Origin of the sequence: Xanthomarina sp. F1114, from assembly GCF_026410255.1 — a bacterium.
Taxonomy (GTDB): Bacteria; Bacteroidota; Bacteroidia; order Flavobacteriales; family Flavobacteriaceae; genus Xanthomarina.
In genome coordinates, this window is the sequence record NZ_JAPMLL010000006.1 from 1 (window position 1) to 115,343 (window position 115,343).

The window sequence follows — 115,343 nt, forward strand, 5'->3', positions numbered from 1 at the left end:
CTCAGCATGACAGATGAGCTCTTTATTCTTTTAATTCTAAGGAGGGTGTTTTTTTTTGCTTGGTTGCTTGACAACTCAAACCCTCCGTCTAGCCTTCCTTATGTCAGGCTAGCCACCTCCCTTCATCTGAAGGGAGGAGCCGATTTTGGAGTGAAATATATAAAAAAAATGGAAGGTATTAGAACAGGCTTTTAATGATCTGCTCTTCTGATATTCCTTCGGTTTCGGGTTTATAGTTTTTTATATTTCTTTGTCTTAAGATGCTTTGAGCCACAGCCTGCACATTTTCTATGAATGGAGAGAATTTTCGTGACTTCAAACCCTCCGTCTCATCCTCCTGAAGTCAGATGAGCCACCTCCCTTCATCTGAAGGGAGGAGCCGATTTTGGAGATGCTTTGACTATGCTCAGCATGACAGATGTGATCTTTATTCTTTTAATTCTAAGGGGTGCTTTTTATGCTTGGATGCTTGATAACTCAAACCCTCCGTCTAGCCTTCCTTATGTCAGGCTAGCCACCTCCCTATATTGTCCCGATAATTCTCCGGGAGAGAGTTTTCGTGACTTCAAACCCTCCGTCCCATCCTCCTGAAGTCGGATGAGCCACCTCCCTTCATCTGAAGGGAGGAGCTGATTTTGGAGATGTTTTGACTAGGCTCAGCATGACAGATGAGCTCTTTATTCTTTTAATTCTAAGGAGGGTGTTTTTTTTTGCTTGGTTGCTTGACAATTCAAACCCTCCGTCTAGCCTTCCTTATGTCAGGCTAGCCACCTCCCTTCATCTGAAGGGAGGAGCCCATTTTGGTGTGAAACATATAAAAAATGGAAGGTATTAGAACAGGCTTTTAATGATCTGCTCTTCTGAAATTCCTTCGGCTTCGGCTTTATAATTTTTTATAATTCTATGTCTTAAGATACTTTGAGCCACAGCCTGTACATTTTCTATGTCTGGAGAGAATTTTCCATGTATAGCGGCGTGTGTTTTTGCTGCCAAGATTAAGTTTTGAGATGCTCTTGGTCCGGCGCCCCAATCTATATAATTTTTAACCAGTTCTGGAGCAGAATCTCCATTTGGTCTTGTTTTAGCCACCATTCTTACCGCATATTCAATAACATTATCTGCCACAGGAATTCTACGGATAACTTGTTGGATATCTATAATTTCCTGAGCTGAAAATATGGGATTTACTGTAGATTGTACATCTGTAGTGGTAGATTTTACCACCTGTACTTCTTCTTCAAAGGTTGGATAATCTAAATTGATGGCAAACATAAAACGGTCTAATTGGGCTTCTGGCAAGGGATAAGTTCCTTCCTGCTCAATGGGGTTTTGAGTTGCCAAAACAAAATATGGTAAGCTCAATTTATAATTATGTCCTGCCACAGTAACAGAACGCTCCTGCATAGCCTCTAAAAGGGCTGCCTGAGTTTTTGGTGGGGTTCTATTTATCTCGTCTGCCAAGATAATATTCGCAAAAATAGGACCTTTTATAAATTTAAAATGTCTGTTTTCGTCCAGGATTTCACTACCCAGAATATCGCTTGGCATTAAGTCTGGTGTAAATTGAATACGTTTGAAATCAAGTCCTAAAGTTTGAGCAATGGTATTAACCATTAAGGTTTTTGCCAATCCAGGCACACCAATAAGCAGCGCATGACCTCCTGAAAAAATAGAAATTAGTATCTCGCTGACCACTTGATCCTGACCAACAATAATTTTAGCAATCTCTGATTTTAAGGCGTGATAATTTTTAACTAATGCTTCTACTTTAGCTACGTCGGACATGTTTAATTTTTTAACCAGTTACTAGAAAATTCGCAATCTCTGTGTTCTCCATTAACTTTAATATATGTTTCTAAGATTTTCTTGTCTTGCCATTTTTCAATAGCTTCAAATCTCTTTTCTATTAAAGCTAAGTCTTTAATTTTAAGGTAATCTCTTGAGAAATCTGCAACATGCTCATCCACACGATCGCTTACTTTCATTATTTTAAATTTAACGCTTCCAGTCCTGTCTCTTTCTGTGATAACCAAACTAATCTCGTCTTCTTTTAAATCTTGGATTTGCCCGTATAATTCTGGATCTATTTTAGTAAGTTCAAAATTATAGTCCTGAGTTTCTGGATTAATTAAGTAACCACCTTCACTACTGGTTTCTTTCTCATCACTAGATTCTCTAGCTGCGTCTTCAAAAGAAATATCTCCAGCAACAATTCGTTCCCTTATGTTTTCAATTTTTTCTTTAGCTGCTGTAATGGCCGATTGAGATACTTCTGGGATTAATAGAATGTGACGCACATCGTATTCCTGACCTCTAATTTTTTCTAAATAGATAATATGATAGCCATAATCTGTTGCAAAGGGTTCCGATATTTCACCTTCCTGTAATGTAAAGGCTACTTCTCTAAACTCTTTAACCATCATCGGTTTTTTTCTGTTTAGAGTATATAAACCACCTGAGGAAATGGAAGCTTTATCGTCTGTATACAATACGACTTTAGAACGAAAACTGGCGCCATTGTCTATAACATCTGTTCTAAATTGGTTTAAACGATCAATAACTTTCTGTTTATTTTCTTCAGAAACTTCAGGTTCAACTACTATTTGAGATACTTTTAATTCGGTTCCAAAGGTTGGTCTTTCGTCTTCAGGTATTTTATTAAAGAACTGTCTAACTTCTTCTGGAGTTACTTCAATGTCTTCAATAATTTTCTTTTGCATTTCGCTTGCTAACTTATTGCTCTTATTTATTTGGAACATTTCTTCTCTAAAGCTCTTTTCATCTTCCTTTTTATAGAAAGCAATAAGCTCTTCCATAGTTTTACCCGATTGCGCTAAAAATTGTTGCAATTGGTAATCTACGGAGGAACGAATCTCTGCATCTGATACCACCACACTATCCTGAATGGCGTGATGCGCGTATAATTTATCTTCCAACAGTTTACCAAACAACTGACATCTAGTTACACCTTCCATAGATGCTCCCTGTGCTTTTAATTGTAGAATGGTATTATCTATATCTGAATCTAAGATGATATAATCTCCTACCACAGCAGCAACACCATCAATTTTTCTAGAATTAGATCGATCAATCGTATCGGTTTTTACTTCAGCAACTTCATCTTCGATAATAATTTGTGCTGAAACACCTTGCGTTACTAAAATAGTAAGGCAAATAAGTATGTACTGGTTTAATTTAGTTATAGATTTCAAATTTTTTATGTTTAATGGCATCTGTTTTAATGTCTTTTTCTAATTCTCTTACGAGTTCTAATTTTCTTTTATTTATAACAATTTTGTCAATAGTTGGCTTAACATATTCCATGGGAGCCGTACTATTTCTAAGTAATACATCGCTAATATGCACCAAATATAATCCTAATGAATCTTTGAGTTGTATAAAATTAGATTTTTTTAACAATTCGTTTCTATTTTCACTTGTAATAGGAGGAATTTTATTGACTACCTGATCTACTTTTACCCAAACGGAGTCTTTTAATGAAAAGGATTTAAACTGGATTGAGATGGAGTCCAGTTCCTTTTTATCTTCTTCATTAAAGCGTTTAAATTTAGTTTCCAGATCTTTCAGGTCTAAACGGTTTTCGTCTATATTAATATATCTGAGTTTAATTAAATCTTCATTTAATTTAAAAACCTCTTTATTCTCATTATAATAGGCTTCTATTTCTTCTATTGCTATTACCGTATCGATATTTTGAACTACCAAGGCTTCTAAATAAGCTTTGGAATACAGATCGTTTTTATATTCTTTAGCCAACTTATCAAAAGACTTCTGTTTGGCTTCTGTTAAATTGGTTTTTGCGCCACTTAATAATAATTGCTGGGTAGCCCAACGGTTAATAAAATTACTTACAATCATGGCGCTATCTTGTGGAGACATGCCTTCTTTAATAAGGTCTCTAATATCTTCTTCGTATAAGTTAATATCATTCACTCTTGCTATCACTTTTCTGTCGTCTGTTTCTTTAAAGAAATCGCAAGACACAAAAAGCCAAACAAAAGCGCAGAGAAATAGTATATTGGTTTTAAATTTCAAAGATTACTTATTTAATTCTTCTTTTACTTGTTCCAGAACCTCTGGATTGATGGTTACTTTATATTTGTTTTCTAAACTTAAGATCCAATTGGCTTCTTTATAATTCTGAAAATCGCTTATAACCGCACCTTTAGCTTCGTCGAACGTTTTTATAGTTTTTGGCACGACTTCTTTTACATCTGCCACAATAAAAGCGTCGTTGAATTTATAAATATTTGAAACTCCGGTTTTAAACTGAAAGTCTGTAGGTAAGGACTGATGTTGCTTGTCCATTATTCCAGATGTAAAAATAACCACTATTTCATTTTCTGAATTAAGGGTCTCTTTTATTTGTTCTGGGGTTTCATTTTTGTTCATTAATTTTTGAACCTTTTTTATTACTGATTTTTTGGCTGATGATGCCACTACTGCATCTACCCTTTCATTCCAGTAATAAGACTCTTTATTGTTAATATAATAGGTATCCAAGCCAATAGAATCGTTTTTAGCTGCATTCCAAATTTCGCTTTCCATGAGATCAAACAATAGTAATCCATCTCTATACTCCCCCACTATATTTGCATAATCCTGATTTTCAAACTCCAAATGCTCTTCTTTATATTGCAACAATTTTTGTTCTAAAAAGGTGTTGTAACTACTAGAAGCCAAAGTTTCTAATGGCATTTTAGATAATTGACGACGTTGATTTTTTACTAAAAACATACCAAACTCTTCGTAGCTTATAGGTTTGTCCTGAATTTTTATTAAGGTTTTTTCGCCATTAAAATCTTCTGGTACCATCCAAACTCCCGTAAAATAAGTGCTGTCTAAAATAGACACAAAATAACTTAAATCAGGTTGTTTCTCAGTGATTTGGTACTGAGTCTTTAAACTGTTTACAACAGACTCGTTAATTAATTTTGAGCGAGAATCTCTTTGTACTTTCTCTTCTAACTCTGGTTTTAGATTATTAAAAGATTCTACTGGTTTTTTATTATACAACTTTATAATATGCCACCCGTATTGAGATTTGAAAGGTTTAGATATATCGCCTACCTTTTCCAAACTAAACGCTTGATTTTCAAATTCCACGGAACTTAATTGTCCTCCAGAAAAGGGAGATAATAATCCGCCTTTACCAGCTGTACTCTGATCTTCGGAAAATTGTTTCGCCAAAGATTCAAAGTCTTCCCCTTGCTGAAGTTTTAAGTATATTTCGTTGATTCTGGTTTCTGGGTCTTCTTTAATAGTCTCTTTATTTTGATTATTAATCATAATATGAGCCACGGTGCGCTCTCCTCGAGAAGCTCTTTTATCTGTAACCATTACAATATGGTAGCCAAAACGGGTTTTAAATGGCATAGACACCTCACCTATTGGCGTGTTATAAGCTGCTGTTTCAAAATTGTAAACCATTTTAAAGGCTGAAAAATATCCTAAATCTTCAGCAAAAACAGTTTTTCCATTATGTACTTCACTTTGTACTGCTTCAAAACCTTCGGTCTGCAATCTATCTCTTAACTTCAACAACCTATTGTAGGCGTTTAAAGTGTCTGCTGGCGTTGGATTTTCGTCTAAACGAATTAATATATGTTGGGCTTCAATTTCATTAATCATTCTATTGTAAGCCTCACTAACAAGCTCTTCTGTAACTTTAGAGTCGCTCATATAGTTTTTTGCCAATTGAGATTTATAGCTTGACAACTCTTTAATATACGAAGGCTTTTGGTCCAGCCCCAGACTATAAGCTTCCTTTAATTTTAACTTGTAGTTAATAAACAGTTTTAAATATTCGTCTACATCTTTTTGCGATTCGTCTTTAACTAAATCGATATTCTTATTAAAAACCCTTATAAATTCTGATGCATAAACCGGATCGTCTTCAACAGAAAAAAGAACAGAACTTTTAGAATCTTGAGCGTAATTAATGAAAAAACACAAGAAAAAAACAAGGCTTAAAAAATATTTAATCATATTTATTTTTTTTATACAGGTGCAAAAGTAGTAATATTAAGCTATAATGCAAGTTGCATTAACAAACGGTTTAGAAAGTTTTTTAGTATTTAAAAAAAGAAGCCTTTTTAGTACTTAAAATCTATTTTGTAATTATATTTAGGAACTTTTTAAATTAAAACGGAGTCTTTAAGGTTTAAATAACATAAATTCATGGCATTTAAAACTAATATTTGCGCTATAAAACAGCCATATAGTCCAGATTAGTTTCTTTGTTTTCAATAAACTATACGTGTAGAAACAAATGAAATACACTACAGAAATATTAATTCGTATCCCTTTAAGTGATTTTATAAAGAAATTACATAATCCCGAAAACCTAAAACATTGGCAACGTGGATTAATTAGCTACGATCTTATTTCGGGGTATCCTGGAGATATAGGTTCTAAAATGAAATTGGTTTACAAACTAGGAAAACGAGACATGGAACTTATAGAAACCGTTATACATAAAGAAAACCTTAGCGAATTACATGTTATGTACGATACGAAAGGCATGCAAAATATTCAAGAGAATTATTTTGAAGAAACGCCGAACGGTTTTACCAAGTGGACCGCTAAGAGCGAATTCTTAGCTATGAATTTTATGCTGAGAATGATGACTTTATTAATGCCGGGAACATTTAAAAAGCAAACGAAACAATATATGCAAGATTTCAAGAATTTTGCTGAAAAAGGAACATCTGTAATACATGAGAAAGCTTAAGTTAATATGGGACTTTAGAGGTCCGGATGGCGCTAAAACAGCCGAGCACCACGAAATTCATTTAAAAGAATATATCGCTATAAAAAACCTAGAATTGAATATCACTGGATTCGAAATTCTAAACGAGATGCATGCCATAGCCTATATGGTCGTCTATGAAAACCATATGAAACCCGTGCGAGATGCTTTAAAGCCACATCGGGGCGAGGTTTATGGAGGGTAGAGATTAGAGGGTAGGGATTAGGTGTTAGGGATTAGGTATTAGGTGTTAGGGATTAGGGATTAGGTGTTAGGTGTTAGGTGTTAGGGATTAGGTGTTAGGGATTTGGGATGAAGAGTGGTTAAAAGTTTCTCTATTTTTTTGTTTAATTTTTTAGATCTATTTGTTTCAGGCTTTCTATTCTATTTCTTTCTAAGAAGGCATCGATAGTTTCAAAATGTTCAATAACACGTTGGTCTTTAAATTCGAATACTTTTTGAGATAGGCCTTGTAGAAAGTCTCTATCGTGAGAGACTAAGATTAAAGTGCCATCGAAAGCCAACAGAGCTTCCTTTAAAACGTCTTTAGATTTTAAATCCAAGTGGTTTGTAGGCTCATCTAAAATAAGCAAATTAACAGGCTCTAAAAGTAATTTTACCATTGCTAATCTGGTTTTTTCTCCACCAGATAGGACGCTTACTTTTTTATCTATATCGTCTCCTCCAAACATAAAACGACCTAGAATATTTTTAATCTGGGTTCTTATATCTCCTTCTGCTACCTCGTCTACAGTTTGAAAAACGGTTAGATCTATATCTAATAAAGATGCCTGATTTTGGGCAAAATACCCCACTTTTACATTATGGCCTAAACTGCATTTTCCTTCAAAATCAATTTCTCCCATAATGGCTTTAATCATAGTGGACTTTCCTTCTCCATTCCTTCCAACAAAAGACACTTTTTCTCCTCTAGAGATAGACATATTTGCGTTTTTAAAAACCACATGCTCTCCATAAGATTTTGACAAGTCTTTAACTGTTACTGGATAATCTCCAGAACGCTGAGATGGCGGAAACCTCAATTTTAAAGAAGATGTATCTATATCGTCTATTTCAATAATTTCTAATTTTTCAAGCATACGCTCTCTAGAAGTTACTTGATTTGTTTTAGAATAGGTGCCTTTAAAACGTTCTATAAACAACTTATTATCTGCAATAAATTTTTGTTGTTCTTGATAGGCTTTAATTTGATTGGCACGACGTTCTTCGCGCAATTGTAAATAATGCGAATAATTAGCTTTATAATCGTAGATACGTCCCATAGTTACCTCAATAGTTCTATTGGTAATATTATCGATAAAGGCTCTATCGTGAGAAATAACTACAACAGCTTTTGCTTTATTTACTAAAAAGTCTTCTAACCAAATAACCGACTCTATGTCTATATGGTTGGTTGGCTCATCTAACAGAATTAAGTCGGGTTTTTGAAGTAATATTTTAGCCAATTCAATTCTCATACGCCAGCCACCACTAAACTCGCTAGTTAGACGGTGTAAGTCCTCACGTTTAAATCCGAGGCCTCTCAGGGCTTTTTCTACTTCGGCATCGTAATTTAAATCTTCAAGAGCATAAAACTTCTCTCCTACTTCTGATACTTTTTCAATGATGGACATATACTCGTCAGATTCATAATCTGTACGGGTTTCTAAAGCTTTATTAAGCTGGTCCATTTCTTCCTGCATTTCAAAAACATGCTTAAAAGCTTTGGATGCTTCTTCAAAAACAGTACAATTATCTTCCGTTAGAAGGTGCTGTGGCAAATAGGCAATAACAGCATCTTTAGGACATCTAACATGGCCACGAGATCCTTTTTGCTCTCCGGCAATAATTTTCATCATGGTAGATTTTCCGGCACCATTTTTTCCCATTAAAGCAATTTTATCATTTTCGTTTATTACAAATGAAACATCTTTAAATAAGGTGTGACCACTAAACTCTACTGCTAACGCATCTATTGAAATCATTGACTGTTTTTTAAGGCTGCGAAATTATGGAAAAGAAATTATATATAATTAAGAATGAAAAATTAAAAATTAAGAATGAAAAATTAAAAATGAAAGATTGTTCTGAAGGAGATAGAAATTAAATTAGTTGACAGTTGCAGTTGCCGTCTCAATCTCCGTGTTGCGTTGAAATTTAAACTCTAAATTTTGCGTATTGAACTTTATAGCATTGGAGAAAAGAGTCTTGCTAATTTATCTAAAAACCTTAAATGTGTTGGTCTGTTTTTCCATTCGTCCAGGTTGATTTTTACACAATCTTCTAAATCCTTGTAGAAAGCTGTTCTTAATTGATCTGCTATTTCTTCGTCGTAAACAATTGCATTTACCTCAAAGTTTAAGTCGAAGCTTCTTACATCCATATTTGCGGTTCCAATAATGGCAATTTCATTATCTACAACCATAGTTTTGGCATGAACAAAACCTTTTTGATACCGGTATATTTCTGCGCTAGATATTAATAAATCGCTATAATAAGAGCAAGCAGCAGCGTTAACTATTTTAGAATCTGACTGATCTGGAACAAGCAGTTTTACCTTTACACCGCTTTTTGCCGCAATAAGCAGAGCATCCATTATACTGCCACTAGGTATAAAATATGGGGTTGTAATAAGAACTTCTTTCTCTGCCAAATTAATTGCTTGAAGGAGTGCAAATTTAATGGTTGGTACGTCTGAATCTGGGCCACTAGCTGTAATTTGAACATTTTTATCTTCTGAAGAATGAAAAGATTCTCTAATAGGAAATAAAATATCATTGATAGACATTTCGTCTTTAGCACAAAAATTCCAGTCGCATAAAAACAGGTATTGTAAATACCAGGTTGCTGGACCTTCAATTTTTAGATGTGTATCTCTCCAATAGGTTTTATTTTTATTAGGTTCTGTATTGATATATCTATCGCTTACATTAATACCTCCAACAAAAGATGTATGACCATCTATAACAATAATTTTTCTGTGGTTTCGGTAGTTAATCCTATTAGCAAAAGCTATCAATTTAATTTTATAAAATGGAAATACTTTAACTCCGGCCTCTCTTAATCTTTTTACTTGCTTTTTTCTAATGGAACGACTTCCAAAATCATCATAAATAAATCTAACTTCGATCCCTTCTGCTTTTTTTTGAATAAGAAGTTCGATGAGTTGCTTTCCTATATTATCATCTTCAAAAATATAGTATTCAATATGAATGTGTTGTTTTGCCTGAGCTATACACTTTAATACTTCTGGAAACTTCTCTTCTCCATTAATAAGAAGTTTTACTTTATTATTATCGGTTAAGGGACTTAGGTTTTCCTTTAAAATTAGGTTTACCAATTTTTTATTGTCTTGCACGCTTTCATCTCCACCTTTTAGGACTCCTTTGGAATATGAAATAAGTCTTTTTTCAAGATCATCTTGAAAACTCTCGTTTAGCATTAGTTTTTTATCATACATTTTCCGAATGCGATAATTTACTCCAAAAGAAAAATATATAATAATCCCAATTATAGGCACAAAGACAACCAGCAACAAATACGCTAAGGCTTTTGCTGTATTCTGAGTATCGAAAATAACACGGTAACTAACCAGCAATAAGATAATAACGTAAAGTATTTCTAAAATTAAAAGGTAATCCATGTGTTGGGTATAAAATCTATGTTATTAGTCTGCTATAAGTTGTAGATCCAGATGATAAAAGTTGAAACAAAAACCAAGAACGTATGAGTAGGTTTTTAATAATCTCTTGAATGATGGATGTTTATTATATAGTTGTTTTAAAGGTAATTATTTAAAGTTTATAATCCTATTATTAAATTTCCAGCTTGCACTGTTGTTTCGCACAGCTCTAACAAAGTTTCTAAAATAAAAAACCACTTCTACAGGAATATACAATCTGTATTCTTGTAGGAGTGGTTAAGGTAATAAAATGAAATAAATCTTTACTTAAACTTTGCAATTACGTCTTGTAAAGACACTTTTTCCTGTTCTCCAGACACCATGTTTTTTAGGGTGTAACTATCGGATTTCATTTCCTCGCCGCCCACTAATACCACAAAAGGGATGTTGCGTTTGTTAGCGTGATTCATTTGCTTTTTCATTTTAGCAGCATCCGGATATAATTCTGAATTGATATTATTTAATCGCAGTTGTTTGATTGCTTTTAAACAAAATAAGGCTTCAGTTTCTCCAAAATTAATAAAGAGTAAATCGATATTTTTAGCAACAGCTTCCGGGAATAAATTAAGTTCTTCCAGCACTAAATAGATTCTATCCAATCCGAAGCTTATTCCAACGCCACTCACGTTTTTCATTCCAAAAATTCCTGTAAGATCATCGTAACGTCCACCACCGCCAATGGAACCCATTTGCACATTTTCTGGAGCAGACACCTCGTAAATAGCGCCTGTATAATAATTTAATCCTCTAGCAAGAGTTACATCCAATTGTAAATTAACGGTTTGAAGGCCAAGTTCTGAAATGGCTTTATCTATAAATTCTAATTCTTCAATTCCCTTTTTCCCTTCTTCTGAGCTATTTAAAATACCTTTTAATTGTTCTACTTGAGAATTGAAGTCTCCTGAAAGCGTAAACAAAGGTTTCAGTTTATCTATTCCTTCCTGAGAAATTCCTTTTTCAAGCATTTCTTCTTTTACTTTCTGCTCTCCTATTTTATCAAGTTTATCTAAAGCTACTGTAAAATCGATTAATTTATCGCTAGCTCCAATAACTTCTGCAATTCCAGAAAGTATTTTACGGTTATTTATTTTTATGGTAACCCCTTCTAATTTTAAGGCTTTAAAAACAGCGTCGTAAAGTTGAACGAACTCCACTTCTTGCCATAAAGAAGTAGAACCAACCACATCGGCATCGCATTGATAAAACTCTCTAAAACGTCCTTTCTGAGGTCTGTCTGCTCTCCAAACTGGTTGCATTTGATAGCGTTTAAACGGAAACTCAATCTCATTTTGATGTTGTACAACATACCGAGCAAAAGGTACAGTGAGGTCGTAACGAAGTGCTTTTTCCGAGATTTTTGAAGTTATAGCATTCGAATTTTTTGTCTGATAGAGTTTATCATCCACTTTATTCAAATAATCTCCAGAATTCAAAATCTTAAAAATAAGTCTATCTCCTTCCTCGCCATACTTCCCCATTAACGTGTCTGAGTTTTCAAAACTTGGTGTTTCTATAGGTTGAAACCCATACAATTCAAATTGGGTCTGAATGGTATTGAAAATATAGTTTCGTTTTGCAACCTGTTCTGGTGTAAAATCTCTAGTTCCTTTTGGAATGCTTGGTTTTTGTGCCATAATTTCTTCCCACGGAAGTGGAAATTTATTTAATAATTATTATATGTTCTTTATAAAGTCCGCATCATACAAGCACATTTGTAGCGCTATGAGGAGGAGTAACAAAAATAAAGAATAAAAAAATGTCTGTTGGATTTTTCTAAAAGAAAAATCCGTTGCTTGAGTTAATGAGCATGCTACTTACCCAGGGATTTTAATTTATCAACTTATCGAAATAAGTAAATAAATCGCCTTTAGTAATTACCCCGCCTTGTTCAATTAGTTTAAATTTATCCGAATTTTTATCTTGAGAGTAGTCTTTTTTAGCTTGTACAAACTCCACATTGTCGTCCATCAAGTTTTCTCTTAACCAATTAAAACCTTCAGTGGTAGTCAGGTCTTTTTCATTTTTTAATTTAATGCCAATCAATTGCATATTCTCTTCATTTAAATGAAATAAATGAATTTGCTGTGGAGAAATATGTTCTATAAACTCAACTTTATTTAACACACCTTCCCAAACCAAGTCGCTAAAGACATCTAATTCCAGTTCGGCAACTTCTGGTTTATTGACTTTAATATTTTCCCATTCTTCGGCAGTAATTGTTTGAGTAGCCAGGAAATTTATAAATTCTTTATGTAATTCTTCAAATTGTTCTTTTGTTAATCTAGCGTATTTCATTGGTAATAAATCTATTTTCAATTAAAGTATTATTTATTGATTCCTAAAGCTGTTGCCGCCTGAAAAGGTCTATCTGTAGCAAAAACGTCAATACCCATTTTCTGCCATTTAATATACAGAAAATCTCCTTTGGCTTCGGCTTGTTTGTCTAAGTTCCCCAGGGTTCCTAACATGGTTTTTATTCCAAGTTTATGAATATTATGGTATAGACTTGTATCTGAAAGTCGCGTTCCCGTAAAGGCCAACATATTAGTTACTGGAATTTCTGTTTCTAACAACCAATCTAATTCTTCTTGATTTCTAGCTGAAACGGACATGAGTAAATCTGGTGCAAACTGATAAGCTTTTTTAAGTTGCTCCACATCGTAAGTAATTATAATGGAGATATCTTCGGCATTTTGCTGTCTAATGGCTTCAACAACCTCTGCTACATCTACACTTTTTTTAATATCTATAGTAAGGATGGCCTGATTTTTCTTTGCCCAAGCCAGAACATCCAGAAACTTTGGAATTTTATATGCCGTTTCATTGCCGAAATCGTCCACCAAATTAAAAGCCTGAAGCTCCTGAAATGTATAATTGGTTAATTTATTGGTACCAGTTGTTGTTCTTTCCAACGTATTATCGTGCATTAAAACAAGCACATTATCTTTTGTTTTAGCAATATCTATTTCGAATACAGCTTGAATACTATCGTGTACGTAAGCTATAGTTTCCAGGCAATTTTCTGGATAATTGAGTAAAGCCACGCCACCTCGGTGCACACTAATAAAAGGAGAGTCGGCTTCATTATATTTAAAAGCTTCGATTAAAGCAGAGGATTTTCTAGACTCTACTTTAGATTCTACGGTAGATTCTATTGTAGGTTCTTGTTTTGGATTGGGCTTATTTTTACAAGATATGATAAGCAATAAAGTCAATAATAAAGTAATACGCATTTTTTAGGGTCTTAGAGTTTTAAATTAAAAAAACCGTCTAGAATGCTCTAAACGGTTTTATATTATAATGCAGAAATGCAAATTTTAAGCTTGAGCAATAACTTCAAAAGGAATTTCGAAAGTTACTTCTCTATGTAAACGAATTACAGCATCGTACTGACCTAAACGTTTGATATTTCCACCTGTAATACTGATGAATTTTTTGTCGACTTCATGTCCAGCTTTAGAGAAAGCTTCTACTAAGTCGGCTTTGGTAATAGAACCAAATAATTTATCACCTGCAGAAGCACCTTCGGTAGCTTTAGCTGGTATTTTAATTTCTAATGCTTTAATAGCTTCAGCAACTTTAGTAGCATCTTCAATTATTTTCTTTTCTTTAAATGCACGTTGTTTTAAGTTTTCTGCTAATACTTTTTTAGCCGAAACTGTTGCTAAAACAGCTTGCTTTTGTGGAATTAAAAAGTTTCTACCATAACCGTTCTTAACCGTTACAACATCGTCTTTAAATCCTAAATTTTCAACGTCTTGTTTTAATATAAGTTCCATTGTTATGCGTATTTTATTTTAATAAATCTGCCACATAAGGCATTAATGCTAAATGACGAGCTCTTTTTACAGCCACCGACACTTTTCTTTGGTATTTTAAAGATGTTCCTGTTAAACGTCTTGGTAAGATTTTACCTTGTTCGTTTACAAAACCTAATAACCAGTCCGGATCTTTGTAATCTACATACTTAATTCCAGATTTCTTGAAACGACAGTACTTTTTGTTCTTGTTAGTTTCAATATTTAAAGGCGTTAAATATCTAATTTCTCCGTCTTTTTTTCCTTTTGCTTGTTGTTCTATAGATGACATAATTACGCTTTTTGTTTAAGTTTTTCTCTTCTTCTCTCAGCCCAAGATATAGCATGTTTATCTAAAGTAACAGTTAGGTGACGCATAAAACGCTCGTCACGTCTAAACTCTACTTCTAATGGAGCAATTACCTCTCCATCTACTTGATACTCGAATAAGTGGTAAAATCCACTTTTTTTCTTTTGAATTGGGTAAGCTAATTTTTTTAGTCCCCAATCTTCTTTTGATACCATCTTTGCTCCACGAGAAACTAGAAAATCTTCGTATTTCTGTACTGTTTCCTTTATCTGAGTCTCAGATAAAACGGGATTTAAGATGAAAACAGTTTCGTAATGATTCATATTAAATTTATTTTATTGTTAAAATGAGTGCAAAAATAAGAATATTATTTATATCTTACAAGCTAATAAGCAACATATTTAATAGCCCGACTTCCAAATGTTAAATTTTGTTAAATGTTACGTTTTACCGATGTTTTTTGGTTTTTAACCGAATTTTTCGTACTATTGTCGATATCTTAACCGAAAAAAAATTAATGTTATGACTTTAAACTGTGTAGTAGTCGATGACTCAGCCATTCAACGTCTCTCCATTGTTAAGTTAATTGAAAACCACCCTTCTCTTAACTTAATAGCGGAATATAATAGTGCGTTAGAAACTAAAAATGGCCTTAACACCCATAAGGTGGATTTAATATTCTTAGATATTGAAATGCCTGTATTAAATGGATTTGAGCTTTTAGATGTTTTAAATAATAAACCTCAAATTATTTTTGTTACTGGTAAAACCGAATATGCATTCAAAGCGTTTAACTACGATGCTACGGATTATTTGCATAAACCTATAACTAGAGAGCGCTTTAATACAGCTGTTGATAAAGCTGTAGAACAACATAAATTAAAATTAGACTTTAACGAAACTGAAGGAGAGCACATCTTTGTAAAGAGCAATCTAAAAAAACGTAAGGTTTATATTAAAGACATTAAGTGGATTGAAGCTCTTGGAGATTACGTAAAACTAGTAACCGAGGAAACCAGCTTGGTTGTTTTATCTACTATGAAAGCTTTTGAAGCCGAATTACCTGAAGGGAAGTTTTTAAGAATCCACAAATCTTATATTGTTAATTTAGATAAAATTGACAGATTTAACAGTAAAAACGTTGAAGTTGGCGCTTACGAGATTCCGTTAAGCAGAAATAAAAAGACCCAATTAGTGGATGCTTTAAATAACAATATTTCTTAAACTACAAACTTAATAGCTATCGACATTTAAAATTACCCGCACAGCCCGAAAATCTTTTACAGCTAAGAAACTATTATTTATTTTAATGATAGTTTCTTTTGTTTTTGCAACAGATTGTTTTGGTGGAATTTTAACAATGATGTGCTTTATAAATTGATTTCTAATTCTTGCCACGGGTGGAAACTCCGGACCAAGAACATCGGTTTTAAAAACTAAACGCAAGGACTTAGCGTACCAATCTGCTGCCATATTTACCTTATTATAATCACGATGTTTCAAGGTTATTTTTATCAACCTATAAATTGGAGGGTATTTAAAATTCCGACGCTCGTCCATTTGCTCCTCAAACATCTCTAAATAAGAGTTTGTAGTAACTTGCTGTAAAATTCTGTGAAACGGATTATAAGTTTGGATTAAAACCTTTCCTCTTTCTTCTGTTCTACCGGCTCTTCCAGAAACCTGAACCATAAGCTGAAAACTCCGTTCATGAGCTCTAAAATCAGGAAAATTAAGCATATTATCTGCATTCATAATCCCAACCAACTTAACATGTCTAAAATCAAGACCTTTGGTTAGCATTTGTGTACCCACTAAAATATCTATTTCCTGTTGTTCCAGGGCTGTAATAACCTTTTCGTACCCGTATTTTCCTCTTGTCGTATCTAAATCCATTCTAGCCACATTACACTTAGGAAACAGTTCTTTAACCTCATCTTCCACTTGCTGGGTACCAAAACCTTTATTATCCAGATCCAAACTTCCACAAGCTTCACAGGCTTTAATCATAACAGCATGATATCCGCAATAATGACAACGTAATTGGTTTTTATATTGATGGTATGTTAAACTAACATCGCAATTAGGACATTGAGGAGAAACCCCACAGGTATTACATTCTACAATTGGCGAAAAGCCTCTTCTATTTTGAAATAAAATAACTTGATGCCCTTCTTTAAGAGTTTCAGTCATTTCTTCGATAAGTCTATCGCTAAAATGACCCGTCATACGTTTGCGTTTCTGCTTATCTTTTATATCTACTAATTCTATATCGGGCATCAAGACATTATTATATCTTGTTGTTAATTCTACCAACGCATATTTATTAATTCTGGTATTATGATAACTTTCTACACTAGGCGTTGCAGAACCCAGTAAGCTTTTACACTTAAATAAATGCGCTAATACAATGGCAGCATCTCTGGCGTGATATCTCGGTGCTGGATCGAATTGTTTATACGAAGACTCGTGTTCTTCGTCTATAATAACCAAGCCTAAATCTTGAAATGGCAATAAAACCGAAGAACGTGCTCCTAAAATAATTTGAGCTTTAGACGATTTATTTAACACCTGATTCCAAACCTCAACCCGTTCTTGAGACGAGTATTTAGAATGAAACACTGCCACTTTCTCTCCAAAATAATCCTGCAGTCTATTAACCAATTGCGTAGTTAATGCAATTTCCGGAAGCAGGTATAACACTTGTTTATTTTGAGCTAATATGTCTTCTATTAATTTGACATATATTTCCGTTTTTCCCGAAGAGGTTACACCATGCAATAAGGTGATATTATGCGTCTCAAATGAATTCTTAATCTCCTGAAAGGCTATTGTTTGAGCTTCGCTTAGTTTTTTTATTGGATTATTTTCTTCACCTGAATATTCAATTCTATCTGTTTGAATAAAATACTCTTCAAGAATATCTTTATCTATTAAGGCTTTAATAATAGCAGAAGAGGCCTTACTCTTTTCTGTTAATTCTGAAACTTTAATCGGTTTTTTTGTTTGTGCCGATAGCGAAAACAAAGTCATTATAACCTCTCGCTGTTTGGGAGCCCTACTCAGCTCTTCTAACAGGTCCTGCAACCCTTGATTTGATGAAAACTGAGACTGGAGTTTTACATAACGCACCAATTTAGGTTTGTATTTCTCAAAAATCTCTTCATCCACACTAATCACATTTTTATCTAACAAGCGCTTGATAACGGGCAGGACATTTTTTTTATCCAGAATACTGATAATATCAAGAATCTTTAACGATGATTGATGCTGGAGGGCTTCAAAAATTAAAAACTCATCATCTTCTAAATCAGATTCTTCAAAAACCCCGTCCTTATTGCTTGTAATGAGAGTTTCGCTTTCTAAAATAAACGCATTAGGTAAGGCTGCCCGCATGACATCACCCAAAGTACACATATAATACTCTGAAATCCATTGCCAATGTTCCAGCTGTTTTTGTGTTATAACAGGTTTATCATCTAGAATCTGATGAATTTCTTTAGCTTCATAAGCATAAGGTTCATTTGTATGAACACTATGAACCAAAGCTGTATATATTTTTGATTTTCCAAACGGCACAGACACACGCATTCCTGGTTTCAAAAAGCCAACTTCAGCCTCGGTAATGCTATAAGTAAAGAGTTTTGGAATAGGAATTGGCAATATAACGTCTATGTAGTGCAATTTAATAAGTGTTAGATTTAGAATATTAAACTAAGTTATTGTTAATCTTTTTAAGTCGGTGTAAGGACGCATTTAATTCGTAGCCTAAAAGCAGAATATTTGAATTTAACCATAGGTAAAACAACAAAATTAAAAGCGCTCCAATAGACCCATAAAGGTCGTTATACTTGGAAAAGTTATTGATATATACTCCAAATAAATAAGAACTCAAGATAATTAGTACTGTTGTAAAAAGGGCACCCACAGAAAAGAACTTTGACTCTTTTCCTTCCCTTGTTCCAAAATAATATAAAACAGCAGTTGCCAAATACACCATAATAACATAGAATACGTATTTAGCCACGGGAATCCAAAATTGAATATTCTCTTTTCCTAAAATACCGTAATTTTCAAGGTTTCCAAGTATATAAATTTGAAAATACCCAAGAACCACAACCGTTAGAATTAGTAAAAAGGCAAGAATTAAAGCCACACCAAAGGCGTACAAATATTGCTTAACTATATTTCTACTTAATTGTTCGTGATAAGAACTTTCGAAGCCTGCAAACACCGCGTTTATACCATTAGCCATTAAAAACATAGACACTAAAAAAACTGAAGATAAGAGGCCTCCACGTTGAGTTCCATCAATATTATCGAAAATGTTTTTAAAGAAGAACTCTGATGTACTAGGTGGTAAAAACGAATTTAAAAAATTCAAGAATTCCACTCTAAACCCCTCTATAGGTATTACCGGAATAACAATTAGTATAAAAAGTAAAAATGGAAATAAGGCCGTAAAAAAATTAAAGGCAATAGCACTAGCTCTAGTTGTTAATGCACCTCTTAAAATACCAATAACATATAGCTCTACCAAATCGTAAAAAGAAAGACCTTCTAAACCTGGTAGTTTTATCTGTTTAAAAAACTTAACAATTATATTTAAGACAGGGATTTTACTTAACTTATCTTCTATGGGCTTGGTCATGTATTAATTCATGGTTTTAGGTTTAGTATTCAAAGCTATCATGGAAAATACTACTCTGAACTATGAGTATGGCATTGATAATTAAACCGCTTTTAGACTTAGATCCATATTATAAACCGAATGGGTTAAGGCTCCCGAAGAAATATAATCTACTCCACATTCTGCGTATTTTCTAATGGTTTTTTCGTTAATACCACCTGAAGACTCTGTTAAACAACTATCCCCAATTATGGCCACAGCTTTTCTAGTGTTTTCGTAGTTAAAATTATCAATTAAAATTCTATACACACCTTTGTTATCCAGGATTTCCTGAATTTCTTCTAAATTCCTTGCCTCTACTATAATTTTTAAATCCCTATTGGTTTCTTTTAAATAGGCTTTCGTTTTGTTTAAAGCTTTAGTAATACCTCCAGAAAAATCTATGTGATTATCCTTCAGCATAATCATGTCGTATAAAGCAAATCTATGGTTCTCTCCGCCACCAATTTTTACTGCCCATTTTTCTAAAGCGCGAATTCCAGGTGTGGTTTTTCTAGTATCTAAAATCTTCGTTCCCGTGCCCTCTACTAAATCTACAAACTGTTTGGTTTTGGTAGCAATGGCACTCATGCGTTGCATGGCATTTAATACTAATCTTTCTGCCTTTAGAATAGCTTGAGACGAACCGGATACATAGAAGACAATATCTCCATATTTTACGTGTGAGCCATCTTCCATAAGCGTTTCGATTTTTAAGTCCTTATCGATATAATGAAACACCCTTTTAGCAAATTCAACACCTGCAATAATGCCTTCATCTTTTACTAAAAGTTTTGCTTTGCCTTCGGCATTGTCAGGAATACAAGCCAACGAACTATGGTCTCCATCTCCTACATCCTCTCTAATAGCATTGGCTACAATTATTTCTATTTCTTTATTGAATTGTTCTTCTGAAATCATCATTTTCTATTTGAGGTAAAAATACTAATACAATTACAAATTAATTGCATTCTAAATTCTAAATTCCAATTAAAATGTAAATTTGTAATTCAATTTATGTTCATTATGAGGTTTTCTTCTCAAGCTCCAAGAGGTTGTTAAGAAATAAACACTAAATCTCGTCTGATCTACGACCTAATACATTATGCAAATTAAACTCCTTGCCATAGGCAAAACAGACAACAAACAACTTCAAGCCTTAATGGACGATTATCAAAAGCGTCTTGGTTTTTATATCAAGTTTGAATTTGAAATAATCCCCGATTTAAAAAAGACCAAGAATTTAAGTGAAGAACAACAAAAACAAAAGGAGGGCGAACTTATTTTAAACAAACTTCAAACACAAGATGTTTTAATTCTATTGGACGAAAATGGCAAACAATTAAGTTCTGTAGGCTTTTCGGAGTACTTACAAAAACATATGAATTCCGGCATTAAGCAATTGGTTTTTGTTATTGGGGGACCTTACGGTTTTTCTAAGGAAGTTTATAATAAAGCCCAAGGGAAACTCTCTTTATCTAAAATGACCTTTTCGCATCAAATGATTCGCTTGTTTATCATTGAGCAACTTTACAGAGGGTTTACTATTTTACGGAATGAGCCTTATCATCATCAATAGTTTGAAAAATGGGATTAGGGATTAGGGATTAGGGATTAGGGATTAGGGATTAGGGATTAGGGATTAGGGAAATAAAAAAAGAAGCCACGAATTCAAAAACATGTTGAATTTGTGGCTTTTTATTATCGTTTTTTTTTAGAAAAGATTAATGTGTAGAAAACGTTTCTTTTCTCTTTTTAAGTTGAATATCCAAATCGTTTATAGTTTCTTTAACCGCCATTTCAAAATTCTTTTCTGTTGAAGTTGCAAAAATTCTTGGCCCAGGTAAACTCAATTCCATATTACAAATTTTACCTTGTTTTTTGGGATCATTATCTTGTTTAAAAAACACATCGCAGGAAATTATCCAATCGTATTTTTTAGCTATTTTTTGTAGATGTTTTTTTGTGAATTCTGATAGAGATTCGCTAGAATCCATATTTACGTATTGAATGATTATGTTCATAATGTTTGTTTTTATAATGAAGTTGTAATTTATTACAATATTACTGAAAATCAAAATCAATTAACATGATAAATGTCAATTTACCCCATATACAATCTACATCTTATGTATTTTAATACACTTGGGTTTTCATCTTAATTTTACACTTTTTGCCTGGTTGCTTTCTCAATTCCCTCGACTGCCAATCGTCTTTTAGTCGCTCTTTCTAAAGTAGCGTTGTATTGTTCAATAGCCTCATCAAATCTATTTTGCTCCATAAGCCATTCGGCATACAACTCGCTAGTTGGCTTAATAATTACTGGAGGTCCGTAACTATAACTTATAGCTTGTTCTTGAATGGTTGATTCTTTTAACAATTCTTCCGTTTTCTGAACATCTTGTTCCATCCAGGCTTTTAATGCTTTAACCTGCATGAGCATTATTTGAGACTGCATCAGGTCCATTTTGGTAGGGGTATCTCTAGAAACTGTAGCGCACATAGAAAAACCACTATCTAAATTTGAAACCCATATAGATTCTTTCTCTATTTTTTGAGACATGGTATCCATAGTCTGTGTTACTTTTTCAAGGTCTCCATCTAAATAAGCACGATACCCCTCAATAAAATAATACTGCGATTGAATAGTTAGATTTAAATTTGAAACATCTACTTCTATATTGGCGATGTCTGAGTTCCATTGATTGGTTTCTACCAGATAAGTGCCTTTTAAAAACACCAAATAGTTTTTAATCCTATTATTAGGTGTTTCTTTTAGGTATTGCGTCATGTCTAAAACCATTTGTCTGGCCTTTTCAAAATCTCCTTTCTGCAAATACCCATATTGCAACCAGTGAAATGCATGAAATCCGCGCGCATTATTGTCTAATCCTTTTCTCTGCATTCTATTTAAACTGGCTTGATAGGAGTCTATATTCGATGCTATTACCTCATCCCACATTCCAAGAGCCACATAAATATGTGAAGGCATGTGCAAGGCATGACTGGCATCTGGTGCTACTTTGGCATAGCTATTTGCTGCATCGAAAGCCAATTCTGCATGATACGGATCGTCATAAGAATGTATTAAATAATGAAGCGCTCCAGGATGTTTTGGATTTTTCTCTAAAACTTGTTGGGCTATTTTGGCACCTTCACCATAAATAGAATCGTCTCTTCCTTCTGGCACAGAACCTAAAAGAGATATGGCATAAAAAGCAGCAATTTCCTGATTGTCCGGATGCGTTTCATGAAGCTGTTTCATGTATTGCATATAGGACTTATCTCTGTCTTTTTTAGATGTTTTTGGAGTATATAAAACATCAATGGCTTGCAAAAATCCATTTTCAATAGTTGAGTATTCCTGATCTTCCTGAAGGCTTTTTGCTTTCTGTACAGCTGAAATCCCAGCTTTATAATCCTGTTGTCCCCAAAGACTGTGGTTGTAAGTCATAGCTTCTCCCCAATAAGCCATAGCCATATCTGGATCGGCTTTTTGAGCCAGTAAGAACTCTTCTCTAGCATCTTCGTATTCAAAACTATGGAGTAATAACAATCCTTTCTCAAAATAATCCTGAGCCAATTGGTTTCCAGTCACCTGAAATTCTACAACTCCTAATTTACTCGTATCTACATCGGTATTTTTATTCTTGTTTTTACATGATAAAACTGAAGCAATTAGTAGAACAACAAAAAGATTTTTTACTTTAAAAAGCATATATATTTAATTTTAATCAATTGATTTAAAGGTACATAAAATTATGATAGCTAAACATCCACTTTCATAAAAGTCCTAATATGCAGCAAAATAAAAAAATATAGTGACTTGTTGGCTAAAAGGAATGCTTTTCAAAAAAAATAAATATGGAATTCAGCATTAATATGAATTAATAAAGTTCTTAGGAAAAATTAACTGTAACTTTGCAGCCAAATAAAATGACATACACATTGTCATTCTTCAAAAACAATATATGTCATTTAACATCTTAGGTCTTTCTGAAGAGATTCTTAAAGCCATTAATAAAAAAGGATATACAGAACCTTCACCTATACAAAGCAAAGCTATTCCTCCAATTTTAAACGGAGAAGATGTCTTAGCTTCGGCACAAACAGGAACTGGAAAAACAGCTGGATTTACCTTACCTGTTTTGCAAATTTTATCTCAGGAGCAGCATTTGCGAAAAAGACCTGTTCGTGCTTTGGTTTTAACTCCAACCAGAGAGTTGGCTGCGCAAGTGTACAGTAATGTCAAAGAATATAGTGAGTTTTTGGATTTACGTTCTGCCGTAATTTTTGGTGGTGTTAATCAGAAACCACAAGTGGCACAATTAAGGCAAGGGGTTGATATTTTAGTTGCCACTCCTGGGAGGTTATTAGATTTATGCAATCAGAATGTGTTATCACTTTCTAAGGTAGATATTTTTGTTTTAGATGAAGCCGACAGAATGTTGGATATGGGTTTTTTACGTGATATTGAGCGAGTTATTAAATTGATGCCAGCAAAAAGACAAAACTTAATGTTTTCTGCTACTTTCTCTAAAGACATAAAAAAACTAGCTCACGGCATTTTAAACAGACCTGTTCAAGTAGATGCTACTCCGGAAAACTCCACTGTAGATGCTATTAATCAGCAAGTATACCGTGTTGCAAGTGGAAAAAAGACAGGTTTAATAATTAAATTAATTTCCGATGGCAATTGGAAGCAGGTTTTGGTATTTACCAGAACCAAGCACGGTGCCAACAAACTTTGCAAGAAGATGGTAAGTGCTGGTATTACGGCAGCTGCTATTCATGGAAATAAAAGTCAAGGAGCAAGAACCAAGGCTTTAGCTGGGTTTAAAAACGGAAGTATTCGTGTTTTAGTAGCCACAGATATTGCAGCTCGTGGACTTGATATTCCGTTATTACCTCATGTTATAAATTATGAGCTTCCAAATGTTTCAGAAGATTATGTACATAGAATAGGAAGAACTGGACGTGCTGGAGCTAGCGGAGTAGCTATTTCTCTAGTCAGCGCAGACGAAACCAGCTATTTAAGAGATATTGAAAAATTGGTAGGGCTTAAAATTCCTAAAGAAGTTATAGAAGGTTTTGAGCCTGATCCAAATGCATCTACTACTCCAAAAAAACAAGGAGGAGGCAGACATCAAAGACCAAGACGTTCCGAATCTAAAAAAGGTAGAACTGGAAGTCAAAAACCTAAGCAAAATAATACTAGAGGCGGTAGAAACAGAAGGTAATTGTAGAAATGACAGAAGCATTAAAAAGTAAAATTATCGAAGTATGCAATAAAAAAATTGCTCAAAAAGGACCACAAGTGGGCTTATCATTTTATGCCTTTTTTGCTAATAAAAATGACCATCCAGAGTTATTGATGGAAGCAGCCACTTGGTGGATTTTAACACATAAACTGGATCATTTTGAAAAAGCCGTTAACATCCAAAAACTTATTAAAGACGCATAGATGGAGTCACAAGCAAATAATCCGTTACATGGTGTTAAGCTCGTACAAATAGTTACAGAGCTTGAAGCGCATTACGGTTGGGAATATATGGGACATATTATAAGCATTCGGTGTTTCCAAGATAATCCGTCGGTAACATCTAGTTTAAAGTTTTTAAGAAGAACCCCTTGGGCAAGAACCAAAGTAGAACATATGTATTTAAACATGTTAAAACAGCAAGCCTCTAAAAAGGAGTCTTAAGTTTTTTATTCACCCTAATTTTATAACCTACAGAAATTTTAGCTTTGGTATTACTATAAACGTAATTCAAGCCGTAATCTAAATTAGTAGTATAAATTCCACTACCATAAACTAAGGTGGCATAAAAGCGTTTATAACTATAGCCTACTCCAGCTTCGAAGTCTATTTTATACAAAAGCGGGTTTGATACATTATAGTGGTCTGTTTCCGAATATCCTTTTTTGTACATAAGTCCAATTCCAGGTATTACATTTAAAGTTGCAAAGAAGTTTGCCGGCAATACAAACACAGATAAAATACCACCAGAGACACCAACTCCAACTCCTTTAAATTGTTCTAAATAGGCATCGCCATTAAAGTTCCCGTTATCCGGAATTAAAGAGCCATCTCCCATAAAACTATTATACACCATAAACCCACCAACCCCAGCAGATATAAAGTGTTTTTTTTCATCATTAGCGAGACCGGCTTTTAAGGTGGCAGAAGAAAAAGAAATCTTATTGAATGTATATAAGTAATTAAGACCAATGGAGAGCGAAGTAATATCGTCTCTAAAAACATCTGGTTCATTAAAATTATTATTCACATTAAACCCCTTATATCTCTGTACATATAAATTTACCAAATTATGATCTCCCACAATAAACGAGCCCTGCATGTCAAATCGTTTTGTATCATTTTCTCTATTTCCTTTTAGGTTAAAAGCAATATCAATAATCAATTTACTAGTTCCTAAACCAAAACCAACTCCAGCTCTATTATTAGGTTTAAACGCGAGTTTATCGCCATCATTTATTAAATTAAAACTTTGTCCTTTATAATTAGTAAAGAGTCTGATAGACCAATTATTCATATCTCTATCAATAAGTAGGGTATCTATAACCTGTTTTGTACTTAAAGAATCTGACTTTTTTAGTATTTGAGCATGAGAAGCGATTGTGAGACACAAAAAACAAATAAATATGAAGGTATGTTTACTCATTTAAATTTAGGGAAATTTTATAATTTGAAAATTTTAATGAAATTAATATTATTTTCCGTTTTTTTGATAAAAAATCACATCTCTTTAAAAAAACACTCTCCATATGACACTCGTTTTTGCCACAAACAATCTAAATAAGTTAAAAGAAGTTCAGGGTTTAATTCCTAAACACATTCAACTATTAAGCCTTCAGGATATTGGATGTACTGAAGACGTTCCAGAAACCCAAAATACTATAGCAGGCAATGCCATACAGAAAGCTGAATATATAAAAACCCATTATGGTTACGATTGTTTTGCAGACGATACGGGATTAGAAGTTGCAGCTTTAGACAACGAGCCTGGCGTATATTCTGCCAGATATGCGGGTGCGCAAAGAGATTCTAATGACAATATGGATTTGTTGCTGAAGAACTTAAAAGATAAGTCTAATAGACAAGCACAATTTAAAACGGTTATTGCGCTTCAGTTAAACGGAGAGCTTAAAACTTTTACAGGTATTTGCAAAGGAGAAATAACTAAAGAAAAACACGGTGAACACGGTTTTGGTTACGATCCTATCTTTAAAGCCAAAGGCTATACGAAAACTTTTGCTGAAATATCTTTAGATGAAAAAAACCAAATAGGTCATCGCGGGAAAGCCGTAAACCTACTAGTTAAATATTTAATTAATTTATAAATTATTCTGTCTGTTTGGAGACTGATATTTTAAGGGTTGAATACAACTAATTCTATTAAAAAAGCCTTTGGTATAAAATCTTAGTTTTAACCATTCCATACCTTTCTTAAATAGATTTAATTTAATATCTTGTCTATATGACAAACTATAAAAACCCTGTTGTTTGGCAGATAGCCGCATTACATCTTGATAATAAGACTTTATTTACAGGCGTTATTTTACATAAAGTGCCTTATAGTTTAAATAAAAAACCAGGGAGTTTTAGAAACTTACTAAAGGTAATTAGTTCGTATTTTGTAAAAAGTTACGACAATAAAGAGATTTCTATTTCAGTAAATGGACAAACTACAAATACAACGACAGACAAAGATGGGAGTTTTAGAGTTTTAATGGATGGCCTGCAATACGGTGAAATAAAAATACATATTTCTAATCATACAGAAGCTCTAAAAATTACACAAGATTATCCCATAATTCACGAAAACACAAATAGTCCGTTTGATATAATCTCGGATATTGACGATACTATTATTGTTTCTCACATAAAAAACTTTTTTAAACGCGTAGTCACAGTAGCGTTCAAAACTCCTAACGAGAGAGAAGTAATAGGTTTCTCGAAGAAAATGTTTGAAGTCCTTAAAAAACGAAAAGCTCGGATTTTTTATGTGTCAAAAAGTGAAAGTAATTTATTTTGGATGTTGATTGAGTTTATAAAATTTAATAAGCTACCAGAAGGCGTGTTGTTTCTTACTCCTCACTTAAATTTATTTCAGTTACTAAATCCGAATAAGGATATTAATTTTAAAATAGACAATATTAGATTAATAATTAAAAATACGGCTGACAAAAAGTATGTATTATTTGGTGATGATGGCCAACTTGATATTCAGATATACTCTGAAATTGCAAGAAGCTTCCCCCATAGAATCCTTAAAATTTACATTAGACAAACTCATCCAAAAATTTCAGCTCATCAGAAACAAATGATGGACGACCTAGTATCCACTGGGGTACCAGTTAAGTATTTCAAGTCTAATGACAGACTTGAAATTTCAGATGAACTAATTCAATTAAAATCATGAAACTATTTTTTATTGTAAATCCTGTTTCAGGTGGCGTTAATAAAGAGCCTTTTCTCAAAGCGGCTAAATCTTTATGTCATACATATCATATTCAATATAAGGTTTTTAAAACTACAGGAAAAAATGATGAGGAAACTGTAAAAAAACAACTTTCGGAATACAAACCGGACAAAGTACTTTCGGTAGGAGGAGACGGAACAACACTATTTAGTGCACTTGCTCTTATGGACTCTAAATACCCCATAGGAATAATTCCTTTGGGTTCTGCCAATGGCATGGCGACAGAACTTTATGTTAATCCGCAACCCATAGAAGCACTAAAGGATGTCATAATGTCGAATATTGAAACTGGATTAGATATTTTAAAGGTAAATGATAAATACCACACTGCACATATTGGAGATGTTGGTGTAAACGCCCAAATAGTAAAAGCTTATGAAAATGATTCAAAACGTGGAATGGCCATCTATGCCAAGTACTTTTTAGATAAACTTACCCAGGTAAAACCTTTTCCAATAACTGTTCGCGCAAATAATAAGGTATATAATGAAATGATATTTATGGTTGGGATTTGTAATTCCAGAAAGTACGGAACAGGTATTCCAATAAATATTAAAGGAAACCCTATGGATGGAAAGTTCGAAATTGTTTTGATTAAAAGTATTAATGCAAACTCACTTATTAAAGCAGGACTCTCTAAATTTGATGAAAGTTTTTTTGACAGTCAGTCGGGCATGGTATTAGAAACAGAGTATGCGGAAATAGAATTTGATAAACCCAGATTATTACAGTTAGATGGCGAGATAATAGGAAAGTTCAAGGAATTAAAGATTGAAATATTAAAAGGAGCTGTAAACCTAATTACAACCAATAAAAATCTAAATTTCACTTCATTACATAAAAACACTTCAAAATAACAATTAGTTATTAGTCTCATACAGATTTTAACTCTATGTAGTCCAAGTAGTACACTAATATGTATATAGTAAGCAGGCTTTTTATGGCATTCTTAAAACGGCAAAGCAATAGCTTCTGGATTAACAAAATCTTTAGAATACGGGTTTTCTAAAAAGCTAAGCATGGGTTTTTGAAATTGAAGAATTTCTTCTTTTTCAATACCATAAACCGACCAATAATTAGATAGTAATTGTGCAAATACATCTTCATCCCAAAACCCAAAAACAGGTTGTTTTCCAGCTGTGTCAATTTCTATTGCAATTCCGTCGTCCTGAGATTCAATTTTATATTCTGGTTTATACTGTAATATATAATCTGTATAATGAAATCTGGCATACAACTCTTCAAACTGTACAGGATGTAAGACATGTCCTTTCATTTTATCCAATATTTCTTGTTGCTTCTCCCCTATTACGCCATTATCCTGTAAACAAGCTATAAATCCAAAACCGTTGACCCCAAATTGGAACATTAGATTAATAGCATCATCCCGGTAACTAAAAATATCTGCTGAATATTTAAGAGGAAAAACCGCAATACTCCACGGTTTTTTTCCAACAAAAGAAATTGGTTCTACAATAGATTGTAGCATTAGATGAAAATGTCCAAAACGCTCCCTAAGCGCCGTAGAAAGTGCAAACTCTTCCCCTAGTTTTAACAGTCGGTCTCTTTCGTAAATCATTTCGTAATAAAGCAAACCATAAACCATTCTTCCCGTCCACTGAAAAAGCAGTACTTCGTCTAAAGCATTCATCCCTTCAAAGCCATTTTTATATGCCTTTTGAATTTTTAAATCTAAATCATCGAAAGCTTGTTTAACTTCGGGAGAACAAGGTAATTTCAAATCGGCATAAGTATAAGATTTGGATTTATCCATCATTTCAATTCTTTCATCTCCAAATTTAAAATGATTCAAGAGCCATTCCGGAAAAACGGTCATACTTTCATTGGTTAAAACTCCTGTAAGGAAACAAAAATGCTCGTCGAAGATCAAATCTTTAAAAGGATTAAAAAGTAATTGGGACATAAGAATTTAGGATAATTAAGTTTTAAAATTTTTACAAAGATAGCCATTATCTCTTGTTTAGATAGTCCGTTATTCATAGAAATTAACACAAAAATCAACTAAAAAAACAACCATTTATTACCAAGCATTATTTTTAATTGAGTGTTTATATCTGCGAATTTTAAATACTATTAAACTATATTTGAGCTTATATAATTGATAGACTTCCAATAATTAAAATGAGATTTACTCCTTTTCCTAAATTAGAATCACACCGAATTTTTCTAAGACGAATTAGGGAGTTAGATTTAAATGAAATCTTATTCTTAAGATCTGATAAAACAGTTAATACATATATAGAAAGGTCTGAAGACAGAAAAACTAAAAACTTAGCTGATGCTTTAAAATTTATTAAAGAATTAGATGATTGTATAGAAACAGAAACGTCTATAGCTTGGGGAATTAGTTTAAAAAACAACCCGAAACTTATTGGTTCAATTTGTTTATGGAATTTTTCTAAGAACCATAAAGTTGCTGAGGTTGGCTATGATTTAAACCCTGAATTTCACAACAAAGGACTTATGAGTGAAGCCTTAAAAGCTGTTGTTGCTTTTGGCTTTTACAAATTACATCTAGACAAAATTGAGGCTTTTACTCATACCGATAATAAGCGCTCTAAAAACCTATTAGAAAAAAACGGATTTATTCTAAATAAAAACAGAAGAGACGCAGACAACCCTTTTAATATTATATATGAACTTGAAAACCCAAAAGCTAACAAATTATAGCTGTCATAAATTCCAAATAAGCACAAATGAAATTAAGAGATAAAAAACCAGCTTTAATACTTATAGATATTCAAAAGGATTTTTAGAAGAGACCTATTGGGGTGGTAATAGAAACAATAAAAATGCTGAAATAATTTGTGGCAAGATTTTAAAAACATGGAGAGAATTAGGTTTGCCTTTATTTCATATTAGACATAGTTCAACAAACTTAAAATCTAAATTGCATGTCAGTAATAAGGGATTTGAGTTTAACGAAAATGTCTCACCTATTGAGAACGAACCCATCATTACAAAAAACGTGAACAGTGCATTTATTGGTACTGATTTAAAAGAGCAATTAGATGCATTACATATTGACACATTGGTTATTATAGGACTTACAACAAATCATTGTGTATCGACAACTACTAGAATGGCTGGAAACTTAGGTTACGATACGTATTTAATTTCTGATGCCACGGCTACATTTAACCGAATTGGAATTCATGGAGAAACATATGACTCTGAAATAATACATTTAACAACGCTTGCTAGTTTAAACGAAGAATTTGCAACTATTTGGACTTCTGAAAAATTAATGAGTAACATATAAATAGTCTACTGCTTCAGAACTATATTATATAGGTTAACCAAAGTATATAGCTTGACTGTAATGTTCTATAAAGCATAAGAGTTAACCATGCCTAGTATTATTTACCCGCATTCAGTTCTCTCATAATCTCAGCAAACAACTCAAAAGATCGAATCTTCGCTTTAGCATCGTAAATATTGGTTACCACAATAAGCTCGTCTGCATTTGTATTGTCCAGGAAAGTTTTAATCTGTGCTTTAACTGTCGCTTTACTTCCTATAAAAGAATATTTCAACATTTGGTGTATTTGTGGATGTTGCATAACCTCTCTCAGCTCTTGATTCATAGCAATTGGTGGTTGTAGATATTCTCTTTTCCCCGTAAACAAACCTAGAAACATACGTATTAAGGAGGTTGCATAACTTTCTGCTTCCTCGTCTGTTTCCGCGATAATAATATTAACTCCAGCCATAAGGTAAGGAGATTCTAAAGCCTCTGAGGGTTGGAATTTTTGTCTATAAATCTGTGAAGCTACCTCTAAATGCTTAGTCGCAAAATGACTAGCAAAGGCATAAGGCAGTCCCTTTTTAGCCGCTAAATGCGCACTATCTGTACTAGAACCTAAAATATAAACAGGAACCTCCACCCCTTCTGCTACTGTGGCACGAATTTTTGCATGAGCGTTTTCCACAGAAAAATACTTTTGTATATCTTCTAAATTAGTGGGAAACGCATGTGCTGCCTGCATAAAATCAGGTCTAATGGCTAAGGCTGTTCCTCTATCGGTTCCGGGAGCTCTTCCCAGTCCCAAGTCAATACGATTGGGATATAGCGAACCTAAGGTTCCAAACTGTTCGGCAACAATTAATGGTGAATGGTTAGGTAACATAATCCCTCCAGAACCTACCCGAAGAGTTTTAGTACCTTCCGCTATATAACCAATAAGAACCACAGTTGCACTACTCCCAATATTGATAGCGTTATGGTGTTCTGCTAACCAAAAACGCGTATAACCAAAGTCTTCAGCCTGTTGCGCCAAATCGAGCGAATTATTAAATGTTTGTTTCAAACTGTGTCCTTCAGAAACTACGGCGAGATCTAGAATGGAATATGCTGTATGTGGGGATTTCATATGATATAAAATGATAATGTGTTAAAAATTAGATACTAATTTAGTCTTAACAGCACAAAAATACGGTATTAATTGAAGTCTTGCTGTTAGGGCTTTGTTAATCTAGATACACAAAATAAAACCCTTTAGTTTAATTAAGAACTAACATTTTCGTAACATTATAAACTATTTCAAGACCTATAAGGAAACCATCAATCATGAAAATAATCTTTAGTCTAAGCATTTTATTAATTTCAGGACAACTTGCTTTTGCACAACAGCGAGCTAAAAAAGTGGATTCTATTATTCAAACCATCCATAATAAATACCCACATGTTGCAGTTAGCATCGGGTTTATAGATAACGGAAAAGAGCATTTCTTCAATTATGGGAGTATCAGTCAGAACAATAAAGTGGAAGTCAATAAAAACACCATTTTTGAAATTGGATCCATTACAAAATTACTAACGGCCAATTTAATGGCACAAGCCCAGGATGAAGGAAAATTGAATATTAATGATTTTATAGATGATTATATACCGAGCGAATATATTTTATCGGAAGAGATTAAGAACAAAATTAAAATTTCTGATTTAGCTTCCCATCAATCTGGTTTACCCGATTTTGATATTACAAAACTTATCGAATTAAACCCGAAACAGCCATTAGATATAAATAAAGAAACAATTCATTCCCTTATTAACGACAGCACAAAATTGTTAGATTATGGCAATTATAGATACTCCAATATAAATTTTGTTTTAATGGGAATGATTTTAGAACATGTTTATGCTCAAGACTTTGATAGGTTGATAAAAGAAAAAATATTAATTCCTGCTCAAATGACACAAACTTTAACCACCAACTTTAATGTGAAAAACAAAGTGGTAGGCTACGATATGAATGGCGTTGAACAAGCGTATTTTTTTTGGAATCCTTTAATTGCACCGGCAGGCTTATTAAAGTCCAATGCCTCTGATATGGCTAAATTTCTAAAAGCTCTATTATTGATTGATGGCAAAATATTTAAAGCAACAGCAATTACAGAAGAGACTTTCTTTAAAAATACACGAAGAGAAATAGGTTTCGGACAACAAATAGAACGAAATGGAGATAACACCTTCTTTTATAAAACGGGTGACACCTTTTCCTGTTCTTCAATTCTGGCTTACAGTAAGAAGTCTGATTGGGGAATTATAATTCTAATTAACGAACATAATGCCGATTTAATAAGAGAACTTTTTAACGCCATTTACGAACACGCTTTGGAAGAAAAATAGTTTGTTACATCATTTAAAATTATGACTTATTTATAGCTCATTTTAAGCTTAATAAATAAAAACATGGTTTCAATTGTAACTATAGTATCTAAAAAGCAAATTTTAGATTTCCATTTCCTAATTTAAAGACTAATAAGCTATATTTGGATTGATATCCTATATAGTCTCAAAATTAAAAAACTTCAAAATTTGATTAAATATATAACTTTTACATTATTAGTCTTAATTTCAATGAATGCATTTGCCCAATTTGAAAATGAAGCTGCACACTATATTGAACTAAGATCGGTTGAAATTGATGATAACCTGAGAAGCAGAACCATGACAAAAAAAGTTGAATTTGATAGTATTAAAGTCAGATCCATCTGCTACCCAAATAAAATAAGGAATAAAATAAAATTCAAAGAAAGTGGAAATAAAATTATTGCAGATTTCTATCTTGAAGCTCATGAAATAATTTTAATACGGACTTTTGACAAAAGTAAAAAATTCAATAGCACTAAGGAAGCAGCGTTTTACTTCGAAGAAGGTAAATTAATTAATCAAATATTTTTGATAACCAATCCAGCTGCTTTTCAAGGAGATATAATTCAACAACCCCTTGACAAGACATTAGGGTTTAACGAAAATTTAACTTCGGAGTATTTGATACAATTATCAAAAAATATTTATGATAAAATAATTGAATAAAAACTCGAAGGTTTTAAACATACATATACACTTATAATATCTCCCTAATTATAGAAAACATCAGAGTTACTCGAATCCCTTAGCAACTGAATGAAATTTATAGAAAACAAATTCCGAAAAAACAGAAAATAAAACCAACAAGAAATAACAACTCCCTAACAATCACCTTACCATTAGAAATAACCTAGCAAAACCTCTGATAAAAATTTCTTCTATTCAAAGTAAATGGTATTAAATAAAATTGTACATTTGCACCTTGAAAAAAATCTAGCTAAGCCAAGCAGCTTATGTAGATAAACTCCTCAGAGTGAGGATGTGTTACTGGAAGTTAAGGGTTAAGTATGTCGATTCGCTTTCTTTGTAACACGACATAATTTAATCGAATACTTATATAAACAGAATGAACACATTCCAAGAATTGGGTCTTAATAGCGACCTATTACAAGCTATTACCGACATGGGTTTTGAAACCCCAAGTGATGTCCAAGCCAAAGCCATTCCAATTTTATTAAACGAAGAAGAATCAGATTTAGTAGCGTTAGCGCAAACTGGTACTGGAAAAACTGCAGCATTTGGTTTTCCAATGCTTCAAAAAATAAATATAGACAGTAGAACTACGCAAGGTTTAATTTTATCCCCTACTCGTGAACTTTGTTTGCAAATTACTAACGAGATGAAACAATATGGTAAATATTGTAAAGGTCTTAATGTAGTTGCCATCTATGGTGGTTCCAGTATTACGGATCAGGCCAGAGAGGTAAAAAGAGGGGCACAAATAATTGTTGCCACTCCGGGGAGAATGAAAGACATGATTAAGCGAAAAATGGTAGATATTTCTAAAATAGAATATGCTGTTTTAGATGAAGCCGATGAGATGTTAAACATGGGCTTTAAAGAAGATATTACCGACATTTTATCTCATACTCCCGAAGATAAAAGCACCTGGTTATTTTCTGCAACAATGCCAAAGGAAGTAGCTAGTATTGCTAAAAAATTCATGAAATCTCCTATTGAAATTACCGTAGGAAAGAAAAATGAAAGCACCAATAACGTTTCTCATGAATACTATTTAGTAAACGCCAGAGACCGTTATCAAGGTTTAAAACGTTTGGCAGATGCCAATCCAGATATTTTCTCTGTTATTTTCTGTAGAACCAAAAGAGACACGCAAAAAGTAGCCGAAAACTTAATTGAAGACGGTTATAGCGCAGGAGCTCTACATGGCGATTTAAGTCAGAACCAGAGAGATTTAGTAATGAAATCTTTTAGAAATAAGCAAATACAAATGCTGGTAGCAACAGATGTTGCGGCTCGTGGTATTGATGTGGACGATATTACTCACGTTATAAATTACCAATTGCCAGACGAACCTGAAGTTTATACACACAGATCTGGAAGAACTGGACGTGCTGGTAAAACAGGAATTTCTATGGTTATTGTTTCTAAAAGTGAAGTGCGTAAAATTAAAAGCATTGAACGTATAATCAATCAGAAATTTGAACATAAACAAATTCCTGATGGTATGGAAATTTGCGAAGTACAATTAATGTCTTTAGCTAATAAAATCCATAATACAGAAATAAACCCAGAAATAAACAAGCATTTAGATAGCATTAACGAGTTGCTAGACGATACTTCTAAAGACGAATTAATTAAAAAATTCTTCTCTGTTGAGTTTAGTAGATTCTTTAATTATTACCAAAAGTCTAAAAACTTAAATGTTTCTGACACCTCTCGCGGTGATGATCGTGATGGAGGAAGAGGTTATGGAAGTAACTCTAACGCCTCTAGATACTTTATCAACGTAGGTAGAAAAGATGGTTACGATTGGATGAAATTAAAAGATTTCTTAAAAGAAGTTTTAGATTTAGGCAGAGACGATGTATTTAAAGTAGACGTTAAAGATAGTTTTTCATTCTTTAATACTGAAAAAGAACAACAGGAAAAAGTACTGGCATTCTTTACAGATTATAAGCATGACGGACGTTTTGTAAATGTTGAAATCAGCGAAGATAAAGGACAAGGAACCAGCAGAAATAAAAGACGTCGCGATGGCGGTGGTGGAAAAAGACGTAGCTTTGATAAACCTAGAAGCGACAGACGTTCTAGATCTAGCGACGGTGGAGGTAATAGAAGTGATAGACGCTCTAGTTCCAGAAACGATCGCGACAACAAAAGCTTTTCAAGTAATCAATCTCGTTCCAGAAGATCTAATACAGAAACAAGATCGGAAAGGCCAAGACGTTCCAGACGTTAAACTTTTGTGTTAATTTTTAGTCAAAATATAAGATACTTTTACATATTCAGGTTTTGTTTAGTACTTTTATCAACAATATGACATTGATGAAAAAAATATTTTTTCTTTTTACACTCCTAATTAGCACCTCCTTTATGTTTGGTCAGACAGACACAACTGTAAAAGGTACTGTTATTAATGCTTCTAGTGGTTCTCCATTAGAAAGTGTAAATATTGTCAACCTAAACGAAGTAAAAGGAACTACGACTAATTCGAAAGGAGAGTTTGAAATTAAAGCGAAAGCTACAGACACCTTACATTTTTCGTATTTAGGTTTTAAATCTATTCGTGTACGTGTAACAAACGACTGGATAAAATATGGTAATTCTACTATTGAATTAACAGAATTAGCTTTTGCGTTAGAGGAAGTTGTTGTTACCGAGTTTAAGCTTACAGGGTTTCTAGAAGTAGATATTCAACAAGTAGTGCCAATTAACACGAATTATCGTTATAATATTTCTGGACTACAAACAGGTTATGAAGCTGGAGGACGATCTTCTAATGCTGTAACCCGAGTCTTAGGAGCTGTTTTTAATCCGGCCGATTTTTTACATAGCATGTTTGGAAAGCAACCCAACGAAATGCGGAAGTTGAAAAAAATGAAGCAGGACGATGAGATTAGAACGCTTCTTGCCAATAGGTTTGACAGAGAAATGTTAGTAGCACTCTTGCAAGTTAATAGGGTGGATTTAGATGAAATAATCAGGCAGTGTAATTACTCTAAGAGTTTTATTGAAACAGCAAACGACCTTCAAATTCTAGATGCTATAAGCGAATGTTACGAAGAATATAGAATACTAAGCCGAAATAGGAAATACGGCAAATTATAAAATAATAAAAAACCGAAAGAAATTCTTTCGGTTTTTTTTATGGCTTTACAAAACACCTCTTGTTCTCTTGAAGTTTTAGAATAAAACCCTTTCCATTTCTCTATTATACTCGATAGGGATAAATATCTTTATTAAAAGCGTATTACCAAATAGGCTTAAGATTCTTCATAAAACCGTGCAACAATCTTGTCGTAGCTTTTAATAGTTTTCTTTATCCAATCTAAACGTTTTTCGTTTTGCTCTTCTTCAGAGAGTTTCCAATCGATATCTGTTTGTTTTAATTTTGTGGTTACATGTTGTAAAACAATAGCTGCCGACACAGAAATGTTTAGACTCTCTGTAAATCCAGACATAGGTATTTTTAAAAAGCAATCTGCCTCATCCAATACTTCCTGAGATAAACCCTCCGTTTCTCTTCCGAAGAAAAAACAGGATTTTTTAGTCACATCAAACTCATGCAGCAAACAATCGTCTGTATGAGGTGTCGTAGCCACAATTTGATATCCGTTCTCTTTTAAACCCTTAATGCAATCCTTTACCGAATGGAACCTGTTTAAATCTACCCATTTTTGAGCTCCCATAGCTATTTCTCTATCAATACTTTTAGAGTTAACTTCTTCTACAATATTTACTTCCTGGATACCAAACACATCGCAACTTCTAATTACGGCACTTGTATTATGAAGCTGATACACATCTTCTGTAGCTACCGTAAAATGTTTGGTTCTTTGGTTTAATACTGTATTGAAGCGCTCTCTTCTGTTTTCGGTTAAATAGGTTTCTAAGTAAGCCAAAAGTTCTAAATCTACCATCTTTTATAAATAAAAAAACCTGATTATTGCATCAGGTTTTTAATCCAAATTATTATACAATTAATTATTTACTCCAATATTACCCTGGGCAATAATAGTTGCTAATTGCGCATTGCTTAAATGCACGTTTATATGTCCGTTAACACCTAATACATCTTCATAAACAAACCCAACACCATCATCTAAAGTCGCTACATTGGTTTTGCTAATTCCGGTGTTTCCATTTACAGGATTAAAAGTAAACATAATACTTCCTGGAGTTTCAATATCGTTAGAATAAATATACGCAGGATGCATTTCATTTTCCACTGTGTTTTCTAATAGAATTACAGCCAGAGCTTCGCCATTATTTCGTGCATAGAAAGTAACTGTTCCATTAATTTCTGGCACATCAACTTCGTTTAAAACATAAGATTCAGCGACTCCCGTTAGTTCGTTCTGGCCAATATCGCCTTGAGCAATAATGGTTCCTATATTAGTTTGGCTTTCATGCACATTCACATAACCATCAAAATCAATAATATCTATAAATAAAAATGCTGTTCCATCGTCTAAAGTTGCCACATTTGTTTCACTGATACCAAGATCGCCATCTATAGAATTAAATGTAAAAGCGATAGCCCCGCTTTCTACTGCCGTATTATTATGAATATGTGCTGGATGAATTTCACCACTTACCGCATTTGTTAATTGAATAACTGCACGAGCTTCTCCGTTTTTACGTTCAGAAAAAATAATAGTTCCAGAGGTTTCTGGTAAATCTTTTTCATTTAAAACATAGGTTTTTGTCACTCCGGTAAGCGCGTTTTCTCCAATATCTCCTCGTGCAAGGCTTTGGTTAGGTTGCGTTGCACTTAGCTGAACATTGACATACCCATCGAAGCTTAAAAGTTCTTCGTAGCTAATTGCAGTACCATCGTCTAAGGTCGAAAAAGTGATGGTACTAAACCCGATATCGCCATCTACGGTTCCCAGGGTAATAGCTGTAGTTCCACCTTCGGCAGCCGTATTATAATTTATACTAGCCGGATGAGAATCTCCCGTTGGAATACCTGTAAGATATAGTTCCACTGTAATTGAATTATCGTCGTTTTTTATAATTTTTGCTGTTCCATTCACATTATTATCATAGATAGAACCTATTTCATAAGTCTTAGAGATTAAAGTAGTTGGAATGGGAGTAATATTATCATCTCCATTACAGGCCACTAACATGACTAAGGTAAATACAAGAAACAGCGACTTAATTGTCATTTTCATAATTAAAATTTAAAGAAGTGTAATATTACACATAATTTATAAATTTTTGAAATGACTAAGAAGCCTTTTATATTTTATTTTGAGCGTAGAATTTAATAGCTTCACAAAATGAAACATATTGTAGTACTTACAGGAGCCGGAATAAGCGCTGAAAGTGGCATAAAAACCTTTAGAGATGCCGATGGACTTTGGGAAGGGCATGATGTTATGGAAGTAGCCTCTCCACAAGGATTTGCTAAAAATCCTGAATTGGTTTTAAATTTTTATAACGAAAGAAGAAAACAATTATTAACTGTTCAACCAAACGAAGCGCATTTAGCCTTAGCAAAATTAGAAGAAAATTTTAAGGTAACTATTATAACGCAAAATGTGGACGATTTGCATGAGCGGGCTGGAAGTGAGAATATTGTCCATTTACATGGAGAGTTACTAAAAATACGAAGCAGTGAGAATATAACAGACGTCAGACCTTCTAAAGAAGATATTTTTGTTGGAGATTTGTGTGAAAAAGGACATCAATTAAGACCGCATATTGTTTGGTTTGGAGAAGCTGTCCCTATGTTGGATAAAGCTATAGATATCTGTGAAACTGCCGATATTCTAGTAATTATTGGTACGTCTATGCAAGTATATCCTGCTGCTAGTTTGATGGATTTTGTACCAAACCATACACCAATTTACTATATAGATCCGAAACCAGCTAAAGTAAACAACCAAAGAATCACGGTTATACCAGAAACAGCAACCAAAGGCGTAAAACAGCTTATAAACTTGCTTTTAAATAATAAGTAAAAAGCTTCTGATTAAAGATAGTTTAAGCTTTCTTCTTTTCCTTTTTAGGAGGCATGGTTCCAAAAACTTTATCCCAAAACGTATTGGAAACTCCAAAAGCTTTGTTAGGATATTTATAATGATGTAAACTATGGTGATGCCATAAATCTCTAAAGCGTTTTGGAGGACGCATAACGTGTGTTGCTCTATGAACAAAAGAATACAGTAAATACCCAATAAAAAAACCAGGGAAAAACCCGTACACTAGTTGCGTATATCCGGCAAGCCAGAAAACCACATAAAACATTCCAAATAACAGAGAGGCTAATATAATACCCGGAACTGGAGGCATTAATAAACGGTCTTTATCAGTTGGGTAATTATGATGTGCGCCGTGCATAATAAAATGAAATCTTTGAGACCATTTGGCTTCTGTTACCCAATGGAAAACAAAACGATGCAGCATATATTCTGCAAAGGTCCAAAAGAATAGCCCAAATACAAATAGCCCTAAGAAAGCCCAAACACTTAGTCCCATAACTCCAATAGCTACATAGACTAAAGCTGCATTAACTAATCCGTAAACTATAATATTAGAAATTGGATCTGTTTTTGTTAAACGCTCCAAAATAGGATTCTTAAAGATCTCTGCTTGACCAGTTTGAAAATCTGTAGTCACTTCTGGTTTCATAAATTAAGTATGTTTTAATAAAACAAAATTATAAAAAATATAAGATACTAATAATAATCTATCTAGAATAATTAGGCGATTCTTTAGTTATGGTAACATCGTGTGGGTGACTTTCGTTAATTCCAGAAGCTGTAATTTTAATAAATTGTCCGTTTTCTTTTAGTGTTTCTACATCTTTTGCTCCACAGTAACCCATTCCTGCTCTTAAGCCTCCAACAAATTGGTGAATACTTTCGTTCAATTCGCCTTTATAAGCTACACGACCAACAATCCCTTCAGGAACCAGCTTTTTAATATCGTCTTCAACATCCTGGAAATATCGATCTTTACTTCCTTTTTTCATGGCTTCAACAGACCCCATACCTCTATAGGATTTATATTTTCTTCCTTCGTAAATAATAGTTTCTCCTGGGCTTTCTTTAGTTCCTGCCAATAAAGAACCTAGCATCACGCAATCTGCTCCAGCTGCAATAGCTTTAGGGATATCTCCTGTATAGCGGATTCCTCCATCTGCAATTACAGGAACACCAGAACCTTTTACTGCTGCTGCTACTTCCAGAACAGCAGAAAACTGAGGATAACCAACTCCAGCAACAACACGAGTGGTACAAATAGAACCAGGTCCAATTCCAACTTTTATAGCATCGGCACCCGCTTCAACTAAGTATTTAGCTGCTGCTGCTGTCGCAATATTTCCTACAATAACTTCTAATTCTGGGAATTTAGCTTTTACTTCTTTTAACACAGCAACCACACCTTTAGTATGCCCATGAGCCGTATCTATAATTACAGCGTCTACTCCACAGTTTACTAAAGCTTCGGTACGCTCTACAACATCGGCAGTTACTCCCAGAGCAGCAGCCACACGTAGACGTCCGTACACGTCTTTATTAGAATTAGGTTTTTGAGTAAGTTTGGTAATGTCTCTAAAAGTAATTAATCCAGCAAGTTTATAATTATCGTCAACAATAAGTAGTTTTTCAATTTTATGTTCTTGTAAAATAACTTCGGCTTGTTGTAAGGATGTTCCAACGGGTGCAGTTACTAACCTCCCACTCGTCATAACTTCTACAATTGGTCTTTCTCCATCTTTTTCAAAACGTAGATCTCTATTTGTTACAATACCTTTTAAAGTACCATCTTGATCCACAATTGGAATTCCACCAATACTGTGTTCTGCCATATTATGTTTAGCATCCTGTACTTTTGCATCTGTAGTAAGGGTTACAGGATCGATTATCATCCCGCTTTCTGCACGTTTTACTTTACGTACTTCGTTGGCCTGTTGCGCAATAGTCATATTTTTATGAAGCACGCCTATTCCTCCTTCACGAGCCATAGCAATAGCCATAGCACTTTCTGTTACCGTATCCATAGCTGCAGAAACTATTGGAATATTTATGGTAATATTTTTAGTGAATTTTGTTTGAATATTAACTTCTCTAGGTAAGACTTCTGAGAAAGCTGGAATTAAAAGGACGTCGTCGTAGGTTAAACCTTCTCCTACAATTTTATTGTCGTGTGCTGTCATGTTGCAATTACGTTTATAATTGCGTGCAAATATACAATATATATAGGGAAAAATGTTTTAAGTTTTTCTTAAATTAATTATATTTCTCTTCACAATATGGACGCAAAGTGTTTAAAGCATAATGATAACGGTTTTCTTTATCTGACAGATCTCCAGTGAATTTAACTTCTTTAGGAACCATAAAGGTATAAAGACCTTTCCCTTTGGCCATTTTATCAATAGTTTTTAAAGTTTTTTCATCTATTTCATTATAAATATCTTGTAGCCAAACATTCTGTTCTTTATCAATTAAAGCTTCGTCCCAGGCATAAGCATCTTTTGCTGTTAAGTTTTCTTCTGAAAAATAGAGCATTTTAAGCTGTGGGAAAGCTTTACCAAAAACAGTTTGGCTGCCTTTGGTAGCATAGCGTTTTACTTCTTTTCTAATGAATAATTTAAAAGGAAAAGATTGGGTAGCTTCTAACTTATTTGAAATAAAATACGCCATTTTTGGCCAGACCACTTCCTGTTCTTTTTTATCTAAAGTCTTAAAAAGCCATAGATAGAAATCGGTTCGTTGCTGAATAGTTTGGTATTCTAAGGGCCGATTATTTTCCAAATTATAGATGTTTGCTTGCTGCCAAACCAGGGTATTCTTTTTTCTGTCTTTACAGAGCCAGTCGGATGGTGCTAGTTGGGCGTTACCAGATATTTCCTGATATTCTTTTAAATTTTTATATTCTTTGGAATATGCTATTGATGAAATAACAACTAAAAATGTAAATAGTAAGGACTTCATATAACTAAAATGAAGCATAAATTTACAAGAAATTTTTATATTTTAATCTGTAAGGTTCCATACCAATTTCTTGGAGCCGAAGGGATAATTCCTGGACCTGGATAACCAGTAGCACGTCTTGTAAAATAGGCATTATCGAGAAGGTTATTAATTCCAAGCTCTAATTTAAAGCGATTATAGCTATAAGATAATGAGATATCTAAAATATCATAACTTGGTATTTGACCTATAACGCCACTTAAACTTGGTTCTATAGAGTTTGTAGCATCTGTAAATTGGCTTGACAAATAGGTGTATTGAACGCTTCCTAAGAGGTTTTTATAACCAAATCTCATTCCTGTTTTTATATTGACTTCTGGCACAAATTCCACTTTGTTTCCTGTAACTCCAGACTTCTCTGAGCTTGTGTATTCCGAATTAATAAAAGATGAATTAATAAAGTAGTTTAAACTAAACTGACTGTTTAATCCAATGAGTTTTTTAAGGTTAAGATCGAACAGAGATTCTACACCATACATAACGGCATCTCCTATATTTCCACGTTCACTGAAAATGCGACCATCGTCTAAAACCTTTTGTGCAAATCCGATACGGTTGTTATAAAAAACACTAAAAACATCCACATCGTAAGACAGAATATTTTTAAAATTTCCTCTTATTCCTAAATCGGTTGTAAACCCATCTTCGTCTGTTATATCTGGATTTATGGTAAATGCAGGATTACTTATATAAATATCTGAATAGGTAATAGATCGGTAATTTTGTGAAATATTTCCATAAAACTCAACGCCTTTTTTAGGCTTATAACTCAAGCCTAAACCTAGAAGTGCAAAAGAACGTTCAAATTTTTGGTCTTCATAAACAGTTTCTTCAAAAATAACATTCCCAGCAGCATCTGTATTAATATTTTTATAGAATCCGTCACTTTGGGTATTTATATATTCGAATCTAAACCCTGGTGTTACCGAGAATTTATCACTCAGATAAAAGATGTTTTCTCCAAAAACAGAGATATTTAAATTAGGGAGATCAAATTGTGATTGATTAGTGTAATTTGGAAATTCTTCTGTATAATAGTTAAAATCCGGACCATCTCCATCGCTTCCCGGGCCTTGTTGTTGGTTGTTATTTGCTTTATAAAACTTAGCTCCAATTAAAAAAATAGATTTTTTTTCAAATACATTGTATTCGCTTAATAAACGCGTCTCAAAGCCAAAATTATTAAAATCGCCTTTTATCAAATCACGTTCACTCATCGGGTCAATTTGGTTTACCCTATTTGATCTAAAACCTAAAGCATCTCTAGACGCATTTAGACCGAAAAAGTTAAAGGTAAAGTTCGTTTTTTCTGAAAATTTATGTGCAAATTTCACATTATACAACAACCAATCTACCTGAAACCAATTACGGGTTCTATTACTTTGGTATGGATCTTCATAAAACATTTGGTCTGTTAAACCTCCGGCTTGTTGTGCTAAATAGTTTAAATAGGTTAACTCTCCTGTAAGCGATGTGTTTTCAGAAAATTGATAGCCTAGATGAGCAAATACATTCGTCGATTCAAATTTAGAGTTGGGTCTAAATCCATCCCCTTGCTTATAATTGAAATAGGAATAATAACTCCATTTGCCTTTTGTTCCGCTAATGCTGGTAAAATTTGTAAACAAACCAAAACTCCCTAAAGTGTTTCTGGTAATAAGTTCGAAAGGTTTATTGGGGTTTGGTTCTTTCATTTTAAAATTAATCAAGCCTCCAAACTGGGTTCCATATTGCAGTGAGGCAGCCCCACGAACTACTTGGATTTCAGAAATCCCTTCGGAAGCTGGTGTATAATAACTTTCTGGATAGCCCAAAACATCTGCACTGATGTCGTAGCCGTTTTGTCTGGTATTAAAGTTAGATGTTCTGTTTGGATCTAAACCACGTCCACCGATATTAAGCTGCAATCCAGCATCGTCATTTTGATAAATATTTAAACCTGCTACCTGATTAAATATTTGTCGGGCATTATTAGATGCTAAATTTGCCATGGATTGATCTACTAAAACCACCTCTGTTTTCTTTCCGGCATAAATAGCGGTTTCTTCAACATCCTGAAGTCTCGATAATTCAAATACCTTTTCTTTTCTTGCCGAAATTTCAACTTCAGATAAAGCGACACTCAGTCCTTTCATAACTGCATTAACTTCTATGTCTTCTGTACTAGTTACAGCGGTTTCATACACTTCAAATTCGTATGAAAAAAACACCAGATTAATTTGTGCTTTTTCTGTTTCAAACTCATAATATCCAGTAGCATTTGTAGTAGCTTTTTTGCCAGAATCCTTATCAAAAACTTCAACATTAGATAAAGGTTGATTGTTTTCAGCAAAGGTGACAACCCCAGAAATTTTATGTTGAGAATACCCTGAAATGCTTATTAATAAAGCTATAAATATTTTAAAATCCTTTAATGTCATCGTTAAATGGTAGTATCCACGTTTTATGGTTAAATGATTCTTTTTCTTTGTATAAATCTACGGAGCTATCAATGTATGGCTGACTTAAACGTCCGTTTAAAGCGACATAACTTTCTGCAAAAACCTGGACATTTTCATGACCTTGAGCCGAAAAATGATCGCCTAAATAATGTGCATATTCTAAAATAAAATCTGGCTGAAAGCTCATTTGTTTTTCTTGAAAGGACGTCAGAAAATCAGTGTTATCAACTACAAAAGTAGTTCCTGTTTCCCCATTTTTAATAGTAAAGGTGGTATAGCCCATTTTTTCCATAAGCATCACGCGCCAAGAGAAACGGTAGCCTTCTTCTGTCCAAAACAATTCACTTGGATAGAGCATATATCTAAATGGAAATAACATTTGAATTGTAAAAAAAATCCCTAGAATTGGTAAAACTATTTTCTGTTTTTTTAGGCTGTATGTGTTTTTCACTTTTATTGACGTCCCATCTTTTAAAGTGGGCAAAATTCGTTTAATAAAGCGGATTATTTTATGATGAAAGTCAGCTTCAAAGAAAATTAACGTTGAAACAATCATGATAAACGGAAACATACCAATTGGGAATAAAACCCGTGTAAACACATGGAAAAAGACCACTAAAGCAAATGCAAACCAACGTGTCCGTTTATAAAGTAATAAAAATGGAATGGCTAAGTCGTATAACATTCCAGACCAACTCATGGCGTAATGAAACCATTCCTGTTGCATGAAGTTATTCCCTATAAAGGGTAGATCGTATTTAGAAGGAAGCCAAATTTTTAAAGGCATGGCTCTAAACAACCAATCGCTATTTATTTTAGCCAAGCCTGCATAAAAATAAACCATCCCAAGAAGAAGTTTAATACTATCAATACACCATTTTGGCACCTGTTTATAACTTACTTTCTTAATATAGCTATCCAAAGAAAAATAGGCGTTTGCCGGTAAGAAAATCATTAAAAAGCTTAAAACGCTAATAAAGTAATAATGATTTAAGTAGGTGGTTTTATCCATGAGCTCTATATAAGTAAAACTCAGAAAAAACATGATAATTGCTAATCTATATTTTAAACCTAAAGCAATTAAAACAGCAGATAATCCACAGATAAAAAATATGAGATATGTATATACACCTAATGGTTTAATCCATTCAAAACCAAAATATGAAAAGTGAAATTTTGGCTGTATATATAAAGTTTCAATCCAACCATTTGCCCAAAAGCGAACGATGCTAAAAAGCATCATAATACCGAACAGCATTCTAAACACAGCCAGAGGAGCTGCATCTGTTTGCTTTTGAAAATATGATTTAAAATTAACTTTCATAAAAAGAAAAAGATTCTCTAATACACTTAAAGAACCTTTAGTTTTATAATTTATTTTGACTTATTAATCGCCATCAGCGTCCACATAATCCACACTAATATTCATGGCCTGAACCATATCTACTTTTAATAACACAACTACTTTTTGCAATTCATCATAAGCTTGTGTCATTTTCTGATTATCGGTAGTCACTTGTTCGTAATAATTATTGTTTAACAGCTGAACTTTAGTTCTCGCTAAATCTATTTGATTGTTTATTAGCACGTCTAAATCTTCGCCATTTTTCACGGTGTTCAAGTATTGTAAATATTCATCGAAACTGCTATTTATTAGAGACGACCCATACGCTTTTCCGTTAAAAAAGTCCTGAACTGCTTGTAAAGCATCTAAATTCAATTCTTTTGAAATTTCTTGATTATAAAAAGCTTCCACTTTTTCTGGCAAAGGATTGGTAGAAAAGATTCCTGCTGGAATACCGACTTTATTTGCTCTTAGGCCTTTTTCGTAGTAAAAAATAAAATCGTTTGTCAATTTATTTACAGAGCTGGTAGCTGTATTAGCAGAACTACTTACAAATTGATCTCTATAAACCGTTGTCCAATCGTTCAAAACTATTTGGGTAAGAGATTTCATTTGATCGACTACATCAGACAGGTAGGTTTTATAACCAAGTGCATTGGTGTTTGTAGTATATTTTTCAAGAATAGCAGCATCATTTTGTGCCAGCCCATATAATAAGTAATCTACAGCTGGAAAACCAACGGCATCGTTATTATTTGGATGTGTTAAATCGTAAGTTCCGGAAGCCACGTTATTTTCAACATCTGAAACTGATGTTGGATAAATATTCATTTGGAAGTGATAATTAATTGCTTCAGCTTTACCTATATTGAACATTTCGGCATATTGCCATACTTTATAAGTCTCTTTCCAAGCTGTTCTAAAAGCGTCTAAATTAGTTTGATCTGGGTTTGCTACAAAGATATTTTTAGCCGTTACAAGATTTCCCAATTCGGAATTTAAACCTTGATAAACAGGAATAATAATATTATCTGCCCAGTTAATTAACATGGACTGTCTGTTAAAGCCATCTGAATTACTTCCACCTCCAGAACCGCTATCGTCTGAACCACTGCAGGCTACTACAACAAACAGAACTACAACTAAATACACTGCTTTTTTAATCATCTTAATTATTTATTTTTTGCAAAGATAATAAGCAGACATTTATTTTTTGATTAAACATCCGCTTATTATGATATTTTAGACTAATTCGGGATCATTTTAATTTTAGTTTGCAGCTTGTGCCACTGTAAAATTAAATCTAGAAGCAATATCTTCAGAGATAGAATCTAAAGTTGCATCTGTAACATCCCAAAAACCGTTTCCTGTCATTAATTCAGTGACATAGTCAGTTACTTCTTCGTGAGAAAAATACGGCATATTTGTATTTGGTTGTCTCGTAAATTGTAAGCTGTAAATAAATCCGAAACCTTCAGATAATTGATGACAAGCAGCTGCCATATCATTTTCTGCAAGTTTTGTTTTACCAGCTTGTAAATAATGAACGGCTCTTACAGCAATGACTTTAGAAATAGCCTCACGAACAATTTGTACTTGCTCATCTCTTACTTCGTAGTTTTTTGCAACAATAGCAGCTCTACCTAATTTTAAAGCCTCGAAAACATCTTGAGCAATTCCTGCAAAATCTGAGTCTGAATCAACTTGTTTTAAATAACCATTTAAAAAGTGATCGGCACCTAAAACTGGCATAGAAGGATCTGCCTCTGTTCCGTATAAATAACCATAAGCTTCATCCCACTTATGCTCCATTGTAGTATATGACTTTCCTGATTCTACAACACCGTTATTGTTGTTTTCTATATTAGAACCTTCATCTAAAACTGATGTACTTAAATAGTTATTAAGCATTTGGTCTGCCATTAAACCACCAATAATTCCTTTAGCTACTGCCTGATTTAATTCCAAACCTTTGGCGTTTAAGTATCTTGTAGTTCCACCTCCTAATTGTTGTAATTGACCAGCAGTTCCTGCAGATGCTGTAACTTCCCAATTAGGGAATACCGCATTTGCTTGTTCGGCAATCCAAGTATCAAAATCTGCTTTAATAATATTTGCTAATGTTGTATTGGCAGAGAAATAATCTTTTGAAGCTGCTACTTTAGAGCGAACGTTTTTAGAAGAAGCGTTTAAATCGGCATCAGAAAAATCGGCATCGCCTGCACTGTGTGCAAACATCGCTTCTAAATCTAATTGCGTTAATGTATTATCTTTTAAAGCTGAAGTTAATTCGCCAGCCATTAATATTCTTGTTGTTTGCCCGTTAAAGCTAACTGTTGAAACATTTTCGCGCTCAAATGTATAGGTAGCTGGAGTTTCTATTTGGTCTCCATTATCTATAAAATCGTTAGAATCGTCGTCACTTGAACAAGAAGTTAAAATCGTGGCAGCCATTGCTACACTGAGGAGTATTTTTTTCATTTTTATTTAGACTTAATATAAATAGATTGTTATTTTCCATGCAAAAATAGAACAGCATTTTAAAAACACAAAACTTATTTAGATTAATTTAAAATAAAATTCACTAATTATTTTTAACTTATTGTAAACGTGAGAATTAAAAAGGCAGAAAATTAGTGGTACATATTAAATATTTTAGACGCTTCGTTATAGGCACTTTCAAAACTTAGGGCATTAAGATCTGAAACCTTTTTTTGAGTAAAATAAGAAAGAAGTTTTTCGGTAGGCATATTTCCTGTTAATTCGTCCTTTGCCATTGGACATCCACCAAAACCTTGAATAGCACCATCAAAACGTTTACACCCGGCTCTATATGCTGCATCAACCTTTTCGAACCATGTGGTTGGGGTTGTATGAAGATGTGCTCCAAACTCTATATCTGGATACTTTGGAATTAAATTAGAGAATAAATAATTAATATTTTCAGGATTCGAGCTACCAATAGTATCGCTAAGCGACAAAATTTTAACGCCCATATTAGACAATCTTTCCGTCCATTCTCCTACTATATCCACATCCCATGGATCTCCATAGGGATTTCCAAAACCCATAGAAATATAAACAACCACTTCTTTATTTGATTTATCGGCTATTTCAAGAATTTCATTTAAAGTAACAACAGACTGTGCTATAGTTTTATGTGTGTTCCGCATTTGAAAATTTTCGGAAATAGAAAATGGATAGCCTAAATAATCAATTTGTTGATGTACAGATGCGTCTTGAGCACCACGTGTATTAGCTATAATGGCTAATAATTTGCTTTTTGTTTTACTTAAATCCAATTGATCTAATACTTGAGCCGTATCCACCATTTGAGGAATGGCTTTTGGAGAAACAAAGCTCCCAAAATCGATAGTATCGAAGCCAACGCGTAATAAGGACTGAATATATTGTACTTTTTTTTCGGTAGGAATAAAGTCCTTGATGCCTTGCATGGCATCTCTAGGACATTCTATAATTTTTATAAAATCGGACATTCTTATTATCTTGGAACTGTAAAAATAGGACTATTTTTTTGAAAACAAGATGAAAACGGCAATTCCCACAAATACGAATATTTGCAACCATTTTAAATAGCTTCCAATATGTTTATGCTGTGTTATATAAGTTGAAATAGAGCCAGCCAAAAGAGCAATGGATGAAAAAATAATAAAGGAAACAGCCATAAACAGAAATCCCAATACATAGAACTGAGTCACTTCATTCAAAGTGTTACTAAATAAAAAGCCAGGAAATAAGGCGAGAAAAAACAGAGAGACTTTTGGGTTTAAAACATTCATTAAAAAGCCTTGTTTAAATAGTTGAGTTCCAGTTTTCTTTGGAACACTTCCTGATCCTAGCTGTAAAGAGGCATCACTTTTAAAAACAGTATATGCTAAATACAATAAATATGCTGCTCCAAAAAGTTTGATGATAAAAAACAGAGAATCGTTTTCTTTTATAAGTGCCGAAACCCCAAAGGCCACTAAAGTAGTATGCACCAAACAACCTGAAATTAACCCAGAAACCGTAGCTAAACCAGAGGTTTTTCCATGACTAATACTTTGCATCAAAACATAGATATTATCTGGTCCTGGAGAGAATGCTAAGGCAGAAGTAGCAATTATAAACGATATTAAAATATCGTAATTCATTAACTGCGTTTTAAAATGGCTTTGTTAATGTTTTTAATTAGTTTGGGACCCTCATAAATAAACCCAGTATAAACTTGGATTAAACTAGCTCCTGCATCTAATTTCTCTAAGGCATCTTTTGCAGAGTGGATTCCTCCTACTCCAATGATGGGAAAAGAATTACGACTCTTATCGGCCAAATATTTAATGACGTGTGTTGATTTATCTTTGATAGGCTGCCCACTTAAACCGCCATTTCCAATTTCTTTTAAACGTTCGTCAGAGGCTTTTAAGCCTGCGCGATCTACCGATGTATTACTTGCAATAACTCCATCTAATTGAGTTTCTTCAATCAGTTCCACTATTTCATCCAATTGGGTATTATTTAAATCTGGAGCTATTTTTAGCAAAATAGGTTTTTGCTTTTCAAAGGTTTTATTGGCTTGTTGGACGGTTGCTATTAGTTCCAATAAATAGTCTTTATCGTTTAATTTAGCATGACTTCCTACATTTGGACAACTTACATTTAGCACAAAATAATCTACATAAGGATGCAGCGCGTTAAAGCATGTTAGATAATCTTTGGTATAATCTTCTGGTAAGGTTTGGGTGTTTTTACCAATATTTCCACCAATAATAACTCTACCTTTATTTTTTTTTAATTGCTCGATGGCAGCTTCAAGACCTTCATTATTAAAGCCCATTCTATTAATGATTCCTTGATCGTCTTTCAATCTAAACAAGCGTTTTTTAGGATTTCCAATCTGTCCTTTTGGTGTTAGGGTTCCTATTTCTACAAAACCAAAACCAAAATTAGCCAACTCGTTATAAAGCACAGCGTTTTTGTCAAAACCAGCAGCCAATCCAACTGGGTTTTTAAAAGTTAAACCAAAAAGCTGCTTTTCTAATTTCGCATTTTCAACCACATAAAGGCTTCTAAAAATAGCAGCCATTCCTGGTATTTTCAATACTGTTTTTATTAAAGAAAATGTAAAATGATGTATTTTCTCAGGATCGAAAAGAAAAAAAACAGGTCTTATAAGTAGTTTATACATAAGAGTTATATTGTTCGACAAAAATACCATTCATTTGATTAAAAATGCTAACATTAGTTTTATAAATTATTGGTATTTTTGAAAACCTTAAAATACACCGATTTTCTTTAATTAAAATATATTAAGATGATAGAAAAACAACATATTATAGACCGTTTTGTAAGTTATGTAACCATAGATACAGAGTCTGACCCAAAAAGTGATTCAACTCCTAGTACAGAAAAACAATGGGATTTAGCCAACAAGCTGGTTGATGAGCTAAAAGCTATTGGTATGCAAGACGTAAGCATAGATGAGAATGCTTACATTATGGCAACTTTACCAAGTAATGTAGATCATGACGTTCCAACTATAGGTTTTGTATCTCATTTTGATACCTCTCCAGATTTTACAGGAGCTAATGTCAAACCTCAAATTATTGAAAATTATGATGGGAAAGACATTGTTTTAAATGCTGAACAAGACATTGTATTGTCTCCAGATTATTTTGAAGACTTACTTTTATACAAAGGACAAACTTTAATTACTACAGATGGAACCACTCTTTTGGGCGCCGATGATAAAGCAGGAATTACAGAAATAGTTTCGGCTATGGAATATTTAATCAATCACCCAGAAATTAAACATGGAAAAATACGTGTTGGATTTACTCCAGATGAAGAAATTGGTCGTGGCGCACATAAGTTTGATGTTGAAAAATTTGGTGCTGATTGGGCTTATACCATGGATGGTAGTCAAGTTGGAGAATTGGAATACGAAAACTTTAATGCTGCCGGAGCCGTTGTAAAAGTAAAAGGAAAAATTGTTCACCCGGGTTATGCTAAAGGAAAATTAGTAAACTCCATGTATATTGCTACTGAGTTTATAAATTCTTTACCAAGATTAGAAACGCCGGAACATACGGAAGGTTACGAAGGCTTTTTTCATTTATACTCTATAGAAGGGGAAGTAGAAGAAACCGTTTTAGAATATATTATTAGAGATCATGACAAAGAGCATTTTGAAGCTAGAAAAGAAGTCATGTTAAAAGTGACAAACGATATTAATTCGCAATACGGGAGAGAAGTCGTAAGTATTGAGATTAAAGACCAATACTATAATATGAAAGAAAAGGTAGAACCAGTTATGCATATTGTTGATATTGCTGAAGAAGCTATGAAACAATTAGACATAAAACCTTTAATTAAAGCCATTCGTGGAGGAACAGATGGTTCTCAGCTAAGTTATATGGGTTTACCTTGTCCTAATATTTTTGCTGGAGGACATAATTTCCATGGCCGTTACGAATATGTTCCAGTAGAAAGCATTATAAAAGCTACTGAAGTTATTTGTAAAATTGCTGAACTAACAGCCCAAAAGAAATCTTAATAAGCCCAAATCTATAATAAATCTATAATAAATCCATATGAAAAAAACGCTCTTAACCCTATGCCTTTGTGCTTTTTCTTTATTGGTAACAGCTCAAGAAGCAAGTGTTGAAAAATCTGTCTTTGGAATACAGACGGGTTTAATAGGACTTTGGGTTCACAACGAATCCAGGTTGTCTAACAAAATAGCTTTGCGAAGTGAAATAGGTGTAGACGCAGGTTTCTGGGCTGGAAGGAATGATACAGATATGCTTTTAGCCTTAGTACTATCTCTGGAACCAAAATGGTATTACAACATAAGTAAACGGAAAGACAAGTCTAAAAGAATTGATGGTAATAGTGGGAATTTTATTTCTTTAAAAACAAGCTACCATCCTGACGTTGTAGTAGCCTCAACTAATGATAATATTAATTTAGTTAGCGACTTAACAATTGTACCTACTTGGGGAATTAGAAGAAATATTGGAAATCATTTTAACTATGAAGCGGGAATTGGAGTAGGATATATCCATTATTTTAAAGAAAAAAATGTTAGAATTAATGGAGAGGCAGACGTTGCTGTCAATCTACATGCTAGAATTGGTTATAGGTTTTAACTAATTAATCAAACATATAGAAAAGCTTGGACTAAGATCTAGGCTTTTTTTATTTTATAATTCAGTTAATTATCCCATGCGCCAAAAAACAAAAAAAGTGCAATTTTATACAAACTGCACTTTAAAAGACTAATTAAAACGTTTGGGGTTAAAAGGTGTAGGTTAAAATACCAGCAAAGTTTCTTGGATCTGTTTGGTTTATATACGTTGTTCTATAAGTATTATAACCAATCTCATTAAACACATTGTTTAGCAGTACCCTAAAATCCCAATGCTGATTAAGTTTATAGGCTGCTTGCATATTCACTTGCGTATAAGCATCTACAATAAAAGGTTTCTGGTTAGGAACAATCCCTTCATGAGTAACAGCTCCAGAACTCCAATCGTTTATAGGTCTTTCACCTGTAAAATAAACACCGGCTCCAACAGACAAGCCATCTAAAAGGCTATTAAACCCATAATTAACATAGCCGTTAAAGGTGTGTTTTGGCGTATTTAAAGGTGCCGAACCATATACATAAGATGTGTGTTCTTTATATTGAGCATCGATATAAGAATATCCGGTAATAAGTTCTAAATTTGGCAGAACACGGCCACTAAGCTCTACTTCTACTCCTTTTCTTTCGTCGTTTCCTCCCTTTTGATAATAGCCAGTTTCTACCCAGTTTTCATCGTAAACAGGTAAGTTAATATCCTTATTATTAATTTGGAAGAAGGTAAAATTGAAACGCAAACGACTATCCAACCAATTTGTTTTTATACCAGCTTCAAATTGATCGTAGCGTTCATTTCCTAATTCATTTCCATTAATATCTAATCGAGTGGCTGTTCTAGGATAAGAACTATTGGTATAAGAAGCAAATACATTAATATTTTCTATTGGGGTAATAATAATCCCTCCTAATGGATTAAAGGCATCACTTTGTACTGTTTCTAATTCGGCTTCTGTTTGTGTTTTACTATATCTAACCCCTAAAAAGGCTTTTAAGTATTTATTAAATGTCATGACATCTTGAGCAACAAAACCAATAGCACTTGTTTTTGCTCCAGAATATGTTGCGTTACCCAGGTCCAAATTATCGGGCAGATTTCTGGTATTACTAGTAAATACATCTATAGTATCTACTGTAGAAACTCTTTGATTTTTGGTATTGAAAGATGACGTTCTGTAATCGAATCCCACTTGAAATGTATGAGAAACACCTCCTGTTTTAACATCCTGCCCAACTAAATCAAATTGTAAAACGCTGTTATCATCTTGACGCTCAGAAATGGCATATCCACGTTTCCGTTGGTTGTAAATAGGAGTATCGAATTCATCTTCAATAACAGCTCCAAGGCTTGCTCCTTTATCGTCCAGATCTAAATTAGATTTATAAAAAGCAGCCACTAAATTCAATTTATCTGTTAATTCCCGATTAAATCTTACCGAATAAGTTGTGTTTTTAGTTAAGGCCTTATCGTTTTTAAAACCCAGAAACTGGTTGTATGGCAAATCGTAAATAGCATTGGTATCATTCTCTGCAAGGTTAACCGTACCCACATCTGGCGTTCTACTATCGTCAAAATAATCCATTTCAAGAGTTAATGTGGATTTATCGTCTACGCGCCATTCAAACGATGGGTTGATATAAAACCTATCAGAAGAAATTCCAGCTCTATAACTATCTGCGCGTTCTATAGCACCATTAATTCTAAAAGCCACATTTTCGTTGTTAGTTAATGGCCCAAACACATCAAAAGCAGTTCTTACTTGTCCAAAGCTTCCGGCACGAACGTATGCATTTCCTCCAAAGTAGTAATTAGGTGTTTTGGTTACAATATTAATTATACCACCTGGACTTCCTAAATCGGTTGCAACTCCTTGTGTAATAGCTGCCGACCCTTTTAAAACTTGAATATTATCCACCCCCTGCATATCGGTTAAAATACCAACACCTCTAAAATCGGAATGCACACGAACTCCATTTTTTAAAATAGGAATCCCTCTAAATCCTCGAGAAGACATACTCTCTCGTTTGTTTCCATAGGTGGCAAAGGTGTAAACTCCAGGTACGTTTTTAGTAGCATCGGAAATGGATAAATTTCCCTGTTGTGTAATTAATTTTTCAGATATAATTGAAATACTCTGGATTTGCTCGTAAGGAGCTAACGGCAATCTAGTAATAGCTTCAATTTTATCTGGATGTTTATATCGGTTTCCAAAGATTTCAACTTCGTCCAAATAAGAATCACTATCTAAGTTGAAGTTCAGGTTTACGGTTTCGTTTTCTGATAATTGAACGGTGATACTTTTAGAAATATAACCTACAGATGATACTTTGACAACATATTCTCCAGCTGAAAGATTTCTAAATTCAAAGTAACCATTCTCATCAGCATTGGTTCCATAAATGGTACCTTGAAGAATAACATTTACGAAGGAAACCTCTTCGTTATTATGACTTTGAATAAGACCTGTGATTTGTGATTGTGAAAATGACATTTGAACTGCCATTAAGAGGAGTAAACATAGTTTCTTAAACATGATATTTATATATTATAATTTAGATTGATTTTAAATTAGGCGCAAATATAGCCTCCTCTATCACATTAGCAAAGCTTATTTAGACTAAATTTAAATAGTGTTTTGTAATGAGCTCAGACTGTGAAATGTAGAATGAAAAAAAAATATGTACTTTTATAGAAACCGTTATTAGACATGAAAAAAGCAAGCTCTGTTGAAGAATATATTGAAAACACCTCTCTTTATAAGGAAGCTCTCGAACTACTAAGACAGCTTATAAATTCGACAGAATTAGAAGAAACGCTTAAATGGAAAGAATGTATTGGGGATAGGCGCTTTTAAAAGTCATTTTGGCATTTGGTTCTTTAATGGTGTATTTTTAAAAGATGAAAAACAACTCTTAGAAAAAGCACAAGAAACAACCAAAGCACTAAGACAAATGCGTTTTGAAAATATTGGAGATATTAAAAAATCCCTTGTTTTAGAATATATACATGAAGCCATAGAAAACCAAAAATCAGGAAAAATACTAGAACCTGAAAGGAAAGGAAAAACGGTAATAGTCCCAAAGGAATTACAAGAAGAATTAAAATCTACCCCTAGTTTGTTAGCTGCTTTTAAAACACTTACTCCTAGAAAACAACGTGAATACTGCCATTATATAGATTCTGCTAAACGGGAAACCACCAAACAATCTAGACTAAATAAAATTAAACCTATGATTATAGAAGGCCTTGGTTTACACGACAAGTACAAGAATTGTTGACCGTCTTGTTTAAAGTAAGAACCGATAATTAACAGAAAGTAAAGCGGATTTTCTATTTCCTAGCACACCCCACTCTGTTCTTAACATCCAATTCTTATTATATTGAAATTGCGCGCCTATAATACCATTCCATTTTTGTTGTACTTGCTTTTCAAGCCCATACTTTATAATAGCTTCGCCATCTGCTGCATCCAAGCGATCTATAATTGGGGTAAGTATCTGGTCTGCGACAAGTTTTTGAGGTATGGTAGCTTCATTGTCGTACCAATTATAATAATCAGAAACTATGGCATCTTTTTTTGTTCCATCTGCTGCTGGTAAAGCATCTTTTAATTTTAACTGGCCAGAGGTTGCACTTCCGGTTTCCATAAAAAATCCACCTACCCAAACCGCAATGTTTCTACTTGGTTTTTCTTTAAAGACATAAGTATGTCCTAATCTAATTCCTGTAACTCTTACGGGTACAGCTTTATCTAATAACTCTGGTTTATTCCAGGTAAAGTTAGCGTCTACCGAAATAAATACCGGACCAACAGCTCCTGCCGCCATAATTCCGATTCCCATATTAGAAACTTTTTGTTCTACAACAGATTGAAGAGTAACTGGGTACACCAAATTTACTTCCGTTCTGGTGTGTGCGTAGCCTAAAATTCCATACACATTAAGAAATGGAAATACCCAAATATCCGGTCTTACATTTATTGTATATGAGGTATTTGTATTTTCACCAAATTGGACAAAGTCAATTTGTGTTAATCCTATATCTACATTTTTATTCTGTAATCCGAGTTGTAAGTTATTAATTGCAATTCCCTGCTCCATCCACATAAAATTGCCCATAATTCCAACCGGGTACGGAATATCGAAACCTTTATTATAAGCTCCTTGTCCCAAAATAGGAAATACATAGTTATAATCTACTTGTTTTAGACTATCTCTATAAACTTCGTACTTATGTTTAACCTTTATACTTGGCTGTTGTGCCCAGGTTATATTAGCAATTAACATAAATAAACCAAATAGTGCTACATTTCTTTTCAACATTATATTTTATATTTTAAAACACTATTTATATGTATTAGTATTTATGAAAGTAGTGCGTATTAAAATAGGATAATCCATATCGCATTTAAAGTTGATAAAAATAAATAAGTCACTCAAATTTTGAGTGACTTATTTTATATATTTAAGTAAATTAATTACTTTTTACTGTCTGCCGAAGGATTCAATTTTTTGCTCATTTCCATAGAAATGGCAGACTTATCGAATTTAATCTTTCCAGCTAAAGTTTCAATTACACAGCTTGCATCAGAATCGTTTAGTTCTAATACTTTTCCATGCATACCACTTTTGGTAATTACTCTATCGCCACGTTTTAGTTCGGCAGCGAATTTTTTTTCTTGTTTTTGACGTTTCATTTGTGGTGCAATCATAAAGAAATACACAACTACAAACATTAAAATAAACGGCAAAAAAGTGCTAATATCTCCCATTTATTTAATCGTGATTATGACCTTCGTGTCCTGGTCTAGTACTAGATTTTACTGGAACTTGCGCTCCCCCTACAGGTGCTTGAGCTCTAGCAGGTGCTACTGGAGCGTTTGGATCTGGTTTTACAAAAGCAGAAATTTTAACTGTTTCTTTTCCAGATTCTGTATTAGCTGTAACTGTAACTGTTTTAGATACTTTGTTAGCTCCTGTTCCGTTAAATTTTACAGTAAAATGTCCTGATTCTCCTGGACTTAAAGGTTGTTTGCTCCAATCTTGAGGAACTGTACATCCACATGAACTTTTAATATCTGTAATTACTAAAGGAGACTCTCCTGTATTTGTGTAATTAAAGACTGTCTCAACATTTTCTTTCGACTCAATTTCACCAAAATCATGTTCTTTTTTATCAAAAGTAATCACAGGAAATTTTGAAGAATTTGCATCTCTTTCTGCTGCTACAGCAACGTTCTCTTCATTGATTTTTTTAGAAGCATCTTCTTTACAAGATGAAAATGCTATTAAACATAGAGCAGAAAGCCCTAAAAGTACTTTTTTCATTTTAAATTATTTTTTTTATTTTTATTTAAGTTGTAAAAGTAATAATAATTTATTATTACATCAACCCTCTTCCTGTTTTATTTAAAGAATTGCTTTCTTGGTATTCTTTAATAAGCTTATCTAAAATACCATTAATAAACACACTACTTTTAGGAGTCGAGTATTCTTTGGCTATTTCTAAATATTCGTTAATGGTTACTTTTACTGGAATAGAAGGGAATTTTTGAATTTCGCAAATTGCCATTTGTAACAATACCGTATCTATACTGGCTATTCTTTCTGCATCCCAATTTTGAGTTTTAGCTTGAATTACTTCTGAAAACTTAGACTGATTTAAAAGTGTTTTCTTAAATAAATTTATGGCATATTCTTTATCCGCTATATCCTTATACAATTTAGGTATAAAATAAGTTGACAAAGAGTCCTTCTTAACTTTACGAAGTAATTTTAAAATAGCTGTATTTACTACAGGTAAATCGTCTATCCAAGTAAGGTTTTTGTCTTCTAGGTAATCGTAAAGTTTTTCGTTTGGCGCAATAATTTCAGTAAAAACATCTACCACAAAGTCTTTATCTTCTTTAAAGGTTGACGTTTTGGTTTGCATATACTGCTCATAAAGATCGCTAGCTAAAACTTGACGAAAAATAATATCCACATATTCTGAATCTAGCTCCCAGTTGGAAATTTTTCTTTCTTCGAGTTCATCTTGAAGCAATACATTGTTTTTCAACATTAAAAGCGCCTCATTATTAACCAGTTTTTTATTAAAATTCTTCTCCTCTTTAGTCGCCAGGAGTTTTTTACTGGTTTTTTCTGCGTGATCTTCTGCTTTTTTCTGAAGTTCAATAAGCAAAGAGATCATTAACAAATACAGGTTGTAAATATTATCTAAACTGTGAATTAAGAACTTTTGTTCTTTATCAAAATTATCACTTTCTCCTCCTTTAAAAGAGTAAATAGTTTGCATTACTTTTATTCTAATGTGTCTTCTATTAAGCATATGTACAAAGAACTAAATGTTTCAATATTAAATTAATTTTAATATGATGTTGTTTTATTAAGCGACCTTATTTATTAGGTAGCCATTTAAATTTTTAATAAAAAAGGCGAAAGTAATAATAACTTTCGCCTTGCAAAAATAATATTATTTTAAATAACTATCTCTTATTCTCTGCTTTTCTTGCATCGATTCTGTTTTGAGCTATATTTAAAGCAGCCTGATTGGCTGTAATGTTATTCGCTTTAGCGTTATTTAATATTTCCAAAGTAGTATTGTAAATATTTTCGGTTTTACGCATAATTTCTTTTCTGTCGTAACCTTCTAATTCGGCGTATACATTGATAATACCTCCAGCATTAATTAAAAAATCTGGGGCATAAACGATACCTTTATCTTGCAACAATTTCCCATGAACAGCTTCTACAGCTAATTGGTTGTTTGCTGCTCCTGCAATGACTTTAGTTTTAAATTTATTAATGGTATCGTCGTTGATAGTTGCTCCAAGTGCACATGGGGCATAGATATCCATTTCTTCAGAGTACAGATCGTTTCCTTCATAGATAGAAACTCCGTATTTCTTTTTAACCTCTTCTAAACGTTCTTGGTTAATATCTGTAATAGTTACTTTAGCACCTTCGTTTACTAAATGTTCTACAACCGTTTCACCTACATTTCCAATTCCTTGAACAAAAACCACTTTATCTTCTAAAACATCCGTTCCGAATCTAAATTTAGCAGCTGCTTTCATTCCCATAAAAACACCATATCCTGTAATAGGAGATGGGTTTCCAGAACCACCAATAGATTCAGAAATTCCGGTAACGTAAGGAGTAACTTCTCTAACCGTGTCCATATCTGCAGTAGTCATTCCTACATCTTCGGCAGTAATATACTTTCCACTTAAAGAATGAACAAATTCACCGAATTTTCTCATTAATTCTGGTGTTTTTTGAGTTTTCGCATCTCCAATAAGTACAGCTTTACCTCCACCTAAATTTAATCCAGTGATAGCAGACTTATAGGTCATCCCTCTAGATAGACGGAGTACATCGTTTAAGGCTTCCCATTCGTTTGTGTAATTCCACATTCTAGTTCCACCTAAAGCAGGACCTAAAACCGTATTATGAATACCAATTATTGCTTTTAATCCTGTATCTTTGTCGTTGCAAAACACAACCTGTTCATGATTATCGAACGAAAGTTGACCAAAAACCGGATCCACTTTATGAAGTTCGTTTGTATTGATAACGTCTGTAACCATTTTATTTTTTTTTTAAGTTATATGTTGTGTTTTAATGAGAAATCACTAAAAACAATGCGCAAAATTAATTCTTTAATAAGGTATTCACAAATTATTAATGGTAAAAAGCGAATTTGTTAAAAACTTTATTCTCTATAAAGATTTAAATGAAAGAACTACAACATCTTAACAAGTATTTTTTAAAGTATAAATGGCGTCTTGTAGTAGGTATTTTAATAACAATTGTTGCTAAAATATTTTTATTATTTACCCCAGAATTAATTGGCTCATCTATAGATATAGTTAACCAATATATTCAAGGAGAAGTTACGGATATTGCAACGGTTAAAAAAGAGCTGTTTATTAATATTCTTTATATTATTGGAGCTGCTTTAATTACAGGTGTACTTACCTTTTTTATGAGACAAACCATTATTAATGTGTCTCGATTTATTGAATACGATTTAAAGAATGAAATCTACCAACACTATCAGAAATTATCTCTAAAATTCTATAAAAACAACAGAACTGGCGATTTAATGAATAGGATTAGTGAAGACGTTGGACGTGTACGTATGTACTCTGGTCCCGCTATTATGTATAGTATCAATACCATTACACTGTTTATTATTGTCATTGGGTTTATGTACAATCAAGCGCCTTTATTAACACTTTACACCATTGTTCCCTTACCAATTTTATCGTTTATTATCTATAAATTAAGTAAAGAAATTCATAAAAGAAGTACCATTGTACAACAGTATTTATCCCACTTATCTTCTTCTACTCAAGAATCTTTTAGCGGAATTTCAATAATTAAGGCTTATGGTTTAGAAAATGAAACCTCTATAAAATTTAATGAGCTTTCTGAAACCAGCAAACAGAAACAATTAAGTCTTGTTAAGGTAAATGCCTTTTTCTTCCCCATGATGATTTTGTTAATTGGAATTAGCAATTTGGTAGTAATCTACGTTGGGGGACTTCAATATATAAATGGTGAAATTACTTTAGGTGTTATTACCAAATTTATTATTTATGTTAATATGCTTACCTGGCCAGTAGCTACTGTTGGGTGGGTTACTTCTATCGTCCAACAAGCAGAGGCTTCTCAAAAACGTATCAATGCATTTTTAAAAATAACACCGGAAATAACCAATTCCGTAGAAGAACCTTCTGAAATTATTGGAGATATCGAGTTTAAAAATGTTCATTTTACATATAGCGATACAAATATTGAAGCCTTAAAAGGAGTTTCTTTTAAATTAGCACATGGAAAAACCTTGGCTATTATAGGAAAAACAGGCTCTGGTAAATCGACTATTCTAGATTTAATTGGTAGACTTTACGATATTGAAAAAGGAGAACTGTTAATAGACAATACACCCATTAATAAACTTAACTTAGCAAGTTTAAGAGATAGTATAGGCTATGTACCTCAGGATGCTTTTTTATTTTCTGATAGTATTAAAAACAATATAAAATTTGGGAAAGAAGACGCCACGGACCAGCAGGTTATTCAAGCAGCAAAATATGCTCAAGTCCATAAAAATATTATCGGGTTTAATAAGGGGTATGATACTGTTTTAGGCGAAAGAGGAATAACTCTTTCTGGCGGACAAAAGCAACGTGTTTCTATTGCCAGAGCTATTGTTAAAGATCCAAAAATTTTACTTTTTGACGATTCTCTTTCTGCTGTTGATACAGAAACTGAAGAAAAAATATTAAACCACCTGCATAATATAGCTCAAGGTAAAACCACAATTATTGTAAGTCATAGAGTGTCTTCTGTAAAAAATGCAGATCAGATAATTGTATTGGACGATGGAAATATTGTACAATCAGGAACACATAATAGCCTGATAGACACCGAAGGATACTACAAAAACCTTTATATAAAACAACTAAGTGAAAGTAATAAATAAAAGAAACGGACATCTTTAAGTTTTTATCCAAATCTTGTTAGCAGATTAAGTGCAGCTTAGAATAATTACAATTTAGAAAAAAAGTATTGACTTAAAATGTTGGTTGGTAACTCTTTTTTTTAGATTTTTGAAAAACTTTTATAAACAACAATACGATTATGAATAATAATGATATGATGGAGAAAGAAGAGATTTTTTCTAAAGTATTAAGAGCTGGCAGAAGAACGTATTTTTTTGATGTAAGATCTACAAAAGCGGGTGACTATTATTTAACGATTACAGAAAGTAAGAAATTTACAAACGATGATGGTTCGTTTCATTACAAAAAACATAAAATTTATTTATACAAAGAAGATTTTTCTGAGTTTAGTACTATTCTAAATGAAATGACTGATTATATAATAAATGAAAAAGGTGATGAAGTTATAAGCGAACGTCATCAAAAAGATTTCAAAAAAGACTACGAATCTCAAGCTACAGATAAAAAAGTAGCCACTACAGAAACTGAGACTCCATCTACTGAAAAATTTACAGATGTTAATTTCGATGATATTTAATAAATAAGAAGATTATTTTAAAAGCCATTACTTTGTAGTGGCTTTTTTTTGTGTCAAAAATTAAAGTTTCACACTTAAAAGAGCTATAAATAAGACGGTTAAGAGATAAGCAATTCCATAAACAGTACCAAAGCTTAGAGCTATAATAATACAGAGTATCAAAACCCAAAGTGGTACCAAAGTAATACTTAATGCAAATCTAAATGTAGCTATAAATTCAACTTCTTTAATTTTTGGCTTTATAGAGAACTTCCAAATAACATAAGGTGTAAATAAATTTAGAATTAACAGCGCTTTAAAGAATTGTTTTCCCCCGCTTTTTGTTTGTTTTTGCCTTGTTTTGCAGTTTTTAAAATTAGAAGCAATACATTTATTTGTAGCTTTTGGATCTAAAAAATTGACATTTAAGGCTTTTAGTTTTGTAATGGTTTTATCATAAACAGCACTGTCAATATGTGTGGTTAGACCTTTTATTTTATCCTGTACGGTTTGTTTTAGAGTAACAACTTCTTCATTTGAAAATTCAGAAACTAAAGGTTTTGCCGGCATAGGTTTTCCGTAATACAAAGCTACACTATCTCCGTAGGTTGACCCCTCTAGATAATTGAGACCAATTGGCACCAATTGTAAATCTAAATTTGGATAGCTATTTAAGGTTTCGAAAATAATTCTAGTAAAGCCTTTGCTTAATGGTCTTACCGTTCTATTTATATGATGATTCCCCTCTGGAAAAAGAGCTACTGCTTGATTTTGTTTAAGCTTCTCTGTACACGTTTGAAATATATAATTGTTTTTACTTATAGTACTCCAACCATCTCGAACCCGATATACAGGAAGCATATTGACACTATGAAGCAACTTAGAAACTAAAGGTTTTTTAAAGACACTAGCTCTCGTTAAAAAATAAGAAAACCTCCCCGATGTTGTAGCAATTAATAACGCATCTATTAATGCATTTTGATGATTAGACACAAAAAGAATGGGTTTGTTTTTAGGAATAGTGTCTTCTTTAACTATAATTATCTTTTTATAATAAAAAAACAAACCAAGTGTTAAATACCCCTTTACTGTATGTAGCCAAAGTTTTTTCAAGAAATTTCGAGTATTTTCTTGTCTTTGTAAGACCAGTAATAAGAAATAGCCAAGCCGGAAATAATATGCCAAATTCCCCAAAAGGCTGCTAAAATTGCCATTCCTCCTAAACCATTAAAAAAAGTAAAAATTAATAAGAGTCCCAAACCAGAATTTTGAATTCCTGTTTCAATAGCCAGTGTTTTTTGATTTTGGAAAGACAGATTGAATGCCTTTGCCACTGTAAATCCTAATAAAATAGCTAAGATATTATGAAGTATACCTATACCAATAACATGATGCGCATATCTATTAAATACGTCTATATTCTTACTAAATGCCAGAATAACTATAACTACAAAAACAATTATAGAAAGAGGTTTTAAACGTTTACAAATTAAAATAGCTAGTTTTTCATTTTTTGCTCTTAAGAGCATTCCTAACATTAACGGAATTCCCAGGATTAAAAGTACAAGCTCTAAAAGTTTAATAGGGTTTAATTGCACTTCCTTTAAAAGCACTGATGTTGGTTCGTATAAATAACCATAAAACTGAAAATTGAAAGGCGTCATAAAAATGGCTATAAAAGTTCCAATAGCAGTTAAACTAACAGAAAGTGCCGTATTTCCATTTGCTAAATGAGTCATGAAATTTGAAATATTTCCTCCAGGACAGGCAGCAACCATCATCATTCCAAGTGCAATACTTGGCTCTGGTTTAATAAGTAATATAAGTAAAAATGTAATAAAAGGTAATAGTACAAATTGTAATAAAACTCCAATTAAAACCAATTTTGGTTGTTTAGACAGCCTTTTAAAATCGCTTGGTTTTATTCCTAAAGCAACTCCAAACATAATAACAGCCAATGCAATGTTTAGAATTAAGAGTCCTCCACTATCAAAATTAATTTTTACCTGGTCTAATTCATTCATATATTATTGGACTGTAGATCCATTTTGTACTTTTATTTCTGGGTTTAAAAGAATAACCTCATTTTCTTTAACTGCTCCTAAAACTAAACAATCACTCATAAAATTAGCTATTTGTTTTCTTGGAAAATTAACAACAGCTACTATTTGTTTATGCAAAAGATCTTCTTTTTTATATAAAGTAGTTATTTGAGCAGAGGTCTTTTTAATACCTAAGTCGCCAAAATCAACTTTTAATTGATATGCTGGTTTTCGGGCTTCAGGAAAATCGGATACTTCCAAAATGGTTCCTACCCGTAGATCTACTTTTACAAAGTCTTCAAATTCAATAATTTCACTCATTTTTATCAGAAATTGGCAGATTAATAATTCAGTTGAATACATAAAAAGTACCGCAATATAAGTATATCCAACTAATTCTAATTGATTTGGAATACTGATTATAAAATTGTAATTTAAATTTTTGACTAAAATAAAGACAATATGGCAAGAACCCCTTCAAGCATGCTTCCTTTAGGTACAAAGGCTCCTTCTTTTATTCTAATGGATACAGTTTCTGGAAATAACTATTCTTTAAAAAATTTAAAAGGATTAAAGGCTACAATCGTTATGTTTATATGCAACCATTGTCCTTTTGTACAACATATTAATAACGAAATTAGCCAACTAGCTAAAGATTATAAAAGCAAGGGTGTAAATCTAATCGCTATTTCTAGTAACGATGTTGAAAATTACCCACAGGATTCTCCTGAGAAAATGAAAACCAATGCTTTAGAACAAGATTTTATATTCCCTTATTTATACGATAAATCTCAAGAAGTAGCTCGGGCCTATAAAGCTGCATGTACTCCAGATTTTTACGTTTTTAATCAAAATTTAGAATTGGTTTATAGAGGACAATTAGACGATTCCAGACCCGACAATGATATTCCTGTAACTGGAAATGATATCCGACACGCCTTAAACTGTCTAATAAAAAACGAAGAAAACACAAGAAGTCAAAAACCTAGTATTGGTTGTAATATAAAATGGAAGACATAAGTTTTAGTTTTTAGTTGTCGCCTTAAACAGCGTAAACTCAAACCGCTTAAAATTTAAATAATTAAAGAATAAACAGGTACCGTTAATAAGCTATTTGTTCTTTTCCTCGATCCACTTACTCATATACTTGGTGCTTTGCATACTTTGATGCTGAAGTATTTGCCCGGTAAAATTATGAGTCCGGTGATTTTCCAATTGCTTTGATATTTCTTCAATTCTATTTAGAAATTCCTTTTGAAACTGATTTTTCTGAAACCGCTTATTGATTATATCAAAGCCGTTTTTCTGCTTTTGCATCCAAAGATCTTTATCTCTATATAAATGCACACATTTGTCCGCAAATTCCTGAGAGTCATCTTCTATAAAGCCATTTGGCTCAAGTTTCCCATACATTCCCTCTGCTCCAATATTTGTTGTAACACAAGGCGTTCCATTTTGCATAGCATCTACCAACTTTCCTTTTAATCCCGCACCAAAACGTATGGGAGCCACACAAACTTTTGATTCTTGCATAGCTTCCGAAACATCTTTTGCAAAACCCTTAACTAAAAAACCTTCCCGTTCATTATGCAACTGAGTAACTTTTTGAGATATATAGGCACCAAAAACATGTAGTTCTGCTTTAGGTAATTGTGTCCTAATTAAAGGCCAAATAGTTTCTTTCAAATATAAAACGGCATTATAGTTAGGTTCGTGAAGAAAATTACCAATACTTATAAAATGCTGTCTAGATTCAAAACCAGGGAGTTTTTCAATCTCGGAAGTTGAAATTTTCTCTAATAAAAAAGGCAAATAACACAAAATAGTTTTGGGCACTTTAAACTTTAATTCTAGAAAGTCCATTTCAGCTTCAGAAATAATTAAATTTAAATCGCATCTATATATACTCGCTATTTCTCGTTTTGAAGTGTCGTTAAATAAATAATTTAAACCAAAAGCCTTATTTGCCTTTAAAGCCAGTTGTCTGCCTTTACGCAATCCGTGTAAATCTTCGGTGTCGAGAATTCTTAAAGCTTGAGGACATTGTTCCACAACTCGCCAACCAAACTGTTCTTCCATCATAAACCGATCGAATAGAACAATATTGGGATTTATTTTTTTTACAAAAACATCAAAACTAGAACTGTTTAGTTCTATTGGAACTTGCTTCACTCCTATTTCTTCCAGGTTAAAAGCATTGTCACTTTTAGCACAAGGACTTGCAAAGGTAATATTGTATTTAGCTGTTTGAAATAATTTAATAATTTGCAGCATCCTACTTCCTGCAGCAGAACTTTTGGGTTCTGGCCAAACATAACCAATTATTAAAAGGCTTTTTGCCACGAATTTATTATTGTTTTTAGGTTGAAACTCATAATTTCCGAATAAATATAACAGAGTTTTAAAATCGGTCCAAATGTAAATAAAAACTATTAAGTACTTAAGCAAACTTACTATTGAAAACGACTATTGTGGTTTTGGCATTAAACTATATTTAAACCTCACTTGTTTTGCCCATTCTACCATTTCCAGAATTTCAGAATCTGAAAGCTTGGCTTCCTGATGTGTCCATGTATAAGAAGGCAATGGCATTTCTTTTTCTTCAATCATCTCTATAAGTTCATCAAATTTATGATCCTTTTTCTTTACAGACAAGCCTTCCCAATTAGACATATTAAAATGCTTTTTTCCATGTTTTACATGATCTGCCATCCAGTAATTAATAGGAGTTATATTATTATACCACGGATATTTTGTAACATTTGAATGGCAATCGTAACAACTTTCTTTTAAAATAATTTTAATATTTTCTGGCGGATTAGTTTCAGATAAAAAAGGTTCTAAAGACACCAAATCACCTTTATTCTTTTCCGGGCCAAAAAATTGAGCAACAACAAATACAATTAGCATTACTAATAATATTTTTTTTGTAGTTTTCATTTTTGAATAATTTCAGAAAATAAAAATAAGTATTTCTTGTGACTAAAGACCAACTTTATAATGAATTAAATTTCGTGAATCATACGCGAGACAAGCGTTTGAAGTATGCTAATTTAATTTTAGACACACCAGAATTACTTCCTAATTTATTGGATATTCTATTTGATGTAGACGATAAAACATCTTGTAGAGCAGCTTGGGTCTTAGAGTTTGTATGCGCCGACAACTTAGAATTACTACTTCCTTACTTGGATGTATTTACTGAAAATATTAATAAGGTGCATTTAGATCCAGCAGTAAGACCAATTGCAAAAATATGTGAGTATTTAGCAAAAGCATATTTTTCTAAAACAGCGAATAAGGTACAATTAACTTTAACCAATAAACACAAAGAGCTAATTGTAGAAACTTGTTTTGACTATATGATTAACGATGAAAAAATAGCACCCAAAGCATATTCTATGAACACACTTTTCCTCTTTGGAAATGAATTTGATTGGATTCATCTAGAATTAATAACAATTATAGAACGGGATTACCAGATACAGAGCTCGGGTTTTAAAGCACGGGCAAGGCAGATTTTAAAAAAGATTAAGAAGTAGTGCATTAGCTATAAAATTCACAAATCTTAAATCGACTATAGAAAATGATTTCATTATCTTTGCATCTTTAAAATTTGCATTGAAAATTAATTTAAAATGCACAAAAACTAACACAACACATGTCTTTAACATCTTTAAATGCTATTTCTCCTATCGATGGTCGTTACAGAAATAAAGTAAACGAATTAGCGCCATATTTTTCTGAAGAAGCCTTAATTAAATATCGAGTTCAAGTAGAAATCGAGTATTTTATTGCACTTTGCGAAGAGCCTCTACCTCAACTTGAAGCTTTTAACACCAATTTATTTGATGATTTACGTGCTATCTACAAGAATTTTACAGCTATTGATGCGTCTGCCATTAAGGAAATTGAAAAAGTAACTAATCACGATGTAAAAGCTGTTGAATATTTTATAAAAGACAAGTTTGATGCTTTAGGCATTTCAGAATATAAAGAGTTTATTCATTTCGGATTAACATCTCAAGATATTAATAATACGGCTATCCCTTTAAGTATTAAGGAAGCTATGAATGCTGTTTATGTGCCGGAGTACATTATTCTTCATAAAAAATTAAAAGATCTTTCTAAAGACTGGGCAAACATTCCAATGTTAGCCAGAACCCACGGACAGCCGGCTTCTCCTACTCGTTTAGGAAAAGAAATTGAAGTGTTTGTTGTTAGACTTGAGGAGCAATTTAATTTATTAAATGATATTCCAAGTGCTTCAAAATTTGGAGGTGCTACAGGAAACTTTAACGCCCATAAAGTGGCATATCCAAATATAGACTGGAGAGCTTTTGGTAAGAATTTTGTTCAGGGAAAATTGGGTATGCAACATTCATTTCCAACCACACAGATTGAGCATTACGACCATATGGCGGCTCTATTTGATTGCTTAAAACGCATTAATACTATTTTAATAGATTTAAATAGAGACATTTGGACTTATGTGTCTATGGATTATTTTAAGCAAAAAATTAAAGCTGGAGAAGTTGGTAGTTCTGCTATGCCACATAAGGTAAATCCGATTGATTTTGAAAATAGCGAAGGAAATTTAGGCATTGCCAATGCTATATTTGAACATTTATCTGCTAAACTTCCTATTTCTAGGCTACAAAGAGATTTAACAGACAGCACGGTTTTACGTAATGTTGGCGTGCCGTTTGGACATACTTTAATTGGATTTAAATCTACTTTAAAAGGTTTAGGGAAATTACTTTTAAACGAAAGTAAATTTGCTGAAGATTTAGAAAATAATTGGGCTGTTGTGGCAGAAGCAATTCAAACTATTTTACGTCGAGAAGCTTACCCTAATCCTTATGAAGCTTTAAAAGGATTAACTAGAACCAATGAGAAAATTAATCAAAAGTCTATTTCAAATTTTATTGATACCTTAGAGGTTTCAGAAAGTATTAAAAAGGAATTAAAAACCATTACTCCAAGTAATTATACTGGAATATAAATATGAGACTTACAGACAAACAATCTTTACTAATTTGTGCCATAGTAGCATTTGGATTTTCTGTTTTAGGAATTTTAGGTGCTTTGGAAAATTATGTGGTTGTTGGAATTTTGCTCTTCCTTTTTATATTAGTGGTTTATAATTTAGTTAGTAGCAAACATCTGTTTGATAAAGATGAAGAGCCTCTAGAAAAAGAGGATACAATTCTCCATCAAGATAAAACTTTATAAAAACAAAAATGGCTTCTAAATATAGAAGCCATTTTTGTTTAATGAATGATACTTTTAATTAAAAAAGCCTAAAACATCTTCAAATTGAGAACTATCGATATCTGCTTTTTGTACAGCATCCACAAGAGTTGCCATTTTTTCTGGACGCATATTGCTTCCTAAAACTCTAACAATACCAAAGCCCATATCTTTCGAGCTGGTGAATACAATAAACTCTTCGGCTGCATCATCATCACCAATATATTTGACAATTACTTTCGCAGTTTTATCGTTAAATTCAATCAGTTCAATATATTTTTTATTACTTAAAATAGATTTTACTTTAGCAAGCTCTTTAGTGTAAACATCTTGATTGCTATCCGTAATTTTAAATCCTAAAAAGTTGAGTCTTTTTACCGACTTATAAGCTTCCTTCTGCTCTTCAGTTAAAGAAGTTTCATCTAATTCTACAATAGTTGTAGGAATATCGGCTGAAATAAAATCCGGAGTTTCTTGATGATCTACAAAGTATGTCTGTAGAGACTCTCCATTATTACAACTTACTAGCATGATGAGTGCTAGTAAGCTGAATAGTGTTGTTTTAATTGAAGAATTCATAAGTTTTACTTTTTGTTTTTCTTATCTAAATGCTCACTACCTTGAATGTTCATTTTCTTTGTAAGTTTAGAAATTTGGTTTAAATCAATGTCACCCGTTAAAGACACAACTACCGTTTCAAACTCACGTTTTTCGCCATTCATATTTACCTCTAAATCTTTTGTAACAGCACTTAGGCCATCTACAAACATTAGAAATTCACTTACATGGTCTTCGTCTCTTCCTTCTTTTACATAAAAGGTCATATTGACACCATTGTCTTTAACCTCCATGAGTTCTTCCAAAGCATTTTTACGAGATTGCACCCATTTGGATACATCTCCAGAAATAGTTTTATTACCAGTTGTAATAACTTTAAAGCTGGTTATACTATTTACCATGTCTATATATTCTTGTGCTTCAGGATCGTCTGTATTAATATCCATTTTTGCTAACATTTGAAACATTTTTGGTTTAATAGACACATAAGTTACTTCCGGATTATCGCTGTATTTCGAAAAAATATCCTGTGCCATGGAAGTTAAAGGCAATAACATAATTGCCATTAAAAAGAGAATTGCTTTATTTTTCATTTTTCTAGTTTTAAATTTATTATTCGATTTCATTTTAATTATTTTTTTAAGTTTCCTAGCAAGTATTATACCTGAATTGGATGGGTTTATTTAAAAATTATTTTTGTTTTAGTTTCCATTTCGTCCAAATAACCAACCTTAGACATTCCTGCATCTAATTGATCCAGATAACCCAGTTTTTCAGTTCCTTTATTTAAACTATTAGAAATTAGTTCTAGAGATTTAACCACTTCGTTATACGCGGTCATTGGATCGTCGAAAGTTCCTAAATCGTCTTCTTGTTGAAAGATAGGTGTATTAAAAAAGATGCCTAATAATAGAATTGCTACTGCTGCTACCGAAATCCACTTATAACTTATAGTTTTCTTAGATTTTAATGGAACAGTTTTAGTAAAGGTTTCTTTTTGGTTTACCGTAAAGTAAGTAAACATAGGTTTGTAAATCTCTAAATGTGTTGCAACAGTTTCTTGCGAAAAATAGTTTTTTAACTCTTGCTCCTCTTTTAAAGTTGTTTCGCCGTTTTCGTACTTTTCAAGTAAGTTTTCTATATTATTTAGCTCCATAACTATGTGTTTTAGTTAATTGTTCTCTTATTGATTTTCTTGCTCTGGACAAAGCCACTCTTACTGCCGTATTTTTCATGTCTAACATTTTGGCTATTTCATCCAAATCGTATTGTTCTATATCTCTTAATTGAATAATTATTTTTTGCTGTTCGGGTAAATTCTCAATAATTTTTGCTACCCAATTGACACTATCGTTTAATTCAATCTGTTTTTGTAAAGACGTGTTTTTGTCTTGATAATTACTATGTACAATTTTTAAGTTTTGCGCATGTTTGGACTTTAATTTATCCAAACAAAAATTCTTGGTCATCGTCATAGAAAATGCTTCCACATTTTTATACTCTTCAATCTTTGTTTTATTATTCCACAGTTTTAGCAAAATTTCTTGTGTCGCATCCTCTGCTTCTTCCCTCGAAACCAATAATCGTTTTGCTAAACGAAAGATTTTGTCTTTAAAAGGTATGACAATATTTAAAAATTCTGCCTGTGTCATAGTTTTGTTTGGATTGTAACAGCTGGTTTATGTCTGTCTATTATTACGACGATACATTTGTTGTTTTGTTACAAAAAATTTTTAGTCTAAGATAAAGTAAGTACTTTTATTCCGATTACTCTGAAGTAAAAGTTCTTTTATGAAAATCAAACATTTAAAATTTATTGGTCTATTATTAGTGTCTTCACTCCTTACTGTTGGGTGTTTTGAAGATCTTGACGACCATCCTGCTGCAACTAAAGATTTAAACAATTTTGTTTGGAAAGGTCTAAATACCTATTATTTATATAAAGATAATGTTCCTGATTTAGCAAACGATAGATTTTCTACATCTGAATATGAAAATTATTTAAACAGCTTTTCTTTTCCTGAAGATTTATTCGAAAATCTCATTTACCAAAGACAAACTATTGATAGGTTTAGTTGGATAACAGACAATTATATTGAATTACAGCAACAGCTTAACGGAACAACTTATAACAACGGCATGGAGTTTGGACTAGTTCGTTTTTCAAATACAAGTACTGAGGTTTTTGGATATGTCCGTTATGTGTTACCAAATACAGATGCTGAAAGTAAAGGCATAAAACGTGGAGATATATTCCACGCCATAAATGGTGTTCCTCTAAATATAAATAACTACAGAGACTTATTAAGTGCTAATAATTACACCATAAATTTAGCTATATACAACGATAATGGCACAACAGAAACAACTGACGATTCTATAGACCCAATCAATCAAAGTGTAAATCTAAGCAAGTCTCCTTATACCGAAAATCCTATTTTTATAAAACAAGTGCTAGAAGTGGCCAACCAAAACGTGGGTTATTTAATGTACAACGGTTTTACAAGAGATTTCGACATGCAACTTAACGATGCCTTTGGGTATTTTAAATCTCAAAACATCCAAAACTTGGTCCTGGATTTACGTTATAATTCTGGAGGTTCGGTCAATACGGCAATTCTCTTATCCAGTATGATTACCGGGCAATTTACAGGACAGGTTTTTAATACCAATCAATGGAATAGTGAGATTCAATCGCAATTAAATCCAGGTTCTTTAATAAATAATTTTGTCAATAATGATGATGGAACTTCGTTAAACAGCCTAAGTTTAGGAAAACTATATGTTTTAACTAGTAAAAGTACAGCCTCGGCAAGCGAATTGGTAATTAATTGTTTGAATCCGTATATTGAAGTTGTTCAAATTGGAACAAGTACTACAGGAAAATATCAAGCGTCTATAACTCTTTACGACTCGCCAGATTTTAGTGGCAGAGATGTTAACCCAATTCACACCTATGCCATGCAACCTTTGGTTTTAAAAACATCTAATTCCATTGGAAATACAGATTATAACGATGGCCTTTACCCAACAATTCAGGCTAAGGAACGCTATGGACATTTAGGCGTTTTAGGGGATCCAGACGAAACACTATTAGCCATAGCTTTACAACAAATTACGGATGGTGGCAGAATATCTATACAACCACCTAACTCTATTGAAGTAATTGGAGACAGTAAAGATTTTACTTTTACCAAAAACAGAATGTATATAGATTAGAAATGAATAATTTCTACTGTATTTTTAATTTATGACAGCTTACAAAACCTACTTTAATTGGAGTACTGGAAAAGATTCTGCCCTGGCACTTTATTACTTATTACAAGATAAAGGTTTTAGTGTTGATAAACTAGTAACAACCGTTGAGCACAAGGCTGAGCCAACGCTCGGCAGGCACATTTATTTTTTGCCAAACCACGCCATCAAACGCACAAAAAAATAAAAGAGCCTGCTTTCCCACTCTGTAAAACAGGACTTACAAATAAGAAACAAACAAAAACTAATTTTCAACTTACTCGTCGTATTTTCATTTTTTCGCGTTAACACTTCTTAACACTATATAACACTGATTAACTATTTTTTGGCTTGTATATGCTTTGCTTTGTTTTATATAAACAATTAAATTAAAATTTCATGAAAAAATTAGTAACCCTTTCGATGTTAGGACTTATGTCTGTAGCGGTATTTGCCTCAAATGAAGGAAGTACTAAAGGCTTTTTTGAAGCAAATTTAGAGCACACAAACAGTGCAGAAACTCTTAATGCCGTAAAAGCACAAATTACTGTAAATTGTGAAGACGGTTCTTCATACACTGTTAGTTGTGATAGTTGCACTACTGGGCAACTTATAGATATTGCATGGACTTTGTGTAACTAAACTATCTACCCTTCTCGGTTGAACTGAGAAGGATTTTTATACAATTAAAAACAATCACAGTATTATGAGATATTTAATATTTTTCTTCCTTGTTACATTAACTGATATCTGTAGTGCCCAGAATAAGGGCATTGTTTATTATGGACATATAGAAAGCCCTGGAAAAGGTGGTCCTGCCGGGTTGGACTTTAATGCTTATTTGGTCTTTGACAAGACTGCTTCCTATTATGTAACTGCAAAAGATTCACTGGAAAATCAAGCTGAATTAGAAAGGCAACAAACCAAAGAAGTAAATGGAACAACCCAAATGTATGTGGGTAAGCATACATTGCCACAAGGTAAGCAGGTATATTATAACCGCCACAAAGACAGCCTTTGGTGGAACAAAAAGTATAAAGAACCTGTTTATGGTCGTGAAAAAAGAGATAGAATCAATTGGAAATTAGAATCCGAAACCAAAACCTTTGGAGGACTTACTTGTCATAAAGCTACCGGAGTTTTCAGAGGGAAAACCTATACTGCTTGGTATACAAAAAAAATACCTTTGCCATACGGGCCTTGGAAACTACAGGGACTTCCAGGGATTATACTTGAAGCCTACGATGAGAAAAAGGAAATGTACTTGTATTTTAAATCAATAGAATATCCTACACCACAGAACCTATCAATAGGGCCAGTTGTAAAACCCAAAGAAGACAGCAATTACAATTGGATTTCACTTAACGAGTACAAAAACTTATTAGAAAAATTAGTCGAAAGAAACAAAACGAAAGCCATACTGATTGCCAAACAAATAGGTGGAGATGTAACCGTAGATTCAGGAGGCATTGAAACATTAAGCGTTGAGCTTTTTAATTAAATTTCGATTTTTTTTAAGTTTTATCAAACCCCATTTGCTTATGGGGTTTCATTTTTACAAGATGCCTCAATGAGATCTATATTACCTCTTATATTCCTTTTCGTAACTATCCGTATTTTGGGGCAAGATATCAGCGTTTCGGGCTCAATAACTAACCATCAACTTCAACCTATTGAAAGTGCTCTTGTATTAGTTAAGAGCCAAAATAATGATGTTTTGAGTTATACATATAGTAATGAAAAAGGCTTCTATCTGTTAGAATTTGAAACAGACACCGTGCAATTATATTTGATCGAAGTTTCAAGTTTGGGCTATACTACAATTAAAAGGGAAGTAGAGATAAACAAACCCACTCAGAACATCAACTTTAAAATGGAGGAGCAAATGGAGTCCTTAAAAGAAGTTGTAGTAGAAGCACACCAAAAAATTAGGATAAACGCTGATACTACTTTTATCAGGGTGTCCCCATACACCACAAAAACAGAAGAAACTGTTGAAGATGTTTTAAGGCGGTTGCCAGGAATAGAAATTTTACCCGATGGCAGTATAAAAGCCCATGGAAAACCTATAGAAAGCCTGTTGATAGAAGGAGAAAATATTTTAGGAAAAAACTATAAAATTCTATCCAAGAATTTGGATGCTAAAACATTGGAGGAAGTCCAAATTTTAGACCATTACGAAGAGAATCCCATTTTCAAAAACCTGTCAAATTCAGAAAAAGTAGCCATAAACCTAAAGTTAAAAAATGATTTTAAAAATATTTGGTTTGGCAATGTTTCTGCAGGTTATGGATTTAAAAACCGTTATCAAAGAGCAATAACATTAGGTTTGTTGAAAAAGCGGATAAAACTGCTGGAATTTAGCAATGGTAACAACATAGGGGATAAAGCAGCGAACCTTTTGAGCAATGATGAAATCGTGATTGATTTATCTCAAATGTTTCAACATATAGAGAAGAAACCATTTTTGGTTTTTTCAATCGATGAGCAGGAAAACAATGTGTTTAATAGTAGGAGTAGTTTCAACACGTCCATGCTTCATTCGCTTGGCCTGTCTTCAAAAATAAGCGAAAGGTTTACCGTTAGAGGTTCTGCAAATTTTGTTTATGACAAAACCACACAAGACTATCAAGCCATTACCCAATATAATACAGGGGAGAACTCGACTACATTTTCAGAAACAAATAACTATCAAAATAATAACCAGGCTGGTTCAGGAGAATTAGAACTAAAATACATTCCTAACTCAAAAAATTACCTAACTAATATTATTAAATATACCTTTAATCCTCAAAAAGCATTTAATGGCATAATCTTAGGCAACACAAATGTATTGCAACAAAACGATGCTTTTTCAGAAACATTTTATAACCATTTAGAACACACCTATCTTTTAACGCCTAATACAGCATTGTATAATTATCTTTATTTAGGCTATGGCAGTTCAAAGGAAAGCGTAAAAATTGAATACCCAGTCCTAAATGATTTTTTAGAAATAGAAAACCCCGAACCTGTTTTTCAGGATGCTTCAGATAAGTTTAATTATTACGGTTTGCAAAGCACCTTGCTTACTAAACGAAGAAAATGGGAAAACCAGTTGAAGTTTTACGCCCATATGGAAAATGAAAATGCTTCAAGCAGACTTTTTACTAAAAACCAAAATGATTTTGAAGATTATACAAATAACCTAAAAATCGATAATAATTTTGTTTCGGTATCCAATGCTTTTAAATATAAACTAAAACAAGATAATTACATAAGAGGCAGCTTTATTTTTACCCAAGATTGGTTTAATAAAAATAACTATTTACTAAAAAGTGCCTCTCTCACTTTTAGACAAAAGTTAAAAAATATTGGAGACATTAGGATAGGCTACAATTACAAAGAAGATTTGCCAAAAACACCAATGCTTCTATATAATTTTGCTTTAAACTCATATCAAGGTTTCGAAAAAGGAACCAATAAAATTACCAAATTGAAAAGTTCAATTTTTTCATTTAATTACAGTTTTTACAACGATATTAAAGGGTTCTCTGTTAATAGTTCTGTATTGCACACAATTACGCATTTGGGTTATGCAACCAATACATCTATAAACAATAATTTCATTTTCGTCGATTTGTTACCTTATTCTGGAGGAAGTAATACTTTAGCCAATGCCAGTCTTACCAGTTATTTTAGTAAATTAAAAATAGCCACCAAATGGGAAACTAGTCAAAGTTTTATAGAATCCCCTCTTTCTGACGACGGAGAAGAAGTATTTAACCTTAAAAATTATTCAGGAAACTATGCTTTTTCTGCAAGCTCTTATTTTAACAAATGGTTTAATTTTTCAGGTGGGTTTTCTTATAAGTTTTCTTCTTCAAAAGTAGATAGGGAATCGAATTCTTTTAAATCAAAAAAGGTTTTCTTAGACTTAAATATTAAAATTTCAGAATCATTAAAAGCCACTGTAAATAATGAGTCTTATTTATTGGAAAATGATACATATCTTTTTTTAAACGCAACCATTACCTACGAGCCTCAAAAAAGCAGATGGTCTACAAGCTTATACTTAAATAATTTATTTAATGAAGAAGATTATCTGGTTGAACAGATTAGCTCATTTATGTCCTATCAAAAACTCATTAAGTTAGCGCCTGCATATGCACTTTTCAGTATAAAATATAGATTTTAGCCTTGTTGAAATCACACTACAAACTTGTAGCCAACTCCTCTAACATTTAAGATTTTGATAGTTTTATCTTGAGATAATTTTTTTCTTAATTTACTGATAAATACATCCATACTTCTAGCAGAATAAAAAGAGGTGTCTCCCCACAATTGTTTTAACACTAAAGAACGCTCCACAACTTTATTTTTGTGTTGCAACAAAAGTAACAGCAGTAAACTTTCTTTACTAGTAAGGTCTTCCTTATTTTCTTCTTTATATTGAAGTGTTTGCTTTTTAGAATTAAACTTATAATTACCTATAACCATGTCTTTTTCTCCATGAGAAACCATTTGTTTATTGTTCAACAAATTTTTAATTCGCGCAATAAGTTCCTCTATACTAAATGGTTTTTTTAGATAATCATTACCACCAGTATTAAATCCTTCAACAACGTCATGAGGTTGTGATTTTGCTGTTAGGAAAATTATTGGCGTTTCCTCATCTGTTTTCCTGATGTGTTGCGCTAAAGTAAAACCATCCATTTTTGGCATCATGACATCAAGCACCAAAATATCTGGTTTTTGAGCCCTGTACAATATAAACGCCTCATCTCCATCATGGCATAGTTGTACGACAAAACCTCTAGTTTCAAGACTTTCTTTTACAATTTGACCAAGCGTTATTTCGTCTTCTGCAAATAAAATGGTGTGCTCTTTATTCATTCGTTTGGTATTGATATTATAAATGTTGTTTTGTTATCCTTAAAAAACACTTTTGCCATCCCATGATGTTTTTCCGCTATTTTTTTAACGTGATACAACCCGACTCCATAGCCCTTTACTTCGTGAAGATTACCGTGGGGAACACGGTAAAATTTATCAAAAACTTTTGCTCTTTGTTCTTTATTCAGGCTATTTCCATTATCGCTTACAGCAAGGGTAAATTCTTGAGTATTTTCAACTAAAATTTCAATTTGATTTCCTCCATATCTTATAGCGTTGTCCAACAAGCAACCCAAGGCATTCCCTAAATGAAATGGATCTATAAACGTCTGGTTTTGGATGACTTTAGACACCTCCATTACAATCTCTTTTTCAGAGTTCAACTTGTAATTTTCAACAATTGGAGCTATCCATTCTTTTATGTTTATGGTTTGCCTGTTTAAGTTCCAGTCATTAGTATCTAAAAAGGCTGTGTCCATAAGTTGATTTACCATTTTTTCCAACTTTCCCAATTGTTGGTTAGAATAGTCCAAATATCTGTTGGTTTTTTCAAGATCATTGGAATCATTAAAGTATCGGATGCTTTCCAGTGCTGTTCCAATGATAGCAATAGGTGTCTTGAACTCGTGGGAAATGTTGCTAATCAAATCATTTTTTATTTCAGAAAGTTGTTTTTGTTGCTTTACTATGTACAATAAATAAAACAAGGCAAATAGAATGATTATTACCAATAAAAATGATAAAATAATATTGATCAGACTTTTTTTAAGGATAACCTTAACCGCATTGGGAAACAACATTTCAATTTTTTCTCCTTTTTTCAAATAAGTGGATTTCCCCTTTGTAGAAAGATGTTTAGAAAATATAGCTCCTCTATGTGATGTTGCAAAAAGTGTGTCCTGCTTGTAATAATTTAAGGTATAAGGAATAGTATATTCTTTTCTATCCAATTCATTGTCCAGAAAGACCTTTAGCTTTTTAAAATTGATGGAATCCTTGTTTATTGATATATTTATCATTTTAACATTTGCAGTAGAGGAAAGGCTCTCATGTATTTTGTCGTCTTTAAAAACTGAAATGTTTTTCGGTTCTCCCTTCATAGAAATAGCCCCCATAACCTTCTTTTCTATAGATAGATTAGACGGTCTTTCCAGGGAATCTGTTGGAACAATTAAGGTGATGTTTTTTTGCTCGGAAACCTTTATAAAATAATTGTCAAGAGCAACATCCAATGATTGTTGCATTTCCCTTTTAAAATTTGAACTGTTTTTTTGGAAATCAATATAACCTGAATACAATTGCACTGCTATTGTAGCTAGAATGGCAATAGTTAATAAATATGGTATTCGACGATATAATTTTTGCATAATCAAATCAAAGGTAGTGTATTATTATTTTTAGAAAAACAAATATGGTGATAACTGTCCATAACAACAACTTCAAATTCACGCAAGCACAACCCGTTTTTACCAGCGTAAAAAGCCATCCCTCAATAAACGGGAAGAGCTTGCTAATTTAGGTCGTCTGAAGAAACTAACGGCTGAATTGCAAGCTGTACTCAGAAAACCCAGTGCTCAACAATGGCTATAAAAAACAGCTAATTAATACTTAACTTAAACTTTTTGCTATATTTATAACGAAAAAGATTGCTCGGAAAGGTCAGCGTGCACTTGCACGCCACTTTTCATCGCCAAAACCATAAACAGCGCTTTTAATCGGGTGTCCATGCATGGCATTAGAATTTCCTTATTGGAAAAACAAGTTGCAGCTTTAGGAATTCCTCTTTCGCTAATAAAACTTCCAGAACAACCCAGTATGGAGGATTACAACCGTATTATGACCCAAGCTACAAATCAACTTAAAAAAGATGGTTATAGTTATGGGGCGTTTGGCGATATTTTATTAGAAGATTTAAAACAATATCGTGAAAAACAATTAGGAAATCAAGGGATAAAAACGGTGTTTCCACTTTGGCAACGAAATACAAGCGAATTAATGCAAGAGTTTCTTGATGTAGGCTTTAAGGCAGTTGTAGTTTGTGCCGATTCAAAACATTTTTCGGAAGATTTTGTTGGAAGAACGTTGGACGAAGATTTAATTGCTTCCCTTCCAGAGGTAGTTGATCCGTGTGGCGAAAATGGCGAATTCCATACTTTTTGTTTTGATGGTCCTATATTTAAAAATCCTATAGAATTTGAAGTGGGAGAAAAAACCTATCGCGAATATCCAAAACCGAATTCTACCGATGCTGCTTCAGGGTTTTGGTTTTGCGATTTACTTGGATAACCATAAAAAAATGCCACTAATCTTAATTGGAGATTAAGGATATAGCGGCATCTAATACAAATAAAATGTTTTACTAAATTTTATATTTCAGTAAAAACCCGATACTTTAATATCGAACAAAAAACTAATTAAAATAAATTTTTGAAGCGATCAGTCCTACTTCAAAAGTATGAATTACAGATTTCGTGTTTAAATCATAAACAACCAAATCGCTTAAAGACACAAAGTCTTTGGCATCTGTAACATATAATTTATCATCTTTCACAGACATTCCATAAGGGGAAATTGCACCTAAGTTAATTATTGATGTACTAGGCAATGAACTGGCAGAGTCGCTTAACTCAAAAATCTCATTTCCAGACTGGTAATATACTTTTCCGTTTGTATATCCCATAACGCTTGGATGTACGCCATTGGCAAAAGTCAAAGTTTCAACAACTGTATTGGACGATAAATCTATTTTAGAAATAGACGCAGGGGTTTCATCACCTGTCCAAGCAGCTTTGCCTTCACATAAAACTACTAATTGTCCACTATTATTAATAATCATTTCATCTGGAACATCATTAACTAGAATAGTAGAAACATCAGAATTTGACACATTAATTACAGAAACTATATTATTAGAGCCATATCCTCCTTTATGAGATACATATAACTTATTTCCAACACTTAGTATTTGCTCCGGTCCTTCTTCTACCGGGATAGTATCAATTACCGCATTGGTTGCTAGATCTACAACTGCAATAAAATCATCTGTAGAATCTGTAGGATCTCCCCAATTTGTTACATAACCATTTCCTCCGGCAAAAGCTATAAATCTTGGTAGTTCCAACCCAGCAGAAATTGTTGCTTCTTTTATAAAACTATATCTATTTACTACATGGATATTATTGTTGTCAACAACCACATAGGCATTATTGTCATTAATTCCCATAGATTGCACATAAGTTCCTAATTCTTCAGCATTAACATTAAAAAACACATTGGTTTCTGAAGTAGAAAAGTCATTAGAAATAAAAGACACCGAACCTGAAAGTGTACCACCTTCTGCACTAACAAAAATTCCATTCTCATAATCGCCTAAAGCAACTGGAGGATTCACAAAATTGTCATCGTCGTCACTACAAGACGTGGTTAGAAAACCAAATACTAAGACTAAAGTTAAAAATTTAAATACGTTTTTCATTTTTTTAAAAATTAAGGTTTATATAAAAGTTATAATTAATTCCAGGCATATATCTATTTACTACTGCCTGATAATTGACATTAAAAAGATTCTCAAATTGAATTCCTACAGTGTAATTAAGGTGTTTTCCAAAGGCATATTCTGCTCCAGCATTCGATAATAAATAAGCATCTAAAACATACTTTGGATTATTATCTGATAATGTAAACACTTCTCCCACATATAACATTTGGTAATATGCAGACACACGTTTGTATTGATAATTCAAGGAAGCCGTAGCTTTATGGTAAGGCACATAAATTAGCTGCTTTTTGGTTTCTTTATTCTCAGACACGGTATAAGCATAAGTGCTTCCTAGAGATATTTTATGAGCTTGAAATTGTTGTTCAAACTGAAATTTAGCTTCAAGTCCGTAACTTAAAACCTTATCGGTATTTATAGGTGTCCATATACTTCCGTTAGGAAGCCAACGAATCATATTTTTAATGTCGTTATAATACGCTACCACAGAAAAAGACAATTTGTTAAACTTTAATTCATTTCCTAGTTCTATCTGGTAGGATGTTTCTGGGTTTAACTCCAAGTTTCCACTTCCAAACCAATACAAATCGTTGTATGTAGGTATTCTAAAATTCTTAGAACCATTAATATTGATACGATAGTTGGGAGTTACACGATATTGCAATCCCAGACTATACAGCAAAGGACTTTCATAATTATTAGTAAGTTCTTTTCTAAGACTGGCTTCGTATAAAAACTTATTAAAGGTTTGCTTAAACAATAAACTGAAACTAGAAATAGTTCGTTCATTTTTAGCAATATCAGAGCCTTCTCCCGTGGTAGTTTTTAAATCTAAAACACCTTGTAAACTAGCATTTTTAAGAATCTTATAGTCTAACTGATACTTTCCTATAAACGATTTTGCATCTCCAAAACTAAAGTTCTCCTTTTCTATATTCGGGAAGTATTTATATTTTTCTGTTATATGTGCCAGGCTCATGGTAGAAATAAACCTCCCATAAAAACCTTGCCATTCTAAAAGGTTTCTAGTATTAAAATCTTGATATTTTGTAGGAGTTTCCGAAGGAAAAATTAAAGAAAAATGACGGTCGGAATCAAACAAATAACTGTACAGCTTTACAACATTCTTATTATTTATTTTGTAACCAACATTTGCAGAAAATGTAGCATTATAAAATTGACCATTTAAATTAGTTTTATCGCTGTCTACGTACGGATAATCGTTTGAGGAACTTGTTCTACTTAAGCCTATTTCAACAGAAAATTTATCTGTAGATATGCTTCCATTATAGCTAAGATCTAATGTATTAAAGCTACCATAATTAGCGTAAAGTTTGTTTTGGAAACCAGAATTAAATTTCAGATTATTATTTAAATGTACCGAACCACCAATAGCACCACTTCCATAGAGCACAGAGCCACCTCCACTTCTAACTGTAATATTATTGAAGTTTCTAATATTAATGGTATTAAAATCTGTTTGCCCATTAAATTGTGAATTAATATTAATCCCATTCCAAATAACGGCTGTTTGCTGCGCAGTTGTCCCTCTAAAAGATGGAGACGACACCATACCTAAACCATTTTCCTTAAAGTAAATAGAACCATTATTATTGAGCAGTTGTGTTAAAGATGAAGCGCTTCTTGTTAAAACACTATCTTTTAAAACACTTGTGAGCTGCGTATCTGAAAACGTTTGTAGATAGCTATCAGATTTTAAAACAATTTCGTCAAGTTGTTGTATGGAGTCCAGAGGCGACTGCGACCATGCCACAACACCTATATGTAATACCAGAAAAAAGCTAAAAACCTGTTTCATATCCTTAAAGTTCTTTTCCCGAAAACTTTTAATTTAAGTTGATAATCATGGCAGGTCTCCTGACTTGTTTTATGCTATTGAACCTTCCCAGCTTTTATAAACCAGTGGTTATTGAAGTAATAGCCTCTCTAAAATGAGATACGTTTAATTAAGACGTATAAACTTACAGTTGCGGGAACAGTCCAAGAATGAAGATTAACGCATATTGGTTTTTGATTTTATGAACTACAACATATAATTCAACAATCGCTTTTTAACAAGCATCAATCTTTTCACTTGATTCCCTTTTAATCGACTATTTAGTCGAACCAAAATTCTTTACAAAAATAGATTAATAAAAATGAATTACTCAAAGAACTTTAGAAAATTATTTTTTCTTATTGAGTTTGTAGATAAGATAAACGAAGCCAACTAAAAAATGGAAGATTATTATTCCTGCTACTATATATATTGTTAAATTTGACCCGTCTCTCATGGTTTTAATTTTTACAAATTTAAAACTTTGAGCATTCTTAGAAAGTTACAAATGTTACATAAATTATGATTTCTAGATATTTTTTAATTGGTCTTTTTTTTCTACTATTTAATTGCAAAGACAAAGAAACCCGTACTTCTTTAAAACTAGATGTGGCAAAGACAGAATTAGCCCATGCCAAAGGTTTCGAGATAAAACACCACGAGAATTTTACGAGCTTAATTATAAAAAGTCCTTGGCCAGAATCTAAAAAAACATATCATTATGCTTTGGTGCATAAAAACATGGCTTCAAAAGTTACCTTAAACAAAGATAATTTCGATGGTATAATTACTGTTCCTATTGAAAAAATGGTGGTTACTTCCACCACGCATATTCCAGCTTTAGAACTTTTAGAAGTAGAAAATACACTTATAGGATTTCCTGGAACCGACTATATTTCTTCAGAAAAAACAAGAGCCAGAGTTGATAATGGTTCCATTAGAGAATTGGGCAAAAACGAAGGTATAAATACCGAAGTTTTATTAGAAATACGTCCGGATGTTGTTATTGGCTTTGGCATGGACAATAACAATAAATCTTTCGATAATATTAAAAAAGCTGGAATTCCTGTGATTTATAATGGCGACTGGGTGGAACACTCTCCCTTAGCAAAAGCCGAATGGATCAAGTTTTTTGGTGTGTTATATAATAAAAGAACAGAAGCTGATTCTATTTATAATACTATTGAAAAAAATTATTTAGAGGCAAAAGCTTTAGCTTCAGACGCAAAAAACAAGCCCACCGTTTTAAGCGGCGCCATGCACAAAGACATGTGGTATTTGCCAAATGGCACAAGCACCGAAGCTCAGATTTTAAAAGATGCACATGTAGATTATTTATGGAGTGAAACCGAAGGGGTTGGCAGTTTATCTTTAAACTTTGAAGTGGTTTTTGAAAAAGCCAAGAATGCGCAATTATGGATCAACCCTTCGTATTACACTTCTTATGAAGCACTAGAAAAAGCCAATCCGCATTATACAAAATTTGAAGCCTTTAAAAATAAAAACATGTACACTTTTGCCAATACAAAAGGAGCTACCGGAGGCGTTTTGTATTACGAATTGGGTATTGCCAGACCAGATTTAGTATTAAAAGACATTATTAAAGTTTGTCATCCAGAACTATTAGAAAATTACACACCCTATTTTTTTAAACCTTTAGAATAATTGCCAAAAACAAACACATATACTTTTTCTTTTATAGCATTAATCCTTTTATTGATTATATGCTTTTTCTTGAATATTAGTTTGGGTTCTGTTTCCATTCCAAATTGGGCTATTTTTAAAAGTTTCTTTGGAACCTTAGAACATGAATCTTGGTCATACATTATTCAGGATTACAGACTTCCAAAAGCATTAACAGCAATTTTGGTGGGCTCTGGTTTAGGAATTTCAGGCTTATTAATGCAAACCTTATTCCGAAACCCCTTAGCCGGACCATTTGTGTTGGGTATTAGTTCTGGAGCTAGTTTAGGAGTCGCATTAGTTATATTAGGCGCTGGTATATTTGGTGGTGTTTTTGCATCTTTATTAATCTCTAAATGGAGTATTGTTATTGCTGCCAGCTTGGGTAGTTTTTTAGTATTACTTGCTGTATTAGTGGTTTCATCTAGGGTAAAAGACACCATGGCTATTTTAATTATCGGACTCATGTTTGGAAGCATTACAGCTGCAGTGGTAAGTGTCCTTTCCTATTTTAGCTCGGCCGAACAATTACAACAGTATATTTTTTGGGGCTTTGGAAGTTTGGGAAATTTATCTTGGAACGAACTTCTTATATTTTTTATTATTTATTGCTTCGGAATTTGTCTAAGCATCATTTCCATAAAAGGTCTAAACACCTTACTTTTAGGAGAAAACTACGCAAAAAGTCTGGGATTAAACATCAAACAAAGTCGTTTTATAATTATTATTGCAACTAGTTTATTAGCAGGAACTATCACGGCTTTTGCCGGACCTATTGCTTTTATAGGTTTGGCAATTCCACATATTACAAGACAGGTTTTTAACACCTCCAATCATAAAATATTATTACCGGCAGTGTTTTTATTTGGAGCTATTATCATGCTAATTTGCGATAGTATTGCACAAGTTCCAGCAAGCGACTATACCTTACCTATAAATGCCATAACATCTTTAATTGGAGCTCCGGTAGTTATTTGGTTATTGGTAAGAAAACGTAAAATGATTTTTTAAATTATAGATTAAGACTGAATTAGTGTCAGAAAACAAAGAACATATCATTCTAGAAACAGAAAACCTTAATATTGGTTATAAAACCAAAAAGAAGGAATCTGTAATAGCATCAAAAATCAATATTCAACTACAAAAAGGAGAACTTATTGGTTTGGTTGGTGCTAATGGCATTGGAAAGTCTACCTTATTACGAACTCTGACAAATGTTCAAAACGCACTAAATGGCGAAGTTTTTATTAATGGAAAATCACTTTCAAACTACAGTTCCGAAGAACTTGCAAAATCCATGAGTCTGGTTTTAACAGATCCCATTGCTTCAAAAAACTTATCGGTTTTCGAATTGGTGGCTTTAGGAAGACATCCATACACCAATTGGGTTGGAAATTTAACTACCGAAGACATCAACATTGTTAATCAGGCTTTAGTTCACACAAATATTGAAACTTTAAAGCATAAAAAATGTTTTGAATTAAGCGATGGGCAACTTCAAAAAGTATTGATTGCTCGTGCTTTAGCTCAAGATACAGATTTAATTATTCTCGATGAGCCAACCACGCATCTAGATATGTACCACAAAGCTTATATTTTAAAATTGCTTCAAAAATTGGTGAAAGATACAGGGAAAACCATCTTATTTTCTTCGCATGAAATAGATTTAGCTATTCAGCTCTGCGATAAAATGATAGTTATGACTCCCGAAAAAGTGGTTACAGATCAACCTTGTAATTTAATTTCAGAAGGAACTTTTAATACGCTTTTTCCCAAAGATTTAATTGTTTTCGATGAAACAACTGGGAGTTTTAGGGTGAAGAAATAATCTCTTGCTACACAATACAAAATGTGAGTTCTGAAGCTCAATTCTTAGATTCTTCTCTTTATTCAGAATAACTAATTTCCTATCTTTGATAAAATTCAATTTTAATTCATGACCGATAACCTTATTCTCATTGTAGCCATTCTTATTGCTGGTGGTATTGGTGCCTATCTTGGTATGGCTTTTACAAAACTTAAAACTAAAGGCGAAAAAAGCACACTCGAAGAACGTCAGAATCAACTAAACCTTGCTATAACCGATTTAAAAGCTACAATTTCCAAGATTGAAGTTGAACGCAATGACATTCGCAACGAGAAAGACTTATTAAATTCTGAATTAACCAAACGCAATACCGAATACGAAAATTTAGAGAAGCAACTTTTAAAACGCGATAAAGAAATTGCACTCCAACAAGAGCAATTACGCAAAGATTTTGAACTTCTGGCTACAAAGATTTTAGATGAAAAATCTGAAAAATTTACACTTCAGAATAAAGAAAATATCAAACAAATATTAAACCCTCTACAAGAAAAAATTCAAGTTTTTGAAAAGAAAGTTGAAGACACTCAAAAGGAAAGCATTAGCATGCATTCTGCTTTAAAAGAGCAGTTATTAGGCTTAAAAGACTTAAATCAGCAAATGACTAAAGAAGCCACTAACCTTACCAGAGCTTTAAAAGGCGATAGTAAAATGCAAGGAAATTGGGGAGAATTGGTGCTAGAACGTGTTCTTGAAAAATCAGGCTTAGAAAAAGATCGCGAGTATTTTGTACAACAAAGCTTTACCCGCGAAGATGGTTCTCGCGTACTTCCAGATGTGGTTTTACACTTGCCAGATAATAAGCGCATGATTATTGATAGTAAAGTATCGTTAACAGATTACGAACGCCTGGTAAATGCTGAAGATGACGAAAGAGCTTTGTGGTTAAAGGCGCATGTAAACTCTATTAAGAGACATGTGGATCAGCTTTCTGAAAAGAAATACGAAGATTTATACGATATAGAATCTCCTGATTTCGTCCTGATGTTTATACCTATTGAACCTGCATTTGCTGTGGCTATAAACGAAGATAATACGCTTTACAATAAAGCTTTTGAGAAAAATATTGTTATTGTAACTCCAGCCACTTTATTAGCTACTTTACGTACTGTTGATACCATGTGGAATAATGAAAAACAACAAAGAAATGCCTTAGAGATTGCCAAACAAGCTGGGGCACTTTATGATAAATTTGAAGGCCTAGTAATTGATTTAACTGGGGTTGGCAAAAAAATTGATGCTGCAAAAACGGATTATTCGGCAGCCATGAACAAATTGGTGGAAGGAAGAGGCAATATTATTGGTCGTGTTGAAAAACTAAAAAAAATGGGAGCTAAAGCAAAGAAATCACTTCCGGATGCTATTATAAAACGTGCTCAAATTCAAGATGACGAGGAGTAGTAAAACAAAAACTTTATGAAAAATTTTCTTATTAAATTTTTAATCGTAATTATTTTAGTTCTTTCGGGCTATGCTGTTTTCGTGTATTTTGCAACCTATAGCAATGGAATTAGAGCTGGAGAACTAGTACAGTTTAGCAGTAAAGGAGTTATTATAAAAACCTGGGAAGGCGAGATAAGCCAAGGAGTATCCGAAGGACAGTTATTTAAATTTTCTGTGGAAGACAAAGAAAAGGAAGTCATTCAAAATTTAAAGGATTTTCAAGGTAAATACGTAAAACTTCACTATTTTGAACGTTATAATAAGATATTTTGGTTAGGAGACACTAAGTTTTTTATAACCAAAGTTGAAGAAGACACAGAACGCAATAACAGACGCTTTTAAATGAGAGACACTTTTAAACCAGCAGAATATTCCCGAATTTCCATTTCTGAATTAATGAAACCCTCCCACTCCAATTTTAATGGCAAAATACATGGAGGGTATCTTCTTAATTTAATGGATCAAATTGCTTTTGCTTGTGCTTCTAAACATTCGGAAGCTTATTGTGTTACAGCTTCTGTGGATACGGTAGATTTTTTAAACCCTATAGAAATTGGAGAATTATTAACCATGAAAGCTTCTATAAATTACGTGGGAAACACATCTATGGTGGTTGGAATTCGCGTGATTTCAGAAAATATTATTACAGGAAAAATTAAACATTGCAACTCTTCGTATTTTACAATGGTAGCTAAGAGTGATGATAATAAATCTGTTTCTGTTCCGGGTTTAATTTTAACTACTAAAGTTGAAATTAGACGTTTTTTAAAAGCTATTGAGCTTATTAAAACCAAAAACTCAAGACATAAAGAGTTTAATCAAAAGTCTTTCTCAGCAACAGATTACCTGCATGTACTAGAGCCATACAAGGTTAAAGTAAAATTATAGAGCACTTATTCTACTGGTTTTCAGTATAAATATTTAATTTTCTTCAAAATATATTTGCATTTACCATAAAACAAACTATCTTTATTATCACGCAATAAGGTGATATTTAATAATATCCCTTAATAACGTGATAATTATTATTATCATGTAATAACGTGATAATATTAGACTGCAATTAATTAGAAGAAATGACAAGTGTAATAACAGGAGACATCATAAAGTCTCGAAGTGTAAACAATCCGGAGCTTTGGTTACAGACCTTAAAAACTGCCTTGACTACTATAGAAGCAGATAAATCTTTATGGGAAATTTACAGAGGAGATAGTTTTCAACTAGAAATAAAGGATATTAATAAAAGTTTTGAAGCTGCCATCTATCTTAAAGCTTGTATAAAAACTATTAAAGAGTTAGATGTTAGACTTGCCATTGGCATTGGATCTAAGACATATTCTGGAAAACAGATTACAGAATCACAAGGTGAAGCATTTCAACATTCAGGGGAAACTTTAGAAACTTTAAAAAAAGAGAAACAGAATCTCAAAATAAAAACCTCTAATAAACAGTTAAACAAGGAGTTAAATCTTTATTTTAGATTAGCTTTATTAAGTATGGATAGCTGGACAGTGAATTCTGCCGAAATTATCAAATTAAGCCTAGAAAATCCTAATGCCATTCAAGAAGACTTAGGTAAACTTTTAGGAATTAATCAGAATACCATTAGTAGAAGACAAAAACGAGCTAATTTGGACGAAATTCTAGAATTGAACAGTATGTATCAACAAAAAATAACACAAGAATTATGATGCTTTTAATCAAGCTATTTTTGGCACATTTAATTGGCGACTTTGTTTTTCAGACTAAAAAATCGATAAAACAGAAAGAGAGATTAAAACTAAAATCTCCCGTTTTATATATTCATATTGCCATTCATTTTGTTTTACTATCACTTATTCTTTGGGATATTTCATTATGGCCAATTATTCTAACTATCACTATTTCTCACTTTATAATAGATGTTTTAAAACTAAAATTTCAGAAGAAAAAAACAAAGCGTTTATGGTTCTTTTTAGACCAATTGTTTCATATAATCATGATTTTTGTGGCGTACTTCCTCTTTACAGATAACAGTCTTGAAGTCTCGACCATTTTTACGGAAACAAATGTATTGCTTCTTACCTGTGTGCTTTTTCTAACCCAGCCTGTTTCTATAATCATGATGACTATTTTTAGCAAATGGAACATAGAAAAGTTAACAACAGGTAATGAGTCTTTAAAAGATGCCGGTAGATATATTGGAATGTTAGAGCGCTTGTTGGTGTTTATATTTATAATTTCAGATCATTGGGAAGCTGTTGGATTTTTAATAACAGCAAAGTCGGTATTTAGGTTTGGAGATTTAAAAGAAAGTAAGCATAGAAAGTTAACCGAATATATTTTAATAGGAACGCTAATTAGCTTTGGAATTGCCATTCTTACAGGATTACTCTTTCTTTATTTAACATAAATAAAAAAGCCACCAGAAATAATCTGATGGCTTTAAATATTATTTAAAACAGGTAATTTATTTACTTAAATACATTTTACGTCTTGCGTATAAGTTGTAAAATTCGTCGTCTTTTAAACTATCTATAAATAGAATACTCTCTCCGGTACTTTTCATTTCAGGACCTAATTGTTTATTCACATTATGAAATTTATTAAAAGAAAAAACTGGTTGCTTGATTGCAAAACCTTTTAACTGTGGATTGAAGTTAAAATCTGTTACTTTCTTTTCGCCCAACATAATTTTAGTTGCATAATTTACATAAGGTTCTCCGTAAGCTTTAGAGATAAAAGGTACAGTTCTAGAAGCTCTTGGATTGGCCTCTATAATGTAAACAATATCGTCTTTTATTGCAAATTGAATATTAATTAAACCAACTGTTTTTAAAGCTAGCGCTATTTTTTTGGTATGATCTACAATTTGTTGCATCACAAATTCGCCAATATTAAAAGGAGGTAAAGTAGCATTACTATCACCAGAGTGGATTCCACACGGCTCAATATGTTCCATTACACCAATTATATATACATTTTCACCATCGCAAATGGCATCTGCCTCGGCTTCAATAGCTCCATCTAAATAGTGGTCTAATAATAATTGATTTCCTGGCATTTGTCTTAATAAATCAACAACATGCTCTTCTAAATCTTGTTTATTAATTACAATCTTCATTCCCTGTCCACCTAGTACATAAGAAGGTCGAACTAAAATAGGGAAGTCTAAAACATCTGCAATGGCAGCTGCTTCGTCTGCTGTTGTAGCAATATCGAATTGAGGATAAGGAATATTATTTTCTTTAAGTAAATTAGAAAACAACCCTCTATCTTCTGCTAAATCTAAAGATTGATAAGTAGTACCAATAATTTTAATTCCATATCTATCTAATTTTTCGGCAAGCTTTAAAGCTGTTTGTCCACCAAGTTGTACAATAACACCTTCTGGTTTTTCGTGCTTGATAATGTCGTAGATATGCTCCCAGAATACAGGCTCGAAGTATAATTTATCGGCCGTATCAAAATCTGTTGAAACCGTTTCTGGATTACAGTTAATCATAATGGTTTCGTATCCACATTCTGCAGCCGCCAAAACGCCATGAACACAGCAATAGTCAAACTCTATTCCTTGACCAATTCTATTTGGACCAGAACCTAGAACAATAATTTTTTTCTTATCGGATACCACGCTTTCATTATCTGAGAAACGTTTCCCATCTACTGTTTCAACTTCGTTTTCGAAAGTTGAGTAATAATATGGCGTTTGTGCTTTAAATTCGGCCGCACAGGTATCTACTAATTTATAAACACGATTAACACCTAACTCTTCACGTTTTTTGTAAACCTGACTTTCTAAGCAGTTTAGCATGTGAGCAATTTGTCTGTCGCCATAGCCTTTTTGCTTAGCTTCAAGAAGTAAATCGCGTTCTAAAGTGTCTATAGTGTAATTTGAAATCTCTTTTTCAAGAAAATATAGCTCTTCATATTGCTTTAAGAACCACATATCAATTTTTGTAATTTCGTGAATTCTACTCAATGGAATTCCCATTTGAATAGCGTCGTAAATTACAAATACACGATCCCAGCTAGCATAAGTTAATTTGCTAATAATCTGATCGTAATTCTTATAACCTTTTCCATCTGCTCCTAATCCATTACGTTTTATCTCTAGAGATTGTGTGGCTTTATGAAGTGCTTCCTGGAACGAGCGTCCAATTCCCATTACTTCTCCTACAGATTTCATTTGAAGTCCTAAGGTTCTATCACTCCCTTCAAATTTATCAAAATTCCATCGTGGAATCTTCACTATTACATAGTCTAGAGTAGGTTCAAATAAAGCAGATGTAGATTTTGTAATCTGATTTTCTAATTCATCTAAATTATAACCAACAGCTAATTTGGCTGCTATTTTTGCAATAGGATAACCGGTTGCTTTTGAAGCTAAAGCCGAAGAGCGAGATACTCTTGGATTAATTTCAATAGCAATAATATTTTCTTCATCATCTGGACTAACCGCAAATTGCACGTTACATCCTCCGGCAAAATCGCCAATACTACGCATCATATGTATAGCCATATCGCGCATTCTCTGGTAAGTTTTATCGCTCAATGTCATAGCTGGAGCTACTGTTATGGAGTCTCCTGTATGGATTCCCATAGGGTCCATATTTTCTATAGAACATATAATTACTACGTTGTCGTTTCTATCCCGAAGTAATTCTAATTCGTATTCTTTCCACCCAATAAGTGCTTTATCAATCATAACTTCGTGAATTGGAGAAATTTCCAAACCACGGGTTAATAACTCATCAAATTCTTCCTCTTTATACACAAAGGATGCTCCTGCTCCACCTAAAGTAAAGGAAGCTCTAATAACTAATGGAAAGCCAAATTCTTGAGCTATTTCTTTTCCTTCCAGATAAGAAGTTGCGGTAGCTTGCGGAGCCATTGGCACTCCAATACCTAACATTAACTCTCTGAACTTTTCACGATCTTCAGTAATATTAATGGCTTCAATATCTACACCAATAATTTCCACATTAAAATCTTCCCAAATGCCTTTTTCATCAGCTTCAATACATAAATTTAATGCTGTTTGTCCACCCATTGTAGGTAAAACGGCATCAATTTGCGGATGATCTTTTAATATTTGAACAAGAGATTTTGTAGTAAGTGGCAATAAGTAAACATGATCCGCCATAGAAGGATCTGTCATTATTGTTGCTGGATTAGAGTTAATTAAAATGGTTTCTATTCCATCTTCTCTTAGCGATCTTAATGCTTGAGTGCCTGCATAATCAAATTCGCATGCTTGACCAATAACTATTGGACCAGAACCAATAATTAATATAGACTTAAGGTTTGTATTTTTAGGCATTTTCTTGGTAATGTATTGTTATTATTGTGTTTGCAAAAATACTGAATAGTACATATAAAAAAAGGCGTTACCGTAAAGTAACACCTTTATATATTAACAATTGTTAATCATTATCTTTTATGACTTGCTTCAGAAGATACAGATATTTTCTTTCTTCCTTTGGCTCTTCTACGAGCTAATACCTTTCTACCATTGGCAGAGGCCATTCTTTCTCTAAAGCCATGTTTATTCTTTCTCTTTCTTTTTGACGGCTGAAATGTTCTTTTACTCATTACTTATATCTTTAAAAATCTTCTTAATTAGCTAAATCAATTGTTTTATCCCTATGTCTAAAACTGAGCGCAAATATACGAAGCCTTTTTTATTTCACAAACCTTATTTTAAAAATATTTTTTCAATAAAATTTTAGTTTCTTTGCAGTATCAAAACAATCGCTTTAAAATGAACCTTTTTGTTGTAAAAATATCAATTTGTTTTCTCTTGTTTTCTACACTAGCATTTGGGCAACAAACCTTAGAATATAAACTTAATATAGGTGATAATCTGACTGTTACACAAGTTGCTCTACAAGAAATTGTTCAAAACATGAACGATTCTAAGCATGAAATGACCAACAATTTAGAATGTGATTTTAATTTAATTGTCACTGCTAAAACAGATAGTTCTTACCTTATTAATTTCAGTTTTAAACGATTAAAACTAAAAACCACCTCTAATATCTATGGTGAATTAATGAATGTAGACACCAATAAAGAGATAAAAGAAGGAGATGTTGAGGCAAAAATGTTTGCAGGTCTAACTAATGCCGTTCTAAAAATGGAAATGTTAAAAACAGGCAAAATAGTAAAAATAACAGGTACAGAAGCTATGATTAAAAAAATGGTTAATGAAACTGGAATAGAAGACGAATTTACCAAAGAACTCATGTTTGAAGCTGTAAAAAAAGAATATGGTAGCGAAAGTCTGTCCAGAAGTTTCGAACAAATGACCTACTGCTATCCTGAGAAAAAAGTTAAACTAAACGACCAATGGACAAATAGTTTTTCTGGAGATCTAGACGCCACAAATATTTGGACACTAAAAGAAATTAGCAATAATATTATACTAAGTGCTGCCAGTGATGTTAGTATCACTTCTGAAGAGGAAACACATGTTATGAAGTTAAAAGGCACCCAGAAAACACAAGTTATTGCAAATAAAACATCTGGATTTCCAGAGTTTATTACAGTCGATTCTAATACCAAAGGAGTAACTGTAATGGATCAAATGAAAAAAGTAAAAATACCAACAACAATTATATCTAAAACAACTTATAAAACTAAAAAACATGTACAATAAAGTATTTAAATTAATAATTGCAGGTTTAATAATTGCTTATGCTATTTATCAATTTACCGAAGGGTTTATAGGTAATGGTATTATGTATCTTCTTTTATCTACAATTTTTATTTTTCTGTATTTTAAAAACGAATTTATTCTATTGGCTTTTTTACGCTTGCGTAAACAGGACTTTGCAGGTGCAAAAAAATGGTTAAACAAAATTAAAAACCCTGAAACGGCATTGGTAAAAAAACAACAAGGATACTTTAACTATCTTCATGGGATTATGGTTTCTCAGGAAAATATGAATGAAGCCGAACGATACTTTAAAAAAGCTATAGATTTAGGTTTATCTATGGATCATGATTTGGCAATGGCAAAATTAAACCTGGCAGGAATTGCATTCAGCAAAAGACGAAAAAATGAGGCTCAAAAACTTTTAAGTGAAGCTCAAAAGCTAGATAAACGAAACATGCTTACTGATCAAATTAAAATGATGAAAGACAATATGAAAAAAGCACAAATGCCAAATCAGCATTTTGGAGGTCATAAACAACAACGTGCAGGAAAACGCAGATAATTTTAGATGCTTAGTATTATAGTTTGAAGTCTCAAGGATTATAATTCAGAGTCTCTGGTTATTGACAGGCAATAAAAACCTTTAATACCAAATATTAAAAAAGCTTAACTCCCATAATAAGAGTTAAGCTTTTTTTTATGCTAAATATTTAGTTTACAATGCTTTTTACGTATAAAAGTTTATAAAAAATTAGTTTTATACCACTCTACTTGTTTTTTAACCCCTTCCAATAAAGTTGTTTTAGGATTATAATCAAGTAGTTTTTTAGCTTTATCAATATTAGCTTTGGTGCGCAGTTGGTCTCCTGCTCTAGCTTCTACATGATTCATTTTAATAGATTTACCAATTACTTTTTCAACAGCTTCAATACCTTCCTGGGTAGTGTGTTCAACTTCTGTTCCTAGGTTTATAATTTCACCATCTACTCGAGTTTCTTTATCAATAACACTTACAATTCCATCTACAATATCTCCTACATACGTAAAGCTTCTTAAATGTGTGGTACTACCTTGATATAATGGAAAGGCTGTATTATTAAAAGCACAAGCAATTAATTTAGTGTACATTTTTTCAGGTCTTTCACGTGGACCAATAACTGAATACAGTCTTAAAGAACACGACTTTAAGAGTTTTTCTCTAGATTTTTGAAGCACCAACTGTTCTGCAGCTAATTTAGTAACTCCGTAATGCGATGCTGGTTTAGCTGCCATGCTTTCCGGAAATGTTGCTTCTAAACCATAAATAGATGAAGTTCCAATATTAACCAGCATTTTTAAATCTGGTAATTGTAACGCATAATCCAATAAGTTTTTGGTAGCTAATATATTATTCGTGAAATAATCTTCAAAAGTTGAAGTTTTAGATATACCAGGTTGTGCTGCAAAATGGAAGATATAATTAATATCCTTAGGCAAAGAAGATACAAGATCTTCATCTCTTAAATCTTTTTGAATAACAGTTATGCCTTTATCGGTAAGTGCTTTCTCATTTAACTTTTTAAGAGTTTCACTGTAATACGGCGAGAAATTATCGACACCTATAACCTCATGTCCTAAACTTTGTAAACGCTCTGCAGTATGAGAACCAATAAAACCAACGGCTCCAGTTATTAAAATTTTCATATTTATTTTCCTATTAAAATGTATTTCAAAAAATATAAGATTTCTTCTTCGTCCTAAATTTATGAATAATTAAACTATTACAAAGAAACATTTTTTTTTCTGTAAGATTAGAATTCTTTAAAAAAGAATACATTTGCAGAACCAAGAATGAGTTTATGAGTTACCAGTTTACCATTATAGTTCCTGTATATAATGAGGAAGATAATTTAATTCGAGTAGAACAGGTTCTTTTGGATTACACAAAAATAGCAAGCAAAAAAGCTAAAATATTGTTTGTTAATGATGGATCTAAAGACAAGAGTCAAGAGCTTATTGAAGCTATTTGCAGCAGACAGGCTAATTTCACTTTTATTAGTTTTAAGGAAAATAGAGGTTTAAGTGCTGCCATAAAAGCTGGTTTTGATTATACAGACACAGAACTTGTTGGTTATATAGACTCCGATCTACAAACAGCTCCTGAAGATTTTAATTTACTTTTAGAACATATTGGAGAATACGATTTGGTAACTGGTGTTCGAGCCAATAGAAAAGATAGTTTTGTAAAGAATATGTCGTCTACCATTGCCAATGGAATTCGCCGTGCCTTTACACATGATGGAATGGATGATACGGGTTGTCCATTAAAAGTTATCAAAACAGATTATGCCAAACGCATACCCATGTTTAACGGCTTACACAGGTTCTTACCCGCCATGATTTTATTACAAGAGGGGAAAGTTATTCAAATTCCTGTACAGCATTTTCCAAGAATAGCAGGAACAGCAAAGTTTGGGTTATGGAATAGATTGTTTGGACCTTTAATGGATTGCTTTGCTTATTTATGGATGAAGAAAAAATACATCAACTATTCTGTAGCTAAAAAGAGTTCATGAGTAGCTGGTTAATATATAGCATTGGTTTTTTAGCGCAGATTTTGTTTTCTTCAAGACTAATTGTCCAATGGCTAACTTCAGAAAAGCAAAAACAAGTTACCACGCCAACCTTATTTTGGTCTTTAAGTTTAATAGCATCCTTTTTATTATTTGTTTATGGTTATTTAAGAAACGACTTTGCTATTATGCTTGGGCAATCCCTGACCTATTTTATATATATTAGGAATTTACAATTACAGAATCAATGGCAACGGTTACCTAAATTGGTACAGCTTTTTTTATTTTTTGTACCCATACTCATTGTAATATTCTATTATAATAACAATGCTATAGACGTGGATTTATTGTTTAAAAACGAAGCAATTCCAGTTTGGTTATTGGTTTTAGGAATAGTATCTCAAACTATATTTACACTTCGTTTTGTGTATCAATGGATATATTCCGAAAAACGCAAAGAGTCTACTTTACCCCTGGGTTTTTGGCTTTTAAGCCTAATAGGATCTATATTGATATTGATTTATGCTATTTTTAGAAAAGATCCAGTGCTCTTTGTAGGACATATTTTAGGAACTATTATTTACGTTAGAAATCTTGCTTTATTACATAAATCGACATGATAGAAGGCATTAAAAACAATCCCGTTTTAAGTATTTGTTTGTTTACAACAATTGCGCTGTTACCAAATCTTGATGTTATAAACGTTACTATTATGGAAGCTAGAAATTTCATTACGGCTCGAGAAATGGTTCAAGATGGCAATTGGTTATTAACTACAATGAACGGCGAAGCTCGATACGAAAAACCGCCTTTACCAACTTGGTTAACCGCTCTTTCGGGAATGATTTTTGGATTAAAAAGTGTATTTGGATTAAGGCTACCGGCTATTTTATTTATAATGTTTTTAGCTGTTTCTATTTTTAAAATATCCATGCTGCTAGTAAAAGACAGAGCGCAAAGCGTACAGCATGCATTTATTGCTTTAACTTCATTTTATATTATTGGCATCACCATTGAAGCTCCTTGGGATATATTCTCTCATGCCTTTATGTGTTTTGCCGTCTATCAGTTATTTCTTCTGTTTGAGAAAGATAAAAAATACTGGAAACACACTATTTTGGCAGGTTGCTTTATTGGGTTCTCTATTTTAAGCAAAGGTCCCGTTTCCATGTATGCTTTAATGCTTCCTTTTCTATTAGCTTATGGTTTTACTTATAAATTCAAGAATATAAAAGCCAAAGCATTTTCTTATTTAAGCGTTATTATTTTAGCTTTAATTGTTGGAGGTTGGTGGTATCTGTATGTTAGACTTCAAGATCCGATTACGTTTAATGCTATTACTGAAAAAGAAACCTCAAACTGGTCTAGCTATAACATAAGACCATTTTATTATTATTGGAGCTTTTTTACTCAAAGTGGACTTTGGACAATCCCGGCCTTTATTAGTTTATTATATCCGTATTTAAAGTCTAGAGTCAACCATTTAAAAGCCTATCAATTTAGCTTACTTTGGACACTTTTAGCTGTGGTATTATTATCGCTAATTCCAGAAAAAAAATCGAGATATTTAATGCCTGTTTTAATTCCTTTAGCAATCAATATAGGATTTTATATTAACTATTTAATTAGACGCTTTAAAACTATTAAAGACAAACGGGAAACATTTCCTGTATACTTCAATTTTGGGTTAATTGCTCTAATAGGACTTGCTTTTCCGGTGTTAGCCTTCGTGTTTTTAAAAGATAATATCTCAAGTCATTGGTTTTCATATATACTTGCATCTATAGTTTTATTTACAATAGGTGTATTTATCATTTTCTATTTAAGAAGAAAAAATATAATCATGGTTTTTAGACTCACAGTCTTATTTTTTGGAAGTGTAATCTTAACAGCTTTACCTCTTTCTGAAGGATTAACTAGCGAGACATATAACCCGATTTCAAGTCTTAAAGACGAAGTAGATCTTGAAGGTATTCCCATGTACGGAAATCATTATATTTCTCCAGAAATGCTTTGGTATTATGGCGGAAAGATTCCGTTTATTTCTTTAAATGATAATTTAGATACATTTCCGAAGGAGAAAAAATTTGGACTTCTTACATCTGAAACGATAGATAAAAACACATTAGAAAAATTGCAAGAAGCATTTATTGTAAAAAGAATAACTACCTACAACTTAAATCGAGCCTCAGTAGATTCCAGGCAATACAACGACAGGCTTCTAAATGTGTATTATGTTTTTGAAAGAAAATAAATCGTGATAATTTCTACTGAATACCAAACTCATGTATTATAATATAACATTTCGTACCTAAAGGCACGAGGTTTTATTTGAACATTGTTTGCTACCAATATATTGTCCCTAGTGGGACAGGAAAACATTAAAACTTATAATAGCTACCAATATATTGTCCCTAGTGGGACAGAAAACATTAAAACTTATAATAGCCACCAATATATTGTCCCTAGCGGGACAGGAAAATATTAAAACTTATAATAGCTACTACCAATATATTGTCCCTAGCGAAACAGGAAAATATTAAAACTTATAATAGCCACCAATATATTGTCCCTAGCGGGACAGGAAAACATTAAAACTTATAATAGCCACCAATATATTGTCCTTAGCGGAACAAAAAAATCGTGATACTTTTACCAATATGCGAATCCTATTGGACGGGAGAAAACAAAAATCTTTTGACGCCTATAACAAGATCTCTTACCCTACAGAATAGAAATATGAAAAAAACCCTATGTTCTACTTTTTGATAAAACAGCCATTGTCCCTTTAGGGACGATATACCGGTAAAGAAAAGTATGGAGAATTTCAGTTGTGCCTTTAGGTACAAAATATGAGGTGAAAACAGTCTTAATTTTAATTAAAACACCCAAATAAATTAATACAACTTATATTTATTCTTTAAATACTGACTTAATTTATAAAACATAAAACCAGAAAGCGCTCCAAAAAGAAAGCCACATACAACATCTAGTGGGTAATGAACTCCAATATATATTCTACTATAACCCATTGCTGCAGACCAAAACAGCAAACCAAAAATAAGGTATTTGTATTTTTGTCTTAATAAAAGACCTGCAAAAACAGCTACAGCCATAGAGTTTGATGCATGACCAGAGAAATAGCCATATTGTCCACCACAGCCTTTTTTAACAATTCTCATTACCTCTTTTACTCCTTCTTGATGACAAGGCCTTAAACGTTCAAAGCTATATTTAAACAAATTGGTTATTTGATCTGTAAACGTTACCATAAGAGCAATTGTTACTAAGATAATTAAGAACATACGTGGGGTATGTTGTTTAAAAATTAAATATAACAAAATGGCATAAAAAGGGATCCAATAGAACTTTGTGGTATAAAACATCCAAAAACCATCCCAGGTATTGCTACCTAAATTATTGAGGTATAAAAAAAGTTCTGTATCTAAATGTAGTAACTGCTCCAACATATTAAAAAGTATCTAAAATTATAAGTGTTTTTGACTCTCTAGGTTATCAACCTATTAGAAGCTCTAAAGTACTTTAAGTTTTATTAATCCTCATAACGAGAAATTTCTCTATCGTAAAACTCATTGGCTTGCTGAATTAATCCTTCAGCCTCAATTTCAAGTTCTTTTTGATCATGCTGATCGAAATCCTCCAGCCACTCTACTTCATCATCTTCTAGATTGATTATAAATCTAGGAAAATCTGTATGTATTACAAAAATTGCTGTTGGAAAATCGGTATTATCACCTAATAAGAATTTTGGAAAGTCCATTCTTTATAATATTATTCGTTATTTAAAATTAGTTTTTTGGTCAGATAATTAAATCGAATATACAACAAAATTGCGGCTGTTGTTAATCCTGCCAAAAGTCCGAGCCAAATACCAAAACTACCATAGGCTTCTTCTCTTCCTAAATAAAAACTAATAGGAAAGCCAATCATCCAATAAGAGATAAAAGTTATAATAGTTGGAATTTTAACATCCTGTAAGCCTCTTAAAGCACCAAGCATGACTACTTGAATGCTATCGCTTATTTGGAAGAATGCAGCTGCAATTAATAATTTAGACGCAATTGTTACTACTTCGGTATTATCAATTAGATTATCTAAATCGTCAAAATCGACATATATTTTCGGTAATTGTTTATGAAAAACAAAAAAGATGGTAGCAAAAAATACAGCTAAACACATTCCTAGTAAAAAAATGGAAAAAGCAATACGTCTCAACTCCGTAAAATTTTTCAAACCTTTTTGATTTCCAACACGAATCATAGCGGCCACACTTAAGCCAGTAGCAACCATAAAAGTCATGGACGACAGATTTAAAGCAATTTGATTGGCCGCCTGAGGGTTTTTACCAAGCAATCCACTAATCCAAACGGCAGAGGTAAAAATACCAACTTCAAAAAACATTTGCATGGCGCTGGGCGCACCTATATTCAACATTTTTTTAATCATAAACTTATCTAAAACAAAAATCTTAATATTTGTTACATAAGCTTTAGATTTCTCCTTCCCCTTTAATAGCCACCAGATGTAAGCAACCATAACAAATCTAGAAATTAAAGTTCCATAAGCGGCTCCAACAATACCTAGTTCTGGGAAACCAAATTTTCCAAAAATTAACAGATAGTTAAAAAAAACATTAACCACATTTGCCAGGATAGTAGCGTACATGGGGTATTTAGTCATAGACAAGCCATCACTAAACTGTTTAAAAGCCTGGAAAATAATTAAAGGAATTAATGAAAATGCTACTAAGTCCAAATATGGAATAGCCAACTCTACCACTTCAATGGGCTGTTTCATTAAATACATTAGAGGTTTTGCAAAAAGCAATATTGTGAAAAGTACAAGTCCTAATGCTGTACATAAAAACAACCCATGCTTTAAAGCAGATTTACCTCTTACAAAATTATTTGCAGCATCTGCTTCTGCAACCAAAGGTGTGATTGCGGTTGAAAAACCAATTCCCAGAGACATAGCTACAAACATAAAACTATTACCTAAAGACACGGCTGCCAAATCTGCCGTACCTAACTGTCCAACCATGATGTTGTCTATAAACTGTACAAAGGTATGCCCAAGCATACCTAGCATAACGGGAGCAGACAATTTCCAGTTGTATTTAAATTCTTTGGTGTAGTTCTTCAAAACCATTTTGCAAAAGTAGTATTTCGCTTTTTGTTATACTAACTAAGAATGCTTTTTGTAACAGTTTAACATGGCATTAAGAATTCCATATATTTTCATTAAGTATCTTGTTTCAAATTTTTTTTATGAAATTATTTATCTTCATTTTACTCATCACTTTTACTACTTTAGGTTTTTCACAACAAAACCCTAAACCTTTTCTATCAGAAATAACCAACACCTTTCCTAATGTTAGAGATCTTGCAATATCTCCCAATGGAAATGAAATACTATTTACCGCTCAAAGTGTCATGGGGAATTTGTCAGCCATTGTGTCTTCAAAAAGAATAAATAACTCATGGACTAAGCCAGAAGTGGTATCATTTTCTGGTCAATTTTATGATTTAGAGCCTTACTTTTCTTCAAATGGCCTGAAACTTTATTTTGTCTCTAGCAGACCTTTATCTAACGAAACTTTAGAACCTAAAGATTTTGATATTTGGTATGTGGAACGCCCAACTTTTAGCGATCCATGGTCTGAACCAAAAAACATGGGATCTCCTATAAATTCAGAACATGGAGAGTTTTATCCTTCTATTGCTGATAATGGTAATCTTTATTTTACTCGAGATAATCCAGATTTAAAAACGAAAGACGACATCTATGTAAGTGAATTTATAAAAAATAAATACGAAACTCCTAAAAAATTACCAAACGGCATAAATTCTGAAGGTTATGAATACAATGCTTTTATAGCTCGGGACGAATCTTATTTACTATTTGGTAGTTATAATAGAAAAGATGGTTTTGGAAGTGGCGATTTATATATTAGTTTTCTAACAAAAGAAGGCTGGTCTGTTGCTGAAAACTTAGGCGACACAATCAATTCTGACAAAATGGATTATTGTCCGTTTGCTGATAGCAAAACAAACACCTTATACTTTACAAGTAAACGAGATAATACCAAAGTACAGCATAAAAAACCTTTAACTACTGAAGAATTTATTACTGAAGTAAACAAGGCAGACAATGGTTCTAGTAGGTTATATCAGGTTTCTATAGATGGTTTTTTGAAAAGAAATTAACAATTGGCATTTCTGACACAAAGAGCTTAACCTCCACAAACTCATCTATCATGTCATTCACTTTTTGAGCTGCAGAATTATAAACTCGGTATTTGAAATCTACAACTTATATAAGCATCCACTTTTTTTCCATTAAGTTCAGCAGGTAACCACTCTCCTCTGGTTTTGTTTATTTTTTCTTTTATAATGTCAGAAAAATCTGGATTCCAAAAAGAATTTGTAGACTTAATTTCTCCTATAGTCCCATCTTTTTTTATTAAAATAAGAACATGCGCATAAAAATCTTTATTGTCTTGATGCTTCTTTTTTAACATAATATATTCAAGTTCTATGTCCTGTTTCGTGTATAAGAACTCTCCAATTAATAAAGGTGGACTATCCAGAGTTTCCCAAACAGATTCTCCATTAATAACCACCTCATATTCACTCGTTTTAATATACTTATCAACGTATAATAATGTATTCGTATCAAAATTAAACGTTTGAAGCTTTTTTCCGTATACACCATCATAATATTCCCAAACTCCAACCTTTCTTCCATCTTTATAATACCCTATGCTTCTAGGTAATCTAGTTGATGTAAACCACTCTTGCCATAAGCCATTCTTTTCATTTAAATGATAATTTCCAGAAACTATTAGCATTCTATGAGACAAATTATACTCTTTATAGTACCCTTGTTTTGTTTTTTTATCGGATTTTAGTACTTGGTATTGGGTTGAAACTAAAAAATTCTTTTCTGTTATTCTTTTAAGTTTTTCTGGCTTTTGGGCTGTAGAAATCGACACACAGAGTAACAAACAGAAAGAAGCTATAAGATATTTTATTTTCATAGAATTTGGGGGTGAAAAATTTAATAAAAAACTAACATAAGAAATAATTTAAATTTTTGAAATATTCAACTTAGACTCCTCAAACTCGTGCATCATATCTGCTACAATTTGTGCTGCTGGTTTTATATCGTGAATTAGACCTGATATTTGTCCTATTTCTAATTCCCCATCCTCTAAATCGCCTTCAAACATGCCTCGTTTGGCTCTGGCTCTTCCTAGTAGTTCTATGAGTTCTTCTTTAGTTGGAGAGGTTTTATATAAGTCTTGAATCTCATTAAAGAATTTGTTTTTTATCAATCTTACTGGCGCCAATTCTTTTAAAGTTAATTGGGTATCCCCTTCTTTAGCATCTACAACTACTTGTTTAAAAGCTTGATGTGCTGAACTTTCTTCGCTAGCCACGAATCTGCTTCCTACTTGTACAGCATCGGCTCCTAAAACCATGGCTGCCAACATGGCTTTTCCAGTAGCAATCCCTCCAGCCGCAATTAGTGGGATTTGCAATTGCTCCTTCACCATTGGAATTAAAGTTAGAGTTGTAGTTTCATCTCTTCCATTATGTCCCCCGGCTTCAAATCCTTCTGCAACTACGGCATCCACCCCAGCTTCTTGAGCTTTTAAAGCAAATTTCACACTACTCACCACATGAACCACAGTAATCTCCTTATCATGTAACCAACTGGTCCATGTTTTTGGATTTCCTGCCGAAGTAAAAACAATTTTCACACCTTCTTCCACGATAATATCCATAATTTCCTGAATATTAGGATAGAGCATAGGTACATTCACCCCAAAAGGTTTATCGGTTGCCTTTTTACATTTCTGAATGTGTTCTCTTAGAACATCTGGATACATAGATCCGGCTCCAATTAGGCCTAAAGCGCCTGCATTACTTGCTGCTGAAGCCAGACGCCAGCCGGAATTCCAAATCATCCCTGCTTGAATTATTGGGTATTTTATTTGAAAGAGTTGGGTTATTCTATTTTGCATTATTTTTTAATAAGTTTTTTAGTTATCGTGCCGTTTTGGGTTTCTATTTTTAATAAGTAAACCCCATTAGATAAAGACGACACATTAATTTTAGATGAATTTAATAAGTTTTTTTCTAACATCTCTTTTCCTAAAATGTTATATAAAGTTATTTGTACTTGTTTTTCTGAAGCTGGAAAAGATATGTATAGATTGTTACTAAATGGATTTGGATAGATATGAATTTTATCCTGTAATATTTCAACATCTTCAATACTTAAACCTTGGTTTAAAGCCGAAGCCAAATTAGGAATTCCATAACCCATTAAATAGTCTGGTGCATTGTATTGAGAAGCCGATTCTCGAATTAATTGCATAATTTGAGAATTATTTAAATCTGGTAAAGCCTGCCACAAACAAGCTATAGCTCCAGCCATTATGGGCGAACTAAAAGACGTACCATTTGCAACACCAATTACATTATCTTCCCAAATAATAGCACTTGCTTGCCCTTGAGTTACCACATCTGGCTTTTGAGTAGGCTGAAATGCACTACCTTGAGAGCTGAAATTTGCATAATCGCCATTAGAATCCACGCCACCAATGGTAAAAACTCCTGCAGCATCGGCCGGAGCATTTAATCCGTTTGCCCCTTCGTTTCCAGCAGAATTGACCACTAGAATTCCTTTTTCAAAAGCAATATTAGCGCCTTTACTAATATAAGTAGTTAAGCCATCTAAATCTGCATCTAAATGTGTGTAATTTGGATTATCGTAAGTTTTATAGCCTAAAGAAGAATTAATAATATCTACCCCTAAACTATCTGCACGTTCGGCAGCCTCAACCCACAGGCTTTCTTCTATCGGGTTTTCGTTAGGCGCATTTTCAGTTCTAAATAAATAATAAGACGCATCTGGAGCTGTGCCCACATATTCATCTTCTATATATCCAGCCATTGTACTTAGAACATTAGTACCGTGAGAACTTGAAGTGTTAGCATAAACATCTGGGTTTCTATCGTAGAAATCATAACCACCTAAAATTCCATTATTGTCTCTTAATCGCTGAAAACCTCCCATGGTATTTACATTAGGAAAACCTGCATCAATTACTGCTATAGTTATTCCAGTTCCAGTATAATTATCTTGATGAAGGAGATCGCCTTGAATCATTTCAATTTGATTGGCTGCAGAACCATAATTAAAACTTGTCCGACGTGTTTCTAACTCAAATTTATTCTTAGGAACCTCTAGTCTAGCGTTAAGATTATTATCGGCAAAAACAATGTCGACCACATAAGCTAAACTTAATAAACTATTAATATCACTTTCAGTTCCTCTAACATGGACCGCATTAAACCATTTGGATTTTGAATGAACGCTAATGCCTGTTTCAGCTTTTAACTGGGAAATATAAGTTTCGTTTACAGGGACATCGCGTGCATCGATAGAAACCCCATGAGCTTGCTTTCTATCGATAGCTTTTTGAGTTAAAATAGATATGGGATTTGCTATGGATGCAGCAACATTTTCTTTATCTGTTAAATACACCCAAGCATCTTCCTGTGCAAAAATCTGAAGTTGAGAACAAAGTAGTAATAAAAAAAGTAGTCTTGAGATCATGAGTGTGACATTTACTCATGCAATTTAAGAAATTACTCCTGAACCAACTAATTCATCCTCCAGATACCATGCAACAAATTGCCCTTCGGTTATGGCCGATTGTGGCGCTTGAAATTCTACATACATTCCAGAATCTACTTTATATAAAGTTGCCTTTTCTAGAGGTTGTCTATATCTAATTCTAGCCATAACCTCCATAGTTTCGTCTAATTGAAGTTCTAAATCTTCACGAACCCAATGCAATTCTTCGTTTGAAACAAAGAGAACTGTTTTATACAAACCTGGATGTTGTTTACCTTGTCCTGTATAAATAATATTATCTTCTACGTTAGTTTCTATCACAAAAAGTGGATCTACTGTTCCACCAACTGCCAAACCCTTACGTTGTCCTTTAGTAAAATAATGAGCCCCTTGATGTTTCCCAACTACTTTTCCATCTTGTTGGGAATACCTAATTCTTTTTGATAAAAACTTAAGCTCTTCTTCTTTAGATTGAAAAGCTGGACGCTTTTGTTGATAAGCATTAAAATCTTCTGAAACCTCAACAATAACACCTTCTTTGGGTTTTAATTGTTGCTGAAGAAATTCTGGTAATCGCACCTTTCCAATAAAACAAAGGCCTTGAGAGTCTTTCTTTTCGGCAGTTATTAAATTTTGTTTTGCTGCTATTTCCCTTACTTCGGACTTTTGTAATTCGCCTATTGGAAATAAGGCCTTTGCCAATTGTGCTTGAGACAGCTGACATAGAAAATAGGATTGATCTTTATTTGCATCTGCTCCAGCTAATAATTGATGAATCTCTTTTCCGTCCTTTTCAATGGTGTTTTTTCTACAGTAATGACCAGTTGCAACATAATCTGCACCAAGGTTCAATGCAATTTTCATAAAGACGTCAAATTTGATTTCTCTATTACAAAGTACATCAGGATTTGGAGTTCGCCCCTTTCGGTACTCGTTAAACATGTAATCTACAATACGTTCTTTGTATTGCTCACTTAAATCGACAGATTGAAAAGGTATCCCTAGCTTATCTGCTACTAGCATGGCATCGTTACTATCGTCTAACCAAGGACATTCGTTAGAAATAGTCACGGAATCGTCATGCCAATTTTTCATAAATAAGCCAATAACCTCATAACCTTGCTCTTTTAACAAGTAGGCTGCCACACTGGAGTCTACACCTCCAGAAAGTCCAACTATAACGCGTTTTTTCTTCATAATTTCAGTTTGCAAAGATACGATTTTTAGATAAAAGCATAGCTATTAGCTTCTTATTAAATTATTCAAGACTATATAAACATCTACTTATCAGCTTATTAAATCCTATTATCAGACATTTCAAAATATAGTGTTTTAAATGTGAGTATTTTTTAATACTTTTACTGCACTTAAATTTAGGTAATTCTTCTACTTCGATTGATTAATAGCTTACTCATCTTGAGGCATACCTAAAAAAGTGAAGCTCCTTATTTTTATAAGGAGCTTTTATATTTTAAGAGCAATTTAATGCTTTTAGTCCCTTTTTAAATATGGGTTTTTACTATAAACGGTATAATCCTTTTCTTCACTTAAAGTCCCATCCTCCTTATAATATTTCCAAACTCCATCTTTTCTATCGTTTTTATATTGTCCTTCAATTTCTAGAACTCCGGCAGATGTATAAAATTTAGCCTCACCATGTAAAAGTCCATCCTTGTATGTATAAACCTTCATTACTTTTCCGTTCTCATAAAACCAAGTAGCCTTACCATCTAGCTTCCCTTTTTTATAAAAACGTTTTTCGGCTATTTGACCAGATTTATAATAAACCAAACTCTCGCCCGCCAAAACACCTTCATTATTATAGTGCTCTAAAGTCATTATCTCCTTAGAATCTTTATGATAATAAATCCATTCTCCAATATAGTCTTTACCATTCATCTGGCCTTTACTGATTGTGTTCCCATTAGACGCATAAAAAAAGACTTCAGCCAAATTATCTTTCTCATTAAACTCTTTGGAGGCTGTTAAAACAGCATTATTATTAATGTTTTTATAAAATTTAAAGATACCTATTTCTTTTCCATGTTTAAATTCGCCTTCATAACGAACAATGTCGGTGTTTTCAAAATTCTTTTTCCAAACACCATGTCTTTTACCATTTTCATCAAATTGGTTAATAGTTTGTGCTAAGAAAATACTTGGCATAAATAAAATTAAAATAACTAGAATCTGCTTCATACTCATTAAAAGTTTACAATTTAGAAATCGTTATTATAACGATGGGATTATAAAAATGTTATCTAACAAAAAAGCTGCCAAAAATGGCAGCTTTAAATTATTTCTTATTTTTATTTTGTGCTTGTTTTTGCTGCTCTGCCTGCTCCATCATTTCCTCCATTTTCTTTTGGAAGCGATTTTGTTTTTTAGGTTTCTTTTTATTCACCTGTATTTGCGCATGAATTTTATCTTCGTCCAGGATATAGTTCTTAATTACTAACATAATACCAATACTAATGGTATTAGAAATAAAGTAATACAAACTCAATCCTGACGCATAGTTGTTAAAGAAGAAAAGCATCATTAATGGCGAGAAGTAAATCATGTACTTCATCATTTTACCCATATCAGGCATTCCTTCTTGTGTTGGCTGCGATGCCATTTGTTGTCCTGTTGTCATTTTCATATAAAAGAAAATAGCGATAGCTGCCAAGATTGGGAACAAACTAACATGATCTCCATAAAATGGAATTTTAAATGGTAAATATAATACAGCATCATAAGATGATAAATCGTCTGCCCAAAGGAAACTTTTCTGTCTTAAATCGAATGCTGTTGGGAAAAACATAAATAAAGCATAAAATACCGGCAATTGAATAAGTCCTGGTAAACAACCACTTAACGGACTAGCACCAGCTTTATTTTGAAGCGCCATAGTTTCTTGTTGCGCTTTCATTTTATTGTCTTTGTTTTTTTCTCTAATAGCGTCTAATTCTGGTTTTAACACCTTTAATTTTGCCTGAGATAAAAATTGCTTGTACTGCACAAACGACATTAACAATTTAATAAGAATAGTCATGACAATAATAGCAATTCCATGAGGCAAGAAACTACTTAAGAATCCGAAAAGAGGAATAAAAATGGCTTTATTAATCCAGCCAAAAATACCCCATCCAAATGGAATACTTTCATCTAAATTATCGTCGTATTTTTTTAATACTTTACTGTCTGTAGGTCCAAAAAAGAACTTTAAAGGCTGATTTACTTCTCCAGCTTCGAAAGTTAAAGGAAACTTTGTTGTATAACGTTTTGTAAATACTGTATCGATATCTTCGTTTTCAACTAAATCTTCAGACGTAATTCTAACGCTTTTTATTGGGTTCTTAGAAACTAAGATAGAACTAAAAAAGTGCTGTCTGTAAGATAACCATTTAGCATCTTTTACTGTTTCCTCATCTTCTCCCGCTTGAGATAGTTTGTCAACTTTTTTACCGTCGTGTTGATAGGTTAAACGCGTATACCGGTTTTCGTACGAAATACTTTGATCATGACGATAGGTATCTAAATCCCAATTCAGGTTTACTTCTTGAGAACTGTTTATTACATTGCTTAAACCTTGTGATCTAATGGTAAAATCTACCATATAATCGTCCGGTTTTAGTTCATAACGGTATTCTAAATATTTATCCGGAGATACTTGTAATTTCATTGAAACCACCGTGTTTTCTCCATTTTTAGAAATAGTTGGTTCGAAGTAAAGATCTCTGGTATTTAAGATTCGGCTATCTGTTGTACCAAAATTAATATTAAAATCTGTATTTCCATTTCTTACTAAATAAATAGGAATTGAATCGAAATCGACAAATTGTTTCAATCTAATTTCAGATAAATACCCACCTTTATTGCTAAATTTAAGAGCTAGAACGTCATTTTCAACCAGTGTTTCTTTATTGGTAGCCGATGGAAGTGTTGAAGAATATGCAAACGCACCTAATTTATTATTTAAAGCAACTAATTGCATAGAATCTGTAACTGTAGCTGCAGAAAAATCCTCTGCAGTTGTTACAGCTGTATTTGTTTTTTCGGTTGCTTTTTTCTCTGCCTCAACTTGTTCTTGTTTGGCTTGTTCTTGAGCTGCTTTTTCTTCTTCGGTAGGCGCATTAGTATACATCATGTACACTAAAATTCCAAAAATAAGTACAAATCCGATAATCGAATTTATGTCAATTTTCTTTTCTTCCATATTTAATTTTTCTCTTCGTTTTTGATTGAAGGAAGGCTGTGTGATTAATTTTTAAAAAACTTATTCTTTAACAGTTTATCGGTCAAGGAAATATTTTTAAGTCAAAAATTACTCCGTTTTTATTTTTGTGCCATAGTGGCACTCTTGTTTGTTTTTTTATGTTTTAATGCAGCTTTTATAAAAGCTACAAATAAAGGGTGAGGGTTTTTAACCGTACTCTTATACTCGGGATGATATTGCACTCCCATAAACCAAGGATGAGATGGGATTTCAACAATCTCAACAAGGCCAGTTTCTGGATTGGTTCCAGTTGCAAGCATTCCAGCAGCTTCTATTTGCTTCTTATACTTATTATTAAACTCGTAACGATGTCTGTGTCTTTCTTGAATGCTATTAGCCTTATAGATTTTTTGTGCTAAAGAATCCATTTTTATATCGCAAGCCCAAGTACCTAAACGCATTGTTCCTCCCTTATCTGTAATATTTTTTTGTTCTTCCATTAAGTTAATAACCGGATCTGGGGTATTTGGGTGCATCTCTGAAGAGCTGGCTTCCTTAAGGTTTAAGACATTTCTAGCAAACTCTATCACCGCCATTTGCATTCCTAAACAAATTCCTAAAAAAGGAATATTATTTTCACGAACATATTGAACAGCATCAATTTTTCCTTCAATTCCTCTTTCTCCAAAACCTGGAGCTACCAAAACACCATCTAAATGAGATAGTTTGGCTTTGGCATTATCTTCGTTAATATATTCTGAATGAATAGGCTCTACATGCACTTTAACTTCATTTTCTGCACCTGCATGAATAAATGCTTCTAAAATAGACTTATAGGAGTCTTGAAGCTCCACATATTTTCCAATTAAACCTATGGTTACTTCGGTTTTTGGGTTTTTAAGACGTTCTAAAAACTTGTTCCATTTTGTTAAATCTGGCGAATGACTTTCTAGAGCTAATTTCTTTAAAACCACTTTATCAAGACCTTGTTCCAACATTAAATTAGGAACATCGTAAATGGTTGAGGCATCAATAGACTGGATTACAGCTTCTTCACGTACATTACAGAATTTTGCTAGTTTGCTGCGCAATTCGTCTGGTAATTCGTGTTCTGTTCTACACACCAAAATATCTGCCATAACACCAGATTCCATAAGTGTTTTTACACTGTGTTGTGTAGGTTTTGTTTTTAATTCTCCAGCTGCAGATAAATAAGGTACCAACGTTAAATGAATAACTATGGCATTATTGTCTCCTAAATCCCACTTTAACTGACGTACAGCCTCAATATATGGCAAAGACTCTATATCTCCTACGGTTCCTCCAATTTCGGTAATAACAATATCGAAATCTCCAGATTTTCCAAGAATTTGAACACGTTCTTTTATTTCATCAGTAATATGAGGGATAACTTGTACGGTTTTACCTAAAAACTCTCCTCTTCGTTCTTTTTCAATAACGCTTTGATAGATTCTACCTGTAGTTACGTTGTTTGCCTGACTAGTAGGAACATTTAAAAAACGTTCGTAATGCCCCAAATCTAAATCCGTTTCCGCACCGTCATCTGTTACATAACATTCTCCGTGTTCGTAAGGGTTTAAAGTTCCTGGATCCACATTGATGTAGGGATCTAATTTTTGAATAGTAGTTCTATAGCCTTGAGCTTGAAGTAATTTTGCAAGTGAGGCTGCAATGATACCTTTTCCTAATGAAGAACTAACTCCTCCGGTTACAAATATGTATTTTGTTGTAGTTGTCATGTTGCGCTGTTAAACGCCGGCAAATTTACAAAATTAAAAGAGTTAATAAGGTATTGTTTAAAGGAATTTACTTCTATTTATATATTTTTAATAAATAGTTGAATTTCAAAAATATAAAAAAAATAAACACTAAATTTATAGTAAAGTTATCCACCCAATTACTTAAAAATTAAATTATGAAAATATTGA

The 115,343-nt window shown here is 32.9% G+C and carries 111 protein-coding genes, 3 pseudogenes and 1 riboswitch (1 of these 115 running past the window's edge); of the genes and pseudogenes, 49 read left to right on the forward strand and 65 right to left on the reverse strand.

Annotated features, from left to right (window positions below):
• A partial coding sequence (locus OS188_RS05845; protein WP_267147897.1) for a hypothetical protein occupies positions 1–195 on the forward strand: 195 nt, incomplete at its 5' end.
• On the opposite strand, the pseudogene OS188_RS05850 reads toward OS188_RS05845, so the two are convergent.
• From OS188_RS05850 to OS188_RS05870, 5 genes and pseudogenes are all read right to left on the reverse strand, one after another.
• Positions 179–307, reverse strand: a pseudogene (locus tag OS188_RS05850) (AAA family ATPase); the annotation flags it as partial. The gene OS188_RS05845 and the pseudogene OS188_RS05850 sit on opposite strands and share 17 nt — an antisense overlap.
• Positions 308–831: 524 nt before the next feature.
• Positions 832–1,785, reverse strand: coding sequence for an AAA family ATPase (locus tag OS188_RS05855; RefSeq protein WP_267147898.1), 954 nt, complete (start codon positions 1,783–1,785; stop codon positions 832–834).
• Positions 1,786–1,787: 2 nt separating this feature from the next.
• Positions 1,788–3,233 carry a peptidylprolyl isomerase gene (locus tag OS188_RS05860; protein ID WP_416236509.1) on the reverse strand — a complete coding sequence of 482 codons (1,446 nt, stop codon included), beginning with the start codon at positions 3,231–3,233 and terminating at the stop codon, positions 1,788–1,790.
• Complete coding sequence (locus OS188_RS05865; RefSeq protein ID WP_267147900.1) at positions 3,196–4,056, reverse strand: peptidyl-prolyl cis-trans isomerase; 861 nt, start codon at positions 4,054–4,056, stop codon at positions 3,196–3,198. Before OS188_RS05865 ends, OS188_RS05860 begins: the two co-directional genes overlap by 38 nt.
• Positions 4,057–4,059: 3 nt before the next feature.
• Positions 4,060–6,009 carry a peptidylprolyl isomerase gene (locus OS188_RS05870; RefSeq protein WP_267147901.1) on the reverse strand — a complete coding sequence of 650 codons (1,950 nt, stop codon included), beginning with the start codon at positions 6,007–6,009 and terminating at the stop codon, positions 4,060–4,062.
• A 283-nt stretch (positions 6,010–6,292) separates the two neighbouring features.
• Between OS188_RS05870 and OS188_RS05875 the strand changes: the two genes are divergently transcribed.
• Both OS188_RS05875 and OS188_RS05880 read left to right on the forward strand, forming a co-directional pair.
• The gene (locus OS188_RS05875) at positions 6,293–6,754 is read left to right on the forward strand and encodes an SRPBCC family protein (protein WP_267147902.1); all 462 of its coding nucleotides are present in this window, start codon (positions 6,293–6,295) and stop codon (positions 6,752–6,754) included.
• On the forward strand, positions 6,741–6,977 hold the full coding sequence (locus tag OS188_RS05880; protein ID WP_267147903.1) for a hypothetical protein: 237 nt from the start codon (positions 6,741–6,743) through the stop codon (positions 6,975–6,977). The genes OS188_RS05875 and OS188_RS05880 overlap by 14 nt, the downstream gene beginning before the upstream one ends.
• 142 nt (positions 6,978–7,119) lie before the next feature.
• On the opposite strand, the gene OS188_RS05885 is transcribed toward OS188_RS05880, so the two are convergent.
• The 8 genes from OS188_RS05885 to rpsF form a co-directional block, all read right to left on the reverse strand.
• A complete protein-coding gene (locus OS188_RS05885; protein WP_267147904.1) occupies positions 7,120–8,757 on the reverse strand; it encodes an ABC-F family ATP-binding cassette domain-containing protein in 1,638 nt (545 codons plus the stop codon).
• A gap of 200 nt (positions 8,758–8,957) precedes the next feature.
• Complete coding sequence (cls, locus tag OS188_RS05890) at positions 8,958–10,415, reverse strand: cardiolipin synthase (protein ID WP_267147905.1); 1,458 nt, start codon at positions 10,413–10,415, stop codon at positions 8,958–8,960.
• Positions 10,416–10,717: 302 nt separating this feature from the next.
• Positions 10,718–12,088: a histidine--tRNA ligase gene (gene hisS / locus OS188_RS05895; RefSeq protein WP_267147906.1), complete on the reverse strand. Its 1,371-nt coding sequence runs from the start codon at positions 12,086–12,088 to the stop codon at positions 10,718–10,720.
• A gap of 193 nt (positions 12,089–12,281) precedes the next feature.
• Positions 12,282–12,749, reverse strand: a complete 468-nt coding sequence (locus OS188_RS05900; protein WP_267148079.1) for a DUF6495 family protein — start codon at positions 12,747–12,749, stop codon at positions 12,282–12,284.
• A gap of 29 nt (positions 12,750–12,778) precedes the next feature.
• The gene (locus OS188_RS05905; RefSeq protein WP_267147907.1) at positions 12,779–13,687 is read right to left on the reverse strand and encodes a glycerophosphodiester phosphodiesterase family protein; all 909 of its coding nucleotides are present in this window, start codon (positions 13,685–13,687) and stop codon (positions 12,779–12,781) included.
• A gap of 84 nt (positions 13,688–13,771) precedes the next feature.
• Entirely contained in the window at positions 13,772–14,233 is a 462-nt protein-coding gene (gene rplI, locus OS188_RS05910; RefSeq protein WP_267147908.1) for a 50S ribosomal protein L9, read from the reverse strand.
• 13 nt (positions 14,234–14,246) lie between these two features.
• On the reverse strand, positions 14,247–14,546 hold the full coding sequence (gene rpsR / locus OS188_RS05915; RefSeq protein WP_267148080.1) for a 30S ribosomal protein S18: 300 nt from the start codon (positions 14,544–14,546) through the stop codon (positions 14,247–14,249).
• Positions 14,546–14,884, reverse strand: coding sequence for a 30S ribosomal protein S6 (gene rpsF / locus OS188_RS05920; protein WP_267147909.1), 339 nt, complete (start codon positions 14,882–14,884; stop codon positions 14,546–14,548). Before rpsF ends, rpsR begins: the two co-directional genes overlap by 1 nt.
• A gap of 199 nt (positions 14,885–15,083) precedes the next feature.
• Here rpsF and OS188_RS05925 point away from each other — a divergent pair, with 199 nt between their 5' ends.
• Positions 15,084–15,785, forward strand: a complete 702-nt coding sequence (locus OS188_RS05925) for a LytR/AlgR family response regulator transcription factor (protein ID WP_267147910.1) — start codon at positions 15,084–15,086, stop codon at positions 15,783–15,785.
• 9 nt (positions 15,786–15,794) lie between these two features.
• On the opposite strand, the gene priA is transcribed toward OS188_RS05925, so the two are convergent.
• The 3 genes from priA to nadC all read right to left on the reverse strand — a co-directional run bounded on the left by priA (position 15,795) and on the right by nadC (position 20,151).
• Entirely contained in the window at positions 15,795–18,245 is a 2,451-nt protein-coding gene (gene priA / locus OS188_RS05930; RefSeq protein ID WP_267147911.1) for a replication restart helicase PriA, read from the reverse strand.
• 25 nt (positions 18,246–18,270) lie between these two features.
• Complete coding sequence (locus tag OS188_RS05935; protein WP_267147912.1) at positions 18,271–19,212, reverse strand: YihY/virulence factor BrkB family protein; 942 nt, start codon at positions 19,210–19,212, stop codon at positions 18,271–18,273.
• Positions 19,213–19,293: 81 nt separating this feature from the next.
• Positions 19,294–20,151, reverse strand: a complete 858-nt coding sequence (gene nadC, locus OS188_RS05940) for a carboxylating nicotinate-nucleotide diphosphorylase (RefSeq protein ID WP_267148081.1) — start codon at positions 20,149–20,151, stop codon at positions 19,294–19,296.
• Between the two features lie 184 nt (positions 20,152–20,335).
• Here nadC and rlmH point away from each other — a divergent pair, with 184 nt between their 5' ends.
• Positions 20,336–20,809 (forward strand): 23S rRNA (pseudouridine(1915)-N(3))-methyltransferase RlmH, encoded by a 474-nt coding sequence (gene rlmH, locus OS188_RS05945; protein ID WP_267147913.1) that lies wholly within the window; start codon positions 20,336–20,338, stop codon positions 20,807–20,809.
• A 145-nt stretch (positions 20,810–20,954) separates the two neighbouring features.
• Here rlmH and OS188_RS05950 read toward each other — a convergent pair whose 3' ends face one another.
• Both OS188_RS05950 and OS188_RS05955 read right to left on the reverse strand, forming a co-directional pair.
• Positions 20,955–21,254 carry an HPF/RaiA family ribosome-associated protein gene (locus tag OS188_RS05950; RefSeq protein WP_267147914.1) on the reverse strand — a complete coding sequence of 100 codons (300 nt, stop codon included), beginning with the start codon at positions 21,252–21,254 and terminating at the stop codon, positions 20,955–20,957.
• 140 nt (positions 21,255–21,394) lie between these two features.
• Positions 21,395–22,948, reverse strand: coding sequence for a tetratricopeptide repeat protein (locus OS188_RS05955; RefSeq protein WP_267147915.1), 1,554 nt, complete (start codon positions 22,946–22,948; stop codon positions 21,395–21,397).
• 253 nt (positions 22,949–23,201) lie between these two features.
• Here OS188_RS05955 and OS188_RS05960 point away from each other — a divergent pair, with 253 nt between their 5' ends.
• From OS188_RS05960 to OS188_RS05970, 3 genes are read left to right on the forward strand one after another with little or no spacing between them, the layout of a single operon-like run.
• On the forward strand, positions 23,202–24,470 hold the full coding sequence (locus OS188_RS05960) for a DEAD/DEAH box helicase (protein WP_267147916.1): 1,269 nt from the start codon (positions 23,202–23,204) through the stop codon (positions 24,468–24,470).
• 8 nt (positions 24,471–24,478) lie between these two features.
• Positions 24,479–24,694 (forward strand): DUF6500 family protein, encoded by a 216-nt coding sequence (locus OS188_RS05965; protein ID WP_267147917.1) that lies wholly within the window; start codon positions 24,479–24,481, stop codon positions 24,692–24,694.
• Entirely contained in the window at positions 24,695–24,934 is a 240-nt protein-coding gene (locus OS188_RS05970; protein ID WP_267147918.1) for a VF530 family protein, read from the forward strand.
• Here OS188_RS05970 and OS188_RS05975 read toward each other — a convergent pair.
• Positions 24,918–25,916, reverse strand: coding sequence for a DUF4421 family protein (locus OS188_RS05975; RefSeq protein WP_267147919.1), 999 nt, complete (start codon positions 25,914–25,916; stop codon positions 24,918–24,920). The genes OS188_RS05970 and OS188_RS05975 overlap by 17 nt on opposite strands.
• Before the next feature lie 103 nt (positions 25,917–26,019).
• Here OS188_RS05975 and OS188_RS05980 point away from each other — a divergent pair, with 103 nt between their 5' ends.
• The 3 genes from OS188_RS05980 (at position 26,020) to OS188_RS05990 (ending at position 28,594) form a co-directional block, all read left to right on the forward strand.
• Complete coding sequence (locus OS188_RS05980) at positions 26,020–26,595, forward strand: non-canonical purine NTP diphosphatase (protein ID WP_267147920.1); 576 nt, start codon at positions 26,020–26,022, stop codon at positions 26,593–26,595.
• A 137-nt stretch (positions 26,596–26,732) separates the two neighbouring features.
• Positions 26,733–27,677 (forward strand): phosphatase domain-containing protein, encoded by a 945-nt coding sequence (locus OS188_RS05985; RefSeq protein WP_267147921.1) that lies wholly within the window; start codon positions 26,733–26,735, stop codon positions 27,675–27,677.
• A complete protein-coding gene (locus OS188_RS05990; protein ID WP_267147922.1) occupies positions 27,674–28,594 on the forward strand; it encodes a diacylglycerol/lipid kinase family protein in 921 nt (306 codons plus the stop codon). Before OS188_RS05985 ends, OS188_RS05990 begins: the two co-directional genes overlap by 4 nt.
• Before the next feature lie 92 nt (positions 28,595–28,686).
• Here OS188_RS05990 and OS188_RS05995 read toward each other — a convergent pair whose 3' ends face one another.
• Positions 28,687–29,661, reverse strand: a complete 975-nt coding sequence (locus tag OS188_RS05995) for a hypothetical protein (RefSeq protein ID WP_267147923.1) — start codon at positions 29,659–29,661, stop codon at positions 28,687–28,689.
• A 218-nt stretch (positions 29,662–29,879) separates the two neighbouring features.
• On the opposite strand from OS188_RS05995, the gene OS188_RS06000 reads away from it, so the two are divergent.
• Positions 29,880–30,428 carry a GNAT family N-acetyltransferase gene (locus OS188_RS06000; RefSeq protein ID WP_267147924.1) on the forward strand — a complete coding sequence of 183 codons (549 nt, stop codon included), beginning with the start codon at positions 29,880–29,882 and terminating at the stop codon, positions 30,426–30,428.
• 26 nt (positions 30,429–30,454) lie between these two features.
• A pseudogene (locus OS188_RS06005) lies at positions 30,455–31,020 on the forward strand (cysteine hydrolase family protein).
• A gap of 97 nt (positions 31,021–31,117) precedes the next feature.
• Here the strand turns inward: OS188_RS06005 and OS188_RS06010 are convergent.
• Complete coding sequence (locus OS188_RS06010; protein WP_267147925.1) at positions 31,118–32,131, reverse strand: LLM class flavin-dependent oxidoreductase; 1,014 nt, start codon at positions 32,129–32,131, stop codon at positions 31,118–31,120.
• A 197-nt stretch (positions 32,132–32,328) separates the two neighbouring features.
• Between OS188_RS06010 and OS188_RS06015 the strand changes: the two genes are divergently transcribed.
• From OS188_RS06015 to OS188_RS06030, 4 genes are all read left to right on the forward strand, one after another.
• The gene (locus tag OS188_RS06015; protein WP_267147926.1) at positions 32,329–33,390 is read left to right on the forward strand and encodes a serine hydrolase domain-containing protein; all 1,062 of its coding nucleotides are present in this window, start codon (positions 32,329–32,331) and stop codon (positions 33,388–33,390) included.
• Positions 33,391–33,621: 231 nt separating this feature from the next.
• Positions 33,622–34,080 (forward strand): hypothetical protein, encoded by a 459-nt coding sequence (locus tag OS188_RS06020; RefSeq protein WP_267147927.1) that lies wholly within the window; start codon positions 33,622–33,624, stop codon positions 34,078–34,080.
• Positions 34,081–34,480: 400 nt separating this feature from the next.
• Positions 34,481–36,337 (forward strand): DEAD/DEAH box helicase, encoded by a 1,857-nt coding sequence (locus tag OS188_RS06025; protein WP_267147928.1) that lies wholly within the window; start codon positions 34,481–34,483, stop codon positions 36,335–36,337.
• 86 nt (positions 36,338–36,423) lie between these two features.
• The gene (locus OS188_RS06030) at positions 36,424–37,206 is read left to right on the forward strand and encodes a carboxypeptidase-like regulatory domain-containing protein (protein WP_267147929.1); all 783 of its coding nucleotides are present in this window, start codon (positions 36,424–36,426) and stop codon (positions 37,204–37,206) included.
• Positions 37,207–37,361: 155 nt separating this feature from the next.
• On the opposite strand, the gene OS188_RS06035 is transcribed toward OS188_RS06030, so the two are convergent.
• Both OS188_RS06035 and OS188_RS06040 read right to left on the reverse strand, forming a co-directional pair.
• Positions 37,362–38,018, reverse strand: a complete 657-nt coding sequence (locus OS188_RS06035; protein WP_267147930.1) for a TrmH family RNA methyltransferase — start codon at positions 38,016–38,018, stop codon at positions 37,362–37,364.
• A gap of 60 nt (positions 38,019–38,078) precedes the next feature.
• Positions 38,079–39,278, reverse strand: coding sequence for a CHRD domain-containing protein (locus tag OS188_RS06040; protein ID WP_267147931.1), 1,200 nt, complete (start codon positions 39,276–39,278; stop codon positions 38,079–38,081).
• A gap of 108 nt (positions 39,279–39,386) precedes the next feature.
• Here OS188_RS06040 and OS188_RS06045 point away from each other — a divergent pair, with 108 nt between their 5' ends.
• Positions 39,387–40,070 carry an SIR2 family NAD-dependent protein deacylase gene (locus tag OS188_RS06045; RefSeq protein WP_267147932.1) on the forward strand — a complete coding sequence of 228 codons (684 nt, stop codon included), beginning with the start codon at positions 39,387–39,389 and terminating at the stop codon, positions 40,068–40,070.
• 22 nt (positions 40,071–40,092) lie between these two features.
• Here the strand turns inward: OS188_RS06045 and OS188_RS06050 are convergent, their stop codons facing one another.
• From OS188_RS06050 to OS188_RS06095, 10 genes are all read right to left on the reverse strand, one after another.
• Complete coding sequence (locus OS188_RS06050; RefSeq protein ID WP_267147933.1) at positions 40,093–40,740, reverse strand: sterol desaturase family protein; 648 nt, start codon at positions 40,738–40,740, stop codon at positions 40,093–40,095.
• A gap of 58 nt (positions 40,741–40,798) precedes the next feature.
• Positions 40,799–42,271 (reverse strand): IMP dehydrogenase, encoded by a 1,473-nt coding sequence (gene guaB, locus OS188_RS06055; protein WP_267147934.1) that lies wholly within the window; start codon positions 42,269–42,271, stop codon positions 40,799–40,801.
• A gap of 73 nt (positions 42,272–42,344) precedes the next feature.
• Positions 42,345–43,067, reverse strand: coding sequence for an Insecticidal toxin complex protein (locus OS188_RS06060; protein WP_267147935.1), 723 nt, complete (start codon positions 43,065–43,067; stop codon positions 42,345–42,347).
• A 17-nt stretch (positions 43,068–43,084) separates the two neighbouring features.
• Positions 43,085–45,508: a TonB-dependent receptor domain-containing protein gene (locus OS188_RS06065; RefSeq protein ID WP_267147936.1), complete on the reverse strand. Its 2,424-nt coding sequence runs from the start codon at positions 45,506–45,508 to the stop codon at positions 43,085–43,087.
• The gene (locus OS188_RS06070) at positions 45,489–46,853 is read right to left on the reverse strand and encodes an HTTM domain-containing protein (protein ID WP_267147937.1); all 1,365 of its coding nucleotides are present in this window, start codon (positions 46,851–46,853) and stop codon (positions 45,489–45,491) included. The genes OS188_RS06065 and OS188_RS06070 overlap by 20 nt, the downstream gene beginning before the upstream one ends.
• 63 nt (positions 46,854–46,916) lie before the next feature.
• Positions 46,917–48,041, reverse strand: coding sequence for an imelysin family protein (locus OS188_RS06075; protein ID WP_267147938.1), 1,125 nt, complete (start codon positions 48,039–48,041; stop codon positions 46,917–46,919).
• A gap of 102 nt (positions 48,042–48,143) precedes the next feature.
• Positions 48,144–49,355, reverse strand: coding sequence for a DUF4856 domain-containing protein (locus OS188_RS06080; protein ID WP_267147939.1), 1,212 nt, complete (start codon positions 49,353–49,355; stop codon positions 48,144–48,146).
• 152 nt (positions 49,356–49,507) lie between these two features.
• Positions 49,508–50,371, reverse strand: a complete 864-nt coding sequence (locus tag OS188_RS06085; protein ID WP_267147940.1) for a hydroxymethylglutaryl-CoA lyase — start codon at positions 50,369–50,371, stop codon at positions 49,508–49,510.
• A 30-nt stretch (positions 50,372–50,401) separates the two neighbouring features.
• Positions 50,402–51,028, reverse strand: coding sequence for a LysE family translocator (locus OS188_RS06090; protein WP_267147941.1), 627 nt, complete (start codon positions 51,026–51,028; stop codon positions 50,402–50,404).
• Positions 51,028–52,062 carry a quinone-dependent dihydroorotate dehydrogenase gene (locus OS188_RS06095; RefSeq protein WP_267147942.1) on the reverse strand — a complete coding sequence of 345 codons (1,035 nt, stop codon included), beginning with the start codon at positions 52,060–52,062 and terminating at the stop codon, positions 51,028–51,030. Before OS188_RS06095 ends, OS188_RS06090 begins: the two co-directional genes overlap by 1 nt.
• A 126-nt stretch (positions 52,063–52,188) precedes the next feature.
• Here OS188_RS06095 and pepT point away from each other — a divergent pair, with 126 nt between their 5' ends.
• Both pepT and OS188_RS06105 read left to right on the forward strand, forming a co-directional pair.
• Entirely contained in the window at positions 52,189–53,430 is a 1,242-nt protein-coding gene (gene pepT, locus OS188_RS06100; protein ID WP_267147943.1) for a peptidase T, read from the forward strand.
• A 37-nt stretch (positions 53,431–53,467) separates the two neighbouring features.
• Entirely contained in the window at positions 53,468–54,025 is a 558-nt protein-coding gene (locus OS188_RS06105; protein ID WP_267147944.1) for a hypothetical protein, read from the forward strand.
• Positions 54,026–54,173: 148 nt separating this feature from the next.
• Here the strand turns inward: OS188_RS06105 and OS188_RS06110 are convergent, their stop codons facing one another.
• Positions 54,174–56,510: a TonB-dependent receptor gene (locus OS188_RS06110; RefSeq protein WP_267147945.1), complete on the reverse strand. Its 2,337-nt coding sequence runs from the start codon at positions 56,508–56,510 to the stop codon at positions 54,174–54,176.
• 216 nt (positions 56,511–56,726) lie between these two features.
• Here OS188_RS06110 and OS188_RS14785 point away from each other — a divergent pair, with 216 nt between their 5' ends.
• The gene (locus OS188_RS14785; protein ID WP_323370446.1) at positions 56,727–56,873 is read left to right on the forward strand and encodes a hypothetical protein; all 147 of its coding nucleotides are present in this window, start codon (positions 56,727–56,729) and stop codon (positions 56,871–56,873) included.
• On the forward strand, positions 56,854–57,297 hold the full coding sequence (locus OS188_RS06115; protein WP_323370447.1) for a YdeI/OmpD-associated family protein: 444 nt from the start codon (positions 56,854–56,856) through the stop codon (positions 57,295–57,297). Before OS188_RS14785 ends, OS188_RS06115 begins: the two co-directional genes overlap by 20 nt.
• A 9-nt stretch (positions 57,298–57,306) precedes the next feature.
• On the opposite strand, the gene OS188_RS06120 is transcribed toward OS188_RS06115, so the two are convergent.
• The 5 genes from OS188_RS06120 to OS188_RS06140 all read right to left on the reverse strand — a co-directional run bounded on the left by OS188_RS06120 (position 57,307) and on the right by OS188_RS06140 (position 61,607).
• A complete protein-coding gene (locus OS188_RS06120; RefSeq protein WP_267147946.1) occupies positions 57,307–58,341 on the reverse strand; it encodes a hypothetical protein in 1,035 nt (344 codons plus the stop codon).
• 155 nt (positions 58,342–58,496) lie between these two features.
• The gene (yajC, locus tag OS188_RS06125) at positions 58,497–58,790 is read right to left on the reverse strand and encodes a preprotein translocase subunit YajC (protein ID WP_267147947.1); all 294 of its coding nucleotides are present in this window, start codon (positions 58,788–58,790) and stop codon (positions 58,497–58,499) included.
• A 4-nt stretch (positions 58,791–58,794) separates the two neighbouring features.
• Entirely contained in the window at positions 58,795–59,346 is a 552-nt protein-coding gene (locus OS188_RS06130; protein WP_267147948.1) for a DUF1573 domain-containing protein, read from the reverse strand.
• A gap of 55 nt (positions 59,347–59,401) precedes the next feature.
• The gene (gene nusB, locus OS188_RS06135) at positions 59,402–60,313 is read right to left on the reverse strand and encodes a transcription antitermination factor NusB (protein WP_267147949.1); all 912 of its coding nucleotides are present in this window, start codon (positions 60,311–60,313) and stop codon (positions 59,402–59,404) included.
• Between the two features lie 190 nt (positions 60,314–60,503).
• Entirely contained in the window at positions 60,504–61,607 is a 1,104-nt protein-coding gene (locus OS188_RS06140) for a Glu/Leu/Phe/Val family dehydrogenase (RefSeq protein WP_267147950.1), read from the reverse strand.
• A 146-nt stretch (positions 61,608–61,753) separates the two neighbouring features.
• On the opposite strand from OS188_RS06140, the gene OS188_RS06145 reads away from it, so the two are divergent.
• Both OS188_RS06145 and OS188_RS06150 read left to right on the forward strand, forming a co-directional pair.
• On the forward strand, positions 61,754–63,508 hold the full coding sequence (locus tag OS188_RS06145) for an ABC transporter ATP-binding protein (protein ID WP_267147951.1): 1,755 nt from the start codon (positions 61,754–61,756) through the stop codon (positions 63,506–63,508).
• Positions 63,509–63,666: 158 nt separating this feature from the next.
• A complete protein-coding gene (locus OS188_RS06150; RefSeq protein WP_267147952.1) occupies positions 63,667–64,065 on the forward strand; it encodes a PUR family DNA/RNA-binding protein in 399 nt (132 codons plus the stop codon).
• A 60-nt stretch (positions 64,066–64,125) separates the two neighbouring features.
• Here OS188_RS06150 and OS188_RS06155 read toward each other — a convergent pair whose 3' ends face one another.
• From OS188_RS06155 to OS188_RS06165, 3 genes are read right to left on the reverse strand one after another with little or no spacing between them, the layout of a single operon-like run.
• Entirely contained in the window at positions 64,126–65,157 is a 1,032-nt protein-coding gene (locus OS188_RS06155; RefSeq protein ID WP_267147953.1) for a lysophospholipid acyltransferase family protein, read from the reverse strand.
• Positions 65,154–66,068 carry a bile acid:sodium symporter family protein gene (locus OS188_RS06160; protein WP_267147954.1) on the reverse strand — a complete coding sequence of 305 codons (915 nt, stop codon included), beginning with the start codon at positions 66,066–66,068 and terminating at the stop codon, positions 65,154–65,156. The genes OS188_RS06155 and OS188_RS06160 overlap by 4 nt, the downstream gene beginning before the upstream one ends.
• A 3-nt stretch (positions 66,069–66,071) precedes the next feature.
• Positions 66,072–66,407, reverse strand: a complete 336-nt coding sequence (locus tag OS188_RS06165) for a tRNA-binding protein (protein WP_267147955.1) — start codon at positions 66,405–66,407, stop codon at positions 66,072–66,074.
• A 141-nt stretch (positions 66,408–66,548) separates the two neighbouring features.
• On the opposite strand from OS188_RS06165, the gene OS188_RS06170 reads away from it, so the two are divergent.
• Complete coding sequence (locus OS188_RS06170) at positions 66,549–67,106, forward strand: thioredoxin family protein (RefSeq protein ID WP_267147956.1); 558 nt, start codon at positions 66,549–66,551, stop codon at positions 67,104–67,106.
• A 90-nt stretch (positions 67,107–67,196) separates the two neighbouring features.
• Here the strand turns inward: OS188_RS06170 and OS188_RS06175 are convergent, their stop codons facing one another.
• On the reverse strand, positions 67,197–68,429 hold the full coding sequence (locus OS188_RS06175; protein ID WP_267147957.1) for a glycosyltransferase: 1,233 nt from the start codon (positions 68,427–68,429) through the stop codon (positions 67,197–67,199).
• A gap of 123 nt (positions 68,430–68,552) precedes the next feature.
• Positions 68,553–69,026: a heme-binding domain-containing protein gene (locus OS188_RS06180; protein WP_267147958.1), complete on the reverse strand. Its 474-nt coding sequence runs from the start codon at positions 69,024–69,026 to the stop codon at positions 68,553–68,555.
• A gap of 74 nt (positions 69,027–69,100) precedes the next feature.
• Between OS188_RS06180 and OS188_RS06185 the strand changes: the two genes are divergently transcribed.
• The 3 genes from OS188_RS06185 to OS188_RS06195 all read left to right on the forward strand — a co-directional run bounded on the left by OS188_RS06185 (position 69,101) and on the right by OS188_RS06195 (position 71,321).
• Positions 69,101–69,628, forward strand: a complete 528-nt coding sequence (locus OS188_RS06185) for an adenylosuccinate lyase (RefSeq protein WP_323370448.1) — start codon at positions 69,101–69,103, stop codon at positions 69,626–69,628.
• Positions 69,629–69,747: 119 nt separating this feature from the next.
• Complete coding sequence (gene purB / locus OS188_RS06190; protein ID WP_267147960.1) at positions 69,748–71,091, forward strand: adenylosuccinate lyase; 1,344 nt, start codon at positions 69,748–69,750, stop codon at positions 71,089–71,091.
• 2 nt (positions 71,092–71,093) lie between these two features.
• The gene (locus OS188_RS06195) at positions 71,094–71,321 is read left to right on the forward strand and encodes a hypothetical protein (RefSeq protein WP_267147961.1); all 228 of its coding nucleotides are present in this window, start codon (positions 71,094–71,096) and stop codon (positions 71,319–71,321) included.
• 54 nt (positions 71,322–71,375) lie between these two features.
• Here OS188_RS06195 and OS188_RS06200 read toward each other — a convergent pair whose 3' ends face one another.
• The 4 genes from OS188_RS06200 to OS188_RS06215 all read right to left on the reverse strand — a co-directional run bounded on the left by OS188_RS06200 (position 71,376) and on the right by OS188_RS06215 (position 73,549).
• Positions 71,376–71,918, reverse strand: coding sequence for a GFO_1091 family lipoprotein (locus OS188_RS06200; RefSeq protein ID WP_267147962.1), 543 nt, complete (start codon positions 71,916–71,918; stop codon positions 71,376–71,378).
• A 5-nt stretch (positions 71,919–71,923) separates the two neighbouring features.
• On the reverse strand, positions 71,924–72,490 hold the full coding sequence (locus OS188_RS06205) for a GFO_1090 family protein (protein WP_267147963.1): 567 nt from the start codon (positions 72,488–72,490) through the stop codon (positions 71,924–71,926).
• Between the two features lie 86 nt (positions 72,491–72,576).
• Entirely contained in the window at positions 72,577–73,053 is a 477-nt protein-coding gene (locus tag OS188_RS06210) for a PG0215 family putative anti-sigma factor (RefSeq protein WP_267147964.1), read from the reverse strand.
• On the reverse strand, positions 73,040–73,549 hold the full coding sequence (locus OS188_RS06215; protein ID WP_267147965.1) for a GFO_1088 family ECF-type sigma factor: 510 nt from the start codon (positions 73,547–73,549) through the stop codon (positions 73,040–73,042). Before OS188_RS06215 ends, OS188_RS06210 begins: the two co-directional genes overlap by 14 nt.
• A 139-nt stretch (positions 73,550–73,688) precedes the next feature.
• On the opposite strand from OS188_RS06215, the gene OS188_RS06220 reads away from it, so the two are divergent.
• From OS188_RS06220 to OS188_RS06240, 5 genes and pseudogenes are all read left to right on the forward strand, one after another.
• Entirely contained in the window at positions 73,689–75,116 is a 1,428-nt protein-coding gene (locus OS188_RS06220; protein WP_267147966.1) for a GFO_1087 family putative carboxy terminal peptidase, read from the forward strand.
• 31 nt (positions 75,117–75,147) lie between these two features.
• Positions 75,148–75,261: pseudogene (locus OS188_RS06225) on the forward strand (ATP-binding protein); the annotation flags it as partial.
• Positions 75,262–75,530: 269 nt separating this feature from the next.
• Complete coding sequence (locus OS188_RS06230) at positions 75,531–75,773, forward strand: hypothetical protein (protein ID WP_267147967.1); 243 nt, start codon at positions 75,531–75,533, stop codon at positions 75,771–75,773.
• Between the two features lie 64 nt (positions 75,774–75,837).
• Positions 75,838–76,632, forward strand: coding sequence for a GLPGLI family protein (locus tag OS188_RS06235; protein ID WP_267147968.1), 795 nt, complete (start codon positions 75,838–75,840; stop codon positions 76,630–76,632).
• 69 nt (positions 76,633–76,701) lie between these two features.
• Positions 76,702–79,308, forward strand: a complete 2,607-nt coding sequence (locus tag OS188_RS06240) for a carboxypeptidase-like regulatory domain-containing protein (RefSeq protein WP_267147969.1) — start codon at positions 76,702–76,704, stop codon at positions 79,306–79,308.
• Between the two features lie 11 nt (positions 79,309–79,319).
• Here the strand turns inward: OS188_RS06240 and OS188_RS06245 are convergent, their stop codons facing one another.
• Together OS188_RS06245 and OS188_RS06250 are read right to left on the reverse strand one after the other, a co-directional pair.
• Positions 79,320–80,006 (reverse strand): response regulator transcription factor, encoded by a 687-nt coding sequence (locus OS188_RS06245; protein WP_267147970.1) that lies wholly within the window; start codon positions 80,004–80,006, stop codon positions 79,320–79,322.
• Positions 80,003–81,373, reverse strand: a complete 1,371-nt coding sequence (locus OS188_RS06250; RefSeq protein WP_267148082.1) for a sensor histidine kinase — start codon at positions 81,371–81,373, stop codon at positions 80,003–80,005. Before OS188_RS06250 ends, OS188_RS06245 begins: the two co-directional genes overlap by 4 nt.
• A gap of 358 nt (positions 81,374–81,731) precedes the next feature.
• On the opposite strand from OS188_RS06250, the gene OS188_RS06255 reads away from it, so the two are divergent.
• A complete protein-coding gene (locus OS188_RS06255; protein ID WP_267147971.1) occupies positions 81,732–82,292 on the forward strand; it encodes a Dph6-related ATP pyrophosphatase in 561 nt (186 codons plus the stop codon).
• 124 nt (positions 82,293–82,416) lie between these two features.
• On the opposite strand, the gene OS188_RS06260 is transcribed toward OS188_RS06255, so the two are convergent.
• Together OS188_RS06260 and OS188_RS06265 are read right to left on the reverse strand one after the other, a co-directional pair.
• Positions 82,417–83,481, reverse strand: coding sequence for a YncE family protein (locus OS188_RS06260; RefSeq protein ID WP_267147972.1), 1,065 nt, complete (start codon positions 83,479–83,481; stop codon positions 82,417–82,419).
• Between the two features lie 4 nt (positions 83,482–83,485).
• On the reverse strand, positions 83,486–85,321 hold the full coding sequence (locus OS188_RS06265) for a TonB-dependent receptor plug domain-containing protein (RefSeq protein ID WP_267147973.1): 1,836 nt from the start codon (positions 85,319–85,321) through the stop codon (positions 83,486–83,488).
• 32 nt (positions 85,322–85,353) lie between these two features.
• A riboswitch (cobalamin riboswitch) is annotated at positions 85,354–85,649 on the reverse strand.
• A 299-nt stretch (positions 85,650–85,948) separates the two neighbouring features.
• Between OS188_RS06265 and OS188_RS06270 the strand changes: the two genes are divergently transcribed.
• The 8 genes from OS188_RS06270 to OS188_RS06305 all read left to right on the forward strand — a co-directional run bounded on the left by OS188_RS06270 (position 85,949) and on the right by OS188_RS06305 (position 92,721).
• A complete protein-coding gene (locus tag OS188_RS06270; RefSeq protein WP_323370449.1) occupies positions 85,949–87,004 on the forward strand; it encodes an ABC transporter substrate-binding protein in 1,056 nt (351 codons plus the stop codon).
• The gene (locus OS188_RS06275; protein ID WP_267147975.1) at positions 87,005–88,033 is read left to right on the forward strand and encodes a FecCD family ABC transporter permease; all 1,029 of its coding nucleotides are present in this window, start codon (positions 87,005–87,007) and stop codon (positions 88,031–88,033) included.
• A gap of 22 nt (positions 88,034–88,055) precedes the next feature.
• Positions 88,056–88,850, forward strand: coding sequence for an ABC transporter ATP-binding protein (locus OS188_RS06280; protein WP_267147976.1), 795 nt, complete (start codon positions 88,056–88,058; stop codon positions 88,848–88,850).
• A gap of 108 nt (positions 88,851–88,958) precedes the next feature.
• On the forward strand, positions 88,959–90,287 hold the full coding sequence (locus OS188_RS06285; RefSeq protein ID WP_267147977.1) for a DNA recombination protein RmuC: 1,329 nt from the start codon (positions 88,959–88,961) through the stop codon (positions 90,285–90,287).
• Positions 90,288–90,302: 15 nt separating this feature from the next.
• Positions 90,303–90,671, forward strand: coding sequence for a DUF8785 domain-containing protein (locus OS188_RS06290; RefSeq protein ID WP_267147978.1), 369 nt, complete (start codon positions 90,303–90,305; stop codon positions 90,669–90,671).
• Entirely contained in the window at positions 90,672–91,217 is a 546-nt protein-coding gene (locus tag OS188_RS06295; protein WP_267147979.1) for an acyl-CoA thioesterase, read from the forward strand.
• 188 nt (positions 91,218–91,405) lie between these two features.
• On the forward strand, positions 91,406–92,020 hold the full coding sequence (locus tag OS188_RS06300; RefSeq protein WP_267147980.1) for a transcriptional regulator: 615 nt from the start codon (positions 91,406–91,408) through the stop codon (positions 92,018–92,020).
• Entirely contained in the window at positions 92,017–92,721 is a 705-nt protein-coding gene (locus tag OS188_RS06305) for a DUF3307 domain-containing protein (protein WP_267147981.1), read from the forward strand. The genes OS188_RS06300 and OS188_RS06305 overlap by 4 nt, the downstream gene beginning before the upstream one ends.
• A gap of 57 nt (positions 92,722–92,778) precedes the next feature.
• On the opposite strand, the gene carB is transcribed toward OS188_RS06305, so the two are convergent.
• Complete coding sequence (carB, locus tag OS188_RS06310; RefSeq protein ID WP_267147982.1) at positions 92,779–95,631, reverse strand: carbamoyl-phosphate synthase large subunit; 2,853 nt, start codon at positions 95,629–95,631, stop codon at positions 92,779–92,781.
• A gap of 110 nt (positions 95,632–95,741) precedes the next feature.
• On the reverse strand, positions 95,742–95,903 hold the full coding sequence (gene rpmH / locus OS188_RS06315) for a 50S ribosomal protein L34 (RefSeq protein ID WP_267147983.1): 162 nt from the start codon (positions 95,901–95,903) through the stop codon (positions 95,742–95,744).
• Positions 95,904–96,072: 169 nt separating this feature from the next.
• Between rpmH and OS188_RS06320 the strand changes: the two genes are divergently transcribed.
• Together OS188_RS06320 and OS188_RS06325 are read left to right on the forward strand one after the other, a co-directional pair.
• Positions 96,073–96,969, forward strand: coding sequence for a DUF6263 family protein (locus tag OS188_RS06320; protein WP_267147984.1), 897 nt, complete (start codon positions 96,073–96,075; stop codon positions 96,967–96,969).
• Positions 96,959–97,531: a DUF2892 domain-containing protein gene (locus OS188_RS06325; protein ID WP_267147985.1), complete on the forward strand. Its 573-nt coding sequence runs from the start codon at positions 96,959–96,961 to the stop codon at positions 97,529–97,531. The genes OS188_RS06320 and OS188_RS06325 overlap by 11 nt, the downstream gene beginning before the upstream one ends.
• Positions 97,532–97,710: 179 nt before the next feature.
• On the opposite strand, the gene OS188_RS06330 is transcribed toward OS188_RS06325, so the two are convergent.
• The gene (locus OS188_RS06330) at positions 97,711–98,652 is read right to left on the reverse strand and encodes an NAD-dependent epimerase/dehydratase family protein (RefSeq protein ID WP_267147986.1); all 942 of its coding nucleotides are present in this window, start codon (positions 98,650–98,652) and stop codon (positions 97,711–97,713) included.
• Between the two features lie 155 nt (positions 98,653–98,807).
• Here OS188_RS06330 and OS188_RS06335 point away from each other — a divergent pair, with 155 nt between their 5' ends.
• From OS188_RS06335 to OS188_RS06345, 3 genes are read left to right on the forward strand one after another with little or no spacing between them, the layout of a single operon-like run.
• Positions 98,808–99,524 carry a glycosyltransferase gene (locus tag OS188_RS06335; RefSeq protein ID WP_267147987.1) on the forward strand — a complete coding sequence of 239 codons (717 nt, stop codon included), beginning with the start codon at positions 98,808–98,810 and terminating at the stop codon, positions 99,522–99,524.
• Positions 99,521–100,141, forward strand: coding sequence for a lipid-A-disaccharide synthase N-terminal domain-containing protein (locus OS188_RS06340; RefSeq protein ID WP_267147988.1), 621 nt, complete (start codon positions 99,521–99,523; stop codon positions 100,139–100,141). Before OS188_RS06335 ends, OS188_RS06340 begins: the two co-directional genes overlap by 4 nt.
• Positions 100,138–101,775, forward strand: a complete 1,638-nt coding sequence (locus OS188_RS06345) for a glycosyltransferase family protein (RefSeq protein WP_267147989.1) — start codon at positions 100,138–100,140, stop codon at positions 101,773–101,775. Before OS188_RS06340 ends, OS188_RS06345 begins: the two co-directional genes overlap by 4 nt.
• A 643-nt stretch (positions 101,776–102,418) precedes the next feature.
• On the opposite strand, the gene OS188_RS06350 is transcribed toward OS188_RS06345, so the two are convergent.
• The 3 genes from OS188_RS06350 to OS188_RS06360 all read right to left on the reverse strand — a co-directional run bounded on the left by OS188_RS06350 (position 102,419) and on the right by OS188_RS06360 (position 104,690).
• Positions 102,419–102,991, reverse strand: coding sequence for a phosphatase PAP2 family protein (locus OS188_RS06350; RefSeq protein WP_267147990.1), 573 nt, complete (start codon positions 102,989–102,991; stop codon positions 102,419–102,421).
• An 83-nt stretch (positions 102,992–103,074) separates the two neighbouring features.
• On the reverse strand, positions 103,075–103,302 hold the full coding sequence (locus tag OS188_RS06355) for a DUF8828 family protein (RefSeq protein WP_267147991.1): 228 nt from the start codon (positions 103,300–103,302) through the stop codon (positions 103,075–103,077).
• Positions 103,303–103,313: 11 nt separating this feature from the next.
• Positions 103,314–104,690, reverse strand: a complete 1,377-nt coding sequence (locus OS188_RS06360; protein WP_267147992.1) for an MATE family efflux transporter — start codon at positions 104,688–104,690, stop codon at positions 103,314–103,316.
• Between the two features lie 119 nt (positions 104,691–104,809).
• Between OS188_RS06360 and OS188_RS06365 the strand changes: the two genes are divergently transcribed.
• Positions 104,810–105,748 (forward strand): TolB family protein, encoded by a 939-nt coding sequence (locus OS188_RS06365; protein ID WP_267147993.1) that lies wholly within the window; start codon positions 104,810–104,812, stop codon positions 105,746–105,748.
• Between the two features lie 77 nt (positions 105,749–105,825).
• Here the strand turns inward: OS188_RS06365 and OS188_RS06370 are convergent, their stop codons facing one another.
• From OS188_RS06370 to pyrG, 7 genes are all read right to left on the reverse strand, one after another.
• Positions 105,826–106,581, reverse strand: a complete 756-nt coding sequence (locus OS188_RS06370) for a toxin-antitoxin system YwqK family antitoxin (RefSeq protein WP_267147994.1) — start codon at positions 106,579–106,581, stop codon at positions 105,826–105,828.
• A gap of 48 nt (positions 106,582–106,629) precedes the next feature.
• The gene (locus OS188_RS06375; protein ID WP_267147995.1) at positions 106,630–107,571 is read right to left on the reverse strand and encodes an NAD(P)H-dependent flavin oxidoreductase; all 942 of its coding nucleotides are present in this window, start codon (positions 107,569–107,571) and stop codon (positions 106,630–106,632) included.
• The gene (locus OS188_RS06380) at positions 107,571–109,172 is read right to left on the reverse strand and encodes a S8 family serine peptidase (protein WP_267147996.1); all 1,602 of its coding nucleotides are present in this window, start codon (positions 109,170–109,172) and stop codon (positions 107,571–107,573) included. The genes OS188_RS06375 and OS188_RS06380 overlap by 1 nt, the downstream gene beginning before the upstream one ends.
• 24 nt (positions 109,173–109,196) lie before the next feature.
• Positions 109,197–110,390, reverse strand: a complete 1,194-nt coding sequence (mnmA, locus tag OS188_RS06385; protein WP_267147997.1) for a tRNA 2-thiouridine(34) synthase MnmA — start codon at positions 110,388–110,390, stop codon at positions 109,197–109,199.
• A 294-nt stretch (positions 110,391–110,684) separates the two neighbouring features.
• Positions 110,685–111,392 carry a toxin-antitoxin system YwqK family antitoxin gene (locus OS188_RS06390; protein WP_267147998.1) on the reverse strand — a complete coding sequence of 236 codons (708 nt, stop codon included), beginning with the start codon at positions 111,390–111,392 and terminating at the stop codon, positions 110,685–110,687.
• 97 nt (positions 111,393–111,489) lie between these two features.
• A complete protein-coding gene (gene yidC / locus OS188_RS06395) occupies positions 111,490–113,394 on the reverse strand; it encodes a membrane protein insertase YidC (protein WP_267147999.1) in 1,905 nt (634 codons plus the stop codon).
• Between the two features lie 119 nt (positions 113,395–113,513).
• Positions 113,514–115,154 carry a CTP synthase gene (gene pyrG, locus OS188_RS06400; RefSeq protein ID WP_267148000.1) on the reverse strand — a complete coding sequence of 547 codons (1,641 nt, stop codon included), beginning with the start codon at positions 115,152–115,154 and terminating at the stop codon, positions 113,514–113,516.
• A gap of 176 nt (positions 115,155–115,330) precedes the next feature.
• On the opposite strand from pyrG, the gene OS188_RS06405 reads away from it, so the two are divergent.
• Positions 115,331–115,343: the 5' end (the start) of a hypothetical protein gene (locus tag OS188_RS06405; RefSeq protein ID WP_267148001.1), read on the forward strand. It continues 569 nt past the right edge of the window; only the first 13 of its 582 coding nucleotides appear in the window; its start codon is at positions 115,331–115,333; the stop codon falls past the right edge of the window.

What these genes read in the sequence shown, in the direction of transcription:
- OS188_RS05885 (WP_267147904.1), bottom strand. Translation starts at nt 8,757, where the DNA reads ATGATTTCAATAGATGCGTTAGCAGTAGAGTTTAGTGGTCACACCTTA.
- OS188_RS06330 (WP_267147986.1), bottom strand. Translation starts at nt 98,652, where the DNA reads ATGAAAATTTTAATAACTGGAGCCGTTGGTTTTATTGGTTCTCATACT.
- OS188_RS06215 (WP_267147965.1), bottom strand. Translation starts at nt 73,549, where the DNA reads ATGACACAGGCAGAATTTTTAAATATTGTCATACCTTTTAAAGACAAA.
- OS188_RS05935 (WP_267147912.1), bottom strand. Translation starts at nt 19,212, where the DNA reads ATGACCAAGCCCATAGAAGATAAGTTAAGTAAAATCCCTGTCTTAAAT.
- OS188_RS06345 (WP_267147989.1), top strand. Translation starts at nt 100,138, where the DNA reads ATGATAGAAGGCATTAAAAACAATCCCGTTTTAAGTATTTGTTTGTTT.
- hisS (WP_267147906.1), bottom strand. Translation starts at nt 12,088, where the DNA reads ATGGCACAAAAACCAAGCATTCCAAAAGGAACTAGAGATTTTACACCA.
- OS188_RS05950 (WP_267147914.1), bottom strand. Translation starts at nt 21,254, where the DNA reads ATGAACATAATCATTCAATACGTAAATATGGATTCTAGCGAATCTCTA.
- OS188_RS14785 (WP_323370446.1), top strand. Translation starts at nt 56,727, where the DNA reads ATGAAAAAAGCAAGCTCTGTTGAAGAATATATTGAAAACACCTCTCTT.
- OS188_RS06210 (WP_267147964.1), bottom strand. Translation starts at nt 73,053, where the DNA reads ATGGAGCTAAATAATATAGAAAACTTACTTGAAAAGTACGAAAACGGC.
- OS188_RS05990 (WP_267147922.1), top strand. Translation starts at nt 27,674, where the DNA reads ATGAAACTATTTTTTATTGTAAATCCTGTTTCAGGTGGCGTTAATAAA.
- OS188_RS06320 (WP_267147984.1), top strand. Translation starts at nt 96,073, where the DNA reads ATGAACCTTTTTGTTGTAAAAATATCAATTTGTTTTCTCTTGTTTTCT.
- OS188_RS06365 (WP_267147993.1), top strand. Translation starts at nt 104,810, where the DNA reads ATGAAATTATTTATCTTCATTTTACTCATCACTTTTACTACTTTAGGT.
- OS188_RS06000 (WP_267147924.1), top strand. Translation starts at nt 29,880, where the DNA reads ATGAGATTTACTCCTTTTCCTAAATTAGAATCACACCGAATTTTTCTA.
- OS188_RS06165 (WP_267147955.1), bottom strand. Translation starts at nt 66,407, where the DNA reads ATGAGTGAAATTATTGAATTTGAAGACTTTGTAAAAGTAGATCTACGG.
- OS188_RS06150 (WP_267147952.1), top strand. Translation starts at nt 63,667, where the DNA reads ATGAATAATAATGATATGATGGAGAAAGAAGAGATTTTTTCTAAAGTA.
- OS188_RS06180 (WP_267147958.1), bottom strand. Translation starts at nt 69,026, where the DNA reads ATGAAAACTACAAAAAAAATATTATTAGTAATGCTAATTGTATTTGTT.
- purB (WP_267147960.1), top strand. Translation starts at nt 69,748, where the DNA reads ATGTCTTTAACATCTTTAAATGCTATTTCTCCTATCGATGGTCGTTAC.
- OS188_RS06045 (WP_267147932.1), top strand. Translation starts at nt 39,387, where the DNA reads ATGAAACATATTGTAGTACTTACAGGAGCCGGAATAAGCGCTGAAAGT.
- OS188_RS06050 (WP_267147933.1), bottom strand. Translation starts at nt 40,740, where the DNA reads ATGAAACCAGAAGTGACTACAGATTTTCAAACTGGTCAAGCAGAGATC.
- OS188_RS06195 (WP_267147961.1), top strand. Translation starts at nt 71,094, where the DNA reads ATGAGACTTACAGACAAACAATCTTTACTAATTTGTGCCATAGTAGCA.
- OS188_RS06120 (WP_267147946.1), bottom strand. Translation starts at nt 58,341, where the DNA reads ATGTTGAAAAGAAATGTAGCACTATTTGGTTTATTTATGTTAATTGCT.
- OS188_RS06250 (WP_267148082.1), bottom strand. Translation starts at nt 81,373, where the DNA reads ATGCAAAAATTATATCGTCGAATACCATATTTATTAACTATTGCCATT.
- OS188_RS05870 (WP_267147901.1), bottom strand. Translation starts at nt 6,009, where the DNA reads ATGATTAAATATTTTTTAAGCCTTGTTTTTTTCTTGTGTTTTTTCATT.
- nusB (WP_267147949.1), bottom strand. Translation starts at nt 60,313, where the DNA reads ATGCAAACTATTTACTCTTTTAAAGGAGGAGAAAGTGATAATTTTGAT.
- OS188_RS05995 (WP_267147923.1), bottom strand. Translation starts at nt 29,661, where the DNA reads ATGTCCCAATTACTTTTTAATCCTTTTAAAGATTTGATCTTCGACGAG.
- pyrG (WP_267148000.1), bottom strand. Translation starts at nt 115,154, where the DNA reads ATGACAACTACAACAAAATACATATTTGTAACCGGAGGAGTTAGTTCT.
- OS188_RS06360 (WP_267147992.1), bottom strand. Translation starts at nt 104,690, where the DNA reads ATGGTTTTGAAGAACTACACCAAAGAATTTAAATACAACTGGAAATTG.
- OS188_RS05975 (WP_267147919.1), bottom strand. Translation starts at nt 25,916, where the DNA reads ATGAGTAAACATACCTTCATATTTATTTGTTTTTTGTGTCTCACAATC.
- nadC (WP_267148081.1), bottom strand. Translation starts at nt 20,151, where the DNA reads ATGATTTCAGAAGAACAATTCAATAAAGAAATAGAAATAATTGTAGCC.
- OS188_RS06370 (WP_267147994.1), bottom strand. Translation starts at nt 106,581, where the DNA reads ATGAAAATAAAATATCTTATAGCTTCTTTCTGTTTGTTACTCTGTGTG.
- pepT (WP_267147943.1), top strand. Translation starts at nt 52,189, where the DNA reads ATGATAGAAAAACAACATATTATAGACCGTTTTGTAAGTTATGTAACC.
- OS188_RS06085 (WP_267147940.1), bottom strand. Translation starts at nt 50,371, where the DNA reads ATGTCCGATTTTATAAAAATTATAGAATGTCCTAGAGATGCCATGCAA.
- rpsF (WP_267147909.1), bottom strand. Translation starts at nt 14,884, where the DNA reads ATGAATCATTACGAAACTGTTTTCATCTTAAATCCCGTTTTATCTGAG.
- OS188_RS06285 (WP_267147977.1), top strand. Translation starts at nt 88,959, where the DNA reads ATGACCGATAACCTTATTCTCATTGTAGCCATTCTTATTGCTGGTGGT.
- OS188_RS05970 (WP_267147918.1), top strand. Translation starts at nt 24,695, where the DNA reads ATGGAGTCACAAGCAAATAATCCGTTACATGGTGTTAAGCTCGTACAA.
- OS188_RS06290 (WP_267147978.1), top strand. Translation starts at nt 90,303, where the DNA reads ATGAAAAATTTTCTTATTAAATTTTTAATCGTAATTATTTTAGTTCTT.
- OS188_RS05985 (WP_267147921.1), top strand. Translation starts at nt 26,733, where the DNA reads ATGACAAACTATAAAAACCCTGTTGTTTGGCAGATAGCCGCATTACAT.
- OS188_RS06355 (WP_267147991.1), bottom strand. Translation starts at nt 103,302, where the DNA reads ATGGACTTTCCAAAATTCTTATTAGGTGATAATACCGATTTTCCAACA.
- OS188_RS06220 (WP_267147966.1), top strand. Translation starts at nt 73,689, where the DNA reads ATGAAAATCAAACATTTAAAATTTATTGGTCTATTATTAGTGTCTTCA.
- OS188_RS05860 (WP_416236509.1), bottom strand. Translation starts at nt 3,233, where the DNA reads ATGCCATTAAACATAAAAAATTTGAAATCTATAACTAAATTAAACCAG.
- OS188_RS05905 (WP_267147907.1), bottom strand. Translation starts at nt 13,687, where the DNA reads ATGCGTATTACTTTATTATTGACTTTATTGCTTATCATATCTTGTAAA.
- OS188_RS05900 (WP_267148079.1), bottom strand. Translation starts at nt 12,749, where the DNA reads ATGAAATACGCTAGATTAACAAAAGAACAATTTGAAGAATTACATAAA.
- OS188_RS06110 (WP_267147945.1), bottom strand. Translation starts at nt 56,510, where the DNA reads ATGTCATTTTCACAATCACAAATCACAGGTCTTATTCAAAGTCATAAT.
- OS188_RS06260 (WP_267147972.1), bottom strand. Translation starts at nt 83,481, where the DNA reads ATGAAAAACGTATTTAAATTTTTAACTTTAGTCTTAGTATTTGGTTTT.
- OS188_RS05925 (WP_267147910.1), top strand. Translation starts at nt 15,084, where the DNA reads ATGACTTTAAACTGTGTAGTAGTCGATGACTCAGCCATTCAACGTCTC.
- OS188_RS05965 (WP_267147917.1), top strand. Translation starts at nt 24,479, where the DNA reads ATGACAGAAGCATTAAAAAGTAAAATTATCGAAGTATGCAATAAAAAA.
- rpmH (WP_267147983.1), bottom strand. Translation starts at nt 95,903, where the DNA reads ATGAGTAAAAGAACATTTCAGCCGTCAAAAAGAAAGAGAAAGAATAAA.
- OS188_RS06070 (WP_267147937.1), bottom strand. Translation starts at nt 46,853, where the DNA reads ATGAAAGTTAATTTTAAATCATATTTTCAAAAGCAAACAGATGCAGCT.
- OS188_RS06160 (WP_267147954.1), bottom strand. Translation starts at nt 66,068, where the DNA reads ATGAATGAATTAGACCAGGTAAAAATTAATTTTGATAGTGGAGGACTC.
- carB (WP_267147982.1), bottom strand. Translation starts at nt 95,631, where the DNA reads ATGCCTAAAAATACAAACCTTAAGTCTATATTAATTATTGGTTCTGGT.
- OS188_RS06295 (WP_267147979.1), top strand. Translation starts at nt 90,672, where the DNA reads ATGAGAGACACTTTTAAACCAGCAGAATATTCCCGAATTTCCATTTCT.
- mnmA (WP_267147997.1), bottom strand. Translation starts at nt 110,390, where the DNA reads ATGAAGAAAAAACGCGTTATAGTTGGACTTTCTGGAGGTGTAGACTCC.
- OS188_RS06095 (WP_267147942.1), bottom strand. Translation starts at nt 52,062, where the DNA reads ATGTATAAACTACTTATAAGACCTGTTTTTTTTCTTTTCGATCCTGAG.
- OS188_RS06030 (WP_267147929.1), top strand. Translation starts at nt 36,424, where the DNA reads ATGAAAAAAATATTTTTTCTTTTTACACTCCTAATTAGCACCTCCTTT.
- OS188_RS06340 (WP_267147988.1), top strand. Translation starts at nt 99,521, where the DNA reads ATGAGTAGCTGGTTAATATATAGCATTGGTTTTTTAGCGCAGATTTTG.
- OS188_RS05875 (WP_267147902.1), top strand. Translation starts at nt 6,293, where the DNA reads ATGAAATACACTACAGAAATATTAATTCGTATCCCTTTAAGTGATTTT.
- OS188_RS06230 (WP_267147967.1), top strand. Translation starts at nt 75,531, where the DNA reads ATGAAAAAATTAGTAACCCTTTCGATGTTAGGACTTATGTCTGTAGCG.
- OS188_RS06170 (WP_267147956.1), top strand. Translation starts at nt 66,549, where the DNA reads ATGGCAAGAACCCCTTCAAGCATGCTTCCTTTAGGTACAAAGGCTCCT.
- OS188_RS06130 (WP_267147948.1), bottom strand. Translation starts at nt 59,346, where the DNA reads ATGAAAAAAGTACTTTTAGGGCTTTCTGCTCTATGTTTAATAGCATTT.
- OS188_RS06375 (WP_267147995.1), bottom strand. Translation starts at nt 107,571, where the DNA reads ATGCAAAATAGAATAACCCAACTCTTTCAAATAAAATACCCAATAATT.
- OS188_RS06140 (WP_267147950.1), bottom strand. Translation starts at nt 61,607, where the DNA reads ATGGTTACAGACGTTATCAATACAAACGAACTTCATAAAGTGGATCCG.
- rlmH (WP_267147913.1), top strand. Translation starts at nt 20,336, where the DNA reads ATGCAAATTAAACTCCTTGCCATAGGCAAAACAGACAACAAACAACTT.
- OS188_RS06390 (WP_267147998.1), bottom strand. Translation starts at nt 111,392, where the DNA reads ATGAAGCAGATTCTAGTTATTTTAATTTTATTTATGCCAAGTATTTTC.
- OS188_RS06080 (WP_267147939.1), bottom strand. Translation starts at nt 49,355, where the DNA reads ATGAAAAAAATACTCCTCAGTGTAGCAATGGCTGCCACGATTTTAACT.
- OS188_RS06305 (WP_267147981.1), top strand. Translation starts at nt 92,017, where the DNA reads ATGATGCTTTTAATCAAGCTATTTTTGGCACATTTAATTGGCGACTTT.
- OS188_RS06325 (WP_267147985.1), top strand. Translation starts at nt 96,959, where the DNA reads ATGTACAATAAAGTATTTAAATTAATAATTGCAGGTTTAATAATTGCT.
- OS188_RS06255 (WP_267147971.1), top strand. Translation starts at nt 81,732, where the DNA reads ATGCATGGCATTAGAATTTCCTTATTGGAAAAACAAGTTGCAGCTTTA.
- OS188_RS06040 (WP_267147931.1), bottom strand. Translation starts at nt 39,278, where the DNA reads ATGAAAATGACAATTAAGTCGCTGTTTCTTGTATTTACCTTAGTCATG.
- OS188_RS06105 (WP_267147944.1), top strand. Translation starts at nt 53,468, where the DNA reads ATGAAAAAAACGCTCTTAACCCTATGCCTTTGTGCTTTTTCTTTATTG.
- OS188_RS06090 (WP_267147941.1), bottom strand. Translation starts at nt 51,028, where the DNA reads ATGAATTACGATATTTTAATATCGTTTATAATTGCTACTTCTGCCTTA.
- OS188_RS06015 (WP_267147926.1), top strand. Translation starts at nt 32,329, where the DNA reads ATGAAAATAATCTTTAGTCTAAGCATTTTATTAATTTCAGGACAACTT.
- rplI (WP_267147908.1), bottom strand. Translation starts at nt 14,233, where the DNA reads ATGGAACTTATATTAAAACAAGACGTTGAAAATTTAGGATTTAAAGAC.
- OS188_RS06145 (WP_267147951.1), top strand. Translation starts at nt 61,754, where the DNA reads ATGAAAGAACTACAACATCTTAACAAGTATTTTTTAAAGTATAAATGG.
- OS188_RS05980 (WP_267147920.1), top strand. Translation starts at nt 26,020, where the DNA reads ATGACACTCGTTTTTGCCACAAACAATCTAAATAAGTTAAAAGAAGTT.
- OS188_RS06200 (WP_267147962.1), bottom strand. Translation starts at nt 71,918, where the DNA reads ATGAATTCTTCAATTAAAACAACACTATTCAGCTTACTAGCACTCATC.
- guaB (WP_267147934.1), bottom strand. Translation starts at nt 42,271, where the DNA reads ATGACAGCACACGACAATAAAATTGTAGGAGAAGGTTTAACCTACGAC.
- OS188_RS06240 (WP_267147969.1), top strand. Translation starts at nt 76,702, where the DNA reads ATGAGATCTATATTACCTCTTATATTCCTTTTCGTAACTATCCGTATT.
- cls (WP_267147905.1), bottom strand. Translation starts at nt 10,415, where the DNA reads ATGGATTACCTTTTAATTTTAGAAATACTTTACGTTATTATCTTATTG.
- OS188_RS06075 (WP_267147938.1), bottom strand. Translation starts at nt 48,041, where the DNA reads ATGATTAAAAAAGCAGTGTATTTAGTTGTAGTTCTGTTTGTTGTAGTA.
- OS188_RS05960 (WP_267147916.1), top strand. Translation starts at nt 23,202, where the DNA reads ATGTCATTTAACATCTTAGGTCTTTCTGAAGAGATTCTTAAAGCCATT.
- yajC (WP_267147947.1), bottom strand. Translation starts at nt 58,790, where the DNA reads ATGGGAGATATTAGCACTTTTTTGCCGTTTATTTTAATGTTTGTAGTT.
- OS188_RS06060 (WP_267147935.1), bottom strand. Translation starts at nt 43,067, where the DNA reads ATGCTTCATTTTAGTTATATGAAGTCCTTACTATTTACATTTTTAGTT.
- OS188_RS06035 (WP_267147930.1), bottom strand. Translation starts at nt 38,018, where the DNA reads ATGGTAGATTTAGAACTTTTGGCTTACTTAGAAACCTATTTAACCGAA.
- yidC (WP_267147999.1), bottom strand. Translation starts at nt 113,394, where the DNA reads ATGGAAGAAAAGAAAATTGACATAAATTCGATTATCGGATTTGTACTT.
- OS188_RS06065 (WP_267147936.1), bottom strand. Translation starts at nt 45,508, where the DNA reads ATGACATTAAAGGATTTTAAAATATTTATAGCTTTATTAATAAGCATT.
- OS188_RS06025 (WP_267147928.1), top strand. Translation starts at nt 34,481, where the DNA reads ATGAACACATTCCAAGAATTGGGTCTTAATAGCGACCTATTACAAGCT.
- OS188_RS05880 (WP_267147903.1), top strand. Translation starts at nt 6,741, where the DNA reads ATGAGAAAGCTTAAGTTAATATGGGACTTTAGAGGTCCGGATGGCGCT.
- OS188_RS06205 (WP_267147963.1), bottom strand. Translation starts at nt 72,490, where the DNA reads ATGAAAAATAAAGCAATTCTCTTTTTAATGGCAATTATGTTATTGCCT.
- OS188_RS06235 (WP_267147968.1), top strand. Translation starts at nt 75,838, where the DNA reads ATGAGATATTTAATATTTTTCTTCCTTGTTACATTAACTGATATCTGT.
- OS188_RS06300 (WP_267147980.1), top strand. Translation starts at nt 91,406, where the DNA reads ATGACAAGTGTAATAACAGGAGACATCATAAAGTCTCGAAGTGTAAAC.
- OS188_RS06245 (WP_267147970.1), bottom strand. Translation starts at nt 80,006, where the DNA reads ATGAATAAAGAGCACACCATTTTATTTGCAGAAGACGAAATAACGCTT.
- OS188_RS05955 (WP_267147915.1), bottom strand. Translation starts at nt 22,948, where the DNA reads ATGCTTTTTAAAGTAAAAAATCTTTTTGTTGTTCTACTAATTGCTTCA.
- OS188_RS06265 (WP_267147973.1), bottom strand. Translation starts at nt 85,321, where the DNA reads ATGAAACAGGTTTTTAGCTTTTTTCTGGTATTACATATAGGTGTTGTG.
- OS188_RS06020 (WP_267147927.1), top strand. Translation starts at nt 33,622, where the DNA reads ATGAATGCATTTGCCCAATTTGAAAATGAAGCTGCACACTATATTGAA.
- OS188_RS06335 (WP_267147987.1), top strand. Translation starts at nt 98,808, where the DNA reads ATGAGTTACCAGTTTACCATTATAGTTCCTGTATATAATGAGGAAGAT.
- OS188_RS06380 (WP_267147996.1), bottom strand. Translation starts at nt 109,172, where the DNA reads ATGATCTCAAGACTACTTTTTTTATTACTACTTTGTTCTCAACTTCAG.
- OS188_RS06350 (WP_267147990.1), bottom strand. Translation starts at nt 102,991, where the DNA reads ATGTTGGAGCAGTTACTACATTTAGATACAGAACTTTTTTTATACCTC.
- OS188_RS05855 (WP_267147898.1), bottom strand. Translation starts at nt 1,785, where the DNA reads ATGTCCGACGTAGCTAAAGTAGAAGCATTAGTTAAAAATTATCACGCC.
- OS188_RS06010 (WP_267147925.1), bottom strand. Translation starts at nt 32,131, where the DNA reads ATGAAATCCCCACATACAGCATATTCCATTCTAGATCTCGCCGTAGTT.